Raw genomic sequence first — 113,753 nt, 5'->3', positions numbered from 1 at the left:
CGGGCGGCGTACCGGCGGGGGTCCTCGGCGACCCGGCGATCGGCGTCGAGCGCGTCGAGCAGCGCCAGCCCGGCCCGGGGCCCGCGGGCCATGGCCACCGCGACCGCGTGGTTGAGCCGGACCACCGGGTTGTCGTGCAGGGCCAGCAGCATCTCGTACAGGGCGACGATCTGCGGCCAGTCGGTGGCCGCGACGCTGGGCGCCTCGTCGTGCAGGGCGGCGATCGCCGCCTGGAGTTGGTACGCCCCGACCGCGCCCCGGGGCAGCGCCGCGCCGACCAGGCGGATCCCCTCGGCGATCTGCTCACCGCGCCAGCGGCGCCGATCCTGCTCGGCCATTGGCACCAGCGTGCCGTCCGGTCCGGTGCGCGCCGGGGTACGCGCGTCGGTGAGCAACATCAACGCCAGCAGCCCGGTCGCCTCCGGGTCGTCGGTGAGGCGGTGCAGCAGCCGGGCCAGCCGGATCGCCTCGGCGCGCAGATCGGTGCGGTGCAGCTGCTCGCCGGCGGTGCTCGCGTACCCCTCGTTGAAGATCAGGTAGAGCACGTGCAGCACGGCGTCGAGCCGGGCGGCCCGCTCCTGCCCGGCGGGCAGGGCGAACGGCAGCCCGCTGTCCCGGATGCGCTGCTTGGCCCGGGTGATCCGCCGGGTCATGGTGGCCTCCGGCACCAGGAACGCCCGGGCCACCTCGGCGGTGCTGAGCCCGCCGACCGCCCGCAGGGTGAGTGCGATCTGCCCGGCCGGCGGCAGCGACGGGTGGCAGCACAGGAAGAGCAGGATCAGCGAGTCGTCGGCGTTGTCCGGCGGCCGGTCGGCGGGCGGTGCCAGCCACCGGTCGGCCGGGACCTGGCGGGCGACGCTGTCCTCGCGGCGGCGCCGGGCCTGTTCGGCGCGGAGCAGGTCGGTCAGCCGGCGGGACGCGACCGTGATCAGCCACGCCTTCGGGTCGTCGGGCAGGCCGGAGTCGGGCCAGCGGGTGGCGGCCGCGAGCAGCGCCTCCTGGGTGGCGTCCTCGGCGGTGTCGAAGTGCCCGTACCGGCGTACGAGCGCGCCGAGGACCTGCGGTGCCAGGGCGCGCAGCAGGTCCTCGACGCTGTCGTCGGCCACCGGTCAGCCCTGAAGGTCCTCGAAGCCGTCCACGATCGGGCGTACGTCGACGTACTCGCCCTCGCCGTCGGGGTTGACGAACCGGGCGGCGATCTCGGTGGCCCGGTCGAAGCTGGCGCATTCGACCAGGGTGTAGCCGGCGAGGACCTCCTGCGTCTCGGCGTACGGGCCGTCGGTGACCACGGGCGCACCGCCGCGCAGCCGGACCCGGCGGGCGTGCACCGGGGCGGTCAGCCCCTGCGCGTCGACCAGTTCCCCGGACTCGGCCAGCTCCTTGTGGATGCTCACCATGTGGGCGTGCATCGCCGCGATCTGCTCGGGGCTCATCGGCGGCCGGTCGCCCGGCCGCCCGGCCAGGGTGTCGTAGTCCTGCTGGCTGCCGTAGAGCATGATCAGGTACTTCACGGTATCTCCTCTCGGGAGGCGCCTCGCGGGCGCCGGTCACCCGGGACGTCGGAGCTGGGGCGCCGCCCCGGACACCAGCCTAGGGGCGGGTGAACCCGGCCGGCCGGATCAGCAGAGCCGCCGATTGGTTCGGCCCCGCACGGGGCAGCGTTGACGGGCGCGGCCGTCCTACCGTGGCGGTCATGATGGCGGTGTTGGTGACCCTGGGGGCGGTGGCGGCATTGGTGGCGGCGTTGTTCGCGTACGTCGGCTGGCGGGACCGCCGCCGCCGCAGCGCCGACGACGACCCGGCGGTGGTGCGGGCAGCGCGGGCGGACAGTCATCGGCGGGCGGCCGAGCGGGAGCACGCGCAGAGCGACGCGTGGAACCGGGGCGGCCACGGCTTCACCGGCTGAACGTGGTCCAGTTCGACCCGCAGCAGGCGTTGCTGGTGCACGCCGGGCTGAACGGTCGCCGGCGGGGGCGCGTAGCTCACGGGGTGGGCATCATCGGCGCGCGGTCGGGGTACTGCGCGTCCCGGGACTCAGCTGGGGAGGCGAGGGGTGGGGCAGCAGGCGGCAGGTCGACGTCGGGGACCGCTGGCCGCGCTTCTGGTGGCCGCGGTGCGCTCCGGGACGCTGACCCTGGACGAGGGTGACCTGGACGAGTTCCGGGATGGGCTGCTGGCGGTCGGTGACGATCCGGATCAGCCGTGGTTCGCCGAGGGCTCGCACGGCACCGCCGAGCAGCGCACCGACTCGTTCTTCCGCGGCTACGAGAACTCCCTCGACGCCTGCGGTCTCGGCTGAACGGGTTCGGCGGGGGGTACCCGGACTGTGCCGGGTTTGTCCGGGTCCGACGGGGGGTACCCAGCCGGAATGAGCGCCGTCCCCGTCGCGCACCGCACGGTCGACGTCAACGGCATCCGTACCTTCTACCGGGAAGCCGGGCCGGCGGACGGTCCCGTGGTGCTGCTCCCGCACGGCTACCCGTCGTCGTCCTTCCAGTTCCGCAACCTCATGCCGGCGCTCGGCGACCGGTGGCGTCTGCTCGCCCCCGACCTGCCGGGCTTCGGATACACCCGGGCCGATGCCGACGGCTTCCGTTTCACCTTCGACGCGTACGCCAGCTTCCTGCGCCGCTTCACCGAGGCGCTCGGCCTGCGGCGCTACGCGATCTACCTGCACGATTTCGGCTCACAGTTCGGGCTGCGGCTGGCCATCAGCGCGCCGGAACGGGTGGCCGCGCTGGTGATCCAGAACGGCGACATCTACGAGGACCAGCATGGGCCGAAGTACGCGCCGCTGAAGAAGATGTGGGCCGATCCCAGCCCGTCCGCCCTGGCCGAAGTGGCCGCGCACGTCTCCGAGCAGGGCTTTCGCGACGAGTTCATCGGCGAGGTGCCCGAGGAGATCGCCGAACGGATCAGTCCCGACCTGTGGACGCTGTCCTGGGCTCAGGTGGGCCGGCCGCCCGGGCCGGCGAACCTCGTACGCCTGCTCGCCGACCAGCGCACCACCGTGCAGTGGTTCCCGCGCCAGCAGGCGTATCTGCGGGAGCACCAGCCACCCACCCTCGTCGTCTGGGGGCCGCACGACGGATACATGCCGGCGGGCGCCGCGCGCGCCTACCTGCGGGACCTGCCGGACGCGGAACTGCACCTGCTCGACGGTGGGCACTGGCTGCTGGAGACGCACCTCGCCGAGGTGGTGTCCCTGATGCGTGACTTTCTCGGCCGCGTGCACCCGTAGCCGTTCGCGCTGACCCCGACCGGCCGGTGACTCCGGCGGCGTCATCCGGATCACCCCCGGCCGGCCCGGATCGCTGCTCCGGGCGCCCCGGCTGGCAGGATCGAGGCCAGCCGCCGTCCGACCCGAGGAGGCCCCCGCTGAGCAGCAAGCACCCCGCCGCCGTGCTCTTCGACATGGACGGCACCCTGGTCGACAGCGAGAAGCTGTGGGACGTCGCGTTGCAGGAACTCGCGGCCGTGTACGGGGGGACCCTCTCCGACACCGCCCGCAAGAGCATGGTCGGCACCAGCATGGCCGCGTCGATGCGGATCCTGCACGACGACCTCGGTCAGCCGGAGCGGGACCCGCAGGCCAGCGCCGAGTGGATCAACGCGCGGATCCTGGAGCTGTTCCGCAGCGGGCTGCAGTGGCGCCCGGGTGCGCTGGCGCTGCTGCGCGCGGTCCGCGCGGCGGGGATCCCCACCGCGCTGGTCACCTCCAGCGTCCGGCCGTTGGTCGAGGTGGCCATGGACACCCTCGGCCGGGACAGCTTCGACGCGGTGGTCTGCGGTGACGAGGTGGACTCGGTCAAGCCGCACCCGGAGCCGTACCTGACCGCCGCGCGGCTGCTCGGCGTGCCGATCGCGCGGTGCGTGGCGATCGAGGACTCCGCGACCGGGGTGGCCAGCGCGCTGGCCGCCGGGGCGGCCGTGCTGGCCGTGCCGGCGGAGGTGCCGCTGCCGCAGACCGACGGCGTACACCAGTTGGAGAGCCTGACCGGGGCGGACCTGGAGCTGCTCGCGGCGCTGCTCGGCGAACCGCCGGTCTGATCCGGACCCGGCGGAGGGCCCCCTGCCGGGCAGGGGGCCCTCCGGGGTGGGCTCACTCGTGGGCGATGGCGCCCAGCACGTTGATCCGGGCGGCCCGGATCGCCGGCAGGACCGCGGCGACCACCCCGATGATCGCGGCCAGGCCGAGCATGACCCCGATCTGCCCCCAGGGCAGGATCAGGTCGTTGATCCCCTCGTCCTTCAGCGCCCGGACCACGGCGGCGCCGAGGCCGCTGCCGACGACGACGCCCAGCAGCGCGCCGAACACCGAGATCACCACCGCCTCTACGGTGATCATGCGCATGGTCTGCGCTCGGCGTAGCCCGATCGCCCGCAGCAGCCCCAGCTCCCGGGTGCGTTCCAGCACGGACAGCGCCAGGGTGTTCACGATGCCGAGCACCGCGATCACGATGGCCAGCGCCAGCAGGATCTGGATCATCTGGAGCAGCCCGTCGAGCGAGCCGGTCTGCTGCTTGATGAACGCGTCCCGGTCGGCCACCGACACCTCGGGGGAGTCCGCGAGCAGCCGTTCCACCTGCGGCTGGACGTCGGCCACCCGGGTGCCCGGGGCGAGTTGCAGGTAGCCCTGGATCGGCTGCGGGATGGCGAAGTCGCGGGCCGCCTGCGGCGGCAGCACCACCGGGTTGGTGAACTGTGAGCTCTGGTAGATGCCGCTGACCGTGTAGCTGCGGGCCTCGCCGCGGGACAGCTGCACGTTCACGGTCGAGCCGACCGAGACGCCGCGGGACTTGGCGGTGTCGGAGCTGAACAGCATCTGGTCCGGGCCCAGCCGGCTGATGTCACCGGCGGTGGGCTTCGCCCCGAAGATGCGCTCCAGCGCGGCCACGTTGCTGGACGCGGCCACCCAGGTCCGTTGGCCGTTGACCATGGCCATGTCGCCGTACTCGCCGTCGACCAGCTGCACGCCGGGCAGCGCGGCCGCCTTGTCCAGCACCGCCGGGTCGAAGCTCGGCGGTCGTGGGCCGCTCTGCGATCCGGCGATCACCAGCTCGGCCTTGATGGTGTCCTTCGCCAGGGCGCTGATGCTGCCCTTCGCCGAGTCGAGGATCACCGTGACCCCGGTGACCAGGGCGATGCCGACCATCAGCGCGGCGGCCGTGATCGCCGTACGGCGGGGGTTGCGCCCGGAGTTGAGCCGCCCCAGCTTCCCCGGCACCGACCAGGCGAAGATCGCGCCCAGCAGGGAGACCACCGGGCGGCTGATCAACGGGGTCAGCAGCGCCACGCCGATGAAGGCGAAGAGCACGCCGCCCAGGATGGTGGCCAGGGTGTTGCCGCCGGCGTTGCCGCTGAGCCCGAGGAAGAGCAGCGCGGCGCCGACCGCGGTGACCAGCGCGCCGGCCACCGTGATCCGGGTCAGCGGCCGGTCGGGGGTGGCCACGTCCTGCATCGCCGCGATCGGCGGGATCCGGGACGCGCGCAGCGCCGGCAGCAGCGCCGCCACCACGGTGATCACCAGGCCGACGGCGAACGCGCCGATCACCGCCGCCGCCGGCACGCCGATTCCGGCCAGGGTGAGCCCGCCGGCCAGGTTGCCGAACGCCCACGCCAGCAGCGCGCCGATGCCGATGCCGGCGGCCAGGCCGAACACCGAGGCGATCAGGCCCACCGCGATGGCCTCCAGCACCACCGAGCCGATGATCTGCCGGCGGCTCGCCCCGACGGCCCGCATCAGGGCCAGCTCCCGGGTCCGCTGCGCGACGATGATCGAGAAGGTGTTGAGGATCAGGAACGTGCCGACCAGCAGCGCCACCGCCGCGAAGCCGAGCAGGATCCGGTTGAAGAAGGACAGCGCCTCCTTGAAGCCCTGCGCGGCCTCGGTGGACAGCTGCTCGCCGGTCTTGACCACGTATCCGTCACCCACGGCGGCGGCCACCGCGTCGCGCAGCGACTCGTCGGTGACCCCGCCGGCGGCCTTGACCGTCACGCTGTTGAAGGTGTTCGGCTCGCCCAGCATCAGCCGCTGTGCCGTCGGGGTGGTGAACATGATCTCGTTGCTGCCGCCGATCGAGTCGCGGCCGCCGCTGTAACCGAAGATCCCGACGATGGTGAAGTCCTGCTTCGGCTCGAGGGGGGTGAGCACCCCGACCCGGTCGCCGAGCTTCACCTTGCCCGCGGTCGCCAGGCCCTGGTTGATGACGATCTCGTCGTCGGCGCGCGGCTCGTGCCCCTCGCGCAGTCGCAGCTGCTCGGACTCGCCGGTCCAGTTCTCGCCCAGCTGCGGCGGGCCGAACGAGGCGACCGCCTTGCCGTTGCTGCCGATCAGGCGGGCCCCGTCGGCGGCGACCACGCCGGTGGCCGTGGCCACCCCGGGCACCGCGCGGACCTTGTCCACCGTCGCCGCCGGCACCGGCGCCGCCGTCTGCTCGCCCTCCATCTCCGACACCGCGATCTTCGGCTTGGCGGCGACGTTGACGTCCACCCCCTCGTACGCGTCGGCGAAGATCGCGTCGAAGGTGCGGCCGAGGGTGTCGGTCAGCACGAACGCGCCGGAGACGAACATCACCCCCAGCACGACCGCCAGGCCGGAGAGGAACAGCCGCAGCTTCCGGGCCAGCAGGCTCTTCAGTGTGGCCCGGATCATCAGCCGTTCACCTCGGCCGGGGTGTCGAGCTTCTTCATCGTGTCCAGCACGGTGTCGGCGGTCGGCTCGATCAACTCCGAGACGATCTGCCCGTCGGCGAGGAACACCACCCGGTCGGCGTACGCGGCGGCGGTCGGGTCGTGGGTCACCATCACGATGGTCTGGCCGTGCTCGCGGACCGAGTTGCGCAGGAAGTTCAGCACCTCGGCGCCCGAGCGGGAGTCCAGGTTGCCGGTCGGCTCGTCGGCGAAGATCACCTCGGGGCGGGCGACCAGCGCCCGGGCGCACGCCACCCGCTGCTGCTGGCCGCCGGAAAGCTGCGCCGGCCGGTGCCCGAGCCGGTCCCGCAGGCCGACCGTGTCGATCACCGTCTGGTACCAGGCCGGGTCCGGCTTGCGGCCGGCGATCGACAACGGCAGCAGGATGTTCTCCTGCGCGGTGAGCGTGGGCAGCAGGTTGAACTGCTGGAAGATGAAGCCCACCTTGTCGCGGCGCAGCTTCGTCAGCCCGGCGTCGTTGAGGCCGGTCACCGTCGTGTCGCCGATCGCGACCGTGCCCCTGGTCACCGAGTCCAGGCCGGCCAGGCAGTGCATCAGCGTCGACTTGCCGGAGCCGGACGGGCCCATGATCGCGGTGAACCGGCCCCGCTCGAACTCGGCGCTCACCCCCCGCAGCGCGATGACCTGCGCCTCGCCGCTGCCGTACACCTTCCACACGTCGCTGGCCCGGGCCGCGGCCTGCGCCTGCCGGCCTACCATCGCGGTCACGTCATCTACCTCTTCCGTCTGCCTGCCGATCCGCACCGCCCCCGCTGGTCAGTGCGGCAGTTCCATCCTCGGTGCCGCCGGTGGCGGATCCGTCCGACTCCGGGGGGAGCCGGCGCCGGAAATCTCGCTGAGGGTCGCCCCCGAGACCGGCTCAGGGTCACCCCTGATCCGACGGCGCCGACGATAGGACCTGACGCCACGTCACGCTCAACCCTGCCGGCCGGACGATGGTCACGGTAGGTGACGGTCGCCACCCGGTCGGAACACTCAGCCGCCCGGGCGCACCAGCCCCGTCTCGTACGCCAGCACCACCGCCTGCACCCGGTCCCGCAGCCCCAGTTTGGTCAGCACGTGCCCGACGTGGGTCTTGATGGTGGTTTCGCTGACCGACAAGGCCCGGGCGATCTCCGCGTTGGACAGCCCGCGGGCCATCTGCACCAGCACCTCCCGCTCGCGCTCGGTCAGCGAGTTGAGGGCCTTCGGCGGGGCGGCCGCCGGGTCGGGCAGCGCGTCGGCGAAGCGGTCCAGCAGCCGCCGCAGGATCCGGGGGGCCACCACCGCCTCCCCGGCGGCCACCGTCCGGATCGCGGTGACCAGATCCTCCGCCGGTACGTCCTTGGCCAGGAAGCCGCTCGCCCCGGCCCGCAACGCGCCGACCACGTACTCGTCCAGGTCGAAGGTGGTGAGGATGAGCACGCGCACCGGCAGCCGGGCGTCCACGATCGCCCGGGTCGCCGCCACCCCGTCCATCCGCGGCATCCGGATGTCCATCAGCACCACGTCGGGCAGCAGCCGGCGGGACAGCTCCACCGCCTCCAGCCCGTCGCCGGCCTCGGCCACGATGTCCAGGTCGTCCTCGGTGCCGAGCACCATCCGGAAGCCGGTACGCAGCAGCGGCTGGTCGTCGGCGAGCAGGATCCGCACCGGTCGTGGCTGCGCCGTGCTGTCGGTCATCCGTCATCCCTCGTCGTGCCGGCCGGGCCGGGAACGGTCATGCCGGTACCGCCCCGGCGGACTCGAGCGGGATCCGCGCGTACACCCGGAAGCCGCCGCCCGGTCGCGGACCGGTCCGCAGGATCCCACCGTAGAGGGCGACCCGTTCCCGCATGCCGACCAGCCCGTGCCCGATCCGGTCGGCCGCTGGCGCCGGGCCCCGGCCGGTGTCGGTGACCTCCACCGCCAGGACGCCGTCGGCGACGGTGAGCTGGACCAGCGCGGTGGCCCGGCCGGCATGCTTGAGCGCGTTGGTCAGGGCCTCCTGCACGATCCGGTAGACGGTCAGCGCCACGCCCTCCTCCATCGGCCCCGGCGTGCCGTCGATCCGCAGCGTCACCGGCAGGCCCGCCTCCCGGACCTGCTCGACGAGGGCCTCGATGCCGGTCAGGCCCGGCTGCGGGGTCAGGTCGGCGGTCGGTTCGGCGTCGGTGCGCAGCACGTCCAGCAGCCGGCGCAGCTCGCGCAGGGTGGCCCGCCCGGTCTCCTCGACCGTGGCCATCGCCTCGTCCGCGGCGTCCGGGTCCCGGCGCAGCACCCGGCGCGCTCCGGTGGCCAGCACCCCCATCACGCTGACCTGGTGGGCGACCACGTCGTGCAGCTCCCGGGCGATCCGGCGCCGCTCGTCGGCGACGGCCTGCTCGGCGAGGGACCGCTGGTTCGCCTCGGCGATCCGGGCCCGTTCGCGCAGCATCCGGGTGGACTGCCGGCGCGCCTGCACCGCCCGGCCCACCGCGTACGCCACCGACGCGGTGAGCAGGTTGTTGAGGACCAGGTACGCCGGGCCCATGTCGAGCACGCCCTTCAGCGGCGCGGCGAGGTTGGCCAGCACCACCGGCACCCACAGCAGCAGCGCGGCCAGGGTGGCCGGGCGCGGCCGCTGGTGCGCGGCCATCGTGTAGGTGAGCACGACGAAGGTCAGGCTCTGGGTGGCCGGCGCCTGCCGCAGCAGCACCGGCACGGCCAGGGTGGCCACCGCCGCGGCCACCGCCGGCCATGGCGCGACCCGGCGCAGCGCCACCGGGACCGCACCCACCGCGTTCCAGCCCAGCGCCGTCCACAGCTGCGCGGGCCGCAGCTCGGGCGGCGCCAGCAGCAGCAACACCGTGGAGAGCAGCACCAGGGCGACCGCCGTGCCGGCGTCGACGGCCAGCGGTCGACGGCGGGCCCAGGCCCGCACCCGGTTGGTCATGCCACGACGCTAGCCGCCGCCCGGCGCGCCCCCTCGTCGCCGATGCCGAACCCTGCCTCCTCCGTGAGAAGGAGGGTCACTCGTCCGCTCCGGGGGCGACCGGCCGGGACCGGGCGTCGGTCAGCGGGTCACCCGCGCCGGCGGCCGGGAACGGCGGCGGGGTCCCGCCGAAGCTGGGGCACAGCGCCTGGTGGCTGCACCAGTCGCAGAGCCGACTCGGCCGGGGGCGGAAATCCTGCCGCGCGGTGGCCTGCTCGATCGCCTGCCAGAGCGCCACCACCGTGCGCTCGAACCGGAGCAGCTCCTCCGCGTCCGGGGTGTAGTCGCACACCTCGGCGTCTCTGAGGTAGAGCAGCCGCAGCACGCGCGGCACCACGCCGCGGGTCCGCCACAGCACCAGGGCGTAGAACTTGAGCTGGAACAGCGCCCGCGCCTCGAACGCCTCCCGCGGTGCCCCGCCGGTCTTGTAGTCGACCACCCGCAACGCGCCGTCGGGAGCCACGTCGAGCCGGTCCAGGTAGCCGCGGATCAGCAGCTCATCGTCGACCACCGCGGAGATCAACGCCTCCCGCTCGGCCGGCTCCAGCCGGCGCGGGTCCTCCACCGCGAAGTAGCCCTGCAGCAGCGCCGCGGCCGAACGGAGGAATTCCGCCGCCCCCGCCGTGTCGTCCGCGGCGAACAGCGTCGCCAGCTCCGGCTGCTCGGTGACCAGCCGGTCCCACTGCGGGGCGACCAGGTCACCGGCCGATTGCGGGGTACGCGCCGCCGCCGGCAGGTCGAACAGCCGCTCCAGCACCGCGTGCACCAGCGTGCCCCGGGCCTGCTCGACGGTGGGACGCTCGGGCAGCCGGTCGATGCTGCGGAACCGGTAGAGCAGCGGGCAGGTCTTGAAATCCGCCGCCCGCGACGGCGACAGCGACGCCCGCACCGTGGATGGCGCCCCCGCCGGGGAGTCGTGCGTGTCGATCACCGGTTCCGCCGTCATGCCCGGAAGGTTAGGGCACCGGTGTGACAGGGCCGACGTCGCCGCACCGGGGCATGATCGGCGCCGCGTAGCATCGACCCGGTGGAGCACAGGTCCCGACCACCGCGCCGGCCCGGGCTGACCATCGGTCGGGTGTTCGGGGTGCCGCTGCGCGTGGACGCCTCGATGCTCCTGCTCACCCTGGTCGTCACCGTCCTGTACGCCAGCCTGGCCCGCCGGCAGCTCGAGGTGGGTCACCTCGGCGGCTGGCTGGTCGGCCTGGGCTTCGTGGTCTCCCTGCTCGGTTCGGTGCTGCTGCACGAGCTCGGGCACGCCCTGACCGCCCGCCGGTACGGCATCGGTGTGCGCGGGATCACCCTGGAACTGCTCGGCGGGTACACCGAGATGGACCGGGACGCCCCCAGCCCCCGGGTCGACCTGCTGGTCTCCCTCGCCGGCCCGGCCGTGTCCGCGGTGCTCGGCGCCGCCGCCGTGGCGGCCACCCTCGCGCTGCCCGCCGGCACCATCGCCCACCAGCTCGCCTTCCAGTTGGCGGTCAGCAACGTGATCGTCGCGGTGTTCAACAGCCTGCCCGGGCTGCCGCTGGACGGCGGGCGGGCGCTGCGCGCCGCCGTCTGGGCACTCACCCAGGACCGGCACCGCGGCACCGAGGTGGCCGGCTGGGTCGGCCGGGCCGTGGCCGTCGCCACCCTGGCTGTGGTCGTCCTGCTCACCCTGCGCCGGGCGATCGCGCCGCTGGCCCTGCCGCTGATGCTGCTGGTCGCCGTCACCCTGTGGCGCGGCGCCGGGCAGTCCATCCGGATGGCCCGGATCAGCCGGCGCCTGCCGCTGGTCGACCTGTCCCGGCTGGCCCGCCCGGTGCTGCCCGTGCCCCGCGGCACCCCCCTGGCGGAGGCGCAGCGCCGCCGCGCCGAGGGACCGGTTCCCGACGCGGCACTCACCGTCGTCGACTCCGCCGGCCGGCCGGTCGCCCTGGTCGACCCGGCCCGGGCCGCCGCCGTACCGCCGGAACGGCAGCCCTGGCTGGCGGTGGACGCGGTCTCCCGCGACCTGGACTCCCTGCCCGCCCTGCCGGTGGGCGCGGACGGCGAACGCGTGATGGAGATTGTGCGCACCCACCCGGGCGCACAGTACGTGGTGACGGCAGGCGAAGATGTCGTCGGCGTTCTGCACATCGCGGATCTGGCTCAGCTCCTGGAACCCAAACGGAAGACGAACACGTGACCGCACATTCCTCCGCCGTCCCGGCCGACCCCGCCGCCGCGGCGCTGCCTCCCGTGCACCGGGGGCCGTTCCGGCCCGGTGACCGGGTGCAGCTGACCGACCCGAAGGGCCGGATGCACACCGTGACGCTGGAGCCCGGCAAGGAATTCCACACCCACCGGGGGATCCTCAAGCACGACACGCTGATCGGTCTGCCCGACGGCAGTGTGGTCACCACCGCGGGCGGCGGCACCGCGTTCCTGGCCCTGCGGCCGCTGCTGTCGGACTACGTGCTGTCCATGCCGCGCGGCGCCCAGGTGATCTACCCGAAGGACGCGGCGCAGATCGTCATGATGGGCGACATCTTCCCCGGTGCGAAGGTCCTCGAGGCCGGCGCCGGCTCCGGCGCGCTGTCCTGCTCGCTGCTGCGCGCGGTCGGTACCGAGGGCGAGCTGCACTCGTTCGAGCTGCGGGAGGATTTCGCCAAGATCGCCGAGCGGAACGTCGAGGCGTTCTTCAACGGCCCGCACCCGGCCTGGCGGCTGCACGTCGGCGACGTCGCCGAGTGCCCGGAGACCGGCTTCGACCGGATCATCCTGGACATGCTCACCCCGTGGGAGATGCTCGACATGGTCGAGCGGGCGCTCGTCCCCGGCGGCGTCCTCATCGGGTACGTGGCCACCACCCCGCAGCTGTCCGAGCTGGTCGAGGCGCTGCGCGAGCGTGGCGGCTGGACCGAGCCGCGCGCCTGGGAGTCCCTGGTCCGGGATTGGCACGCCGAAGGGCTGGCCGTGCGTCCCGACCACCGCATGATCGCGCACACCGCGTTCCTGGTCTCCGCGCGCAAGCTCGCCCCCGGGGTCACCGCCCCGCCGCGGCGCCGCAAGCCCAGCAAGGGCACCGAGGCGTACGTCCAGCGCCGGCAGGCCCTGCGCGAGGCGGAGGCGGCCCGGCAGGCGGCGGCCGGGCCGGAGCAGGAGTCGGGCGAGGCGTGACCCCCCGGCGGCACGGACGGGCATGAGCGAGCGGATCATGTGTCCCGGCGGGGACGACACCGAACGGGCGGAGACGGTGGCATGAGCGAGCGAACGGCGTGCGGCGGACGCCGGGCCCGCCTGGGCGGGCGGGACCGGCGGCGGCGCGGCAGCGGGACGAGCGAGCGGATCGTCGGGCTCGGCGCGGCCGACTCTCTCGTCGCCAGCCGGCGGGAGGCGGCGGCATGAGCAGCCCCGGCTACGGCAACGGCGACCTGCCCGCCGTTTTTCCCGACTGGTCGCCCTACGCCGATCTGGAGTCGGCCACGCGGGCGTACCTGCGCGATCCCGACATCGCCCTGGAGGCCCTCGGCGGGGTGCTGCGCGGCGCCTCCGTGCTCGGCTTCACCCTGGAACGCTTCGTCAACGAGGTCAACGGGGTGTGGCAGGAGGTGGTCGTCTGTGACGGCAGCCGCCTGGTCCTCTGGCACGGCGAGGACGTGCCGCCCGGCGAGGGGCCGCCCGGGTCGATGACCTCCTCGCTGCGGGTGGTGCCGGTCTCCACGATCACCGAGGTGGGCTGCCGGCGGCGGCTCACCCGCACCGACAGCGGCGCGATCCGGGTCGACAGCATCGACGTCTACCTGCTGCTCAGCTCCCTGGATGAGGCGCCGCCCGGCGACGAGATCACCGGCGCGCCCCGGCACGACGCGCTACGGTTCGGCAAGACCCTCGACGACGGCGGCGCCGGGCAGATCGCCCGGCTGGAGGAGTTCGCCCGGATGGTCGCCTCGGTGGTCGGCCGCCCCCTGCTGTAGAGACGGCGGCGGGCCGGGGACGTCCCCGGCCCGCACCGCCTCGAACGTCGGGGGTCAGTCCTCGGCGTCCGGCCCGGCCACCTCGACACCGTCGCCGGCGCGCACCACGTGAATGCACTCGCCCGGGCACTCCTTCGCCGAGTCGATCACCTCGAGGCGCAGGTGCTCCGGCACGTCCACCCGGGCCCCCGCGGCCAGCTGTAGCTGGCCGTCGGAGCCCTTGACGTACGCCAGGCCGTCCAGGTCGAACTCGAAGACCTCGGGCGCGTACTGCACGCACAGCCCGTCGCCCGTGCAGAGATCCTGGTCCACCCAGACCTGAAGCTGGTCCGTCGCGACCTCTGCCACCGGTGCACCCCCCATGTTCTCCCGTCCCACGGCCCGACGGTACCCGAACGGCCGTACCCGCCCGGCGACCAGCCCTTGGCGATCAAGCTTCGGTGACGGGCGCGTTGCGGAGGACCGAATCGGGCTCACAGCGGCTAGTGTTAGCTCAGAACGTTCGAGCCCCCCGGGGAGGTGGGACGTGGCACGCAGCGACGACGCGGACTCGCGCGCCGCACGGTGGGAGAAGGAGGCCCACGATCTCTCCACGCAGGTCGCGTTCCTGCAAGAGGAACTCGCCCTGGTGCGGCGCAAGTTGACCGAAAGCCCCCGACACGTCCGGCAGCTCGAGGAGCGGCTGGCGGCCACCCAGGCCCAGTTGGCGCGGCTGACCGAGAACAACGAGCGGCTCGTGAGCACCCTCAAGGAGGCTCGCGCGCAGATCGTGACGCTCAAGGAGGAGATCGACCGCCTCGCACAGCCCCCGAGTGGCTACGGCGTCTTCCTGGCCAAGCACGACGACGGCACGGTGGACGTCTTCACCGGCGGGCGCAAACTTCGGGTTGCCGTCTCGCCCTCGCTGGACGTCGACGAACTGCGTCGCGGCCAGGAGGTCCTGCTCAACGACGCGCTCAACATCGTGGACGCGTTCGGCTACGAGCGGGTCGGCGAGGTGGTGATGCTCAAGGAGGTGCTCGCCGGACCCGATGGCGCTCCCGGTGACCGGGCGCTGGTGGTCTCCCACTCCGACGAGGAGCGGATCGTGCACCTCGCGGAGACCCTGATCGGCACCTCGATAAGGGCCGGCGACTCGCTGATGATCGAGCCCCGCTCGGCGTACGCCTATGAGCGGATCCCGAAGAGCGAGGTCGAGGAGCTCGTCCTGGAGGAGGTGCCCGATGTCGGCTACGAGGACATCGGTGGCCTTCAGGCGCAGATCGAGCAGATCCGCGACGCGGTGGAACTGCCGTTCCTGCACTCCGACCTGTTCCGCGAGCACCAGCTCCGGCCGCCGAAGGGCATCCTGCTCTACGGCCCGCCCGGCTGCGGCAAGACCCTGATCGCCAAGGCGGTGGCCAACTCGCTGGCCAAGAAGATCGCCGAGCGGCGCGGCGAGGAGAAGCACACCAGCTTCTTCCTCAACATCAAGGGTCCCGAACTGCTCAACAAGTACGTCGGCGAGACCGAGCGGCACATCCGGTTGATCTTCCAGCGGGCGCGGGAGAAGGCCGGCGAGGGCACCCCGGTGATCGTGTTCTTCGACGAGATGGACTCCGTGTTCCGCACCCGCGGCTCCGGCGTCTCCTCCGACGTGGAGAACACCATCGTCCCGCAGCTGCTCAGCGAGATCGACGGTGTGGAGGGCCTGGAGAACGTCATCGTCATCGGCGCCTCCAACCGGGAAGACATGATCGACCCGGCGATCCTGCGTCCCGGCCGGCTCGACGTGAAGATCAAGATCGAGCGGCCGGACGCCGAGGCGGCCAAGGACATCTTCTCCAAGTACATCCTGGCGGGTCTGCCGCTGCACGCGGACGACCTGGCCGAGCACGGTGGCGACCCGCAGGCCACCGTCGCCGCGATGATCGACGCGGTGGTGCTGCGGATGTACTCGGAGACCGAGGAGAACCGGTTCCTCGAGGTCACCTACGCCAACGGCGACAAGGAAGTCCTCTACTTCAAGGACTTCAACTCCGGCGCGATGATCCAGAACATCGTCGACCGGGGCAAGAAGATGGCCATCAAGGAGTTCCTCACCTCCGGGCGCAAGGGGCTGCGGCTGCAGCACCTGCTCGACGCCTGCGTCGACGAGTTCCGCGAGAACGAGGACCTGCCCAACACCACCAACCCGGACGACTGGGCGCGCATCTCCGGCAAGAAGGGCGAGCGGATCGTCTACATCCGCACGCTCGTCTCCGGCGGCAAGGGCGCCGAGGCCGGCAGGTCGATAGAGACCGCCAGCAACACCGGCCAGTACCTGTAGTCCGACGCACGACCGGAGGCCCGTGGCGCCCGCGCCGCGGGCCTCCGCGCGTCCGCGTCCGGCCCCGCCGTGAGCGAGCGCAGCGAGCGAACTGCTCAGCGCCGTGATGCCGCACGCGGCGCCGACCGCAGCGAGGCGGTGGCGCGAGCCGCCACACCGTACGCCCCCGGGCCGCCACGCCCCCATCCCGCGTGACGACGACTACGCTCGACGTGACGGGGGGACCGGGACGGCGAGCGGAGCGGGCAGGTCGATGAGCGTAAGACGGATCATGGGCACCGAGGTCGAGTACGGCATCTCCGTGCCCGGCCAGGCCGGGGCCAACCCGATGGTGACCTCCTCGCAGGTGGTCAACGCCTACGGGGCGCGCCCGGAACTCAACCGGGGTGGCCGGGCCCGCTGGGACTACGAGGAGGAGTCGCCGCTGCGCGACGCCCGCGGCTTCACCTACTCCGGCGCCGCGTACGACCCGGCGGAGGCGCTCGCCGACGAGGACCTGGGGCTAGCCAACGTCATACTCACCAACGGGGCCCGGCTGTACGTCGACCACGCCCACCCGGAGTACTCCACCCCCGAGGTGACCAACCCCCTGGACCTGGTCCGCTGGGACAAGGCGGGGGAGCGGGTGATGGCCGAGGCGGCCCGGCGGGCCGCCACCATCCCGGGCACCCACCCGATCCACCTCTACAAGAACAACACCGACAACAAGGGCGCCAGCTACGGCGCCCACGAGAACTACCTGATGCGGCGGCAGACCCCGTTCGCCGACATCGTGGCGTACCTGACGCCGTTCTTCGTCACCCGTCAGGTGGTCTGCGGCGCCGGCCGGGTCGGCATCGGCCAGGACGGCGGCCAGAGCGGCTTCCAGATCTCCCAACGGGCAGACTTCTTCGAGGTCGAGGTGGGGCTGGAGACCACCCTCAAACGGCCGATCATCAACACCCGCGACGAGCCGCACGCGGACGCCGACAAGTACCGCCGGCTCCACGTCATCATCGGCGACGCCAACCTGTCGGAGATCTCCACGTACCTCAAGGTCGGCACCACCGCGCTGATCCTCACCATGATCGAGGAGAAGGCGCTCGGCCCCGACCTCGGCATCGCCGACCCGGTCAGTGAGCTGCGCGCGGTCAGCCACGACCCGTCGCTCAAGCACCTCATGCGGATGCGCGATGGCCGCAGGCTGACCGCGCTGGACGTCCAGTGGGCGTACCTGGAGCGGGTTCGGTCCTTCGTGGACGACCGGTACGGCACCGACGTCGACGAGCAGACGGCGGACGTGCTCGACCGCTGGGAGAGCGTGCTCGACCGGCTCGGCCGCGACGCCTTCCTCTGCGCCGACGAGCTGGACTGGGTGGCCAAGCTGCGGCTGCTGGAGGGCTACCGGGAGCGGGAGAAGCTCGGCTGGGGCGCGCACAAGCTCCAGCTGGTCGACCTCCAGTACTCCGACGTCCGTCCCGAGAAGGGGCTCTACCACCGGCTGGTGACCCGCGGCGCGATGCGGACGCTGCTCAGCGACGAGCAGAGCCGCACCGCGATGACGGAACCGCCGGAGGACACCCGGGCCTACTTCCGCGGCCGCTGCCTGGCCCAGTACGCCTCCGAGGTGGTCGCCGCGAGCTGGGACTCGGTCATCTTCGACGTGGGCCGGGAGTCGCTGGTCCGGGTGCCGATGATGGAACCCGAGCGGGGCACCCGCAAGCACGTCGGGCAGCTGTTCGACCGGTGCGAGAGTGCCAAGGACCTGCTGGAGACGCTGACCGGCGGCTGAGCCGGATGCCGGAAAGCCCGTCCCGCGCTGGAACCCGGCGCGCGACGGGCTTTTCGTCGTCTGCGCGAGGTAAGTTGATCGCAGGGATCGTGGAGGAGGCAACGATGGCGACCCAAGAAGGCGGCCAGACCCAGTCCGGCAAGTCGCACGAGGAGGTCGAGGAGGTCACCGCGCAGGCCAACCCCGAGGTTGCTGAGCGGCACGCCGAGATCACCGAGGACGTCGACGACCTGCTCGACGAGATCGACTCCGTCCTGGAGGAGAACGCAGAAGAGTTCGTGAGGGGATATGTCCAGAAAGGGGGTGAATGAGAAGAGTGTTCGATTTGCCCAGCGAATCGGACAAGAAGTGCCCGCAGTGTGAGCGGCTATTGCCCATCACGGAGTTCCATCGCAACCGGCGGCGGGCGGACGGGCTCGCCTACTACTGCAAGATCTGCGCGGCGGCCCGCTCTGAGGCGAGCCGCCGCAAACGCGGAATCGGGCCGCAGAAGAAGGCCTCGACGCCGGTTCCTGCTGGTTTGAAGTGGTGCCCGGACTGCGATCAGATCAAGCCGCTTGAGGACTTTCCGCGTACCAAGAAGGCCAGCGGACGGCACAGCTACTGCAAGCCCTGCCACAACCGACGGGACAGGGAGACGGCCCAACGGCTGTACGGCGGCACGCGCGAGTACCACCTGCGGCGGCGGTACGGGATTGGGGAGAAGGAGTTTCAGGAGCTCCTGGCCGAGCAGGGTGGAGTCTGCGCGGTCTGCGCCGCACCCGATCCGGAACATGTGGACCACGATCATCGCACCGGGTGGGTGCGCGGGATACTCTGCTTCAACTGTAATGGTGGTCTTGGCCAGTTCCGTGACAGTCCCGTGCGGCTGGCCAGGGCGATCACGTACCTGAGAGGAACCACGTGGCAGCGGGTTTTGATCCATCCGGGCGTCTACCAGATGTGTTCACCAACGCGGGGACGTCCTCCTTCACAGCGTTCCTGAGCAAGGTGGCCCCCGAGATGCTGCCCGGCCGGCGGCCGCTGCCGCCCGGCATGGCCGCCGACATGGCGCCGCACGCGACGACCATCGTGGCCATCTCGGCCGCCGGTGGCGTGGTGATGGCCGGCGACCGGCGCGCCACGATGGGCAACCTGATCGCTCAGCGGGACATCGAGAAGGTGCACCCGGCCGACGCGTACTCGCTGGTCGGCATCGCGGGCACCGCGGGCATCGGCATCGAGCTGATGCGACTGTTCCAGGTGGAACTCGAGCACTACGAGAAGATCGAGGGCGCCATGCTCTCGCTCGACGGCAAGGCCAATCGGCTGGCCGCGATGATCCGGGGCAACCTGGGCGCGGCGATGCAGGGCCTCGCGGTGATCCCGCTGTTCGCCGGGTTCGACCTGGCGGCCAGCGACCCGGCCCGGGCCGGCCGGATCTTCAGTTTCGACGTGACCGGCGGCCCGTACGAGGAGACCGGCTACGACGCGATCGGGTCCGGCTCGCTGTTCGCCAAGTCGGCGTTGAAGAAGCGGTTCCGGGCGGGCCTGTCGATCGACGACGCGGTGCGGCTCGCTGTCGAGGCGCTCTACGACGCGGCCGACGACGACACCGCGACCGGTGGCCCGGATCTGACCCGCCGGATCTACCCGGTGGTGATGACCGCGACGGCGGAGGGCACGCATCGGCTCACCGAGGCCGAGACGGCGGCGATCGCGGAGAGCGTCGTGGCCGGCCGGATGGAGAACCCGGGCGGCTGACCCCGCTCCCACCTCACCCGTCAGCAGTCCGCAGCACAGCGCCCGAAGGAGAACCGCCGCCGTGGCCATGCAGTTCTACGCCTCGCCCGAGCAGATCATGCGCGACCGTTCCGAGTTGGCCCGCAAGGGCATCGCCCGGGGCCGGAGCGCGGTGGTCCTGAGCTACGAGGGCGGGGTCCTCTTCGTCGCGGAGAACCTGTCCAGCACCCTGCACAAGGTCAGCGAGATCTACGACCGGATCGGTTTCGCGGCGGTGGGCCGCTACAACGAGTTCGAGAACCTGCGCCGGGCCGGGGTGCGGATGGCCGATCTAAACGGCCTGAGCTACGACCGGCGGGACGTTACCGGCCTGGCGCTGGCCAACGCGTACGCGCAGACGCTGGGTGCCATCTTCACCGAGCAGTCGAAGCCGTTCGAGGTGGAGGTGTGCGTGGCGGAGGTGGGTGCCACGCCGGACGACGATTCGCTCTACCGGGTGACGTACGACGGTTCGGTCAACGACGAGCCGGGCCGGATGGCGATGGGTGGCCAGGCCGAGGCGATCACCGGGGTGCTGAAGAACGAGCACCGGCCGGAGATGTCGCTGTCCGAGGCGATCCAGGCCGCGGTGAAGGCGCTCGGCAGCGTTGGCGGGGAGGGCGGGGCGGCCCGTACCATCGCCGCGAACCAGATGGAGGTGGCGGTGCTGGACCGCCGCCGGGTGGGGCGGACGTTCCGGCGGGTCACCGGGGCGGCGTTGACCGCGCTGCTGGAGGGGGACGCGAGCGCGGACACCGCGCCGGCGCCGGGGCGGGCGCAGACCCCGACGTCGCCCACGGAGGAGGCGAAGAAGCCGACCACGTCGGCTGGTTCGGCGGACCTGGAGGGCCAGCAGGGCGAGCAGTCGGGGGACTGACGGTCGGGCCCGGCGCGCGCCCGGTGCGGCGCGGCTCGCCTGGGTGACGCCGCCCGTGGCGGGCCGGGCCGGCAGACGTCGCGCGGCGAGGCGGCGGCGGATCCCGGTGGACGTGCCGGACCTGGTCGTCGCTGCCCGGCGGATCAGCGGTGCGGCTTGAGCGGCTGCCACCAGGCGCGGTTGGTCCGGTACCAGCCGACCGTCTCGGCGAGCCCGCCGTCCAGGTCGACGGTGGGCACCCAGCCGAGTTCGCGGCGGGTGATGGTGCAGTCCAGCGAGTAGCGGCGGTCGTGGCCCCGGCGGTCGGCGACCGGCCGGACGCGGTCCCAACCGGCGCCGCAGGCGGCGAGGAGGCGGCCGGTGAGGTCCCGGTTGGTCAGTTCGGTGCCGCTGCCGAGGTGGTAGACGCCGCCGGCCCGGCCGTTGAGCTGGGCCAGCGCGATGCCGTGGCAGTGGTCGTCGACGTGCAGCCAGTCGCGGACGTTGCCGCCGTCGCCGTACAGCGGCACGTCGTGCCCGTCGAGCAGGTTGGTGGCGAACAGCGGCACGATCTTCTCGGGGTACTGGTACGGGCCGTAGGTGTTGGCGCCGCGGGTGATGACGACGTCGAGGCCGTGGGTGCGATGGTAGGCGAGGGCGAGCAGGTCGGCGCCGGCCTTGCTGGCCGAGTAGGGGGAGCTGGGCCGCAGCGGCGTCTGCTCGGTCCACGAGCCGGTGTCGATGGACCCGTACACCTCGTCGGTGGAGACCTGCACGAACCGGCCGACCCCGTGGCGCAGGGCGGCGTCGAGCAGGATCTGGGTGCCGACCACGTTGGTGGTGACGAACGGGGCGGCGTCGGTGATGGAGCGGTCGACGTGGGATTCGGCGGCGAGGTGCACGACGACGTCGTGACCGGGGACGGTGGCGTCGACGAGGGCGGCGTCGCGGATGTCGCCGCGGACGACCCGCAGCCGGGGGTCGGCGCGTACCGGGTCGAGGGCGGCGGCGGTGGCGGCGTAGGTCCAGGCGTCGAGCACGGTGAGGGCGTCCACCGGCAGGTCCGGCTCGGCGCCGGTGAGCAGCCGCCGGACGTACGCCGATCCGATGAAGCCGGCGCCGCCGGTGACGAGGATTCTCACGGCTGGGACCGTACCCGGCGGTGGGATGCGCGGATGCGGGGAATGCCAGGCTCGGTGCGGATGAGACCACTGGGTTGAGCGCTGCCCAATTGGGGCCCCGGGCGGCTAATGTCACATCATGGAGCGGCGAATCTTCGGCCTCGAGACCGAGTACGGCGTCACCTGCACCTATCGCGGGCAGCGCCGGCTGTCCCCCGACGAGGTCGCGCGGTACCTGTTCCGGCGGGTGGTGTCGTGGGGCCGGTCGAGCAACGTGTTTCTGCGCAACGGGGCCCGGCTCTACCTGGACGTGGGCTCGCACCCGGAGTACGCGACGCCGGAATGCGACTCGGTGACCGATCTGGTGGCCCACGACCGGGCGGGGGAGCGGATCCTGGAGGGGCTGCTCGTCGACGCGGAGAAGCGGCTGCACGACGAGGGCATCGCGGGTGAGATCTACCTGTTCAAGAACAACACCGACTCGGCCGGCAACTCGTACGGCTGCCACGAGAACTATCTGGTGTCCCGGCACGGCGAGTTCGGCCGGCTCGCCGACGTGCTGATCCCGTTCCTGGTCACCCGGCAATTGATCTGCGGTGCGGGGAAGGTGCTGCAGACGCCGCGCGGGGCGGTCTACTGCCTGTCGCAGCGGGCCGAGCACATCTGGGAGGGCGTCTCCTCGGCGACCACCCGGAGCCGGCCGATCATCAACACCCGGGACGAGCCGCACGCGGACGCGGAGCGGTACCGGCGCCTGCACGTGATCGTCGGCGACTCGAACATGAACGAGGTGACCACGCTGCTGAAGGTGGGCACCGCGGACATCGTGCTGCGGATGATCGAGGCCGGGGTGGTGATGCGGGATCTGACGTTGGAGAACCCGATCCGGGCGATCCGCGAGGTGTCGCATGACATCACCGGCCGGCGCAAGGTGCGGCTGGCCTCCGGCAAGGAGGTCTCCGCGCTGGAGATCCAGCAGGAATACCTGGCGAAGGCGACGGAGTTCGTGGAGCGCCGGGGCGGGGACCAGACCGCGAAGCGGGTGGTGGATCTCTGGGCGCGGGTGCTGCGGGCGGTGGAGACCGGGGACCTGGACCCGGTGGCCCGGGAGATCGACTGGGTGACGAAGCTGCGCCTGATCGAGCGGTACCAGCGCAAGCACGACCTGCCGCTGTCGCACCCGCGGGTGGCGCAGATGGATCTGGCGTACCACGACCTGCGGCGTGGGCGGGGCCTGTACGGGCTGCTGGAGCGGCGCGGCGAGGTGGACCGGGTGGCCACCGACCCGGAGATCTTCGAGGCGAAGGAGACGCCGCCGCAGACCACCCGGGCGCGGCTGCGGGGTGAGTTCATCCGGCACGCGCAGGAGAAGCGGCGGGACTTCACCGTCGACTGGGTGCACCTGAAGCTGAACGACCAGGCGCAGCGGACGGTGCTGTGCAAGGACCCGTTCCGGGCGTACGACGAGCGGGTGGAGCGGCTGATCGCGAGCATGTGAGGCGGCGGCCGGTGCCGTGGGCACCGGCCGCCCGCTCACGGGTACGCTGGCGTCGCGATGAACACTTCCGAACCCTCCGGCCGCGACCGTGGCACCGAGAAGCTCAACTGGATCGACCGGCGCCGGGAGAAGATCCGCGCTGAGATCGAGCGGAACCGCCGTGGCGAGTACAAGGTGCCGACCTGGGTGCTGGGGGTGGCGCTGGCGCTGATCGTGGTCGGCTGGTTGGCGTTCATCTTCCTCGCCGGCTGAGTCCGGGTCCGGCCGCGCCGGCTGCGGCGGCGGGCGCCGCCCCGAGGCCGGTCAGTTGTACGGCATGCTGGGGAACCAGCCGATGCCGAAGCGGGCGGGCAGTCGCACGTCCCAGTAGACGACGGTGAAGATGCCCAGGGCGACGAGCAGCGCGCCGGTCACCACGGCGGCGCGGCGGGGGTCGGCCATCCAGCGCAGGAAGCGTCCCCGGCTGACCACGACGACGATCGCGAAGATCAGCGTGACGAGCAGGATGTTGCCCAGCGACTGCAGGGTGAAGGCGAGTGCCCCGTAGAGCGGGTTGCCGGTGTCGGCCGCCCAGTGGAACAGCTTGTTGAACATCGGGTAGGGGCGCCCGATGAGGAAGCCGCCGACCAGCGCGCCCATCGTCACCACCCGGCCGACGGGCCGGTGGGCGAAGACGTCGGGGAGCAGGCCGAGCGCGGCGAGCCCGAGGTAGGTCAGCGCCAGGCCGATCACGCCGAACACGACAGACGACTGGATGAGGCGGACCGGGACCCCGCCGACCACGTCGGTGGAGAGTTGGGGGAGCCGGTCGCCGAGCAGGACGCCGATGGCGCCGTAGCCGGCCGAGACCGTGATCATGCCGAGGGCCAGCCAGCCGACGGGACGGAGCAGGGACCGCAGCGGCGCGGCGCTGGCGTGGCGGCCGGACGCCCGGCTCATCGGGCCGACCGAGGCGGCCATGGCGATGTTGCAGGCGGTGAAGGTGCCGGCGAAGCCGGAGACGAACGCGAAGAGCAGCCCGGCGGCGGTGCCGGTGATCGCGGTGGCCTTGGCGTCGTGGCCGAGCACGGTGTTCGCGACGTTGTCGCCGATGACCTTGTCGACCAGCTCGAACGACCACAGGACGGCGAGCAGGACGCCGGCTGCCGCGCTGAGCAGGGCGACCCGGAGGCGGCGCCCGGGGCCGGGTGCCGGGGTGAGGAGTTGGCGTTCGGGGAGCTGTCGCAGGGACATGGCGCCTCGCATTCCGCTACGGGGCCGCGCCGTCCCGCGGCGGGCCCCTGCGGTGACGGGCGGGGAGGCCGGGGTCGATGCGGCCGGGGTCGGATACCTGGACAGGATGGGGGCGGCCGGGCCGGCGGGGCGTCTTCGGCCGTGCGGTCTTCGCGGCTGGTCGGCGAGTGGGCGGTCCGCGGCGGACCGGCCGGCGCCGGGGACAGCGCACGGGGGAAGTTGCCGCCCCGCCCGGGGGCCTGGCAGGTTGCCGGATGGACCGGGTTCGCAGTCGGCCACGGCTGGCTCGGGTGGGAGGCGACGTCATGGCACATATCGATCTTGACTTGGACGAGAAGGCCCACCCGGGCATCAACGGGCCGATGCGGTTCCGTCCCGAGACCGCGAAGCCGCTGAACGCGCTCGCCGAGCAGTTGCTGCGCGCCCCACACCCCACGCTGACCGCAGGCGAACGGGAGCTCATCGCCGCCTACGTGTCCGGCCTGAACGAGTGCACGTTCTGCTGCTCGTCGCACTCGGCGTTCGCGGCCGCCCAGCTGCCGTCCGGGATGCCGCTGGTGGAGCAGGTGCGCCGGGACGTGACCACCGCGCCGGTCAGCGAAAAGCTGCGGGCGCTGCTGCGGATAGCCGGCGCGGTGCAGCGCAGCGGCCGGGAGGTCACCCCCGAGCTGGTCGACGCGGCCCGCGCGGCGGGCGCCACCGACCTGGAGATCCACGACGCGGTGCTGATCGCCGCGGCGTTCTGCATGTACAACCGGTACGTCGACGGCCTGGGCACCTGGGCGCCGCAGGACCCGGCGGCGTACGAGCGGTCCGCCGCGCACATCGTCGCGCACGGCTACGGCGCGAGCTGAGCGTCGGTCCGCCGCCGGCCGGACGGCTCAGCCGAGCAGGCGGGCCGCGTGCCGGCCGGCGGCGGCCGCGGCCAGGAAGTAGGCGTGGTCGGCGTCCAGGCCGCGGCCCATGGTCGACAGGCCGACCGGGCTGGCCCGCAGCGCCGCGTCGAGCCCGTCCGTGGCCACGGTGACGATCCGGTGCCGGTCGGCGAGCGGGGCGAGGGCCTGGTCCACCTCGGCGGCCAGGGCCGGGTCGAGGCGGTCCGGCACGACCAGCTCCGCGGCGGCGAGGGCCACCCGGCCGTACGCGGTGAGGCTGTGGTGGGAGACGCCGCGGTGCCGAGAGCGCGGATCGGCGTCGGAGATGCGCAACGAGCCGACCGCCCGGCCGCCGAGGGTGGCGACCGCGTTGACCGCCTCGCCGACGGCCACCCCGGAGAAGCCCCAGCGGGTGCCGGTGCCCAGGTTGCCCGGCCCCTGGGCGACGATCGCGAGGTCGGCGTGCAGCACGTGCCGGGCGGCGAGCAGCCCGCTGTGCAGGGTGCTGGCCTCCAGGTCGCCGCCGAACGCCTGGCCGACGCTGACCGTGCCGGCGAGGTGGTCGGCGAGCCCGGCGAGGGTGCGGGAGAACCAGGCCGGCAGCGCCCCGCCGTCGGTGAGCAGGTAGGCCACCCGGGCGTGCGGGGCGTCGGCGTGGACGCCGGCGAGGATCGCCGGCAGGGCCGAGTGCAGGTCGGCGGTGACCACCGGCATCCCGTGCAGGCTGTCCGCGGCGGCCAGCACCGCGTGGTGCGGGGAGGCCTCCTCGTCGACGCCGAGCAGGATCGGTTGCAGCGGGGTGTAGCGGGCCTTGACCAGGTGGCCGGCGCCGCGGCTGTCGGCGGCCTGCGGCGGGTCGGCGGGGAGCCGGTCGGGCAGGGCCACGACCAGGGCGTATCCGCCGGTGCCGAGGCCCATCAGCAGGGCGCCGGCGTTGAGCAGCACCCGGTCGCCGGGTTCCGGGTCGCCGACCAGCGCCGGGTAGGCCAGGGCACGCATCCGGCCGCCGTCGGGCAGGTCGACGTCGAGTTCCGTCGCGCCGGCCCACCGCCGCCGTACCGCCGTGACCGTGCCGGACCGCCATCGCACCATGCCCAGGAAACTATCGGCCGTCGGCGGGCCGGGGCGCGTCCGGGTGGCCCGGCGCGCGTCAGAAGGTGTCGGTCTGCTGGTCCACGGGCCGGTCGCCCTCGTTCTGGGTACGCCGGGCCCGGCCGCGGTCGGTGCCGGGCATGGACCGGGTGGGGTCGAGGAAGACGTACCCGATCTCGGGGTAATGCTCGGTGAGCCGCCGCTCGGCCTCGTCGGCGGCGGCCTCGATGTCGGCGCCGGTGGCGTCGTTGTGGAAGTCGACCTTGGCGGCGACCAGGATGTCGTCCGGGCCGAGCACCATGGTCATCAGCGTGTGGACCCGGTCCACGGTGGGCAGCGAGGCCAGCTCGTGCTCGATCTTCCGGTGCACGCGCTCGGAGACGGCCCGGCCCACCAGCAGCGAGATGTTGCTCCGGGCCAGGATGGCGGCGACCACCAGCAGCAGCACGCCGATCAGGATCGAGGCGATCCCGTCGTAGAGTTCCTCGCCGGTGAGTTCGGACAGCCCGAGGCCGACGCCGGCGATGAGCAGGCCGATGAGGGCGGCGGTGTCCTCCAGGAAGACGGCCTTGACGGTGGTGTCGGCGGTCAGGCGCAGGTAGCGGCGGGGGGTGGCCCGCCAGCGGCGGGACTCGCGACGGATCTGCCGGACCGCCCGGGTCAGGGACACCGACTCCACCACGAAGGAGACCACCAGCACGACGTACGACGCCAGGTAGTTGCCGCTGTGCTGGTGCACGAGGATGGTGGTGACGCCGTGGGTGATGGCGAAGCCGGCGCCCACCACGAAGGTGAACAACGCGGCGAGGAACGCCCAGACGTAGCTCTCCTTGCCGTACCCGAACGGATGCCGGGTGTCGGCGGGCCGAGCCCCGCGGCGCAGCGCCAGGTAGAGCAGCACCTCGGTGGTGGTGTCGGCGACCGAGTGGGCGGCCTCGGAGAGCATCGCCGCCGACCCGGAGAGCAGGCCGGCGATGGCCTTGGCGACCGCGATGGCGAGGTTCGCCGAGCCGGCCAGGATGACCGTGCCGACGCTCTCGCGCTTGACTTCCGCTTCCGCCATGCGCTCACCATATGGCCGGTGTCGGCGCTGCGCCGGTCGAGCGGGACGGCCCGCGTCGGGCGGGGCCCGGCCGCCTCGGGTGCGGCGTTCCGCGCGGCGCGCCCGCGTGGGTGCACGCCCAGGACGCGCGGGCTGCTAGCGTTCACACGTGTCCCGGACCCGTACCGAACGCCTGGTCAACCTGGTGATCTGCCTGTTGTCGACGCGACGGTTCCTCACCGCCGCCCAGATCGCCGCGACCGTGCCCGGCTACGAGCACGACCCGGACGACGCCAAGGACCACGAGGCGTTCCAGCGCAAGTTCGAACGGGACAAGGCTGAGCTGCGCGAGCTGGGGGTGCCGCTGGAGACGGGCACGGCCAGCGTCTTCGACGCCGAGCCCGGCTACCGGATCGCCCCCCGCGAGTACGCCCTGCCCGACATTCCACTCGAACCGGACGAGGCCGCCGCCGTCGGCATCGCCGCGCGGCTGTGGCAGCACGCCGGCCTGGCCGCCGCCGCCTCGTCGGGGCTGGCGAAGCTGCGCGCCGCCGGCATCGACGTGGACCCGCAGGCCACCCTGGGCCTGGAGCCGATGGTCACGGTCGACCCGGCGTTCGCCCCGCTGACCGCCGCCGCCCGGGACCGGCGGGAGGTCAACTTCGACTACCGGGTGCCGGACCGGGACGCCCCGACCCGCCGCCGGCTGCAGCCGTGGGGCGTGGTCTGCTGGCGCGGCCGGTGGTATGTGGTCGGCCACGACCTGGACCGCGAGGCGGCCCGCTGCTTCCGGCTGTCCCGGGTGGTGGGCACGGTCCGGGTGACCGGCCAGCCCGGGGCGTACGAGCCGCCCGCCGGGGTGGACCTGATCAGCCACGTGGCCCGCTGGTCCGGGCCGGTGGAGCGGACCGGCCGGGCCACCGTGCTGGTCGCCCCCGGCCGGGCGGCCGGGCTGCGCCGCTGGGCGGTGGAGATCAGCTGCGGGCCGGACGGCGACCGCCTGGTCCTGCCGTACGCCGACGCGGACTACCTGGCCGGCCAGGTGGTCGGCTACGGCCCGGACGCCCGGGTGCTGGAGCCGCCGGAGGTCCGCGAGGCGGTCATCCAGCGGTTGAAGGAGATCGCCGCCCGGCACGACGAGCTGGCGGTGGCTGGGGGTGCCCGGTGACCCGCCCGGCGGCCCGCGGTGGCCGCGCCTCGGCGGACCGGCTCGCCCGGCTGCTCAACCTGGTGCCCTACCTGCTCGCCCGCCCCGGCATCGAGATCGCCGAGGCGGCCGGCGATCTGGGGGTGACCGAGCGGCAGCTCCGCGAGGACCTGGAGCTGCTCTGGGTGTGCGGGCTGCCCGGTTACGGCCCGGGCGACCTGATCGACATGGCGTTCGACGGCGACCGGGTGACCATCACCTACGACGCCGGCATCGACCGGCCGCTGCGGCTCACCCCGGACGAGGCGCTCGCCCTGGTGGTGGCGCTGCGGATGCTGGCCGAGACACCCGGGGTGGCCAACCGGGAGGCGGTGGAGCGGGCCCTCGCCAAGATCGAGAGCGCGGCCGGAGACCTCGCCGGCGCCCCGGTGGAGGTGCGGCTGCCCGGCGACACCGCCCGGGTGCGTGAGCTGCGGGCGGCCGTGGAGCGGGGCCGGGCGCTGCGGATCACCTACTACACCGCGGCCCGGGACGAGACCACCGAGCGCACCATCGACCCGCTGCGGATGCTGATGGTCGGCGGCCGGGCGTACGTGGAGGCGTGGTGCCGCCGCGCCGAGGCGGTCCGGCTGTTCCGGGCCGACCGGATCGACGCGGTCACCGAGCTGGACGAGGCGGCCGTGGTGCCGCCGCAGGCCCGCCCGCACGACCTCAGCGACGGGGTGTTCCGGCCCTCGGCCGACCTGCCGCTGATCACCCTGCGGGTCGGCCGGGGCGAGCGGTGGATCACCGAGTACTACCCGTGCGAGCGGGTGGAGGCCGACGGTGAGCAGTGGCTGGTGTCGCTGCGGGTCACCGACCTGGGCTGGGCGCGGCGGTTCGTGCTCGGGCTCGGCCCGGACGTCACCGTGGTCGCCCCGGCCGAGCTGGCCGAGCAGGTCCGCGCCCAGGCGGCCGCCGCGCTCGACGCGTACGCGACGCCGGTGGATCGCGCCAACCCGGCGGTGGCCGGCCGCACCCAGTAGGCTGACCGCCGTGGTGACGTGGATCGTGCTCGGGGTCGTGCTGTTCCCGCTCCTCGTGCTGGCCCTGGCGGTCCGGCCGGTGCTGGCGCGGCTGCCCCGACTGCGCCGGGCGGCGGTGGCCCTGCAGCGCCGCCAGGCCGAGGCGGAGGCGATGCGGTCGGTCGCCGAGGAACTCCAGAGCCGCGCCGAGGGCCTCCAGGAGCGGCTGACCGTCACCCAGGAACGGCTGGCGTTGATCAAGGCCAGGCGCGGAAAGTGATCGACGGCGGTCGGTTTGGCGGGCGCTAGCTGCGCGGTCCCGGGCGGTTCCGCGCACGATCGCGCCGCCGCAGGTGGTTGACGGGACACTTCGGGTTGGTCGAGACTTCACCGACCGGGCCCGCACCGGCAGGCCCGTCAGGGTGGCAAGGCCCTTCGACCCACGTACGATGGGCTGCGACCACCCCTGACCGACATTTGAACGACTGGAGCTTCCCATGGGTGCCCTCAAGCCGTGGCACATCGCCGTACTCGTGGTCGTGCTGATCCTGCTGTTCGGCGCGAAGCGGCTCCCCGACGCGGCCCGTTCGCTGGGCCGCTCGCTGCGGATCATCAAGGCGGAGACCAAGAGCCTGCACGACGATGACCGCGACCTGGCGGAGAAGGCCGACGCGCAGGCCGGCTACCAGCCGCTCCCGCCGAACCCGGCCCAGCAGCAGCAGTACGCGCCGCAGCAGCCCCCGCAGCAGCAGTACGCGCCGCAGCCGCAGCAGCCGGTCGACCCGGTGCAGCGCGTCCGCGAGAACTGATCCGGAGGGCCCACCACCGTGGCCTTCGCGTTGAAGAAGCGCGGCCCGAGCAACTTCGAGCGGGCCTCCGACGGCTCGATGACGCTCATGGAGCACATCCGTGAGCTGCGGAACCGGCTGTTCCGGGCGTCGTTGGCGATCGTCGCCGGCCTGGCCGCCGGCTTCTGGCTCGCCGACCCGGTGTTTCTGGTGCTCAAGCGGCCGTACTGCCGGCTGCCCGGCACAACGGACGCGCTGGGGCACTGCCAGGACCTGCTGGCGCTGGCGCCGACGACCGGTTTCCTCCTGAAGCTGAAGCTGGCGCTCTGGCTCGGCCTGATCATCGGCGGGCCGGTCTGGCTCTATCAGCTCTGGGCCTTCATCGCCCCGGGTCTACACCGTCACGAACGCAAGTGGGCGTACGTCTTCGTGGCGATCGCCGCGCCGCTGTTCGCCGCCGGCGCCGTGCTGGCCTACTTCGTGGTCGACAAGGGCCTCGGGTTCCTGATGGAGTCCGGGGTGGGCGGGCTGTCCAACCAGTTCGAGGTCAGCGCGTACATTTCGTTCGTCACGAACATGATCCTGCTGTTCGGGGTGGCGTTCGAGTTCCCGCTGATCCTGCTCATGCTCAACTTCACCGGGGTGGCCAGCGCCCGGCGGCTGCTGAGCTGGTGGCGCGTGGTGATCTTCGTGTCGTTCGCGTTCGCGGCGATCGCCACCCCGGACCCGGGTCCGTTCGGCATGACGCTGCTGGCGGCCGCGCTCTCCCTGCTCTACTTCGTCGCGGTCGGCGTGGCCTTCCTCAACGACAAGCGGCGTGGCCGGGGCCGGGAGATGTACGCGGGCGTCGCCGACGACGAGGTGTCGCCGCTGGACCTGTCCACCGAACCGATCGAGGCCGGAACGCGCGTCGACGCCTCCGCCCCGATCGGAACGCCCGAACCGATCGACGCGCCGGCGCCGATCGAGCGCCGCTACGACGACATGACCTGACCTGACCGGATCGCTTGCCGCAGGTACACCGGAACGCCGTCCCTGGCCGGGGACGGCGTTCCGCGTATCGGGGCTGTGTCGCAGGTCCACCCTGCCCGCCCGCGCCGACGACGGCAACCGGGTATCCGGGGCGGCCCGGGTGGGCGGATACTGGCCGCCGTGATCGACGACCGCCCGCCGCGCCGCCCCGACCTCGCCTCGGCGCTGCGTTTCCTCATCGAACTGGTCGCCTGGGTCGCCACGCCGTGGGCGCTCGCCCCACACTCGGTGGCACTGGCGGTCGCCTCGGTGCTGGTACTGATCGGCCTGCCCACTGTCCTGGCCACCCCGGGGGACAAGAAGCATGCGATCGTGCCGGTGCCCGGGGTGGTCACCGTCGCGCTGGTGGTTTTGCAACTGGTCGCCGCCGCGGTCTCGGCGTGGTTCGCCTGGCCGCGGCCGGTCGCCGTGGCGGTGGCCGCGCTGGCTCTTGCGACCGTGGTCACCGAACTGCCCCGCTGGCGCCGGCTTGCCCCGCTCGGCCGCGACGGCCGCCCGTCGGGCCGATCCGCGTAGCGGGCGGCATCAGGCCACCCGCCGGACGGCTCCTTCCGGTGGCGGCGGCACGGCGTCCGGGTGCAGGATCGCGGCGATCGCCTCGGCGCCGTCGACCAGGCGCGGGCCGGCCCGCACGATCAGCCCGTCCGCGTCGAGCGCCCAGACCTCCGCGCCGGGAAAGTGCGGAACCACCGTCGCGGCCTGCGCGACCGCCCCGTCCAGGTGGTATCCGCACGGCGCGACCAGCACCACCTCCGGGCGGGCCGCCTGGAGCGCCGGCCAGGTGGTCGGCGTCGACCGGGTGCCCGGGTGGGCGGCCACCGGTTCCCCGCCGGCCACCCGGACCAGGTCCGGGATCCAGTGCCCGGCGCCGAACGGCGGATCCACCCACTCCACCACCGTCACCCGCCGCCGGGGCCGGCCGGCCACCGCCGCGCCGACCGCCGCGAGCCGCGTGCGCAGGCCGTCCACCAGCGCCTCCGCCCGGTCGGGCACCCGGGCCGCCGCGCCGACGGCCCGGATCGTGCCGAGCACGTCCGGCAGCGTGTACGGGTCGAGCGACAGCACCTCCGCCCGGCAGCCCAGGTGGGCCACGGCGTCCGCCACCCGCCCGGAGGGCAGCGCGCAGACCCGGCACAGGTCCTGGGTGAGGATCAGGTCGGGGTCCAGCCCGGCCAGGGCGCCCGCGTGCAGGGTGTAGAGGTCCGCGCCGGCGGCGAGCTGCGCCCGCACGTACGTGTCGATCTCGCCGGGGCTCATGCCGCGGGTGTCCCGGCCGCCCACCACCACCGTCGTGCCGGCCCGGTACGCGGCCGGCACCGCGCACTCGAAGGTGACCCCGACCAGTTCGTCCCCGAGGCCGAGCGCGTAGCCGATCTCGGTGGCGGAAGGTAGCAGGGACACGATGCGCATCCCGCCATCCTGCCCGCCCGCACCACGCCGGCGGCACCGCCCCGCAGTTCCGACGATCCGGGCGTCCGGCCCGGACCTCGGCGATAGTCTGAGGCGGCGCCGGAGCAGGATCCGGTCGCGTCCGTCGTCGCCGCCGCTGGGCCGCACCACCCGCCGGGCCGCCCGGTGCGACGGCCCTCTCCTGGGAGGCGTGCGGTGTCCGATCCGATCGAGGCGTACTTCGCGCAGCTCGCCCGTCGGCCTCCGGAACGGCTGCACCGCCGCACCGCCGGCACGGTCCGGTTCGAGCTGGACGGGCCCGACGGCGTCGACGTCTGGCATCTGACCATCGCCGACGGCCGGGTCACGGTGTGCCGCGAGCGGCGCGACGCCGACACGGTCTTCCGCACCGACCGGGACTTCTTCGCCCGGATGGCCCGCGGCGAGGCGAAGCCCCTCCCGGCATGGCTGCGCAACGACATCACCGCCGAGGGGCGGTTCCGTTTCGTGATCCTGCTGGAGCGCCTCTTCCCCGCGCCGGCCGGGGGACGCCACCCGCGGGCCGTGGCGGGCGGACGTGGGGAGCGCGGATGACGTCGAACCTGGTCCGCGTGATGGACGGCAACATCTTCGTGCTCAGCGAGGACAACGGCGACATCGAGGCGACGCCCAGCAACCCCAGCGGCTTCTTCGACTTCGACACCCGGTTCCTGTCGCTGTGGCGACTCACCCTGGACGGCGACCGCCTGCACCCGCTGTCCCTCGCCGAACGGGACCATGTCACGCTGCGCTTCTTCCTCGTGCCGGGCGCCCCGACCCACTACGTGGACGCCAAGTCCTCGGTGATCCGGGAACGCTCCATCACCGGTGGCGTGTTCGAGGAGCGGCTGACCGTGCTCAACCACGACCGGGTGCCGGTGGACTTCACCGTACGGCTGGACGTGGCGAACGACTTCGCGCCGATTCGCGCCATCGATCAGGAGCGCATTCCGCCGGGGCGGTTCTACCAACGGATCGAGGAACGCCGCCTGCGCCTCGGCTACCGGCGGGAACGGTTTCAACGCGAGACGGTGGTCTCGAGCAGCGAGCCGGCGCGGATCGATGAGCGCGGGCTGACGTACGCGGTGCGGGTGGCTCCCAAGCAGGGCTGGACGACCACGCTGCGGGTGCGGTCGCTGGTGCCACGCCCCGACGGCCGGGACGTCCGGGAGGTGTTCGAGGGGCGACCCCGGCGCAGCGCCGCCGAGCGGCACCAGGACCTGACGGCGTGGGTGGACCGGGCGCCCCAGCTCTGCTGCGACTGGGACGCGCTGACCGACGCCTATCGGCGCAGCCTGGTGGACCTGGCGTCGCTGCGGTATTCGCCGCTGACCCTGCCGGACGAGGCGATGCCCGCCGCCGGCCTACCGTGGGTCGCCACTATCACCGGGCGGGATGCCATCCTGACCAGCTTCGAGGCCCTGCCGGTGGCTCCGGAACTGGCCACCGCGACGCTGCGGATGCTCGGCATCGACCAGGGCTCGGTGCTGGACGACTTCCGCGACGAGGAGCCGGGCAAGATCCTGCGCGAGTTCCGCTACAGCGAGCTGGCGGCCTTCGAGGAGCGGCCGGACTCCCCGTACTTCGGCAGCGCCGATACCACGCCGCTCTATGTGATCCTGCTCGACGAGTGCGAGAAGTGGACCGGCGACGCGGACCTGGTGCGGGAGTACGAGCACGAGGCCCGCGCGGCGCTGCACTGGATCGACGAGTACGGCGACCTCCTCGGCGACGGCTACATCCGGTACCTGCGGCGCAACGAGCAGGCCGGGCTGGAGAACCAGGGCTGGAAGGACTCCCCGGAGGCGATCTGCCACGCCGACGGGCGGCTGGCCGCGCCGCCCGTGGCCCTCTGTGAGCTGCAGGGGTACGCGTACGACGCGAAGCTGCGCGGGGCCCGGATGGCCCGGGAGTTCTGGGGCGACCCGGTGTACGCCGAGCAGTTGGAGCGGGAGGCGGCCGCCCTGCGGGAGCGCTTCGACCGGGACTTCTGGATCGCCGACCGGGGTTACTACGCGCTCGCCCTAGACGGCGACGGCCGGCAGGTCGACGCGCTGGCGTCCAACATGGGCCACCTGCTGTGGAGCGGGATCGTGCCGCCGGAGCGGGCCGGGCAGGTCGCCGAGCACCTGCTCGGCCCGCGGCTCTTCTCCGGCTGGGGCGTGCGGACCCTCGCCGAGGGGCAGGCGCGGTACAACCCGCTCGGCTACCACGTCGGCGCCGTGTGGCCGTTCGACAACGCGCTGATCGCCTGGGGGCTGCGCCGGTACGGGCTTGTCGCGGAGGCCGGCCGGATCGCCGAGGCCATGATCGACGCGTCCCGGTACTTCCAGGGCCGGTTGCCGGAGGCGTTCGCCGGTTATCGCCGCGAGCTGACCCGCTACCCGGTGCGCTACCCGACGGCGAACAGTCCGCAGGCGATGGCGACCGGTACCGTCTTCCTGCTGTTGCGCGCCCTGCTCGGGCTGGAGCCGTCCGGGGAACACCTGCTGATGTCGCCGTCGGTGCCACCCCGGTTCGGCCGGGTGGAACTGCTCGACGTGCCCGGACGGTGGGGCCGGATCGATGTGATCGGCATCGGGTTGGCCCGCCCTCGGCCCTGACCGCCCCGCCGCCCCAGGGTCCGCCGACCCCCGCTTAGCCTCACCTGGCTGCGCCGTGGTTCCCCGGGCGGCGTGGCCGGGCGGTGAGCACGGGTTTCTCCCCTGGTGAGCGGGGTGGGTCGTGCCGTACGGTGCTCGCCGTGACCGCGCACGATCTTGTTCCCCTCGGCCCCGTCGCCGTGCTGGCCAATCCGACCGCCGGCCGTGGGCGGCACCGTGGCCTGCTGCCCGGGCTGGTGGATCGGCTGGCGGGCGCCGGCCGGCCGGTCCGGCTGCTGGAGGCGGCCACCCCGGACGAGGCCGAGGCGGCCTGCCGCGCCGCGGTCGCCGACGGCGCCGCCGCGCTGGTGGCGGTCGGCGGGGACGGCACGGTGCACCGGGCGTTGCAGGCCGTCGCCGGTACGGCGGTGCCGTTCGGCCCGGTCCCCGCCGGCACGGGCAACGACTTCGCCGCCGACACCGGCTTCCCCGCCGACCCGGTCGCGGCCGTCGAGGTGATCGTCGACGCGTTGCGGGGCGGCCGGACCCACCCCGTCGACCTGGCCCGGCTGACCAGCGCCGACGGTGGCGTCCGCTGGTACGGGGCGGTGCTGGCGGCTGGCTTCGACGCCATCGTCAACGAGCGGGCCAACCGGATGCGCTGGCCCCGCGGGCCCCGCCGCTACGACCTGGCGATCCTGGTCGAGCTGGCCCGGCTGCGGCCGCGCCGCTACCGGCTGCGCCTCGACGGCGTGGAGCACGAGCTGGACGGGGTGCTCGTCGCGGTCGGCAACTGCGCCAGCTACGGCGGCGGCATGCGGATCTGCCCGGATGCCGATCCGACCGACGGGCTGCTGGACGTGGTGGTGGGCGGACGGTTCGACCGGCGCACCCTGATCCGGGTCAAGCCCCGCATCTACCAGGGCACGCACGTCGCGCACCCACTCGTGCGCAGCTACCGGGCCCGTACGGTGGAGCTGGACGCGGCCGGCATCACCACCTACGCGGACGGGGAGCGGGCGTTCGACCTGCCGGTGCGGATCAGCGCGGTGCCGGGGGCGGTGCGGCTGCTTCGCTGACCGGGCCGCCGGGGGTGACCTCGGCGGCCGCTGCCCAGCGGGTCGCCGAGCCGGCGTTGCCCGGGCATCGCCGACCTTCCCGTGTCCCCGAGCTGGGGCGGATCATGCGTCGGGACGCAGGGCCAGGTCGAGTACCGCGCCGAGCCCGTTGGGACTGCCGGCGTCGGCGCAGGGCAGCACCAGCACGGCGCAGCCGGCCTGCACGGCCCCCGCGTCGGCGGGGGTGTCGCCCACCATCAGCGCCCGCTCGGGATCGACGCCGAGCATCCCGCACGCCCGCCAGAAGATCCCCGGGTCCGGCTTGCAACGTCCCACCTCGTACGACAGGGCGTACGCGTCGATCAGGCCGTCGAGCTTCCAGGCGGCGAAGAGCGGCCGGAGGTCGAAACCGATGTTGCTGACCACCGCCACCTTCACCCCGGCGGCCCGCAGCGTGGTCAGCACCGCCTCGGTGTCCGGGTACGGCACCCAGCCGTCCGGGATCAGCACCCGCTCGTAGAGCGCGTCGGCGAACCCCTCGATGCCGACGTCGACCGTCTCCGCGAGCCCGGTGTACGCGCCGCGGTGGGCGTGCGGGTATAGGTCACGGTCGGCCCACAGCTCGGCGAGCCGGGGCGGTACCCGGGCCGGCAGCGGGCCGCCGGCCCGGCCGGCGGTCAGCAGCCGGTCGGCCAGCGCGGTGGCCCGGACCCGGTCCAGCTCCACCCCGCACGCCGCCGCGGCGGCCTGCACCCACTCGCGCGGCTCCTCCACCTGCGCGAGCGTGCCGTGGAAGTCGAAGAGCACCGCCTCCACGGGCCGGCGGGACGTGCTCGGGCGGACGGCGTCGTCGGCGCCGCTCGAGGCTTGGGGGGATTCGGCATGGTCCGGCACGTCGTGCACCCTACCGACCCGCACCGACCGCCCTGCCGGACGGCCTTGGCCGGTGGTCGTCGGCCGTACCGATTAATCTTGAAGGCATGTCGAGCCCCGCCGAGCGGTACGCCGCGGCGCGCCGCCGGGCCGCGCAGGCCTCCGCCTTCCCGGCCCTGCACGAATTCGCCCAAGAGCTGGGGTTCGGCCTCGACGACTTCCAGCGCGAGGCGTGCGAGGCGCTGGAGCGGGGCAGCGGGGTGCTGGTCTGCGCGCCGACCGGCGCCGGCAAGACGGTGGTCGGCGAGTTCGCCGTACACCTGGCGCTGCGGGGCGGCCCGACGGCGGCCGACGGCGGCGGGCCGCCCATGCGGCGCAAGTGCTTCTACACCACCCCGATCAAGGCGCTGTCCAACCAGAAGTACCACGACCTGGTGGACCGCTACGGCGCCGAGCAGGTCGGCCTGCTCACCGGCGACAACGCGATCAACGGCGACGCCCCTGTGGTGGTGATGACCACCGAGGTGCTGCGCAACATGCTCTACGCCGGCTCGGCCACGCTGGAGGGCCTGGCCTACGTGGTGATGGACGAGGTGCACTATCTCGCCGACCGGTTCCGCGGCGGGGTGTGGGAAGAGGTGATCATCCACCTGCCCGCCTCGGTCACTCTGGTCTCCCTGTCGGCGACCGTCTCCAACGCCGAGGAGTTCGCCGACTGGCTGGTCACCGTGCGGGGCGAGACCGCGGTGGTGGTCAGCGAGCACCGGCCGGTGCCGCTCTGGCAGCACATGTTGGTCGGCAAGCGGATGTTCGACCTGTTCCACGACGCCGACGCCGCCCGCAAGCACGACGTGCACCCCGAGCTGCTGCGCTACACCCGGGACACGATGCGCCGCCTCGAGCTGGGGGAGGGGCGCAGCGCCGGCCCCGGCGCCGGCCGGCGCGGCCCCCGCTGGCGCGGCCCGATGCGTCCCGACATCGTCGACCGGCTCGACCGGGAGGGGCTGCTCCCAGCGATCCTGTTCATCTTCAGCCGGGCCGGCTGCGACGCCGCCGTGCAGCAGTGCCTCGCGGCCGGGCTACGGCTCACCACCCCCGAGGAGCGGGCGGAGATCCGCCGGGTGGTCGAGTCCCGGGTCACCGCCATTCCCGGCGAGGACCTCTCCGTCCTCGGCTACTGGGAGTGGCTCGACGGGCTGGAGCGCGGGCTCGCCGCCCACCACGCCGGCATGCTGCCCGCGTTCAAGGAGGTCGTCGAGGAGCTGTTCGTCCGCGGCCTGGTCAAGGCGGTCTTCGCCACCGAGACCCTGGCGCTGGGCATCAACATGCCGGCCCGGTGCGTGGTGCTGGAACGCCTGGTGAAGTTCAACGGCGAGGCGCACGTCGACCTCACCCCGGGGGAATACACGCAGCTCACCGGGCGGGCCGGCCGGCGGGGCATCGACGTCGAGGGGCACGCGGTGGTGGTCTGGTCGCCGGAGACCGACCCCCGGCACGTCGCCGGCCTCGCCTCCACCCGCACCTACCCGCTGCGGTCCAGCTTCCGGCCGTCGTACAACATGGCGGTCAACCTGGTCGGCAGCGTCGGCGCGGAGCCGGCCCGGGCGCTGCTGGAGTCCTCGTTCGCGCAGTTCCAGGCGGACCGGTCGGTGGTCGGCCTGGCGCGGCAGGTGCAGCGCAACACGGAGATGATCGAGGCGTACGGCGCGGAGGCGGCCTGCCACCACGGCGACTTCGACGAGTACTTCGCCCTGCGGGTGGCCATCGCCGACCGCGAGCGGGCGCTGGCCCGGCAGGGGCAGACCCAGCGCAAGGCGGCCGCGATCGCCTCGCTGGAGCGGCTGCGGGTGGGTGATGTGATCCGGGTGCCGTCCGGGCGGCGGGCCGGCCTGGCGGTGGTGCTCGACCCGGCCACCGGCGGCTTCGGCGAGCCGCGCCCGCTGGTGCTCACCCAGGACCGCTGGGCCGGGCGGGTCACCCCCGGCGACTTCACCACCCCGGCCGAGGTGCTCGCCCGGATCCGGGTGCCCAAGCACTTCAACCACCGGTCCCCGGCGGCGCGGCGGGATCTCGCCGCGGCGGTCAGCGGCACCGGGCTGGACCGGCACGGCGGCCGGCGGGGCGGGCGCTCCAAGCAGGCGGTCGGCGAGGACCACCGGCTCAGCCAGCTCCGCGCCGAGCTGCGCCGGCACCCCTGCCACGCCTGCCCGGACCGGGAGGAGCACGCCCGCTGGGCGGAGCGGAGCCGCCGCCTGGAGCGCGACACCGAGGAGCTCCGCCAGCGGGTCGCCGGCCGGACCGGGTCGCTGGCCCGTACCTTCGACCGGATCGTGGCGCTGCTGACCGCGCGGGGCTACCTTTCCGCCGACGGCGAGGTCACCGACGCCGGCCGGATGCTCGGCCGGATCTGGACCGAGGCCGATCTGCTGGTCGCCGAGTGCCTGCGCCGGAAGGTGTGGGACGGCCTGTCCCCGGCCGAGCTGGCCGCCGCCGTGTCGGTGGTGGTATTCGAGGCCCGCCGGGACGTGGACGAGCGGGTCTCGCTGCCGCGTGGGCCGGTCGCCGACGCGGTCGACGAGACGCTGAAGCTGTGGAGCGACATCGAGGCGGACGAGGCCGCCCGTGGCCTCGCCGTCACCCGGGAGCCGGATCTCGGCTTCGCCTGGCCGATCTACCGGTGGGCGCGCGGCGAGGCCCTCGCCAAGGTCCTCGCCAGCGGGCACCAGATCGACGGTGAGATGCCCGCCGGCGACTTCGTCCGCTGGGCCCGGCAGGTGGTCGACCTGCTGGGTCAGCTCGCCGACTCCGGCGGCGCCTCCACCGAGCTGCGGGCCACCGCCCGGCAGGCGATCGCCGCCGTCAAGCGGGGGGTGCTGGCCTACCACGGCGCCGCCTGATCAGGCGTGGCCGCTGCCGTCCCGGCGGCTCCGGCGGCGGGCGGGAGCGACGCCGCCGGTCAGGACCCGGTGGCGACGGCGTCCACCAGGCGGCGGCACGAGCCGGCGAGGTTCCACCGCTGCGCCAGCTCCAGCAGCCGGTCCGGGTCCGCGGGCGCGGTCGGCAGCGCGGTGGCCAGCTGCGGCAGCGGTACGTCCGTGGCGACCCGCACCACCTTCGGCGCGACGGCCAGGTAGTCCCGGGCCGCCTCCAGCTTGGTCCGCAGCCCGGGGGCGAAGCCGGCGCCCCGGTCGTCCAGGGCGGCGAGGATGCCGTCCAGCCCGTCGTACCGCTCGATCAGCCGGGCGGCCGTCTTCTCGCCCACCCCGGGCACCCCGGGCAGCCCGTCGCTCGGGTCACCGCGCAGGGCGGCGAAGTCGGCGTACCGGTCGGCGGGGACGCCGTAGCGGGCCCGGACGGCCGCGTCGTCGCAGTCCTCCAGCTTGGAAACGCCCCGCCCGATGTAGAGCAGCCGCACCTGGCGGGCGTCGTCGACGAGCTGGAACAGGTCCCGGTCGCCGGAGACCACCTCCGCCGGGCCGGGCTGGGTCACCGACAGGGTGCCGAGCACGTCGTCGGCCTCGTAGCCGGTGGCACCGACGGCGGTGATGCCGAACGCGTCGAGCACCTCCAGGATCATCGGCACCTGCGGGGAGAGGGTGTCCGGGACCACCTCGCCGCCCTCCGGCGCGACCCGGTGCGCCTTGTACGACGGCAGCAGCTCCACCCGCCACGCCGGACGCCAGTCGTGGTCGAGTGCGCAGACCATCCGGTCGGGCCGGCGGGTGCGGATCAGCTGGGCCAGCATGTCGAGGAAGCCGCGGACGGCGTTGACCGGCTGGCCGTCGTCGGTCTTCGCGGCGGACTCGGGGATGCCGAAGTAGGCGCGGAAGTAGAGGCTGGGGGAGTCGATCAGCAGGATCGGGGGTCGGTGTGCCACGGCACCAGCCTGGCACAGCGGTGTGACGAGGTGGGGGACGGCGATCGGTGCCGCCCGGCCGTCAGCCGCCGTCGCGGCGGTACAGCGTCTCCCGGCGGGCCACCCGCTGCAGCGCGTAGCTCGCGACCAGCAGGACGACCGCCAGCACCACCTCGACCCAGGCCAGGGTCCCGCTGGCGACGATCAGGCCGACCAGGAGCAGCGCCAGCCCGACCACGGCGAGGACGCCGGCCCACAACAGCCGGCGACGCCGTACGGCCCCCCGACCGGTCTCCGACACCGCCCCGCCTCCCTGGACTCTTTCCCCCAGGTTATCCACGTCGACCGGCCGGTGGACCGATAACCGGTGGGTGGCCCGGTGCGCGCCCGGCAGACTGACGGCATGGCGTTCGTACCCGGCCTGACGCTCTGCCGGCGCTTCCACGACGAGGTGCTCGCCCCGCTGCTGGCCCGCCGCCTGCCCGCCGTCCGGTACGCCGCCGGGCTGCTCGACGGCGGCTCGGAGCTGCTCGGGCTGGACACCCCGCGCTCCACCGACCACGACTGGGGGCCGCGTACGCAGCTCTTCGTCGCCGATCCCGCCGACGTCGCGCCGGTGCGTGCGCTCCTGGACGCGGAGTTGCCGGCGGAGTTCCTCGGCTGGCCGACCCGGTTCGCCGGCGGCCCGGACGTCCGGCTGGGCGTGGTGCGGGCCGACGGCGACCGGCACGGGGTGAGCGTCGACGAGCTGGGCGGGTGGCTGCGCGGGCGGCTCGGCTGCGATCCGCGCGCCGGGCTGGGGGTGGCGGACTGGCTGGCCGTGCCCACGCAGCGGCTGGCCGAGCTGACCGGTGGGGCGGTCTTCCACGACGGGCTCGACGGGGCGCTGACCGCTGCTCGCGCCCGGCTGGCCTGGTATCCGGACGACGTGTGGCGGTACGTGCTGGCAGCCGGCTGGCACCGGATCGGCCAGGCCGAGCATCTGGTCGGCCGGTGTGCCGAGGTCGGCGACGAGCTGGGCAGTCGGGTGGTGACCGGCGGGCTGGCCCGGGACCTGATGCGCCTCGGCTTGCTGCTGCACCGCCGCTGGCCCCCGTACGCGAAGTGGCTGGGCACCGTCTTTGCCGCGCTGCCGCCGGCGGCCCCCGTGCTGGACGCGCTGGCCGCCGCCCTCGGCACGGGCGGCTGGCCGGAGCGGCAGGCCGGGCTGGTCCGGGCGCTGGAGACCGTCGCGGCCTGGACCAACGACACCGGGCTGGCCGCCCCGGTCGACCCGAGCGTCCGGCAGTTCCACCACCGGCCGTTCCTGGTCCTGGACGCGGACCGGTTCGTCGCCGCGCTGCACGCCGCCGTCACCGACCCGGACCTGCGGGCCCGCCCGCCGGTCGGCGCTGTCGACCAGTACCTCGACAACGTCGCCGTGCTCACCCACCCGGAGCGGGTCCGCCGGATCGCCGCGGCCGTCCTGCCGGACTGACCGCCACGCCACGCGGGCGGGACCGGCCGGCCCGGGCGGTCGGTCAGCGCGTGGAGTTCGTCCGCCACAGCGCCGTGGCGAGCCAGAGCAGCCCGACGCCGACCAGCGCGCCGTGCCCGATCCGGATGGCCGCCGGGGCGAAGAACTGTGGCAGGAAGAGCAGGAATCCGAGGGCGAACGGCACCCCGCTGAGTTTGGACATCCGGCCGCTGCGCCAGACCGCTGCCGCGGCGAGGGCGGCGCTGACACCGAGCGCCACCAGGCCCGCCAGGAAGCTGGTGCCCGCCACCGGGTCGAACCGTACCTGGTCGGCCATGGCGAGGATGTCGATCTGCGGGTTGGCGGCGGCCTGGGTCGCGATCGTGTGCAGGCCGAACGCCTCGGCGCCGTAGTAGGGCAGCACCAGGCCGGCGCCGACCGCACCGGTGACGAAGGCGGTGACGGCGGTGCGGCCGGCCCGGGTGCCGGCGACGGCCTGGGCGAGGGCCAGCAGGCCGAGCGGCACCAGGATGAAACCGATCATGGCGAAGGTGTGCGCGGGCACCCAGGTGCCGGCGGACATCGCGGCGAGGGCGCCGGCTGCGGTGGACTCGTCGTGCCAGGGGCGGAGGGCGGGATAGAGGACGAACATGACGGCTGCGGCGGCGAAGGCGGCGGCGCCGACTCGGATCCGGCTGATCGGGGGCTCCTTGACTCGTTGAGGGGAGGTGTGGGCAGCGATGGCGAGGAACGCCACGGGGTCCCCGCGGAGCCAGCTATTCGCTGTAGCCAAAAAGCTAATGCCATTAGCTTTCGGTGTCAAGGGAGCACCCCGGTCCTGGCCGCCGCACGGCAGTGACGTGGAAGCAGCGCCCACGGCGACGCTGCCCCGGGTCAGCCGACCGCCGCGACGGTCCGCTCTGCCGGGTCGTCGACCCGCAGGTCGGTGAGGTCGCGCAGCTTGCGGACGGGGGAGAGGAGCAGGGCCAGCGGGGCCAGCGCCGTGGCCGCGGCGAACACGAGCAGCGTGGCGCGCGCCCCGGCGAGGCCGGCCAGCGCGCCGGCGGCCAGCCCGCCGACGGGGATCGCGCCCCAGGAGACGAAGCGGACCGTGGCCATCACCCGGGAGAGCAGGTCCGGCGGGCTGGCGGTCTGTCGGTAGGTGCGGGTGGTCACGCTGAGCACCACCACGCCGCCGGCGAAGACCACGTTGCCGGCGGCGAACGCCAGGTATGCCGGCCAGCCGGCGCCGACCGGCACCAGGAACGCGCCCCCGACCGCGAGCAGGCAGGCGACCACCAGGGACCGGGCGGTGCCCCACCGTCTCGTGATCCATGGGGTCAGCGTCGCGCCGACCAGCGATCCGACCCCCTCGACCGCGAGCAGCACGCCGACCAGGGCGGCCGGGGCGTGCAGCTCCCGGACCAGGTAGAGCGGGTAGACCGCCAGCTGGGCCCCGCACACGAAGTTCACCGCGGTGGCCGTCCACATGGTCGGCCCCATGACCGGGTGGCGGGTGACGTACCGCCAGCCCTCGCCGATCATGGCGCGCACCGGCGGCCGGCGGTCCGGGGCGTCGCCGCGGCGGGCGGGCAGGGACCACAGCAGCGCGGCGGACACGAGGTAGCTGGCGGCGTCGACCAGCACGGCCGGCACCGCGCCGAGCGCCTGCACCGCCAGGCCGCCGAGGGACGGCCCGCTGAGCTGGGTGCTGGCGTGGGTGGCCGAGGTGAGGCTGTTGCGGGCGTGCAACTGCTCCCGGGAGACGATGGCCGGCAGGAACGTGGCGTTGGCGACGTCGAAGAGTACGTTGGCGAAGCTGACCACCAGGGCCACGACGACCAGCTGGGCGATGGTCAGCAGGTCCCACCACCAGGCGAGCGGGATGGAGGCGACCGCGAGCGCCCGGGCCAGATCGGCGCCGACCTGCGCACCGCGCAGCGGCAGCCGTTGCACGATCACGCCGGCGGGCAGCCCGATCACCAGCCAGGCGACGTAGTTCGCGGCGGCGATCAACCCCATCTCGAACGCGGACGCGTCCAGCACGGTGAGCGCGGTCAGCGGCAGCGCGACCGCGCCGACCGCCGACCCCACCGAGCTGGACGTGCCGGCCGCCCACCAGCGCCAGAACACCCCGGCCCCCTGCCCGACGGACATGCCGCCAACCCCCGATCCGAGCCATTGAGTTCCAATCTGGAACGGACTATAGTCGAGGCGGCCGGCCGAGCGGGAGGTGGAGTGTGAGGCGCGCGGATCTCGGCGACGCCGACTGCGGCATCGCGCAGGCGCTCGGCGTGCTCGGCGACTGGTGGACCTTCCTGATCGTCCGCGAGATCGCCGGCGGCACCACGCGGTTCGACGCGCTGCAGCGGGAACTGGGGGTCAGCCGGCGGGCGCTCACCGAACGGCTCGGCGGCCTGGTCGAGCAGGGGGTGCTGCGCCGCCGGCCGTACTCGGCCCACCCGCCGCGCCACGACTACCTGCTGACCGGCAAGGGCGAGGCGCTGCTGCCCGTGCTGGTCGCTCTGCAGGACTGGGGGACCCGGCACGTGATGGGTGACGGTGAGCTCACCGCCACGGCGGACGCCGACTCCGCCGAGGCGCGCCGGGTGCACCGTCTGGTGGGTCGCTGCATACCGGACATGACGTTGCGCCGGCACGACGGTGGGGCGGAACCACCCGCCGTGCCCGCTCGGTGGACCGTGCTCTACCTGTTCCCGGGTGCGTTCGCGCCGGGGACCCAGGGCCCTCCGCCGGCCTGGGGGGAGATCCCCGGCGCCGTCGGATGCACTCTCGAGTCCCGTACCTACGCCGACCGGCACGAGCTCTTCCGGGCCGCCGGCGCCGAGGTACGCGGGGCGAGCACCCAGCGGCCGGACCAGCTGCGGGCCTTCGCCGAGCACGCCCGCCTGCCGTACCCGCTGCTGTCCGACGAGGACGGTCGGCTCGGCGCCGGCCTGCTGCTGCCCACGTTCCGGGCGGGTGGGGTGCCACGGTTCAAGCGGCTGACGCTGCTGATCGACCCGGAGTCGGTGGTGCGGGCGGTGCAGTTCCCGGTGACCGACCCGGCCGGCTCGGTCGACGAGATGCTCGACGAGGTCCGCCGACGGGCCGTCGGCCAGGCATGGCACCGACCACAGCGGTAACACCGGGAAGCCCGGCTCCTTCACCCTCGACGGCATCCCCTGCACGATCGCCTGACAGCGGGACGGCCGCCGGGTGGCCACCCGGCGGCCGGCGGCCGTCTCCCGACCACCCCTGCCCGCATGGCCACGCCGACGTCGGGTACGCGATCAGGACGGCCGAGAATCCAGCAGGAACGGGGTGAACCGGAATGAAGGTCCGTAGCTCTCTCCGTGGGCTGAAGCGGAAGGTCAACTCGATCGTGGTGCGCCGGCGCGGCAAGGTCTTCGTGCTCAACAAGGCGGACCCACGGCAGAAGGCCCGCCAGGGCTGACCGAACTGACCCGGGTGAATTCTCGTCGACGGCGGGTTTGGTGGCGCGCGCCACCCCCGCCGTGCGGCGAGTTGGCACCGGATTGCCAGTTTATGGGCGCTATATCCATCGTCCGTTCGGTTGATTGGATGACGACCGTTGGTCTAGGGTGACTGACACGACCGGTGCTGGGAGCCCCGTCTCCCCAGGACAGGAAGGGCAGTATGACTACGACGACCATCGCGCCGACGACGACCACGGACGTGCACCGCACGGCGACCAGCGGCGAGGAGACCCGGGCCAGCGAGCTGATTGCCGCCCTTGCCGCGCTGCCCGCGGAGCATCCGGACCGGCCGGCCCTGCGCAACCAGGTTGTCGAGGCGTGGCTGCCGCTGGCCAACCACCTCGCCGCTCGCTACAGCGGCCGGGGTGAGCCCACCGGCGATCTGGCCCAGACGGCGGCCCTCGGCCTCATCAAGGCGGTGGACCGGTTCGACGCCTCCCGCGGCGTCGACTTCGCCGGGTTCGCCATCCCGACCATCCTCGGCGAGATCAAGCGGCACTTCCGCGACCGCACCTGGAACATCCGCGTGCCGCGTCGCCTCCAGGAGCTGCGGCTGCGCATCTCCGAGGCGAACAGCACGTTGACCCATACCCTCAACCGGGCCCCCACGGTGGCTGACATCGCCGCCCATCTCGACCTCACCGAGGAAGAGGTCCTCGAGGGCCTGGAAGGGGCCCGCGCCTACAACGCCGTCTCGCTGTCGACCCCGATCGGCGACGGCGACAGCGCCACCGAGTTGGGCGACACCCTCGGCACCGAGGACGGCGAGTACGAGCTGGCCGAGCTGCGTGCCTCGCTCGGGCCGGCGCTGGCCACGCTGGACGAGCGGGAGCAGCGGATCCTCACCCTCCGCTTCTACGGCAACCTGACCCAGAGCGAGATTGCCGCCCGCGTCGGGGTGTCCCAGATGCACGTGTCCCGGCTGCTCGCCCGCGCGTTGGCCAAGCTGCGCGGCCAGCTCGCCGAGGCCTGATCCGCCGGGGCGGACTCCGCGCCGCCCCGTGGTTGCACGAGCGTGCCGCGTTCCCTGCCCCGTCACCGGTTCCCCGGTGGCGGGGCGCTTCAGTTCACCCTTTGTCCGTCGTCGTCGGTCGCCGTTCCCGAGCCGGGGCATCGGCTGAACGGCGAGGTGAGTGAACCGGGTGGCACTTGATTTCTGTGAAGTAACGTGGTATTATGTCCGCTTCTGACTGGTAGCGTGGCGGCTCCCTGGGGGGTGTGTCCCGTCGCGCCGCCCGGGGTTCCACCGACGGCCCGCCATCCCGGCGCGGTCGCCCTCCGGGAAGGACCAGTCACGTTGCCCGACGCTTCCACCGTCCCGCTCGACAGCCGCGTCCGTAGCTTCCTCGCCGCGCTCGGGCCGGCCGCCGGCCCCGCGGACAGCCCCGCTGTCGACGACTGCTTCGCCGACCCGTTCCTCCTGGCCGACGACACCGGCGCCCGGCCCGTCCCCCGGGCCGCGTTCCTCGCCGCGCTGCCCCGTCGGGCGCAACTCTTCGCCGACCTCGGGCTCGGCCCCGCGGCGCTGACCGGCGTCACCTGTCAGCGCCTCGACGACCGCTACGTCCTCGCCCGTACCGACTGGGAGGCATCCCGGGTGGACGGCGGCCGACCGGTGCCGCTCGCCTCCTCGTTCCTGCTGCACGACGACGGTGAGCAGTTCCGCGTCGTGCTCTACCTCAACCACCAGGGCCTGCCGCAGGCCTGACCCACCCGGCCGACCGGGGACTGACATCGCCCCGGCGCGGAGTGGGCGGTTGCCCGCCGGCCGGCAGCCCCGGGTCGGGCAGGCCCTACAGGCCGGCGCACGCCGCGCCGTCGATGGTGCAGCCGGCGGGCGCCGTGGCCGACGCGTCCGGGTCTCGGACGTCGAACCGGAACGTCCGCGAACCCCCGGCCGGCACGGCCGGTCCGGTGAAGGTGACGACCTGCCCTTTCTGCTTGCCGTCGGCCCCATTGACGTTGCCGATCTCGGCTCGCGCCCCGAGCGTCACGAGTACCGTCCAGCCATCCTTCGCCGCGCTGCCGGGATTGGTGATCGTCACCGCGCCCCGGTAGCCGAACAGCCGGTCGGAGACGGTCTCGTAGCTGGCGGTCAGGGCGGGGGCGGCCGGCGTCGTCGCGCTGGGGGTGCGGCTGGGCGTGGCCGTCGGGGTCGGGGTTGGAGTCGGGGTAGGGCTGTGCCGGCTCGCGGCGGCCGCCGTGCGGGTCGGGGTGGGCTGGGGAGCGCGGCTGGTGGCGCTGGGCAGGACCAGCGGCGCGGACTGCGGTGTGGTGTCCGGTAGCTGAGCGGCCGGCCGCCGGGTCGCCCACACCCCCGTCCCGACCAGCAGCGCGAGGCAGGCCAGCGCGCCGATGACCACCGCCCACAGGCGCCTGGTCCGGGCCCGGCCGTCCCCGAGCAACCGGACCACCGGCAGTTCGGCGGTCAGTCCGCCCTCGGCGCGGCGCAGGTCGACCTGCTGAAACGCCAGCCAGTCGAGGATTGCCGGCAGCCGTACGGCCAGCGCCTGCTCGTGTTGCTCCGCTCGGCGGTCGCCCTGTGCGTCGTTCCACTCGCCCTGCTCCAGCATCTCGTACAGGGACAGCCGGCAGCCGTGGCTGGTGGGGGCGATCGTGCAGGTCAGCACGGTCTGCCGGTCGCCCTCCTGGCAATGCAGCACCAGCCGCTCCGGCGCCTGCCGCTCGACCACGGTCGCCTCGACGTCGGCGTCGAAGCCGGGCAGCCCCGCCGTCCGCAGCAGCAGCCGGTCCGGGGCGTCCGCCGCCGGCGCGGTCTCGACGAACCACTTGGTGAGGTACGCCGTGTCGGTCAACGCTCGCCAGACCCGGGCAGGCGGGTGGAACAGTTCGACCTCGGTGCCGATCTCGATCACGCGCAGATGCTACGGCCCGGGCTGTCCCACCATTCCGGACGGTCGGCCCTTCTGCGTGCGTCACTGCGCCGGCTGCTCCGGGCCCTCGTCGTGCCAGCGGGCCCGCCAGGCGGCCTCACTTCGAAGAAGACCTCGAACTTGTCCACCCGCGCGGCCGGGGCGATCGGGACAGCAGGCCCCAGCCGTCCCCGCCACCCCTTCCCGCCCACTCGACGAGTCTGTCAGCGCCGCCCCGGCGCGCGCGGCCGAATCCGCCGGCATGGGCCGGGCCGTCGGTCGTCCCGCTGGTCGCCCGGTGCGCGACCGGCCCGGCCCCACGTCGCCGAGCTGATCGACGGGCTGTGACGGCCGGGCTCAGTCGCCCAGCCGCTGCTTGGCGAGGAACTTCGGCACCACCATCCGCCACGACTCGGTGACCAGCTCGGTCATCTGGTCGTGGTCGAGCCGCTCGAGGTGGCAGCACACCCAGTTGAACCGCAGGTCGGACGGGCGGGGGAGGAAGAACAGGTCCGGCTCGGCGGCGATGAGGCCGTCCCGCTGCTCCTTCGGGTAGCCGAAGCCCATCGTCCGTTCGTCGCGGGAGAACGCGACGTAGACGATGGCGCCGACACGGAACTTGATCCGGTCGCGGATCAGGTGCTCGCTGGTGCGGGGCAACGTCCGGGCCAGCGCCCGGACGTCATCGACGGTGACCACGGGACGGACGGTAACTCCGCCGTACGACATCGTCCGCGTCCGGCGTCAGCGGTGCGCGCTGGTGCGGCCCTCGGTCGCGGCGGCGGGGGCGGCCAGGGCGAGCGTGGCCCGGAGCGTGTCGACCAGCGGGCCGTCCGGCTGTTCGAACCAGTACTGGACGGCGACCCGCAGGGTGGCCAGGAAGGCGGCGGCCAGGATCCGGGAGCGCAAGGCGGGGTCGGGACCGGTGAGCCGGTGGGCCAGCTCACCCGCCAGTTCCCGCTCGATCGCCCCGTACGCGGCGACCTGGTGCGCGAGGAGGCCGGGGTGTCCGTGCAGTTGGCGGCGTCGGGTGAGCCAGGACACGGTGGGGTCCTCGAACATCTCGCCGGCCTGGTGCAGGGCGGCCCGGCTCAGCGCGGTCCACGGCGGCTCGTCGGTGGGCCGCTCGCGCAGCAGTTCCAGCATCCGGCGTAGCCGCACGGTGTCGCCGTGGAAGAGCGCCTCCTCCTTGCTGGAGAAGTAGTTGGAGAAGGTCCGCCGGGAGACGTTGGCGGCGTCCGCGATCGCCTCGACGGTGACCCGCTCCGGTCCCTGCTCCACCGCGAGGCGCAGCGCCGCCTCGTGCAGGGCGAGCCGGGTCGCCGCCTTCTTCCGTTCCCGCAGCCCGGTGCCCTCCGACATGCGCACCAGCCTACGTGATCCATTTCTCAACGAGCAAACTTGCCTACTGCGCAAGATTCGCCAATTATTGCTTGAGGCAACCAACTCCGTCTGGAGGACAACCGTGGACCCCGCCACCCGCGAACTCGGCACGCGCCTGCAGGAGCTGCTGACCGGCGTGCGGCTGCTCAAGCAACAGCGCGCCGACGACCGGCCGGTCGTGCCGCCCGGCCTGGTGGGCCTCCTCATGCACATCGACCGCTGCGCCACCGGGTGCCACGCCCGGGAACTGGCCGAGCGGACCCGGCTCGACCCGTCGACCGTCAGCCGGGCGGTCGCCGCCCTGGTCGCGCACGGCCTGGTCGACCGGCGTGCCGACCCCAGCGACCGGCGGGCCAGCCACCTGACCGTCACCGCGGCCGGCCGGGCGGCCCTGGCCGACACCTACGACTGGTACGGCGGGGTGCTCGCCCGAGCGCTCGCCGACTGGACCCCCGGCGAGGTGGCGGCGCTGTCCGCCGCGCTCGGCCGGTTCACCCGCGACATCGAGGTCGCCCTCGCACACCACGACAACCTGGAGGACGCGCAATGAGCGAGCGCAGCGAGCGAATCATCAGACGCAGTGCGGCGGAGCCTCGTGCGGCCGCCGAGCGCAGCGAGGTGGCCGCATGAGCGCACCCACCGCAGCCGAGCCCATGGGCAAGCGACAGACGCTGGAAGCACTCAGCGGTCTGCTGCTGGTGCTCTTCGTCGCCATGCTCAGCGGCACGGTCGTCTCGACCGCCCTACCGAAGATCATCGGAGCGCTCAACGGCTCGCAGACCCAGTACACCTGGGTGGTCACCGCCACCCTGCTCACCGCGACGGCGACCACCCCCATCTGGGGCAAGCTGGCCGACCTGTTCAACAAGAAGATCCTCATCCAGGCCGCCATCGTGGTCTTCCTGGCCGGCTCGGTGGCCGCCGGCTTCGCGCAGAACGCCGGCCAGCTCATCGGCGCCCGCGCGTTCCAGGGCATCGGCGTCGGCGGCCTGCAGGCCCTCGTCCAGGTCGCCATCGCGGCGATGATCCCGCCGCGCGAGCGCGGCCGGTACAACGGCTACCTCGGTGGCGTGATGGCCCTCGCGACCGTCGGTGGCCCGCTGCTCGGCGGTCTCATCGTGGACACCTCCTGGCTCGGCTGGCGCTGGTGCTTCTTCGTCGGCGTCCCCGTCGCGGTCGTCGCGCTGGTCCTGCTCCAGGCCACGCTGCGCCTGCCCACCGTGCGCCGGGACAACGTCAAGATCGACTACCTCGGCGCGTCGCTCATCGCCGCCGGGGTCAGCCTGCTGCTGATCTGGATCTCGTTCGTCGACAGCTCGTTCGCCTGGATCTCCTGGCAGAGCGGCACCATGGTCGGCGGCTCGCTGCTCCTGCTCGCCCTGGCCGCCTGGGTCGAGTCGCGGGCCGCCGAGCCGGTCGTCCCGCTCGACATTGTCCGGGAGCGCACCACCGCCCTGGCCATCCTCGGCAGCCTCGCGGTCGGCATGGCCATGTTCGGCGGCGCCGTCTTCCTCGGCCAGTACTTCCAGATCGGCCGCGGCTACAGCCCGACCGAGGCCGGCCTGCTCACCATCCCGATGATGGCCGGCGTCCTGCTCTCGTCGATCGTCGTCGGCCGGCTCATCACCCAGACCGGCCGGATCAAGCCGTACATCGTCGCCGGGTCGATCATCCTGGTCGCCGGCTTCGCCCTGCTCGGCACCATCGACCACGAGACCTCGCTCGTGCTGCTCGGCGTGGCCATGTTCGTCGTCGGCACCGGCGTCGGCATGACCATGCAGAACCTGGTGCTCGCCGTGCAGAACACGGTGGCGCTCAAGGACATCGGCGCGGCCAGCTCCAGCGTGGCGTTCTTCCGCTCCCTCGGCGGCACCATCGGCGTCTCCGTGCTCGGCGCCGTCCTGGCCCGCCGGGTCACCGACCGGATCACCCACGACCTGGCCGCCGCGGGCATCCCGACCAACGGCGGTGGGGGAAGCAGCAGCCTGAACCTCAGCGCCCTGCCCGCGCCGGTGGAGCACATCGTCCGCGCCGCCTACGGCGACGCCACCGGGCACATCTTCCTCATCTCGGCCGCGATCGCCGTCGTCGGCATCCTCGCCGCGCTGCTGCTCAAGCCGGTCACCCTGCGGTCCAGCCTCGACCTGCCCGACACCGCACGGTCGGCCGCCGTCGCGGCCGACGCGGTCGACGGCGCACCCGCCTTCGACCAGGTGCCCGTCGACGCCGGGACGAACCGCGATCCGTCCCGCCGCTGACCTGACCCCAGGGTTCAGGGCCGTCGCCGTCCCCGGCGGCGGCCCTGAACCGTCCCAGGCCGGCATCCGCCGGTCGTGACCGAATCGAGAACGTGTGGACACCACGAAGGCGGCCCCGACGGCGGGACCCGACGGGCGGCGCAACGGCGCCCTGCGCCGCGCGGCACGCGAACTGGCGCTCGTCGCCGCGCTGTTCCTCGCGTACAAGATCGGTCGGGTCGCCGCCGCGGGCCGGGCGCCGACCGCGGTGCTCAACGGGGAACGCGTCTGGCGGTGGGAACGGCTGCTCCACCTGCCCGGCGAGACCACCCTCCAGCAGCCGCTGCTCGCCCACGAACTGCTGGTGCGACTGGCCAACGAGTACTACGCCTACGTGCACTTCCCGGCCACAATCCTCTGCCTGGTGTGGTTGTACGTGCGCCACCCCGCGCACTACCGGTGGGCCCGTCGGCTGCTCGCCACGCTCACCGCGGCCGCGCTGGTGCTGCACTTCCTCTTCCCGCTCGCTCCGCCGCGGCTGACCGGCGGGACCGGCATGGTCGACACCGCGAGCCGGTTCGGGCCCACGGTCTACGGCGCACCCGAGGCCGACACGGTGAGCAACCAGTACGCCGCCATGCCGTCCCTACACGTCGGCTGGGCGCTGGTCGTCGCCCTCGTGCTGGTCAGGGCCACGGCCAGCCGGCTGCGCTGGCTCTGGCTGGCGCACCCACTCGCCACGCTGCTGGTGGTCGTCGCCACCGGCAACCACTACTGGCTTGACTGCCTGGTCGCCGCGGCACTGCTCGGCGTCCTCCTGGCGGTGCTGCCCAGACCGGGCAGCGGCCGCCGACCGGTCGCCGCGGCGGTGCCGGACGGCATGACGCGGACCGGCCGCCACGTGCCGCCGCTGCGGGGGCGCCGCGGCCGTCCCGGCGCGTCCCTCCCGGACCGGACCCGGCCCGCCGGCCGGTGGCAGCGCGCGGCCCGCAGATAGCCACCGCCCGCCCGGGGTTCCCCCGGCCTCGGCGTCGCGGTGCGAGGTCGATCTGCTCGCCCGCGTCCGGTGGCCGCGGCCCGGGCCGGTCGGTTAGGGCTTCAGGATGACCTTGACGCAGTCCTCCTGCTTGTTCTTGAAGATGTCGTAGCCCTGGGGCGTGTCCTGGAGCCGCAGGGTGTGGGTGATGATGAAGCTGGGGTCGATCTCGCCCCGGCGGATCCGCTCCAGCAGCGGCCGCATGTAGCGCTGCACGTGGGCCTGACCGGAGCGCATGGTCAGCGAGCGGTTCATGAACGAGCCCATCGGAAACTTGTCGATGAACCCGCCGTACGCGCCGATGGCCATGATCGTGCCGCCGTTGCGGCAGCTCAGGATCGCCTCGCGCAGCGCGTGCGGCCGGTCCGTCTCCACCTTGGCCGCCTGCTTCGCCCGGTCGTACGCGTGCAGCGCCGCCGACGCGTGGTGCCCCTCCATCCCGACCGCGTCGATGCACGCGTCCGGGCCCCGGCCGGCGGTCATCTCCCGCAGCGTGTCCAGGACGTCGGTCTCCTCGTAGTTGATCGTCTCCGCGCCGGCCTTGTCCCGAGCCATCCGCAGCCGGTACGGGTACCGGTCGATGACGATCACGCGGCCGGCGCCCAGCAGGTAGGCGCTGACGGTGGCCAACTGGCCGACCGGACCGGCACCCCAGATGGCGACGGTGTCGCCGGGCTTGATGTCGCACTGCTCGGCGGCCATGTAACCAGTGGGCAGCACGTCGGACAAAAACAGCAGCTTCTCGTCCGGCAGGTCGTCCTCGATCTTGAGGGCGCCGACGTCGGCGTAGGGCACCCGCACGTACTGCGCCTGGCCGCCCGCGTACCCGCCCATCAGGTGGGAGTAGCCGAAGATGCCGGCGGGGGAGTGGCCCATCGCCAGCTCCGCGATCGCGGCGTTCGGGTTGGAGTTCTCGCAGACCGAGTAGAGCCCGTTCTGGCAGGAGATGCAGTCACCGCAGGCGATGGGGAAGCCGACGACCACCCGGTCGCCGACGCGCAGCCCGTCCCGCGCGCTCTGGCCGAGTTCCACGATCTCGCCCATGAACTCGTGCCCGAGGATGTCACCGCGCTTCATCGCGGGGATGAACCCGTCGAGCAGGTGCAGGTCGGAGCCGCAGATGGCGGACGAGGTCACCCGGACCACGGCGTCGCGGGGGTTGAGGATCTGCGGGTCCGGTACGTCTTCGACCGCCACCCGGTTCGGAGCGATCCAGCAGTTGGCTTTCATCTTGTCCCCCTCACGCGATCCGGGCCAGCGGTCGGGCCGGGCGCTGCCGGGCCTGCGCCTTGACGCTCGTCCCGTCCGGCATGCCGTCGGATCGGGCGATCTCACCGGTCTCGATGACCTGCTTGAACCGCCGTAGGTCGTCGCAGATCTGTTGTTGCGGGTTCTCGCCGAACGCGCGTGCCGCCAGCCGGCCCATGGCGCGGCCGGGCACTGAGTACTCCAGCTCGACCCGCACCTCCGTGCCCCGGTTGCCGGCGGCCGGCATGAACCGCACGCTGCCGCCGTTCGGCACCCGCGCGCCGTCGAGGGAACGCCACCGGATCAGCTGGTTGGGCCGGTCCTCGATGATCTCGGCCTCCCACTGCACGCTCCGGCCGGCGGGGGCCTTCGCGGTCCACCGGGACCGGCGTGGGTCCGTCCGGCGTACCGACTCGAGGTGGTACATGAAGCGGGGCAGGTTCTCGAAGTCGTGCCAGAAGTTGTAGGTCTCCTCGGGGGTGCGGTTGACCGTCACCGAGCCGTAGGCCCGGCCGCCGTCGTAGACCCGGCGGCGCTGGGTCGCACGGATCGAGGCGTACAGGTCGACCGCGGTGATCCCGGCGAGGGCGGCCATGGTGTACGTCAGCCGGCGCCGCCGCTCGCCGCGGCGGTTACGCATCGCCTGGCCGGTCGCGGCCAGGTCCAGCACGTCACCGGCGACCCGGGTCCACCCGGCCAGGCCGGCCCGGCGCGGAATCAGCAGCGCGGCGGCGTGGCCCAGCTCCCGGGCGCCGGCGGCACGCAGGACCATCCGGGCGGTGCGTGAATCGTCGACGCCGCATGCCTGGGCGACCCTGGACCCGCCGGCGAGGGCGGTCACGCCGAGACCGAGGCTGACCCAGCCGAGCAGACGCGCCAGCCCTTCCGATCCGCGGTCCTGCGCCGCTCGCTCGATCCCGAGGGTGTCCGTCACCGAGCGGACCCCCATGGTCGTCTTTCCTGTCATGCCTGCTCACCCGTCTTCGAGTAGTTGGTGCCGGCGAACGGCGTGGCGTCCGGTACTGGCCGGCGTGCCTTACCCGCAAAATCCGGCCCCACACCCGTGACTCGGGTCGAATCCACCGGCCGGCCAGGCCGTGGGGACCGCCGCTCGCCACGACGCACGACCGGCAGTCGCGGCGCCGGATTGTCCCGCGGGCCGTGCCGCTGCGGGTCCGTTTGTCCAGGCCGGCCTCGGGAACGCGGCTGGGACGAGCGCGCCGCCGCAGGGGCGGCGCCGCGAAGGGAGGCTGCATCATGGCCAACGCCCAGCAGCCGCTGCGCGGTAAGCGAGTCGCCTTTCTCGCCGCCGACGGGGTGGAGGAGATCGAGTACACGCAGTCCCGGGCCGCCGCGGAGCAGGCGGGTGCCGAGGCACAGCTCATTTCCATCAAGTCCGGCGAGATCCAGTCCATGAACCGGGACATCAACCCGGCCAACCGCTACCGGGTGGACCGTACGGTGGACCAGGCGGATCCCGCCGACTACGACGCCCTGGTGCTGCCCGGCGGGGCGGTCAACCCGGACCGGCTCCGGATGAACCAGGCGGCGATGAACTTCGTCAAGGCGTTCTTCCAGCAGAACAAGCCGGTGGCGGCGATCTGCCACGGCCCGTGGTCGCTGGTCGAGACCGGGATGGTCAAGGGGCGGACGGTCACCTCGTTCCCCAGTCTGCACACCGACATCGTCAACGCGGGCGGGAACTGGGTCGACCAGCAGGTCCAGGTGGACAATGGCCTGGTCACCAGCCGCGCCCCGGGTGACCTGCCGGCGTTCTGCGACAAGATGGTCGAGGAGTTCGCCGAGGGTACGCACCGCCAGGCGGCAGCGGCCTGACGCGTGCCGCGCGCTGGTCCGGGATCCGCGCCCGGTCCAGCGCCCGCCTCTGCGCCCGCCGCGGGGTGTGGAACCGGCCCGAGCGGGAAGGCACTCCGGGTCACCCACCGCGTACCGCTCGCGCGTCGCGACGGACTGGAGAGGCATGGGCGCCAGAACCTTCATCGTGGCCGGAGGGACCAGTGGACTCGGTCTGGCCGTCGCCCGCCTGCTCGTCGAGGAGCATCAGGTGATCGTTCTGGGTGACGTGCCCGACGAGGTCGCGGCGGTGGCCGACGACCTGAAATGCGCCGGAATCGTCTGCGACATCTCCTCCTACGAGCAGGTCCGGGACGCGTTCGCCGCTGCGGTCGACCGGTACGAGGTGATCGACGGCGTCGCCGCGTGCGCGTCGGTGTGGGCGGGCGGTGACCTGGAGGAACTGTCCCCGCAGCGGATCCGCCGCGCGGTCGAGGTCAACGTGCTCGGCACCACGTTCCTGTGCCGGGAGGCCCTGCACCACCTGCACCGGCAGGACTTCGGAAACCTGGTGTACGTCGGCGCGATGGCGGTGACCCGGGCCCGTCCCGGCATTCCCGTCTATCGGGCGACCAAGAGTTACGGCACCAGCCTGATCGAGTCGCTGGCCGAGGCGCAGCACAGCAACCGGATCAAGGTCATGCAGTTGCACCCGGGGCCGATGCCCACCCGGCTGCAGGAGCGGGTCGGCGACGAGTTCCTCGACCAGATCTACGCCATGCCCGAGCAGGTCGCGCCCGAAGTGGTCCGGCTGCTCCAGTTCACCCCCGACGACCTGTACGTCTCCGGGGAGCGGGTACTCCGGGCGGACGGCCGGTGGTAGCCGCCAACGACGCCACCGCGGCCGAGCCACAGATCTCGGCGTGGGCGCCGTTGCGGACGGCGGTCTACCGCAGCCTGTGGCTGGCCCTGCTCGCGGCGAACATCGGCACCTGGATGCAGACGGTCGGCGCCCAGTGGCTGCTGGTCCACACGTCCGACGCCTCCACCCTGGTGGCCCTGGTGCAGACCGCCAGCCTGCTGCCGATGCTGCTGCTGGCGCTGCCCGCGGGCGCCCTCGCGGACACCTTCGACCGGCGGCACCTGCTGATCGCCGTGCAACTCTTCATGGTCGCGGTGGCGCTGGGGTTGACGCTGCTCACGGCGGCCGGGCGGATGCCGCCGGCGCTGCTGCTCACGCTCACGTTCGCCTTCGGCGTGGGGCAGGCGCTGACCCTGCCGGCCTGGGCGGCGGTGATCCCGGAGCTGGTGTCCCGCGAGCAGTTGCGCTCGGCTTCCGCGCTCGGCTCGATCAGCGTCAACGTGGCCCGGGCGGTGGGGCCGGCCGTGGCCGGTGTGCTGATCTCCCGGGCGGGCGTGGCCCCGGTCTTCGGCTTCAACGCCGTGGCGTTCCTGGTGTTCGCGCTGGCGCTGGCCCGGTGGCGGCCCGGCGACGCCCGCGCCGTCGAGGTGCCCGAGCGGTTCACCGCCGCGCTTCGGGCCGGCGGCCGGTACGTGCGCCACTCGCCGACCGTGCGCCGGCTGCTGCGCCGCGCGCTGGTGTTCGTGATCCCGGCGAGCGCGCTGTGGGCGTTGCTGCCGCTGGTGGCCAGCCGGCGGCTCGGCCTGGGCTCCAGCGGATACGGCCTGTTGCTGGCCGCGCTCGGCGTGGGCGCCATCGTGGGCGCCCTGCTGCTGCCGTGGATCCGCACCCGGATGACCGCCAATCAGTTCCTGCTGGTCGCCGGGGTCCTGTACGGGGCGACGCTGGCCGTGGTGGCGTCGGTGCGGATCATCCCGGTGGTGCTGGTCGCGCTGCTGCCCGCCGGGGTGGCCTGGGTGGCCGTCCTGGCCAACGTCAACGCCGAGATCCAGCTGTTCCTGCCGGCCTGGGTACGCGCCCGCGGCCTGGCCGTCTACCAGGTGGTCCAGGGCGGCGGGCAGGCGGTCGGCGCGTTCGTGTGGGGCGTGGTGGCCGACTTCGGTGGGCTGGTCACCGCGTTCTACGTCGCCGCCGTGCTGATGCTGATCGGCGCGTTGACCTCCCAGATCTGGCCGCTGCCGGACCTGCGCGGGGTGATCAAGGATCCGGCCGTCTACCGGCCGCCGCTGTCGCTGGTGCTCGAACCGGACCCCCGGATCGGTCCGGTGCTGGTGCTGGTCACGTACACCGTCCGGCCGGAGCGGGAGGCCGAGTTCCTGGCGGCGATGGACCACATCCGCGGCTTCCGGCAGCGCACCGGGGCGATGCGATGGGGCCTGTTTCGCGCCGGGGAGACCCCGGACCAGCTCACCGAGGTCTATCTGGTGCCGTCCTGGGACGAGCACCTGCGCCAGCACGGTGGCCGGTTGACGGAGGCCGACCAGCAGGCCGAGGACCGGGCCCGGGAACTCGCCGAGGGCGCGCCGGAGGTGCGCCACCTGCTGCCGGCCGCGGCCGACCTGGCGATGACCGACCATCAGGCGGCGGCGTGACCGGCGCCGCCGGCAGCGCAAGCGGCGTGTGCCGCGTCGGGCGCTGGCCGTTCGTCAGCCCTGGGCCGTGGTTCCGGAATGCCCCCCGTTCCGGATGCTAGTGCGGTGTCCACTAACGTTCACCGGGTTTCCGGTGCACTGTTGTGGATCCTCGCCGTTATGGCGAGCGACTCCCCACCTGGTGGTGGGGCGGGCCTCCGCGGGCCAACTGATCCTCTCGCCGCTTGTGGTGGGCGGCGGGGGTCACGCCGGGACTGGCCGGCACCGGGTAGGTGTCGGCCGGCTCGACGGTGCGTGACCACCTTCGGCAGCACAACGGCTGCTGTGGGGGTGGTGGGTCCGCCGCCCGGGGTGCGGGTGGCGATGATGGCAGCCGCGATCAGATCGCGGTGCCCGGAGAACTGGCAGTGCGGGCAGGAGAGGGTCCGGCCGCGGGGTTTCGGTACCCGCCGCAGACAGGCGGGGCAGGTGGAGGACGTGCCGCGTTCGTTAACGGGGTCGACGGTGATACCGGCCTGGACAGCTTTGTCGGTGAGGACCTGCATCAGCCGGCCGATCTGCCATTGCCGCAGCCGCAGGTTGTGCCGCCGCCCCGCGTCGATGTCGAGGATCCCGCGTGGGTTACCTACCCTGAGCACACCGACCCGCTGCTCCACCGCCCACGACACCACGGTGCGGGCGGCTTCGTGTTGGGCCTGCCGGACCCGGCGCTTGTGCCGGCCCTCCACCAGCCGGGCCCGGCGGCGGTATTTCCGCCACCGCCGTGACCCTTCTGGCCCGGCTTCGGCGCCCGGTAGGCCACGGCGCGGCGGCGGGTTTTGGTGTCGGCGAGATGCATACGGTGCTCGGCGCGGATCGCCCGCCCCGACACCAACAGGCCCTCACCGTCGCGGCTGGCGACCGCATACGGGTGGATGATGCCCAGGTCGACTCCGGCAACCCTGGCCGGGTCCGGCCCCTCACCGGGTGGATACACCGCCACGGGGACCTCGGCGGTGATGTCGAGGAACAGCCGGCCGCCCTCGCACAGCAGGGTGACCGAGCGGACCTGCTCGACCGGATACGGCACCTCCCGCGCCAACCGGATCCACAACGGCGACGCGCCTTGCGCGGTCGGGACACGCACCCGCCGCCCGTCCAGGGTGAACGTGCCGTGATACCAACGCACCGGCATCAACGCCCGCCGACGCCGCGGAAACCGCGCCGACAGGTCACCGTCCTGGCGGGCTTTCGCCGCCGCGAACCACGCATCGGAGAACCGCCGCAACACCGACCGGGCACCCGCGCTGTCCAACTCCCCGAACGTGCCCGGCCCCGACCCCGACAGCTCCCGGCACAACGCCTGATAACCAACCAGCGGCGCGTCGTGGCGGCGGCGCCGCCACCCGTTGATCTCCAGGACACACGCCCACACGTCACCGGCCGAGCGCAGCAGGCCGAAGCACCGCCGCCGCTGCCCCGACGTCACCCGCACCGCCACACGCGCAGTCCGGTACACCACCCTGGGCGCGGCGGGGCCCCGACGACGAGGCACGAGCCACACCCAACCCGACGGGTACGACAATTTCCGGCCGGCCAACCCGGCGAACGTAAGTGGACACCGCACTAGCCGGACACGCTGGGCCGGCCGAACAGTGTGGCGTAACCGGACGGCAGCTGGGTCAACACGTCGTTGAGCTCCCCGCCGGACACCGCGTCGGCGATGGTCGTCAGGACCGCGCTGGCGTCCCACTCGGCGGTTCGCTCGGTCGCGCCGGTCCCGTCGCTGATTCGCTGGAGGAATTCGGCCACTCCGACGCGTTGGCCGCCGCCGGTCGTGGTCTCCAGGAAGTCGCCCAGCTGTTCCGGCAGTTGCGAGCCAAGCTGTCGTGCCTCGTCCGCGGTCAGCCGTTCCGCGAGGGCGGTCACCACCACGCTGATCACCTGCTGCGTCTCCGCGGCGTCGTCGTACTCGCCCCGTTCCCGCACCCGCGCCACGAATTCCTGATATTTCATTCCGCCCTCACCACAGCCGCAGCTCATCGAGGCCCCGGCGCCGGATGGGCCGCGACCGCGTGCCGGCAGACGGCGGCCTCAGACAAATGCCGCCCGCGAGGATGATCCTGGCATGTGTCGTCGGCCGGTGCGCCTGCTTCGGCGGCATCCGGTGCGCCCAGAGGCCCGGCATGGCGGCGCGGAAGCCTCCGGGTGCTCCCGTAGCCAGGTGCGTAGCCGGTCGAGGGGACCGTCGGCGGGTGCTGGCGGCAGGGCGCGGAGCAGCTCCGCGTCGGTGGCCAGACGGGCGGCCAGCGCGACCTGGCGCAGCAGCGCGCGGTCCACGGAGACGCCGCCGGTGACCCGGACGTTGACCTCCCCGCGCCGCAGTACGTAGCCCTGCGTCGCGTCACCCCGGACGTAGGTCAGTCCGTCGCCTTCCGGTTGGCAAATGACCTGGAAGCAGATTTCGTCACTGGCCGCCCGGACGGCGTGGAGCGAGATGAGCACGCTCTGCGGCCCGCTGGAATGGTCGGCCGGCTCATAGCTCATGCCGGGCGGAATGCCCATGGGCTGCCCGCGATAGCCCGGTACGTCCGCCACGAATATCCTCTCGGGCGCCGCTGCCGTCGCTCGCTCGGCTGCCGAAGCGGGACGGACCGTCAGGGCGGCCTGGCGCAGGAGTTGCCGGTCGACGGCCAGCGACCCGGCCACCACGACGCTCGCCGCACCGCGACGGACCCGGTATCCGTGCTCCACCACCCCGTGGACGTAGGCCAGGCCGCCGGACTCCAGAGTGCAGTCGGCGGTGGACAGGTGCGAGTCCACGGGGATCTGGCACTTGCCGTCGCGCCACGCCGACGGTCCATAGGCGACGATGGTGACGTATCGCGGCGGCGGGACGGCGTTCGGGTCGGCGGGCAGGAAGTCCCCGGTGCCGAGCCGACCGCCGTAGGCGTCGTCGACCGGGCGGTAGCCGGGGATCTCCACCGCGTAGGCGGTGCTGCGGTCGAGGCCGGCGGATTGCAGGCGCATCGGCAGCTCGTCCGGGCCGAGATGTTTCAACGCGAGCAGTCCGAGCGCGGCGACCCCGACGAGCGCCGCCGCTGCGCCGAGCCGGAGCGGCCGTGGGCGCAGGAGCATCCCTGCCATCAGGACGAACGGCACACCTCCGAGGACGATGGTCAGGACCTGATGGTTGCTGACCCCAAGTTGCGCCTCGTCGGTCACGGCCCAGCCCAACCGCCACAGTGCGGCACCGCCCCCGAAGACCAGTAGCGCCCAGCCGGCCCGGCGCGGCGCGGTCCCGCCGAGGACCGATACCGAGCCGGTGGGGGTGATGACCAGCCATAGACACGTGACGACGGCGGCGACGCCGCCCAGCGCGCCGGCCAGCACCGCGCCCCAACCGATGAAGAGCAGCGGTGCCAACCCCTGCACCACAGCCGGCAGCAGCAGGCCGCCCAGCGCCCACACCGCCCCGAGCTGCAGCGCGACGAGTCCTCGGGCGCCGTCGGCATTTGTCATGTCCGTGATCGTGGTACGCCGCTGGCCCGGGCACCTGAGCCCGCGTACTCACGGGCGGCCGATCTGCGGCTGGGAAATATATAGACAGCAGTCTTTACTGTTAACAAGGTTTAACTTATGTTCATCCCATCTCCCACGTGTCCCCCCGGAAGGAGAAGCCGTCATGCGTCGAAGAATCAGCCTCCCGCTCCTCACGACGGGCGTCGTCGCGTCCACCCTGGCCGTCGCCGCGCCCGCCCAGGCCCACGGGTACGTCTCCTCGCCCCCCAGCCGCCAGGCGCTGTGCGCCCAGAACCGCGTCCCGGACTGCGGTCAGATCAAGTACGAGCCGCAGAGCGTCGAAGGCCCGAAGGGGCTGCGGAGCTGCCACGCCGGGATCGCCCAGTTCGCCGTGCTGAACGACGACAGCCGCAACTGGCCGGCCACCTCGGTCGGCAGCACGGTCACGTTCACCTGGGTCAACACCGCCCGCCACGCCACCAGCAACTGGGAGTACTGGATCGGCAACACCCGGGTCGGCGTCTTCGACGGCGGCGGCCGCCAGCCCGACGCCACCGTGTCGCACACCGTCAACCTCGGCGGGTTCTCCGGCCGCCAGAAGCTCCTCGCGATCTGGAACATCGCCGACACCGCCAACGCCTTCTACTCCTGCGTCGACCTGCAGATCGGCGGCGGTGGTGGGCCGACGCCCAGCCCGACCCCGACCACGCCGTCGCCCACGCCCAGCCCGACGGTGAGCCCGACCAACTCGCCCGCCCCGGGCGGCACGTGGACCGCCGGCCGGGCCTACCAGGTCGGTGACCAGGTGACCTACAACGGCCTGACGTACCGCTGCCGTCAGGCGCACACCGCGCTCCCGGGATGGGAGCCGCCGAACACCCCGGCGCTGTGGCTCCAGATCTGACCGCCCGGGTGCGGCCACGCCGGGCGTGTGCCGCACCCGGCCCCCGGCCCCCGGCCGACGGAACGGAGGAACGGCATGCGTCGTCTGCTGCCCGCCGCCCTGCTGATGATCCTGCTGTCCGCCGGGTGCGCACCAGATCCGCCGCGACCCGCCCCCGCGCCGAGCGCGGCCGCCGACACCCCGACCAGCGGCATCGACGTGCTGTTCCTGACCATGATGGTGGCGCACACCGAGCAGACCCTGGAGATCGTCCGGCTCGGGCTCGACCGCGCGGCGGACACCCGGATCCGTACGCTCATCGCCGCCATCGACGTCACCGAGACCGACGAACTGGCCAGCATGCGCGGCTGGTTGCGCGACGCCGGCCCTTCGGCGATGGCCGTCGCCGCCCGGCACGATCACTCCGGACACAGCGACGCCGTCGCCGGCCTCGCCCGGCTGCGCGCCGCCGCGCCCGGCGACGTGGACCGGGTGCTCCTGGACGTGCTCAGCGCGCACCAGCGCACGGCGGCCGGCCTGGCCCGGGCGCAGGTGCGTGCCGGCAGCAGCGAGCGGGTCCGGGAGCTGGCCCGGCGCATCGAACGGTCGCGCACCGCCGAGGTTGAGCTGATGGCGAAGCTCCCGGCCGCGCCGCCCGGGCGATGACGGTACGGACGGGCGGACCGACCCTCCGGAAGAGCTGGCGGCTGGCCGCCCCTGCTCGCCTCCACGCGTTCCCGCCGCTGTTCCGCGCCGGCGTCTGCCGGTGGCGGGGTGATGCCTTGGCGCGACTCCGCCAGTGACAGCTATTTATTCGGCCGCGACGCCGAGGGTAGAACGTTTCGCATGTCATCACCATTACCGCCCTCTATGCCTGGCCGGGTCCGGCGGCTGATCGCCGCCGTGACGGCAGCCGGCCTGATCACTGGCGGAATCGCCGGGGTCCAGGCGCCGGCGACCGCGGCGAACCCGGTCACCGCCCTCAAGGCCCCGATCAAGTCGACGCACACCGTTACCCTGATCACCGGCGATGTGGTCACGGTGACCACCTCCGTCGGCGGCGCGGAGACGGTCGATGTCGACCGGCCCGACAACGCCACCGGCGGCGTCCACCTGCAGGAGAGCGGCGAAGACCTGTTCGTCCTGCCCGACGAGGTACTGCCCCTGCTGGCCGCCGACAAGCTGGACCGGCGGCTGTTCAACGTCACCGATCTCATCGAGATGGGCTACGACGACGCGACGACCGCGAGCGTGCCCCTGATCAGCACGTACGCGCCGGCCAGGGCGCGTACCGCCAAGCCGGTCCCGCCCCAGGGCGCGAAGCTGGTCCGCGACCTGCGGCGGGTCGGTGCCGCCGCGCTGGCGGTGGACAAGCGGCACACCCGCTCCTTCTGGACCACCCTTGCCCCGGCCGCCCCCGGGTCCAGCCGGGCGCTCGCCAACGGCGTTGAGAAGCTCTGGCTGGACGGCCGGGTCACCGCCAGCCTCAAGGAGAGCGTGCCGCAGATCGGCGCGCCGCAGGCGTGGGCTGCCGGGTACGACGGCCGCGGGGTGAAGGTCGCCGTACTGGACACCGGGGTGGACGCCAGCCATCCCGACCTCGTCAACCAGATCGACGACAAGGTCAGCTTCGTACCGGACGAGGACACAGCGGACGTCAACGGTCACGGCACCCACGTCGCCTCGACGATCGTGGGCACCGGTGCGGCGTCCGGCGGCACGTACAAGGGTGTCGCGCCCGGCGCGGACCTCATCGTGGGCAAGGTGCTCAACAACGCCGGTTCCGGCCTGGACTCCTGGGTGCTCGCCGGCATGCAGTGGGCGGCCGAATCCGGGGCGGACGTGGTCAGCATGAGCCTGAGCGACCCGACGCTCTCCGACGGGACCGACCCGATGGCGGTGGCGGTCGACACGCTGTCCGCGCAGTACGGCACGCTGTTCGTCATCGCTTCCGGCAACGCCGGGCCGCAGAGCATCGGCACGCCCAGCTCGGCCGCCAGCGCCCTGACGGTCGGTGCCGTCGACAAGCAGGACCGGTTGGCGTACTTCTCCAGCACCGGTCCGCTGGTGCGCAGCGGTGCCCTCAAGCCGGACATCACCGCCCCCGGCGTCGACATCACCGCCGCCCGCTCGCAGCAGATGACCACGGGCTCCGGCCTGTACCGGAGCATCAGCGGCACGTCGATGGCCACCCCGCACGTCTCGGGCGCCGCGGCGATCCTGGCCCAGCGTCACCCCGACTGGTCCGGCGCGCAGCTCAAGGACGCGCTGATGAGCAGCGCGAAGGGGCTGGCCGCCGGGTACTCGGCGTACGAGGTGGGCACCGGCCGGCTTGACGTCGCCGCCGCCGTGCGGGCGACTGTCCGGGCCAGCGGCTCGGTCTTCTTCGGCAACTTCGACTGGCCGCACGAGTCCACCGACGCCCCGGTGACCAAGCAGGTGACGTTCACCAACTCGGGCAGCAGCGCCGTGACGCTGAACCTGGCGATCGCCGGTTCGGGCCCGTTCGCACTGGGCGCCTCCTCGGTGACGGTGCCCGCGGGTGGGAGCGTGAGCGTACCGGTCACCGGTGACCCGACCAAGCCCGGCACCGGCCAGTTCACCGGCTACCTCGTCGGCACCGACGCCGCCACGGGCACCGCGGTCACCCGTACCTCGCTCGGTCTGCTCAAGGAGGACGAGCGCTACGACCTGAAGGTCAAGCTGATCGGCCGGGACGGCAAGCCCGCCGCCTCGAACGTCGTGATCAAGAAGGCCGGCGAGTTCTACCCGTGGGTGCTCACTGTCGACGGTGAGATGACGCTGCGGATGCCGCCGGGCACCTACACGGTCGAGTCGACGCTGGACGTTCCGGGTGAGCGGGCCGACTCGCTCGGGCTCGCCCTGCTGGTGGACCCGGAGACCGCGCTCGACGGCTCCGGAGCCGAGGTGGTGCTGGACGCGAGCAAGGCGCGCCTGCTGGACACCGTCGCGCCGCAGCGGAGCCAGGACCGGCAGCGCAAGCTCGACTACACCGTCACGTACGCCAACGGCGACAGCTTCCGGGACGGGTTCGTGGTGCCGATCAAGTACGACGATCTCTACGTCACGCCGACCGACAAGGTCAGCCAGGGGTCGTTCACGATGGCCACCCGGTGGCGCAAGGGCGAGCCGCAGCTCAGCGTGGATGTCCCCGGCCTGCCGGCCGTGGACGTGACGGTCCAGCCGGGCAGCACCCTCACCGCCGGCCGGGGCACGCTGCCCGCGGTCTACGCGGGCACCGGTGCGGCCGCCGACTACGCCCGGCTCGACGTGAAGGGCAAGGCTGTAGTGGTGACCCGCAGCGACGCGGTCAGCGCCAGGGACCGTACCGCCGCCGCCGTGGCCGCCGGGGCGAAGCTGCTGCTGGTCGTCAACGACGGCGTCGGCGTGCTCAACGAGTCGGTCGGCACGTCGCCGATCCCGGTCGCCACCGTGCACCGCGACGCCGGGGCGCAACTGATCAGTCTGGCCAAGGCCGGCACGTTGCCGCTGATCACCAACCAGGTGCCGTACGCGAGCTACGTCTACGACCTCACCCGCAACTACTCCGGGCAGGTGCCGGACCGGGCGCTCACCTACCACCCGAACAGGAATGACCTGGCCCGGATCGACGCGCGCTACTACAGCGTCACCGGGGGAATGGACGGCGGCGGCTACCGGTACGACATGACCTTCAAACCGTCCCTCGGCTTCCAGGAGCGGGAGTGGCACCCCGCCACCCGCACCGAGTGGGTCACCCCGGAGCAGGCCTGGCACGAGTCGCACGTGCAGGGCAGCTGGACGGACACGGCCAACCGCAACACGTACGCCAAGGGCAGCACCACCCGCCACGACTGGTTCGCCCCGGCCATCCGGCCGGCGTTCAACCGGGCGTTCGCGGTCCAGAACAGCCGCTACCGCGACTACATGACCATCAACGTCCAGGCCTGGAGCCCGTCCGGGGAGGGGCTGGAGCACGGCGGCAACCTGGAGTGGGGCTCGGTGCCGACCAACCTGAAGCTCTACCAGGGCGACCGGATGCTGTACGAGAACAAGTTCTCGTCGAGCATGCAGTGGCAGTCGGTGCCGGCCGGCACGCTGCCGTACCGCCTCGTGCTGAACGCATCCCGCCCGGCCGAGCAGTGGCGGCTGTCGACCCGCACGCACACCGAGTGGGACTTCGTCTCCAGCTCCAACGAGGCGGACAACTTCGAACCGTTCGCGTTGCTGCAGATGGAGTACCGCCTCGACACCGACCTGCACGGCGACGTGAAGGCGGGCACCACCGAGGGGATCCGCCTCAAGCCGATCCCGCAGGCGGGCGGCGGGCCCAGCACCGGCAACGTCACGTCGGTGACCCTGGAGGTGTCGTACGACGACGGCGCCAATTGGCAGCAGGTGACCCTGAGCAAGGACACCGGCGACTGGTGGAACGGCGCGCTCAAGCTGGCGAATCAGCCGGGCGGCTTCCTGTCGGTGCGAGCCACCGCGACCACCGACGCCGGCTTCGGCATCAAGCAGGAGATCATTCGGGCGTACGGCCTCCGGTGAGACCGTTCGAGGGGCCCTGGGGCGGCGACGTCCCGGGGCCCGTCCCGTCTTTCCCATCCCCGCCTGGGTCTGGGCAAGATCCAACACTGTGGCGCATACTCTCCCCGCAGCGACAGGTGCAGGGGAGGCGGCCGCCGATGCTGGGCGCGTTGGGTCTGAGCCCCGAACACGAAGCGGTGTACGGCGTGCTCGCCGGCCGTGCCCAGGCCAACTCGGCGGAGCTGAGCGAAGCCCTGCACCTGCCCGCGTCCGCGGTCGAGGCGGCGCTGGCGCAGCTGGCGGCGTGCGGTCTGGTGAAGTCCACGCCCGACGGCGAGTACGCCGCGGCACCGCCCGCGCTCGCGCTCGGTGCGATGATCAGCGAACGACGGGCAGCCCTGCGCATCGCCGAACTGGCGCTGGTCAACCTCGCCGAGGAGCACCGCAAGGCGATGGCGGGCCGCACCATCAGCGAGTTGATCGAGGTGGTCACGGGCGTCGAGGCGGTCCGACATCGGTTCGCGCAGGTGCAGCACGCCGCCCGTACCCAGGTTCGCAGCTTCGTCACCACACCGTTCGTCGCTGTACCGCCGGGTGAGAATTCGGCCGAGTCGCAGCTGGTGGCTCAGGGTGTGCGTTACCGGGTCGTGGTTGACCGGGCGGTGCTCGCCGAGCCGGGCGTCGTCGCCGAGACCATCGACTCGCTGCGCAGGGGCGTCGAGGTGCGGGTGGCCGAGTCGTTACCGATCAAGCTCATGCTGGCCGACGCCGAACTGGGCCTGGTGCCCTTGACCATCACGCCGGGCGACGAGCCCGGGGCGGTGGTGCTGCACCGTGCCGGCCTGCTCACGGCGATGGATGCGCTGTTCGAGATCGTGTGGCGCGGCGCCCATCCGCTCGACGTTTCCGCATTCGGCGAGCTCACCACCGAGGACGCCCAGGGCGCGGACTCAGCGGCGCCAACCGGGTTGGACCGCAGGATCCTGGCTCTGCTGCTGGCCGGACTCACGGATCAGGCGGTCGCCAGCCAGCTCGACCTGTCCCTGCGAACCCTGCAACGCCGCCTCCGTTACCTGATGGATCTCGCCGGCGTTCAGAGCCGGATGCAACTCGGCTGGTACGCCGCCCGCCACAACTGGGCGTGACCGGTCCGAGCGTCCGGTCGGCATCCACTGCGGAGCTCTCCCACGTAGGCCTCGTTTCGGCAACGGATCCCACAGTCTCCGCCGCATGTGGACCTCCACTTTGGTGTCACCGGCTGAACCGCGACAGGCGTAGGAGGTAGTGGCCGAATGTTTCGCCACTCGTCGGATGATCGGCTGGTAAAGGGCACCGTAGCGTCGATGCAATTCACCTCGCACGGGTCTGGTTACTGAACGTGAAGGCCGGGCGAGCGCCGCGGATGGGCGTGGCGGGCCGCCCGGTGGCGGTGGTGGATCGGCGCTCCGTGCTGTCTTTTCCAACCCCCGAAAGGAGCAGCGGTGCCTCTGCATTGGCGTCCGTCCCGTGGTCGTCGCAACGCCGCGTTGTTGCTGTCCACGACCCTGGTCGCGGCTACGACGTCGTTGACCGCGGGACCGGCTTGGGCTGAGCCTGATGGGCCTGGTCCGAAGAATCCGATTTTCCTGACCGGCCCGAACGAAGGCGCGGCGAAGGACATCGCCATGTCCTATCTGCGGGCTCATCCCGACGACTTCAAGGTCGCCGCCGGTGACCTGTCCGACCTCGTGGTGGCGTCGAGCTCCACCAGCCGCCACAACGGGGTCACCCACGTCAACCTGGCTCAGCGGTACAAGGACCTCGACGTGTTCGGGGCCGTGACGACGGTGAGCATCGCCCGGGACGGCAGTGTCATCTTCGTCGGTGGCGCTGGCACTCTGGTGTCCGGCCTGTCGGAAAAGGCCTCCGGCGCCGTCTCCCTGGACGCGGTCGAGGCCGTGCAGGCCGCGGCCGACGGCCTCGATCTCGCGGATCCGGCCAACCCGAAGGTGATGAGCAGCAGCGGCGGCGCGGCGCAGCGGACGGTGGTGTCCGGCAGCGGCATCTCCGACCAGCCGATCCCGGCCAAGCTCGGTTGGCAGCCGACCGACGAGGGGTTGCGCCTGGCCTGGCAGCTGGTCATCGACGACTCCTCCGACACCCACCTGTGGAACGCCAGCGTCGACGCGCACACCGGCGAGCTGCTCAACGCCGACGACTGGACCGACCACGACAGCCCGAAGGACCTGGCCGCGACGCTGGGTCGTCGCGAGGCCCCCGCCACGACGGTCGCCAATACCAGCACCCCCGCCGCCAAGATCCGCCCCCCGAGCCCGGTCGATGACGGGTCCAGCTACCGCGTCTTCGAGTTCCCGAAGGGTGACCCGAACGACGGCCCGCAGACCGTGGTGACCAACCCGGCTGACGGGGACGCCTCGCCGTACGGCTGGCACGACACCAACGGCGCCCCGGGCGCCGAGTACACCATCACCCGGGGCAACAACGCGCACGCCTACACCGACCGGGACGCCAACAACCAGATCGACCCCGGTAGCTCCGCCGAGGGCGGCGCCGGCCTCACCTTCAACTTCCCGGCCGACCTGAACGAGCACCCGCAGACCTACACCCAGGCCGCCGTGGTGAACCAGTTCTACTGGTGCAACATGGTCCACGACCTGACCTACCGGTACGGCTTCGACGAGGCGTCCGGCAACTTCCAGGTCAACAACTACGGCCGGGGCGGCACCGGCGGCGACGACGTGCAGTGCGAGGCGCACGACGGGTCCGGCCAGAACAACGCCAACTTCTCCACGCCGGCGCTGGACGGCGGTCGCCCCCGGATGCAGATGTTCCTCTGGCCGGGCAACCAGTTCGGCCTGCCCAACGCCGTGACGATCGACGCGGGGTCCGGCGCCGGTACCTACGAGGCGGAGTACGCGCGGTTCACGCCCGCGCCCACCAGCGCCGGCTTCGCCGGCGAGGTGGTGCTGGTCAACGACGGTGTCGGGGCGACCGGCGACGGCTGCAGCGCCTACACGCTGCCCCAGGGTGCGATCGCCGTGGTCGACCGGACCAGCGGCTGCAACTTCTACACCCAGGTGGCCAACGCCGAGAAGGCCGGTGCCGCCGCCGTGGTGGTGGTCAACAACGTGGCGGGCGCCCCGGCGGCGATGAGCGGATCCATGAGCCCGGCGGTCGGCATTCCCGCGGTCATGGTGAGCCAGGCCGACGGAAACCGCATCAAGGGCGGCCTGCCGGCCGCGGGTCGGGTGCACCGCAACCTGGACCGGCCGGCGATGCGGGACGCCTCGTTCCGCTCGGAGACGATCTTCCACGAGTACGGCCACGGCGTTTCCAACCGGCTGACCGGTGGCCCGACCGTCAACTGCCTCACCGGCGACGAGCAGATGGGCGAGGGCTGGAGCGACTTCCTCGCGATCACCGCGCTGCTCAACCCCGCGATCGACGACCCGGAGAACGCCCGCGGCTACGGGCAGTACGCGCTGTTCCAAGACAGCCGGGTGGGTGGCGGCATCCGCCCGCGGCCGTACTCGCGGAACATGGAGATCCAGCCGTTCACCTACGACAGCATCAAGACCGGTGGCTGGCTGGACGGCACCTCGCTGGCGGCTCCGCACGGCATCGGCCACGGCTGGGCTTCGATCCTGTGGGACATGACCTGGAATCTGGTCGACCGGCACGGGTTCAACCCGAACGCCTACGAGGCGTGGAACACCGGCGGTAACAACCTCGCGCTGCAGCTGGTCATCGACGGGCTGAAGCTCCAGGGTTGCGGCCCGGGCTTCGTGACCGGCCGCAACGCGATCATCGCCGCCGACGCCGCCCTCACCGGCGGGGAGAACGCCTGCATCCTCTGGGGCTCCTTCGCCCGCCGTGGCCTGGGCTACAGCGCGGTGCAGGGCACCACCGGTCGCAACGACAACAGCGAGGCGTTCGACACCCACCCGTCCTGCCGGGGCGACTTCGTCGGCCGCTCGGCGCAGCCGGCGCTGAACACCGTCGTCGCCGGCGACGCCGTACCGATGAAGTTCAAGCTCGCCGCCGACCGGGGCCTGAACATCCTCGCCAGCGGCTCGCCGTACTCGCGGCTGGTCGACTGCGACACCCTCAAGACCGTCGGCCCCGACGGCGCCACCACCCCGCGGCCGACCCCGGTCGCGGCCCGCAACCCCGGCGGATCGAGCATGTCGGTCAACGCCAACGGCCAGTACAACTACCCGTGGAAGACCGACCCGTCCTGGGTCGGCACCTGCCGCGAGTTCGTCCTGACCCTCGACAACGGATTCCAGCACCGCGCCTACTTCAAGTTCACCAGCTGAGCCCTCGCCGCTGGTGGGAGCGCCCCAACGAGGAACGCTCCCACCGACGGCGTGGCAAGCGATGAGGGCCAGCTCCATGCGGAGCTGGCCCTCATCGTCGCCGGGTCCAGCCCGGGTTGTCCGGACGGTCAGCCGACCGACTTGTTGTAGCTGTCGATGGCGCCCTGCACGCTGGCGGCGGCGTCCTTCATGGCCTGCTGCGCCGGCTTGCTACCGACGATCGCCGCCTCCAGGCCGTCCTCGGACGCCTTGCGCGCCTGCGGCATCACACCGAGCAGGCATCCGGCCGACGCGACCGACGGGGGCAGCGCGTGCAGTTGGTCGACGGCGGTGCGGAACTGGGGGAATTTCGCCATCCAGTCCTTGTCGATCTGCTCCTCCAAGGCCTTGGCGTTGATCGGCACGTAGCCGGTGCCGGTGTGCCACTTGGCCTGCGCGGCCGGGCTGGATGCGAACTTCACGAACTCCCAGGCGGCCCGCTTCTCCTGCGCACTGTGGCCGACACCGCCGATCCACAGCGAGGCCCCGCCGATGATCGGGCCACCCGCCGACGAGCTGTCCACCTTCGGGTACGGGGCGGTGAGCACGGTGAACTTGCCCTTCGCCGCGTCGACGTAACCGCGCAGCACGCTGGTCGACTCCAGATGCATGGCGACCGTACCCGCCTTGAACGCGGCCTGCGCGTCGTCGGTCTTGCGTCCGGTGTTGGTCGCGTAGCCGCCCTTCACCAGGTCCGTCCACCACTGCGCGACGCCTACCCCGGTCTCCTGGTCGAACTGGACCTTCGAGGCCAGGCCCGTACGCCCGTTGCCGTGGTCGCAGTACTCCTTGCCGTCGGTGGCGAGCAACTGCTCCAGCAGCCAGCCGTAGATCGCGGCGCCGAAGCCGTACTGGACGGTCTTGCCGCTGGCGTCCTTGACGGTCAGCTTTTTCGCCAGTTCCCCGATCTCGGTGAGGTTGCGCGGCGGCTTCGTCGGGTCGAGGCGGGCCCGCTCGAACGCCTCCTTGTTCAGGTACAGCAGTGGCGTGGAGGAGTTGAACGGCATCGACCACAGCTTGCCGTCGATGGAGTAGTAGCTGGCGATGTTCGGCTCGATGTCGGCGGCGTTGAACGCGTCCTTCTCGACGAACTTGTGGACCGGCACGACCTGCTTCGAGTCGACCATGAAGCGGGTGCCGATGTCGTAGATCTGCACCAGCGCCGGGGTGCTCTTCTGCTGGACCGACGCCTTGTACTTGGCGATCGTCTCGTCGTAGCTGCCCTGGAAGACCGCCTTGACCTCGACCTTGCCCCCGCTCTGGGCGTTGAAGTCGGCGACCAGTTGGTCGACCGCCTGGGCGTTCGGTCCCTTCATCGAGTGCCAGAACTCGATGGTGGTCTTGCCCGTGGCCTTCTCGAGCACCTCCGCGCCAGGTGCGTCGAGCGCGTCGCCGCCGGCATCGGATCCCGAGCCGCCGCACCCGCCCATTGCCGCGACGGCCACCAGGGCGACGAGTGCCGTCATGGTTCGGCGGAGCCGAAGTCTTGTCATGCGTTCTCCTTCTGTCGGTTCAACGCAGGGCGCCGGCGGTGAGCCCGCGGACGATGTAGCGCTGACCCAGGATCACGACGGCCAGCGTGGGCAGCAGCGAGAGCGCCACGCCGGCGAGGACCAGACCCGGTTGGGCGGCCTCCGCGTCGTTGAGCTGCGAGATGCCGATCTGGAGCGTCTGGAACTCGGTGTCCCGGATCAGGATCAGCGGCCAGAAGTACTGGTTCCAGGCCGAGAGGAAGACGTACACGCCGACCGCCGCGATGGACGGCTTGGACAGCGGCACGAGGACCCGCCACAACAGCCGCCAGTGGCCGCAGCCGTCGATCACCGCGGCGTCCCGCAACTCGGACGGGAACTGCAGGAAGGCCTGGCGCAGCAGGAAGGTGCCGAACGCCGAGGCGAGGAAGGGCAGCACCAGGCCGAGGTAGGTCAGGCTGCCGCGGGCCAGCCCCCAACCGGACACGGTCAGGTAGTTGGGGATGATGATCGACTCCCACGGCACCATCAGGGTGGCGAGGAACAGACCGAAGGTGGCGGCCCTGGCCGGCAGGCGGAGGAACGCGAACGCGTACGCGGCGACGATACTGGTGACGACCTGGGCCAGGGTGATGGCCCCGGCCTGGATCGCGGAGTTCAGATAGAACCGACCCAGCGGCACCGACCGGAACACGTCGGTGACGTTCTGCCAGTGCAGTTCGGTCGGCACCAGCGCGGGCGGGTAGGTCGCCAGGTCGCCCGGGCCCATCACGGCGCCGACGAAGCCGTAGTAGACGGGGAACAGGACCGGGATCGCCGCCACGCCGAGCACGACATAGACGGCGACCTGGCTGAGGGAGGGTTTCCTCATCGGTAGTGGACCCGCCGTTCGAGGATGCCGAACTGCACGGCCGTGCAGGCGAGCATGATGACCAGGAGTACGACGGCCTGCGCGCTGGCCGCGCCGAAGTCCGCCGAGCCGAAGGCGAACGCCTTCTCGTAGATCGAGTAGACCAGCGTGGTGGTGGCCTGGTCAGGTCCGCCCTTGGTCAGGATGTGGATCTGCCCGAAGCTCTGCAGGGCGTGGATCGTGGAGACCACGACGAGGAAGAACAGTTGCGGGGAGAGCAGCGGCACGGTGATCCGCGACGCCAGCCGCCAGCCGGTCGCGCCGTCCAGCCGGGCGGCCTCGACGACCTCGGGCGGGATGGCCGCCACACCAGCGGAGAGAACGAGGATGTTGTAGCCGAAGTTCATCCACACCGTCGCCGCGCAGACGGCGGGCAGCGCGATCGAGGGATCGGTCAGCCAGTTGACCCGGTCGATCCCGAACGCGCCGAGCAGGCCGTTGGCCACCCCGATGGCCGGGTTGTAGATGACCGCGAAGACAACCGAGGCGGTCGCCACCGAGAACGCGAACGGCAACGCGAACGCGGTGCGCAGCACCCGTACGCCCCGGATGCGTGCCTCCAGCAGCAGCACCACGGCCAGCGCGCCGGCCACGGCCGGCAGCACCGAGAAGAGCGTGAACAACGCGGTCGTGGCCAGAACCCGACCGAACTCCGCGGACAGCATCTCCCGGTAGTGGTCCGCCCCGACGTACGCCGACGGGGCGCCGAAGATGTCATTGCCGTGTACCGACAGGTACAGGGTTCGCCCGAGCGGCCAGAACACGAACAGGGCGAAGACCACCACCGACGGCAGCAGCAGCAACCACCCGAGACCGGCTTCGCGGAGGCGAAGGCGTTGTGCCCGCGGGCCGCCGGAGCGAGCGGTCTCCCCGGTCGGGGCACGGTCGGCAGGTGGTGCGTTGACGGTGCGAGGGGGAGACACGGCAGCACAGTATCAACGACATCGATAAGAAGAAATCCTTACACCCCGGATTCGGGCCCGGAAATTATCTCCAGCGCCGGGCGCCCGACCGCCCGAAATGACGATGGCGGGCACGGTCAGCCACCCACCGGCCGGCCTGGCCAGGCCGGCCGGTGGTGCCGAGACTCGTGCTATCGACTGTGGCCACCAGGGCGGCGGAGTCCTACGGCTTGCGAGCGACTCCCGCCCAGTAGTAGGCGGCGTGCGGATCGCTCGGCGCGCCGTTGTCGGGCTGCCAGGCCATCACCGGTGCGATTCCCGGTTCGATCAGTTCCCACCCGTCGAAGAAGCGCGCGACCTCGTCCCGGCTCCGGGGCACCAGAGTCATCCCGCCGTGATTGGCGGAGGCGACGGCGGTCGCCATCGCTTCCGGGTCGAAGTCCCCGGTGGGGTGGGTGATGGCCACATAACTGCCCGACGGCAGGGCGTCCATCAGCACCCGGACCTTGCCCCACGGGTCGTCGGCGTCCTTGAGCAGCATCAGGATCGCGATCAAGGTCAGGGCGACCGGCTGGTCCAGGTCGAGCGTGCCGGTCAGCGCCGGGTCCTGCAGGATCTTCTCCGGCTCCCGCAGGTCGGCATGGATGTATTCACTATGCCCCTCTTCGGTGCTGACCATCAGGGCACGCGCGTGCACCAGCACGATCGGATCGTTGTCGACGTAGACCACCCGGGTCTCCGGGGCGATCTGCTGGGCGACCTCGTGCAGGTTCGGCCGGGTCGGGATGCCGGTGCCGATGTCGAGGAACTGCCGTACCCCCGCCTGCCCGACGAGGTAGCGCGCCACCCGGTGCACGAAGCTCCGGTTCTCGGCGGCCATCGCCCGGATCGTGGGGATCGCGGCGACCAGGGCCTCCGCCACCGCCCGGTCAGCGGCGAAGTTGTCCTTGCCGCCGAGCCAGTAGTCGTAGATCCTCGCCGAGTGCGGCACCGTGGCGTCGATGCCGGCGGACGCCGGCTGCTGCTGGTCCGTCACTGCCTCGTCACCCTGCCGCACGAGCAACCTCCCACTGAGGACGATTCGCGAATCCGGCACAGCCTAGCGCGGCACCGCCCCGGCGGCGTGCTCCAGCAGCGCCCTACTCGTACGGCTCCGCCGGTGGCGTGATCTGCTGCCAGACGTCCAGTTGGAAGTACGGGATGTCGGAGTCGTTGACCGGGTCCTTGGCGGTGTGGGGGATCCACCGGCCAGTGGCCCGCACCCAGGTGTCGGCCGGCAGGTGGGGCACGTCGCCGCGCAGCCCGATCTTGATAGGGATGCCGTCGGCGGCGCAGCAGGACAGCACGATGCGGGCGAGCATGGGTTGGCCGTCGGGGCCGGGGGCCAGGAAACCGGTGAGCTGGATCTGCCGGTCGCGCAGCGTCCGGCCCTGGTCGTAGACCGCCCGGTAGCCGTAGTCGAGGAGGCTGAGCCGGGCCGGGTCACCGGGCGGCAGGGGCGGGTAGGCGACGTCCTGGTTGTCGGTGAGGGCGGAGCCGGCGCGGGCGGCGGTGTCGGCGCCGAGGGCGGGTGGCACGACGAACAGCAGCGCGAGCGCCGGCAGCAGCAGCAACCAGCCGACCGCCGGCCCAGAGTGCCCATGCCCGTCATCGTCCGTTCCGGCGGGCCGGTACATGTCGCGGATCTCGTGCACCAGCGCCATCACGGCGGCGACGACCAGCAGCACGCCGGCGGCGATGAGGAAGGGCCGCAGGCCCTGCTTGACGTAGCGGAGATACAGGTCCGTGAGGCTGGCGCGCAGGATCGCGCCACCGAGGAACACCATCACCACGGCCTGAGCGCCCCGGTTCACCAGATCACCATCCCGACTGTGGCCGCGACGAGCACGGCGAGGGCGAAGGTGGCCGGGGCGAACCGGGCGGCGAACCGTCGCCCGAACATTCCGGCCTGCATGGACACGAGTTTCAGGTCGACCATCGGACCGACCACGAGGAACGCCAGCCGGGCGGTCAGGGAGAACTGCGACAGCGACGCGGCGACGAACGCGTCCGCCTCGGAGCAGATCGACAGCAGCACGGCCAGGGCCGCCAGCGCCAGCACCGACAGCACCGGCCGGGCGGCCAGGTCGTGCAGGAACTGTTGGGGCACCGCCACGTTGATGGTGGCCGCGGCCATCGCGCCGACGACGAGGAACCCGCCGGCATGGATGATGTCGTGTCGGCAGGCCGCCCAGAACGCTGCCATCCGCGGCAGGCCGTCGAGGTGCGCCCGGTGCGGCAGGCGGATCCACTCCGTGCGGCCCAGCCGCAGCCACAGCCAACCCATCAGCAGCGCCACGACCAGACTCGCCCCGCCACGGGCGGCGACCATCTCCGGGTTACGCGGAAACGCCACGGCGGTCGCGGTCAGCACGATCGGGTTGATCGCTGGCGCGGCCAGCAGGAACGCCAACGCCGCAGCCGGGGTGACCCCGCGGCGGATCAACGATCCCGCGATCGGCACCGAGCCGCACTCACAGCCGGGCAGCACCACCCCGGCCATCCCGGCGACCGGCACCGCCAGTGCCGGATGCCGGGGCAGGGCCCGGGCCCAGAACGAGCGCGGCACGAACACCGCGATCACGGCCGACAGCACCACCCCGAACACGAGGAACGGCACCGCCTGCACCAGCACCGACACGAACACCGTCAACCAGGTCTGCAACCGCGGATCGGCGAACAACCCGCCGACCTGCCGGTGCAGCACGCCGACGAGGATGAGGAGCACGCACAGCACCTCGACCGAACCGATCGTCCGGTCTCGCCGGGGTGGAACGGGTGTGGCGGCTGGCGCCGGCGACAGTGGCGCGGGCGATGCGGACGGCGGCGCGACGAGGTCGGCGGGGTCGATTGCGCTCAGTGCGGCCACCTTCTTCGTGTGGACGGCAGAAGCGTAGAGTCCCCACAGTGTGACGCAGCGTCCGGGGCGGCGGAGACCGATCCCGCCATGATGCCCTTTCGACGACGACGCGCGGGCGAACGGTCACCGGGCGGCCCGGCCCGTGGTCAGGGTCGCTGGTCGAGGTGCCAACACATGCGCAACGCATAATGGATCCGGCGGTAGCTCGGCCGGCGCGCAACAAGAGCCCGGCGGGTTGCGCGGCCGACGAGGACGAGCGGAGACGGCGGTACGGTGACTCAGGCGATCCCGAACGTGACCCGGAACACGCGCCAGCGCGCCGAGGTGCTGCAGTTGCTGCGTGAGGTCGAGGGCTTCCACACCGCGCAGCAGCTGCACCAGATGCTCGTCGCCCGCAAGGCCCGGGTGGGACTGACCACGGTCTACCGGACGCTGCAGCTGCTGGTCGACGCCGGTGAGATCGACTCGACCCGGCTGCCGGGCGGGGAGCAGCTGTTCCGCCGGTGCAGCCAGAGCCGGCACCATCATCACCTGGTCTGCCGGGAGTGCGGCCGCACGGTCGAGGTGGCCGGTCCGGCGGTGGAGCGCTGGGCCGACCAGGTCGCGAGCCAGCACGGCTTCACCGATGTCGGCCACACGCTGGAGATCTTCGGCGCCTGCGCGCAGTGCGCCAAGTGAGCACAGGGACCAGCCGGTTCAGGTGGTCGCCGAAGCCGGCACGCTGACGGCCTGCGGGCCCATCCGGAAATCCGGATCGATCTGGGCGGTGAGGTCCGCCCCGGTCCGGTCGTTGGCCCAGGCCTCGGCGTTGCGTCGATGGTCGGGTGCCCACCGGGTGAAGGACATCCCGTCAAGGTCGGAACGAGATCAGGTCATCGGTGCCGACGGTGTGGCCCGCTGGACCACCAGCAGTGACAGACCGCCGGACCCGCCGCTGTGGTGGGAACTGCGGTGTACCAACGCGGCAGGCCACCGCGCCGCGTGCTGACCGCACGCAGCGCGAGGCGCTGCCCGGCGGCGGGCGGCGCGTCGTGATCAGCGTCGCCGGCCGGGTCGACGTGACGGGCCGGCGCCCGGCGACCGGCGTTGCCCGAGGCTGCCACCAGCGCTGGCTGCGCGGTAGGTCGCCGGCCGCCGGGCGAACGACCGACTGCCCGGCCGGCCGTGAGCACCGGTTGAACCCGCTCGACCGGGTCGCCTGCCGACGAAGCTGATCCACGTCGCTGCCGCAGGCGGAGGAACGCCGCAGCCGCGACAAGGACGGGCACCGTTCCTGCCAGCGCGCCGACGAGCGCGGGCAGGCCGGGTTGGACACCGCCAGGCAGGACCAGCAGGACGAGGGCGATCGAACCGGCCGTGACCACCCGACGGATCGCGGTGCCGCCCGCGGCGGCCGCGAGTGGCACGATCGCCCAGAGCAGGTACCACGGATGCACCACCGGGCCAGCAATGACGACCACCGCGAGCGACAGGCCGAGGGCGGTGACCGGTCCGATCCGCGCGCTGCGCCGCCACAGGGCCATGCACAACCCCGCGGCAACGACGAGACCCACCAGCCAGACAGCGTGCCTCGTCTGCTCCACCCCGACGCCGATCAGGTGGTGCAGCACCGTGCCCACCGCCCAGCCCAGGTCGGTGGTGATCGACATCCAGGTACGCGCGTGGGTGGGCGTACCCAGGGCCTGCACCCAGCCGAAGCTCATCCCGGCCAGCGCCGTGACCAACACCGCGGTTCCGCCGGCGACCGCGCCGACCCACAGCGCGACCCGCAGTCGTGGCCAGCGGCCACACAGCTGCCGCGCCCAGATGGGCACCACGAAGGCGATCGCCAGCGCCGCGGGCGCCTTGACGAGCGTGGCAAGCGTGAGCAGCACGACCCCGACCACCGGTCGCCGCCGTAGTGCCATGACCAGGCCGACGCACATCAGGCCCAGCATCACCGCCTCGTTGTGGGCATCGCCGATCAGATGAAGCAGCACGAGCGGGTTGAGCACGCCCAGCCACATCGCCGCCGCCGGGCGCACCCCGCAGAAGCGGGCCAGTCGGGGCACCGACCACACCATCAGGCCCACCCCCAACAGGGCCAGCAGACGCATCCCGAGGATGCCCGCCCAGACGCCACCCCCGGTCACCTCGGTCACCCCGCCGGCGAGGTTGAGGAAGATCGGACCGTACGGCGCCGGCGTGTGCTGCCAGATGTCGGGCACGTTCACCGTGAGGGGACCACCCAGGGCGGCTGGTCCGACCTGATACGCGTCCAACCCGGCCCTGGTCATCGCACCCTGGGCGAGATAGCTGTGGACGTCGCCGCTGAAGATCGGGATGGTGAGGGCGAAGGGCGCTCCCCACCACGCCGCGGTCGTCGCCAGGCTGCGGCAGGAGGTGTCGCCGGAACGAACCTGCCGGCCCACCCGCCACCACGCGAGCAACAGCATCGTGAGGCCGACGTAGACCACGGCGACCGACAGCGCCGTCGACGCGCGTACCTGATGGACGATCGGCAGGTCGATCGCCACCTCGCCGACGGGCCGTACGCCCGCCAGCAACCCGCCCACCACGGTCACCAGCGAACCCGCCGTCCCGAGCAAGCGGTGCGCGGCCAGGCGGTACCTCGGGGGCCGTGCGGACACCTGGTCATCGCACTCTGTCGTGGCGCTAAGCAACATCATCAGCAATCAGCAACCATTCGCCCGGGCAGTGATCGCCGTCGAAGGCGATCCGCGACTGCCGTCCGCCGCACCTGGCAGCCCTCGCCGCGGTCACTCGCCGCCGAGCGGAAATGGCTGCACCTCCGACTGAATCTAGCGTTTCCCGCCGCCTTGCCGTCCGGATAACGAAGGGTGTGGCTGCTGATGAGGAAGTAGGCGGCGATGACTGACGGGCGAGGCGGGCGGGACACGCGGCAATGGCGAAGCTGACGTGCGGCTTCGTCCTGTTCCGGCACGCCAGGCCGGGACTGACCGGAAGATCAGCCTGTGCCGTTCCGTGGGCGGGATGATGACCGTCCCGGGCGGATTGGGGGCAAGTAACCCGGCAGTTTCAAGTCATCCGCAATTTCGCGACGTCCATGTTTTCCGCGACGCGAAGTCTGTTCTTTGCGGCCGTCAGTCGACATTCTTTGCGAATTTCCGTTGATCCGGTGATAGGGCCTCCGACGCGCAACGCCACTCTGTCCACTGCGAGTGTTGCCGACGTCCGCGGCTGGAGTTGCGGGCCGGACAGGGGCCCTCGGGCGTCCCGCAAAGAAATGATCTGCTGTTCGAACTGGTGAAAGCATTTGGTGTGGCCCGGATCGGTGCGGGACCGATGGGCTGACGAGAGGGCGACCCGGTGATGGGCCGATGAGCTTGCCGGCAGGAGCGAATCAACGAGCAGGACGCCGGGGTACGCGCGGACTGCGCGTACCCCCGACGTGCTCTCAGAGCGGACGGACCGCGACCACGGTGTACGGCGTGGTGGGGGTCGGCGGCGTGGTGAAGCGCGCGTTGGGCAGGTAGAGGCGGCCGAGGGCGCTTGCCACCGTCGTGGGGACGTCGAAGTTCGGGTCGGTGATGGTCCCGGTCACCGTGCCGGCGGTCCCGGAGGGGTTCAGCTCGACCGCGGCGATCTGGTTGAGCCGGTTCTGGACGACGTAGAGCGTGCGACCGACGAGCAGCAGCCCGTCGCCGTTGGCGAAGGTGTGGCCGGGCACGTCGACCGTGGTGGTGACGCCGGTCGCCGGGTCGACGCGGAAGAGGATGCCGGTGTTGGACTGGACGACGATCAGTGCCTTCCCGTCGGGCGTCCGCGCGATGCCGTTGAGGTTGATCCCGGTGCCGACCTGCTGGTAGGCGCCGGTGAGAGGGATCGCCGTGAAACCGTCGGTCGGCGGCAGTGCGCCGTCGCGGCCGAGTGGCAGGCGGTAGAGGACCGGCTTGTTGGAGTCGGTGAAGTAGGCCGCATCCCTGGTGAGGACGACGTCGTTGACGAACGTCGGGGCGGCGGCGAACTGGTAACGCGCCAGGGCGGCCCCGGTGCGGGTGTCGATCACCCGGGCGTCGCCGGCCGTGCCGCCGGAGACGAAGAGCCGGCCGCGCCGGTCGACCTTGAGCCCGACTGAGGGGGTGCCGGTGGCGGGGCTGATCTGCTCGCCTTCGCCGGCGATCAGGTCGGCGCGGTAGATGGCACCGGTGGCGCGGGATCCGAAGTAGGCGTACGTGCCGGCCGTGGCGATGCCTTCGGGCTGGAATCCGTCCGGCAACGAGATGACGTCGGGTTTGGCCTGCCTGTCGTGCGCCTGTGACGGAGCCTGCGGAGTGGTGGCGAGGAGGGTGGCGGCCAAGGCGACACCGAGGGCGCTCCTGATACGTCTGTGCACTGTGCTCCTTCCGGCTGGCAGGCCCTTTGCCGGTGGGCGAAAGTCGCCGGAACCGTGTGCCTGCCAAGATCAGTGGGGCCAGGACTTCCCCCACTGTACTTTCCGCACCGCACGTTTCTAGGGCTGGCGACGGGCGAAGAGGAGGGCCCCGGGCACGCTCTGGTCCGGATCGATCAGCAGCTGGGCCTCGACCGTGAATCCCGCGTCGCGCAGCCAGGCGGCCACCTGATCGGGCTGGCGGCGGTGAACGTGGACGTTCATCGGGTGGCCACCGTAGCCCTGCGTCTTCAGCCGCGAGCCGTCGCCGACGTGGAAGCCGAGCAGCAGTGGTCCGCCGGGACGCAACGCCCGCCGGAAGTGGCCGAGGGCCACGGGGACCGCGTCGTCGGGAACGTGGATCAGCGACCAGCAGGCGAGCAGACCGGCGACGGAGGTGTCGGCGAGGCGTAGGTCCGTCATCGAGCCGACCTCGAACCGCAGGCCGGGGTGGTCACGCCGAGCCACGTCGACCATTCCGGGTGAGAGGTCGATGCCGAAGGCGTCGATGCCCAACGTGTGCAGGTGGGCGGTGATGTGTCCGGGTCCGCAGCCCACGTCAACGACCGGTCCGCCACCGGCGGTGTGGATCAGGTCGGCGAACACGGCCAAGCTCCCGCGTAGGTGGGGCGAGCGGGCGAAAGCGTCGCGTACGTGGTCGGCATAGCTGACCGCGACGGTGTCGTAGGAGGTCCGGGTGTCCGCCAACCAACCTTGATCGTTCATCCCGGACAGGGTAATGGCCCGGAACGTCACTTAGTGGTTGACCTAAGTGAGGGCCGCCGCCATACTTAGGTTCATGCCTAAGCATGGGGGTGGCGCGGCCGTGGCGCCGCTGGACGAGGTCTTTCACGCCTTGTCGGACCCCACCCGCCGCCGGGTCATCGAGCGGCTCGGCCAGGGGCCCGCGACAACCAGCGACCTGGCTCGGCCGTTCGACATGGCGCTGCCGTCGTTCACTCAGCACCTCAGCGTTCTCGAACGCTCCGGCCTGGTGCGGTCGGAGAAGAAGGGGCGGGTGCGGACCTACTGGCTCGCTCCCCAGCCGCTCGACCGGGTCGACGCCTGGCTCGCCGCGCAGCGCGCGCTGTGGAGCCGACGTCTCGATCAACTTGATTCGCTTCTCTACGACCTGAAGGAGCAGCAGTCATGACCGCTCACCTCACCAACCCGGAGCTCGACCTCGTGCTGGAGCGCACCGTCGACGTCGCGCCCCAGCTGGTCTGGAAAGCCTGGACGACCCCCGAACTGATCGTGCGGTGGTTCGCCCCGAGGCCCTGGACGACAACGTCCTGCGAGCTCGACCTGCGCCCCGGAGGCAGGTTCAACACCGTCATGCGCTCGCCGGAGGGCGACGAGTATCCGAACACCGGCTGCGTCCTGGTGGTCGAGGAGGGGTCGAGGCTGATCTTCACCTCCGGTCTCGGCCCCGGGTTCCGCCCACAGCTCGTCGACGGCTTCGCGTTCACCGCCGTGATCAGCATCGAGCCCGACGGTGACGGCACGAAGTACACGGCCACCGCGATGCACGCCGACGCCTCGTCGAGGAAGTCGCACGCGGACATGGGCTTCCACGAGGGCTGGGGCGCCGCCCTGGACCAGCTGGTCGAGGTCGCGAAGTCGCGTTGAGACCCGACGCGGCGGTGACTGGGCCGCGCCGGCACGACATGGCACCGGTACGCAGGGCGGCGGCCCGGCGCGGGACCTTCCGCGCCGGGCCGCGCTCTGTCATGCAGCGGTGCAGGTGGCGGTGCCGGAGGGTCCGGTGCCGACACCCTGGAAGCCGAACTCGGTGCTGGCTCCGGCACCGAGCTGGCCGTTGTAGCTGAGGTTGCGGAAGGTCACGGCACCGGATGTGCCGCTGGGCTGGGCGTTCCAGGTGTTGGTGATCGTCGCGCCGCCCGGCAGGGTCAGCCCGACGGTCCACCCGTTGAGCGGGGTCGCACCGGCCGTGACGCGGACGTAGGTGACGAAGCCGCCCTGCCACTGGCTGAGGGTCAGGGTCGCGGTGCAGCCGCTGCCCGAGGGCGGCGGGCTGGTCGGCGGGGTCGTGGTCGGGGGAGTCGTGGTCGGTGGCGGGGTGGAACCGCCGTTCAGGGCGTTGAGGACCGCGGTGTACGCGGGCTTCTTGTTGCCGCTGCCGTCGAAGAGCAGCGGGGTGCCGCTGGCCCGCCACGAGTCGGTGTCCCGGATGCCCCAGACGGTGATGCCGGTGCAGCGGGACACGGCCAGGCAGGCCCGGACGACCCGGCCGTAGTTGTCGGCCTGGATGGTGCCGGAGCCCTCGATGTCCAGTTCGGTGATCTGCACGTCGACGCCGAGGTTGGCGAACCGCTGCAGGTTGGCCTGGTAGTCACCGGGCACCGGGGAGGCGCTGTTGAAATGGGACTGGAAGCCGACGCAGTCGATCGGCACGCCGCGGGCCTTGAAGTCCTGCACCATCGCGTAGACGGCGTTGGACTTCGCGTTCTGCCCGTCCGTGTTGTAGTCGTTGTAGCAGAGCTTGGCGCCGGGGTCGGCGGCTCGGGCGGTGCGGAAGGCGACCTCGATCCAGTCGTTGCCCGTGCGCTGCAGGTTCGAGTCCCGGCGGCCGCCGCTGCCGCCGTCAGCGAAGGCCTCGTTGACCACGTCCCAGGCGTAGATCTTGCCACGGTAGTGGGTGGCGACCTGGGTGATGTGGTTGACCATCGCCTGGCGCAGTGCGCTGCCGCTCATGTTCTGCGCCCAGCCGGGCTGCTGCGAGTGCCACGCCAGGGCGTGGCCGCGTACCCGCATGCCGTTGGTCTGGGCGTGGCTGACGATGCGGTCGGCGTTGGGGTAGGTGAACTGGCCCTGGGACGGTTCGGTGGCGTCCCACTTCATCTCGTTCTCGGGGGTGACCATGTTGAACTCGCGGTTCAGGATGCCGACGTACGTGGCGTCCGACAGCTTGTTCGCCGCCACCGCGGCGCCGAAGTAGCGGCCCTGCTCGGCCGCCGAGGTCCCCAGGGTCGTGCCGGCGCTGGCCGTGGAGGTCACCGCCACCGTGGCGGCAAACACCGCGACACCAGCCGCCGCCAACGCCAGGGCGGTATGCGGGCGTGACCGGGCCGTCGAGCTCCCGCTGCCGCGGGCGAGCACCTTGTCCATCAGAAAGCCTTTCCAAAGCCGTGCGGATGAGGAGGACTCTTCGACCACTGCCCGCCACGGTGGTCGGCTCGCTGCGCGGTCGCCCGGAGGCCGCGCCGGGATCGTCTCCCGCCCCACCATGAGTTGATCGAAGGAAATCTATCGAAAAAGTACCGGAACCTTTGCTCGCCCACAACGTGTCATGGCATGCCGACCGATGCCTGGAGGCTGGCGTACGGCGGGGTGACTGGGCCGTCCCCGAGCGAAAAATTGTCCGGACCGAACAGGCCCGTCCCGGTACGCTCCGGCCGTGTTCACCCTGATCCGCACCCGCCGGCTCACCCTTCGGCCGGTCACCCCGGACGACCTTGACGACGTGTACGCGTACCAGCGCCGGCCCGACGTGTGCCGCTGGCTGCTCGGCGGCGAGCCGCGTACCCGCGAGCAGTCGCGGGAGTCGGTGGCGGCGATGGCCCGCGAGGACGGGCTGCGTGTCGAGGGCGACGTCCTGACCCTGGCCGCCGCGGCGGACGGGCGGGTGACTGGCACCGTCGAGCTGGTCTGGCGGAGCCAGGCCGACCGGACCGCCGAGATCGGGTACGTCTTCAACCCGGAGTTCTCCGGCCGGGGGCTGGCCACCGAGGCCGCGGCGGCGCTGCTGGGCTGGGGCTTCGAGGAGTTCGGTCTGCATCGCGTCTACGGCCGGTGCCACGCCGGCAACGAGGCGTCGGCCCGGCTGATGACCCGGCTGGGCATGCGGTGCGAGGCGCGGCATGTCGAGAGCTACCTGCTCCGCGGCGAGTGGGCCGACCAGCTCGTGTTCGCGATGTTGGCCCGGGAATGGCGGTCGCGGTCGGCGGCGCTCCCTGGCTGACGCGGGCCGATAGGGTTGCCTCGTGCCCGTCCACGAATTCGCCTACCTGACCACCGTCGGCCGGCGCAGCGGTCGCCCCCACACGATTGAGATCTGGTACGCGGAGCACCAGGGCGTTCGGTATGTGCTGTCCGGCGACGGTGACGGCGCCGACTGGGTACGCAACCTCCGCCGGGAGCCGAGCGCCCGGTTGCGCCTCGGTGGTCCCCGCGAACTGCACGCAGATCTGCCCGGGACGGCCGCCGTGACGGCCCGGTTCGTGGCCGCCCCGGGCGAGGAGGCGCTGGCCCGGCGCCTGTTGGCCGCGAAGTATCAGGGCTGGCGGGAGGGCGAGCCGCTCTCTGACTGGGCCGCGACGTCGCTGTTCGTGGCGTTCGAGCCGCCCGGCTGAGGCGACCCGCCCCCCGGCGGTCCTGTCACGGCGGCTTCGGGCGTTCGATGCGGGTGGGATTGCCGCGAACGAGTTCGTCGTGGATGCGCCATCGGCCGGTGGTGAGGGCGCGGCGTGCCTCCTCGTCGCCGTGCTCGATGCGTTGCCGCAGCAGTTGCATGGCGATGCGGCGGTTGAGGACGAACTGGCGCTCGGTGTCGACCACGACGACGACGCCCGAGGGACGGTGCGTCGCCCGTACGGCCGTGCTGGCCTTGTTCCGGTGCTGGCCACCCGGGCCGCCGGTGCGGCAGGCGACGATGTCGACGTCCGCTTCGGTGAACGTCGTGGTCGGGGTGTCGACCTGGCATGGTCGGGCGATGACGTACCAGTTCTTCCGGCCGGTGCTCGTCCGGTAGGGGCTGGGTGCCTGCCAGCACAGGGTTCCGGTCCACGAGGCGGCGAACGCCTCGGCGCGGGCGCCGCAGATGCGCACCAGGACGGACCGGTAGGTGTCGGGCCGGTCACCGGGCACGGTCTGGACCCGGCGGGTGGTCAGCGCGTGCCGGGTGGCGTCGGCCTCCAGACGGGACAGCAGCCGGGCCAGCGCCCAGGCGCACTCCTGCGGGCCGCGCCCGGCGGAGATGAGCAGGTGGACATTCATGGCCGGCCGCGCCTGCGGCGGTTGTCCCGGCGGTCCGGTCGCGGCGTGGCCCCGACGTCGGGCGTCTTGTAGGTGACCAGGGGGATCGTGGTCGCCACCGGTGTGGCCAGGCGGTGGTCGACGAGATCGTTGATCACCTGCTCGATGCGTTTGTAGGCGTTGGGCGCCTCCTCGAACAGCAGTTGGCGGTCGCCGCACACCACCAGCGACCCCACCGGCGTGCGGCGCAGTTCCTCCACGGTGTTCTTGGCGCGGCCCCGGCGCAGAGCGTCGGCGCGGGACATCTTGCGGCCCGCGCCGTGGGCCACGGAGTGGTTGGCGTCCGGGCCGGCGTGGGCGGCCACGAGGTAGGACGGGGTGCCGCGGGTGCCGGCGATGAGCACGTCGCGGCCGTCGCCCGGTGCCGCGCCCTTGCGGTGCAGGTAGACCCCGTCGCGGATTTCGACCAGGTTGTGGCACTGGTCGAGGATCGCTTCGCTGGGCTCGGCCCCCAGCGCGTGCGCGACCCGGGCCGCCAACAGCCGTCGGTTCAGCGAACCCCAGCGTACGGCCTGGTCGTGCATGGCCAGGTAGGCGGCGGGGTCAGGGGCGGGGCCCGCGCCGTGAACCTCGGTGTGCGCCCGCAGGATCCGTTCGCCGAGACCCCGGGAGCCGCTGTGGACGACGAGTATGAGGTCGCCGGCGTCGAGCCCGAGACGGTTCGCGTGACCCGGGTCGAAGACGGTGCCGATGCGCGCCAGCTCGACGAAGTGGTTACCCCGGCCGACCGTGCCGAGTCCCTCGAGGTGGCCGGCGGGAACCTCGCCGTCCACGACGGCCCAGGCGGGGTCGTCGGCGCCCCGTTGAGGGTCCAGGGTGCGGTCGAGATCGGGGAACCGGGCGGCGAGCTTCTCGGGTACGGGGCGCTTGATCTTGATCGGGAACACGGCGATTCCGCACCCGATGTCGGAGCCCACCAGGAACGGGTACAGCACGGTTGACGCCATCGCGGCGCCGATGGGGGCACCCTTGCCGGGGTGCAGGTCCGGCATGGCGGCGACGTGGATCATGCCGTCGAGGGCGGCCACCTGATGGCACTGTGCGACGGCGTCGGACTCGATCCAGCTGGTCGGAGAGGCGAACACGGTGACGGTGGCCGAAATGGACGGCGGCACGGACTCCCGCCGCGAGGGGTGCTGAGACAAAGACGCTCGCTTCTTACGGAAAGGTATGGGCGGACGGCCAGGACGGCACTGGTCGGCGCCGTGGAACCTGGGATCAGCGGGTGCGGTCCGTCAGAACGTCATGGCGCCCACCCTCCCGGAACCCGCCGGGGCGCGGCAAGCGACTTTCGGCCGTGCGCCCCGTCCAGGCCCGCTGCTTGTCGGTGGGCTTCATTAATCTGCGCCCGTGACCGATACCGATCTCGCGGCTTCGCCGCGGCTGCCGACGGCAGAGGAAGAGTCCCGCTTCTGGGCGCTCGTGGAGGAGGCGTGGGCCCGACTCGGCCCGGAGCCGGCGGTGCTGCGCCGCGCCCTGCTCGACCGGGATCCGGCGGACGACGAGGAGGGTGGGGACGGGCTGTACGCGATCGACAAGTGGCTCGACCGGTTCCTGGGCGAGCTGCGTGAGTTGTGCGCCGGGCTCTCGGGTCCGGAGTTGGTCGACCTCGACCGGGTCGTCGAGCGGAAGCTGTACGACATCGACCGCGCCGACATCCACGAGGTGACGGACGGCTCCGACGACGGTTTCCTGTACGCCCGCGGGTTCATTGTGGCGATGGGCCGCCAGTTCTACGAGGCGGTCCAGGCGAATCCGGCGATGGCTGTGCTCGACGCCGACTGCGAGGGACTCTGTTACCTCTTCGCCCACCTGTACGAGGAGTGCTTCGGCGTGTGGCCCGAGACCGGCTCGGGTATCTCACGGGAGTCCGTCTGCAACCCGGCTGGGTGGCCCGAGGACTGATCACCGCGGATGATCTGACGCCCGGCCAGTGTGCTCGTTTCCTCGGGTGCCCTCAGTGGCGACCATGGGAGTTGGCGTCCACCAGGGAGTAGCCGACGCCGCGTGCGGATTCCACCGCGACGGTGGCGTTCGCGTCGCGGAGCTTGGCCCGCAAGCGTTTGACGGTGGACCGGACGGCTGCCGCGTCCTCCAGGTAGTCCGCACCCCAGACCCGCTCGTACAACTGCTGATAGGTCCAGACGCGCAGGGGCGGGCTGGCCAGTGCGGCGAGCACGTCCCGTTCCAGGCGGGTCAGGGGGAGGGCCTGGCCGGCCCAGCTGACCTGTTGCCGCTGCTGATCGACCACTAGGCGACCCAGCGCCACTGCGCCGGTCGCGGGGGCGGCGGAGGCGGCCGTGTCGTCGAACAGCACGGCGCGGACCGTCTGGAGGTCAGGAAACATTAGTACGACACCGTGGCCGCTCATGAGCCGAGCGACTTGCGCTCGCTTGCTGCGGCTGGCAGTCACGCAGAGTATGACCGGCTGCTCGTCGAAATCTCCCGCAGGAGTGCTCATGGGTGTAGGAAAGCAACTTGCAGAACGCAGGTCAATATCAAAACTTTTGTTGTTGAAACCTAAAGCTCGATATTGAACCGATTTTGCCCCATTACTGCCCGCCATTTGCGCTTGAGAGAAGATCGAAGTACATCGACGATGATCGCGGGATGCCGCCTACCTGCGGTTTCCAGCCCTGCACCCTCGGTGGTCAACCACCCTTGGCTGCCGTCAGCTAGGAGGTCATCATCTGATGCGCAAATCGCGAAGAGGGCTGCTGAGAGCGGGCCCGGTCGCCGTCGTGGCCGTCGCCGCTCTGCTCCTCGGTGCACTACCCGCGGCCGCCCGACCCGTCGACCCGGAACCCGCCGCGCCCGCAGCCGCAGCGACAAAGGCCGAAGTGCGCCAAGCCGCCAAACACGACGTTTCCCGGAAACTGCGCGACATCGCTCCGAAAACCAAAAGCGGACAAGGCTCGAAAATTGCGGTCCAGCCGGCTCAGTCGCTGAACCGGCAGGCGGCGGACGCGTCCGCCAAGGCCGGAAGCGACGCCGTGCAGCGCGGCTTCACCGCCAGCCAGGTGCCTGAGTTCACCGCGAACTTCGAGGGCGTCGGCAACATCGACGGGGTGCTGCCGCCGGACACCAACGGCGATGTGGGGCCCAACCACTACGTGCAGATGGTGAACCTGCACTACGCCGTCTACAACAAGACCGGCAACCTGCTGCTCGGCCCGCTGCCGGCCAACGCGATCTGGTCCGGCTTCGGCGGGCCGTGCGAGACCCGCAACGACGGCGACCCGATCGTCCTCTACGACGAGACCGCCGACCGGTGGATGGTCACCCAGTTCGCCCTGCCCGGCGGGACGGCCGGCAATCACCAGTGCATGGCGATCTCCCAGACCCCGGACCCGACCGGCGCCTACTTCCGGTACGACTTCCTCTACCACCAGACCCGGATGAACGACTACCCGAAGTACGGGATCTGGCCGGACGCCTACTACATGACGACCAACGAGTTCGCGCCGTCCTTCGTCGGCGCGGGCGCCGTGGCGTTCGAGCGGGAGAAGATGCTCACCGGCCAGCCGGCCCGGATGGTCTACTTCCACCTCGGACCGGACTTCGGTGGCCTGCTGCCCGCCGACGCCGAAGGCCTCGCCCCGCCCGCCGGGGCACCGAACCCGTTCGTCATGTTCGACGACGACGCCTGGGGCGTCTCGCCGACCGACCGGCTGCTGATGTGGGACTTCAAGGTCGACTGGGCCAATCCCGCGAACTCCACGTTCGGCAACAACCTCGCGCCGAGCCGCTTCATGGAGACCGCACCGTTCGACTCGAACATGTGCAACTACGCCCGCACCTGCGTACCCCAGCAGGGCACCTCGGCGCGGTTGGACGCCATCGCCGACCGGTTGATGTACCGGGCCGCGTACCGCAACTTCGGCGACCACGCCTCGATCGTGCTGAACCACACGGTCGACGCTGACGGCACCGACCACGCCGGCGTGCGCTGGTACGAGCTGCAGAGCACCTCGCCCACCAACTGGCGGATCAACCAGCAGGGCACCTACGCCCCCGACGCCGAGCACCGCTGGATGGCCAGCGGCGCGATCGACGTCTCCGGCAACATCGCGTTCGGCTACTCGGCGTCGAGCAGCAACTCCTTCCCGTCGATCCGGATGGCCGGCCGGCTCTCCGGCGACCCGCTGGGCCAGCTCGGGCAGAGCGAGCGCACGCTGATCGCCGGCACCGGAGCGCAGACCCACTCGGCGGCCCGCTGGGGTGACTACAGCTCGATGTCGGTGGACCCGACCGACGGCTGCACCTTCTGGTTCACCTCCGAGTACCTGACCACGACCAGCTCCGCCACGTGGCAGACCCGGGTCGGCGCGATGAAGTTCCCGAACTGCGTCGCCGGGCCGCGTGGCGAGGTCAACGGCAAGGTCACCAAGTCCGGTGGCGCGCCGATCGCCGGTGCCTCGGTGCGCGTCGGCGGCGGCGGCACCGTCACGGACGACCAGGGCAGCTACAAGCTGACCCTGCCGGCCGGGCAGCACGAGGTGACCGCGTCGGCGTTCGGCTATGCGCCGAAGACCCAGACGGTCACGGTTACCGACGGCGGCACGGTCACGGTCAACTTCACCCTCGACGCCGTGCCGGCGCGCAAGATCTCCGGTGTGGTGAAGGACGGGTCCGGGCACGGCTGGCCGTTGTACGCGCGGATCGACGTGGCCGGCAAGCCGGGCGGACCGGTGTTCACCAACCCCGTCACCGGCGCGTACTCGGTCGACCTGCCCGCCGGCGAATACGGGCTGACCGTCAAGGCGATGTACCCGGCGTATCAGCAGGGCACCGCGCAGCTCACCGTCGGTGACGGCGACCAGGTGAAGAACTTCGACCTGGCCGTCGAGAACAGCTGCACCGCCGCCGGCTACAAGTTCAACTACAGCACCCCGCTGTTCACCGAGTCGTTCGAGTCCGGGACGACACCGCAGGGTTGGAACGTGGTGAACCACACCACCAGCGGCGGCTGGGTGTTCAACGACCCGAAGAACCGGGGCAACCTCACCGGCGGCACCGGCAAGTACGCGATCGCGGACAGCGACGCGGCCGGTTCCGGCACCACCATCAACACCGAGCTGATCACCCCGTCGCTGGACCTGACCGCCGTGCCGTCGCCGGTGCTGCGGTTCAACAGCGACTACCGGGCGCTCAACGGGTTCGCCAACGTGGAGTTCAGCGTCGACGGCGGCACGACCTGGGCGACCGCGGCGAACTGGACCACCACCAGCCGGCGCGGCCCGGTGCTCGAGGAGGTTGCGATTCCGCAGGCCGGTGGCAAGGCCGGCGTGCTGGTCCGGTTCCACTACCAGGGCAGCTGGGCCTGGTGGTGGGAGGTCGACAACGTCTCCGTCGTGAACCGGGGCTGCGACCCGATCCCCGGCGGACTCGTGCTCGGCCAGGTCCTCGACACCAACATCTCGGAGGGTCTGAACGGCGCCACGGTGACCAGCGTCGACAAGCCGGCCGAGAAGGCCACCACCGCGGCGACGCCGGACGACGGCAACCTCGGCGACGGCTTCTACTGGATGTTCTCCACGCTGACCGGGGCGCACCCGTTCACGGCGGCGAAGAGCAACTACGGGTCGGTCACCTCCACCGTGAACGTCGCGGCCGACCAGAGCACCCGAGCCGACTTCTCGCTCAAGGCCGGCCGGTTGACCATCACCCCGCCGTCGCTGACCGGCACCCAGACGCTCGGTCAGAAGACGACGGTGACCACGAAGATCACCAACACCGGCGACGCGCCGGCCAGCGTGGACCTGTCCGAGCGGCGTGGCGGCTTCGAGATCCTCGGACCGCGCGGCGCGCCCCTGCAGAACAACCTGGTCAAGGGCAGCGGCACATCCATCGGCTGGCTGGGCGACAACAAGGCCGGTGAGCCGGTCGCGCCGTCCCCCTACGCGCCACCGTGGGTCGACACGGCCAAGTACCCGATCGCGATCATGGACAACGCCGTGGCCGCGTTCGACGGCAAGGTGTACTCGGTCGGCGGCACGGACGGCCTCAACAACCTCGCCAACAGCTACGTCTACGACCCGGCCACGAACGTGTGGACCCGGATCGCGGACCTGCCCGCGGCGCTGGAGAAGCCGTCGGCGGCGTTCGCCGACGGCAAGCTGTACGTGTTCGGCGGCTGGGACACGGCCGGTAACACGTCCAGCAAGGTGTACGCCTACGACCCCGCCACCAACGCCTGGCAGACCCGGGCTTCGGTCAACCCGGCGCCGCGGGCAGCCCCCGGCATCGCGGTTTCCGACGGCCAGATCTACCTGGTCGGCGGGTGCACGGACGGCAACTGCACCAAGTCCAACGCGGTCGTCCGGTACAACCCGGGAGCCGACTCGTTCACCACCGTCGCGCCGTACCCGGTCGCCGTCGCCTGGCAGGGCTGCGGCGGGATCAACGGCACGGTCTACTGCGCCGGCGGTAACGGGCCGACGACCCTGAAGAGCACCTACGGCTACAACCCGGGCAACGACACCTGGACCCAGTTGGCCGACCTGCCGGTCGACTTCTGGGGCGTGGCCGCGGACACCGCCAACGGCCTGCTGCTGTTGTCCACCGGTGTCATCAACAACTCCACCGTCGTCACCAACCAGGGCTGGGCGTACGACCCGGCGGCCAACTCCTGGTCGGCGCTGCCCAACGCCAACTACGCCCGCTACCGGGCCGGGGCGGCGTGCGGGTTCGTGAAGGTCGGTGGCTCGACCGGTGGGTTCACCCCGACGCCGGAAAGCGAGATGCTGCCCGGCTTCGACCAGTGCGCCACCGTCACCGACGTGCCGTGGCTGTCCGCGTCCCCCACCACGGCGACGCTGCAGCCCGGACAGAGCGTCACGGTGACTGCCACGCTCGACGCCACTTCGGCGGCGGGTGTGGGTCAGCCCGGCACCTACACCGCGCAGCTCGGGGTCAAGTCCGACACCCCGTACGCGGTGGCGCCGATCGACGTGACGATGGTGGTCCAGCCGCCCAAGGACTGGGGCAAGGTGGCCGGCACCGTCACCGGCGTCGACTGCCAGGGCAAGAGCACCGCCCTGCGCGGGACCACCGTCCAGATCAACGGCAAGGGTGGCTGGACGTTCACCTTGGAGGCCGACGCCAACGGCAAGTACGCCATCTGGGCGCCGTCGGGTGCCAACCCGATCGAGGTGATCGCTGCCCGGGACGGGTGGATCCCGCAGACCCAGAAGACGAACATCAAGGCAGGCAAGACGGTGACCGTCGACTTCACCCTGCGACCCATCAAGTGCTGACCGACAACTGAGATCACCCGGGCCCGCGCCGATCACTCGGCGCGGGCCCGGCCCGTCGGCAGGGCGCTCGATCGACCGCGTCGCTTCCGGTGGATCACCAAGGCCCCTATGATCTGCGCGAGATCACGGGGGAAGGAACGGGACATGTGGCCATTCCGGCGCAGGGCGACGCAGACTGCTACCGCCGCCACGCTGTCGATCGACCCGGCCATGGGCGATCCGACCGCCGCTGCGCTCCGCGCCGCGTTGCGGCAGCGGGACTGGCCCACCGCCCGGGATCTGCTCACCCCGATCACGGACCCGGACGACCACGCGTACTACCTGGGCGTCGCGGGGAACGTGTCCGGCGTGCAGGACTGGATCGGCGAGTGGATCGACGCCGAGCCGCGTTCGACCCTTCCGCTGCTGGTGCGTGGCGTGCACGCGGTCTACTGGGCGTGGGAGGCGCGGGGCGGCGCCCGGGCGTCGCAGACCCGGCAGGAGCAGTTCCGGGAGTTCCGGAAGCGACTCACGCTCGCCGAGAACTGCCTCGACGAGGTGGCCGACCGGGACCGGGACGACACTACGGCCCGCACCTTCCTCGTCACGTCGGCGCGTGGCCGGTAGGTCGACCGGGACGAGGCGCAACGACGCTTTGACGCGGTGACCGATCGGCATCCGTGGCACCGGATCGCCCACGAGCACATGCTGCAGTACCGGTGCCGGAAGTGGTTCGGCAGCCACGAGGAGATGTTCGAGTTCGCCCGGAGTGCGGCGGTGAAGGCCCCCGCGGGGTCCACGCTGGGACAGCTCGTCCCGATCGCGCACCTGGAGATGTGGCTCGATCTTCCGGTCGGGGAGGACGCCGAGTACATCGGTGCGGCGGCGGTGGTGGCTGAGCTCAACGCCGCAGCCGACCAGTCGGTACGGCATCCCGACTACCAGCGTCGGCCGGGCTGGCCGGTCGTGCACAACCTGTTCGCGATGGGCTTCGCCATGGCCGGCGACTTTCCCTCGGCGGTGGAGCAGTTCGAGGTGATCGGCGACCTCGTGACGGAGTGGCCGTGGCAGTACCACTCGAGCGATCCGGTCGGCGCGTTCCTCGCCGCTCGGCAGCGGGTGCGCGGCGAGCAGGACTGAGCAGGCAGGCGACCGCACCGGCTGAGACACCGAACGCTCCTCGCACATCTTGGTGTTCCATGACTAATTCCGCGGAGAGTGGGAACTCCGTCGCATGGCTAAGCCGGGTGCCCCCGGCCGGCGTCCCAGCCGTCCGGCGGGGCACCCCGGCCGCGTATGGCCGCTGCCGGCCGTACGGCAATTTTTCGCTACCCGGCAGCTGGCGCCCATTGCGTTGATCTCCGTGCAGGCTGGGCTCGCCACGGCGGGGGCCTGGATCATCGCCACCGACTTCCTCGGCCGCAACGCGCCGGTCTTCGCGCCCGCGGCCGCTCTCGCCACCATCGCCTCGGCCACGGGACAACGCACCAGACAGACGGTGGAACTCCTCATCGGGGTCGGTCTGGGCATCACGGTGGCCGACGCCCTGCTGTATCTCGTCGGCAGCGGCGCGTGGCAGATTGCGGTAGTTGTCTCCGGTTCCGTCGCGCTCGCCCTGTTGGTCGCCGGCCGCAGTGGGGCCCTGGTCAGTCAGGCCGGTGCCACTGCGACACTGTTCGCCACCCTGTCCGGCAACCAACGCAGCCTCGAGTTGCCCCGCATCCTCGATGCCGCCGTGGGTGCGTCGATGGGTTTCCTCGCCGTGGCGCTGCTCCTGCCCTTCGACCCGTTGCGGGGCGTCCGCCGCGCCGCCAAGCCGTTCTTCACCGATCTCGCCGCGGCCATCCACACCACCGCCCGGGCGCTGGCGGCCGGCGACCGGGACCTGGCCGTGCGAGCGTTGGACAGCTTCAACGGCGTTGCCGCCGACGCCAAGCACTTCGACGAAGCCCTGCGGGCGGCCGAGGAAATGGTGAGCATCGCGCCGTGGTGGCGCCACCGGCGTAGCCGCTACCAGCAGTACCGGGCCGCCGCCGACCAACTCCGTGCTTTCACCACCAACGTCCGGGTGATGGCCCGCCGCGTCGTTACGCTGCTCGAATATCACGAACCGGTCCCGGCGTCCTTGCATCAGGCCGTCACGGCCGTGGGTGACGCGCTCACCCACCTGCACAGCGACTGCACCACCGGCCGAGCGTCCGGACAGACCCGGCAGTCCGTGCTCGAAGCCGCACGGCTGGCCGGACAAGCGGACCGTGCCCAGGCGGGGGAGTTCGGCGAGAACGTTGTCGTGCAGATTCGCAGCGCCGCCAGCGACCTGCTGCGCGCCACCGGCGTCAGCCCACAGGACGCCAACCGCCTGGTCCGCGAAACAGCCACCGGCGACGAGAACGGCCGGTAGCGCCGCCGCCCGGCCTCGCCGCCCTCGCGGATCACCCGACCTTCGTGCCGGCGTGGCCTGGACGGTGTTCGCCACCGCGCGGAACGGCCGTGGGGCGGGATCCCGACGGCCCCGGTCAGGGATCGCGGCGGCTGGGCGCGATCGGCGGGGCGCTGCTGACCGGCAGGAACAGCTCCAGCAGGTTCGGATACGCCGCCCCGAGGGCCACGGCCACGAGCGCGGCGGCGACGCTGGCCAGCAGGATGCCGTTGCGGACGACATGGCGACGGCCGAGCGGCCGCTCGGTTGCCCCGAAGCAGGCACAGCGCGGGACGTGGCGGCGCTTCACCAGGCCCCCGGTATCCGGGTGCCGTACGGGCGTGTGGTGGTGCTGGGCGACAACCCCAGGCGTTCGCTCGACTCCCACCAGTCCGGGTATGTCACCACCGACCGTCTGCTGGGCGTGGTGCTGCGCCGCCTGCGCTAGTGCGGTCAAGATCTGAGGCATGGAGTTCTTCTGCTATCACCGTGACCGGCCCGGCTCCGCGGTTCTGCGCCGCGAGCTGCTGCAGGAGCACTGGTCCTACATGGACCGGTACGCGGCGGAGATGATCGCCCGTGGCCCGACCTTCGCCGACGACGGTGCCACGCCGACCGGCAGCGTGCACATCGTCGACCTGCCGGACTCCGCCGCCGCCCGGGCGTTCGCCTTCGACGAGCCCAACTATCAGGCCGGTGCGTACCGGGACGTGCTGCTGCGCCGGTGGCGCAACATGCTGGGGCGCACCATGTGGGACTTCCCCGGAGGCCGGACCGGGGGCAACCGGCATCTGGTGCTCGGCCTCGGTGCCGGGCAGGCCGCCGACGTCGCCGTGCCGCCCGACCGGGACGAACTGATCGCGTACGGGCCGTTGCTGTCCGACGACGGCGGCACCTGGCTGGGTATCGCGGTGCTGCTGCGGGCGTCGGATCCGGACGCGGCGCGTGCGGTCCTGACCCCGGACCGGTACGCCGACATCGAGGTGCACGGCTGGGCGTTTGGCGGGCGGCCGGCATGAGCCGATGATGGCGGCTCGATGGCGATCCGTGATTGAGATCGCACTCACGGTGATGTTGGCCGGATATTCTTGACTCATTCCAGAAAACGGACCAGACTGCGTGGCGTGGTCACCAGCCTGGACATCCAGCAGATGCTGCGCGAGGCCGCGTTGCGCGTGACCCGTCCTCGGGTGGCGGTGCTGAACGCGGTGCACACGCACCCGCACGCCGACACGGATTCGATCATCGGTGCCGTACGCCGGGATCTCCCCGGGGTGTCCCGCCAGGCCGTGTACGACGTCCTGCACGCGCTGACGGCCGCGGGCCTGGTGCGGCGCATCGAACCATCCGGCTCCGTGGCTCGCTACGAGTCGCGGGTCGGGGACAACCACCACCACGTCGTGTGCCGGTCATGCGGTGTCATCGCCGACGTCGACTGCGCCGTCGGTGCGGCACCCTGCCTGACCGCGTCCGACGACAACGGCTTCTCGATCGACGAGGCCGAAGTCGTCTACTGGGGCCTGTGCCCCGACTGTTCCACCGCCGGCAATTCCTGATTCCCTCTGATCCGCCACGTCACGGAAGGAACCTGATGTCCGAGAACCACGACGCCGTCGTCCACGACGCGGAAGCGGGCAGCGAGTCTCGCTGCCCCGTCGCCCATGGACGCGCCCCGCACCCGACCCAGGGCGGCGGCAACCGCGGTTGGTGGCCGAACCGGCTCAACCTGAAGATCCTCGCCAAGAACCCCGCCGTGGCCAACCCGCTTGGTGAGCAGTTCAACTACGCCGAGGCGTTCCAGGCTCTCGACCTCGCCGCCGTGAAGCGGGACATCGCGGAGGTCCTGACGACCTCGCAGGACTGGTGGCCGGCCGACTTCGGCCACTACGGCCCGTTCATGATCCGGATGGCGTGGCACAGCGCGGGCACCTACCGCATCAGCGACGGCCGCGGTGGCGCCGGTGCCGGGCAGCAGCGCTTCGCGCCGCTCAACAGCTGGCCGGACAACGGGAACCTCGACAAGGCTCGCCGCCTGCTGTGGCCGGTGAAGAAGAAGTACGGCCAGAGCCTGTCCTGGGCCGACCTCATGATCCTCGCCGGCAACGTGGCCCTGGAGTCGATGGGCTTCAAGACCTTCGGCTTCGCCGGTGGCCGCGAGGACGTCTGGGAGCCCGACGAGGACGTCTACTGGGGTCCGGAGACCACCTGGCTCGGTGACCAGCGCTACACCGGCGACCGGGACCTCGAGAACCCGCTCGCCGCGGTCCAGATGGGCCTCATCTACGTCAACCCGGAGGGCCCGAACGGCAACCCGGACCCGATCGCCTCGGCCCGCGACATCCGCGAGACGTTCCGCCGGATGGCGATGAACGACGAGGAGACGGTCGCGCTGATCGCCGGCGGTCACACCTTCGGCAAGACCCACGGTGCGGGCCCCGCCGACCACGTCGGCCCCGAGCCCGAGGGCGCCCCGCTCGAGGAGCAGGGCCTGGGCTGGAAGAACAGCTTCGGCACCGGCACGGGCGCCGACACCATCACCAGCGGGATCGAGGTCACCTGGACCTACCACCCGACCCGGTGGGACAACGAGTTCTTCCACATCCTGTTCGCCTACGAGTGGGAGCTGATGCAGTCGCCGGCCGGCGCGCACCAGTGGCGGCCAAAGAACGGCGCGGGCGCCGACATGGTGCCCGAGGCGCACGATCCGTCGAAGCGCCGCGAACCGCGGATGCTCACGAGCGACCTCGCGCTCCGGTTCGACCCGATCTACGAGCAGATCTCGCGGCGCTTCCTGGCGAACCCGGCCGAGTTCGCGGACGCGTTCGCCCGGGCCTGGTTCAAGCTGACCCACCGCGACATGGGTCCGGTCGCCCGTTACCTCGGCCCGGAGGTCCCGACCGAGACCCTGCTGTGGCAGGACCCGTTGCCGCCGGTGACGCACGAGCTCGTCGACGCGGAGGACGTCGCCACCCTCAAGGGCCAGATCGTCGCCTCGGGCCTGACGGTCGCCCAGCTGGTCTCCACCGCGTGGGCGTCGGCGTCGACGTTCCGCGGCAGCGACAAGCGCGGCGGCGCCAACGGGGCGCGTATCCGCCTCGAGCCGCAGATCGGCTGGGAGGTCAACAACCCCGACGAACTGGCGCCGGTGCTGCACACCCTGGAGAAGATCCAGGAGGCGTTCAACGCCGCCCAGACCGGCGGCAAGAGGGTCTCCCTGGCCGACCTGATCGTGCTGGCCGGTGGGGTCGGCGTCGAGCAGGCCGCCCGGAACGCCGGCTACGCCGTCGAGGTCCCCTTCACGCCGGGGCGTACCGACGCGTCGCAGGAGCAGACCGACGTGGAGTCCTTCGCCGCGCTCGAGCCGACGGTGGACGGGTTCCGCAACTACATCGGCAAGGGTAACCACCTGCCGGCGGAGTTCCTGCTGATCGACAAGGCGAACCTGCTGACCCTGAGCGCGCCCGAGATGACGGTCCTCGTCGGCGGTCTGCGCGTCCTGGGTGCCAACTACCAGCAGTCGCCGCTGGGCGTCTTCACCGCGACGCCCGGGTCGCTGACCAACGACTTCTTCGTCAACCTGCTCGACCTAGGCACGGCGTGGCAGCCGACGTCCGAGGACGCGAACACCTTCGAGGGCCGCGACCTCGGCACCGGCGAGGTCAAGTGGACCGGCAGCCGGGTCGACCTCGTCTTCGGCTCGAACTCCGAGCTGCGCGCGCTCGCCGAGGTCTACGCAGGTGACGACGCGCGGGAGAAGTTCGTGCACGACTTCGTCGCCGCGTGGGCCAAGGTGATGGACCTCGACCGGTTCGACCTCGCCTGATCCGCACGTCCAGGCCGGCCCTCGTTGGGGCCGGCCTGGACGGCCAGGACAGGCTGTTCGGGTCAACCGGGGGAGTGAGCCGCGGTGCCTCCGGCGAACTTGCGGTGCTCGCTGGGGCTCACCCCGTGGGCGCGTTTGAATGCCGCGCTGAAGCCGAACGCGTCCGCGTAGCCGACCTGGCGCGCCACGGCGGCGACCGTGGCGGTGGATTCGGCCAGCAGGTCGGCAGCGAGCGTCATCCGCCAGTCGGTCAGGTAGGTCAGGGGCGGCTCACCCACCAGTTCGGTGAAGCGTTTGGCCAGCGTCGTACGGGACACTCTGACCAGAGCTGCCAGCGAGGACAGCGTCCACGGCTTGCCCGGCGCGTCGTGCATGGCGCGCAGCACCGGTCCCACCGTGTCGTCGCTCAGCGCGCTGTACCACCGGGGCGCCTCGGCGCCGGGCTGATCGAACCAGTCCCGGATCGTGCACACCAGCAGCCAGTCCAACAGCCGATCCAGCACGATCTGCCGACCCGGGCGGCACCCGCCGAGCTGGTGGTCCAGGTAGTCGCGCAGCGACGAACAGTCGTGGTCGTCGGGTACGACCAGGATCGGCGGCAGGACCCCGAGTAGCCGCTGCGGCGCCTGACCCTGGACGTGGTACGCCCCGGCGAGCAGCACCATGTGCTCGGCCGGGTCCGCGTCCGGCGGCTCGGTCACCCGCGATTCGCCGCAGCGGACGTCCCGAAGCTCCCCGGGCCGGAAGCTCGACCGCGGCTCGGTGGAGAACACGAACGGCTCCGGCCCTCGCACCACGACGGCCTCGCCGACCCGCACCAGCCGCGGTTTGTCGCACTTCGGATGCAGGATCCAACCCTCGCCCCGCAGGGGAATGCAGAGCGTCACCGGCGCGCCGTCGGTGAACCGCAACGCCCACGTCGGCGGCAGCACCGACCGGCCGAAGGCCGCGCCCTCCGCGCGTACGCCCCGCAGCAGACTGTCGAACGGGTCCATCGCTTCACCATAGGTCGCGGACGATCGCACATGCCCCGCGTACGGCCAGGCATGTGCCGACGGCGGTCGGGTCGGTTGACTCGTGGTCATGACGACAGCAACGGATGAGATCCTCGTCCTTGGCGGAACCGGGAAGACCGGACGCCGCCTGGTACGCACGCTGCGGGCGGCGGGCAGGCGGGTACGGGCGGCGTCCCGCTCGGGAGAGGTGCGATTCGACTGGGCGCAGCCGACCACCTGGCAGCCGGCCGTGGCGGAAGCTTCCGCGGTCTACCTCTTGGCGCCGGAAGACCCGGCCCTGGCCGACGACTTCGTGTCGCGGGCGGTGAAGGCGGGGGTGGGCCGGTTCGTCGCGCTCTCCGGACGCGGAATCGACCGGATCGACGAGGATTTCGCGCCGGGCATGCTCGCCGCCGAACAGGCGGTGCGGGACTCCGGCGCGGAGTGGACGATCATCCGCCCGAACAACTTCAACCAGAACTTCGATGAGGACCTGTGGCGCCAGCCGCTGGTGGCGGGCCGGCTGGCCCTGCCGATGGGCGCCACGCCGGAGCCGTTCATCGACGCCCAGGACATCGCCGACGTCGCCGCGGCACTGCTGACCTCCGACGGCCACCACGGGCAGGTGTACGAGCTGTCCGGCCCCCGTGCGCTCACCTTCGGCTCGGCGGTGGCGATGATCGCGGAGGCGGCGGGCCGATCCATCCGCTACCTGGAGCTGACGCCCGAGGAGTACCGGGCCGAACTGCTGGCCCAGGGACATTCGGAGGCTACCGCAACGGCGCTCAACGCGATGTTCGCGGGCATGCGCGCCGGATACCTCGCCGAGCCCACCGACACGGTCCGGCGGATCCTGGGACGCGACCCGATCGACTTCGGCACCTACGCCGCTGAGGCCGCCGCAAGGGGCATGTGGTCGTAACCGGTGGACGCCTTCGCCGGCCCGCGGGTGTCGCGGGCCGGCGACGTCCGTCAGTAGCGCAGGGCGCGGAGGTTGGCGTAGCTGTCGCAGGCGGACGAGACGCCGTCCGGGCGCGGGCTGTCGTTCTCGGTGAAGTAGTAGTCGGTGCCGGCCATCTCGCTGTAGGCGAAGATGCGGGCGAAGTCGATGGTGCCCTCGCCCACGTCGGCGAACGACCCGTCGGCGGCCATGTCCTTGACGTGGAACAGCGAGAACCGGCCCGGGTATTGCGTGATCAGGTCCACCGGGTCGGCGCCGACGCTGACCGCCCAGTACAGATCCAGCTCCATCGCCACCAGGTTCGGGTCGGTCTCGCGCACCAGCACGTCGTAGCCGCGCGTGCCGTCCTGTGCGGTGAACTCGAACCCGTGGTTGTGGTAGGCGACCGTGATGCCTTCCTGCTTGAGTCTCGCGCCGACGGCGTTGAGGGTTGCCGCGACCTGGGCGTAGTCGTTGAGCTTCCAGGAGGCCGAACCTGAGATCCGCACGTACTTGGCGCCGAACGCCTTGGCGTTGGCGATGACGCCGTCGATGTTGTTCCTGAGGTCGCCGAGGCCGATCCCGATCGACGGCGCCGACAGACCCGCGTCGGCGACCAGGGGTGCCAGCGCCGTGGCCGTCTTGCCGTAGAAGTTGTTCACCGCGCCGGAGGGTTCCGCGTTGCGGTAGCCGCAGGCGGCGAGCGCGGCCAGGGTGGCGTCGGGCGCGGTCGGCATGGTGGCCCGCACCGTGTAGAGGACGAGGCCGATTCGCTCGTCGGGTACCGCGCGGGTTCCGGAGGCGGGCTGCGGCTTGCCGATCTCGGAGCCGGCCGCCGCCCGTACGATGCTGCTGCTCTCCTCGGGGGTGAGGATCGCGGCCTGCCTGAGCTCGTTGGCGAGCCGGCTGACCAGGCTCACGAAGCTGCCGTGGTTGGCGAACGGCGCCTCGGCCCAGACGGCGTCCATGATCGTGCACCCGTCGCCGAGGTCGCGGTTCGGTACGCCCGAGTCGGCCCCCCGGCCGAAGAAGACCGTGGCTGAGGTGGTGTAACCCCAGGGGCAGCGGTCCGCGGTCACCTGTTCGGTTACCTGGGCGCTGGTGGCGTCGGTCGCTGTTTCGGCGGCCGACGCCGGAGTCGGTGTGAACGGCAGGAGGGCCGCGGCGAGCGATGCGGCAAGCAGGTGACGTGCTCGTCTCGATCGGGTGTGGGGCGGGCGGGCGGAGTTGGCATGCATGTCGTCTCCCAGATAGTTGAGGAGTTCAGACTGGTCAAGTGGTGGGCCGACAGGCCCTCGCGACAGGGACGGCGGCGGTGCCGGGCCGGTGGTGGCGGGGTGCCGTCCCACCCCGCCACCCGCTCCGGACGCTCAGCGCACCGTCACGACCACGATCGAGGACATGGTCGCCCCGAGGCTGTCGGTGACGGTCAGCCGAGCGGTGTAGGTGCCCTTGCGGGCGTACGTGTGACTGGCGGACGCGCCGTGCACGGTCGCGGCGTTGTCGCCGAAGTCCCATGCGTAATCCGTGATGGTGCGCCCGGCCGCCGGTGCGGCGGTGCCGGTGAAGGCCACCTGCAGCGGCCCGGTACCCGTGGTGGGTGTGGCCGAGGCCGACACCGTGGCGTCGGTCTGTTCGCGCACCCCGGCGCCGTTGAAGCGCAGCCAGTCCAGCGCCATCAGGTCGGGGGTGCCGCCCGTCTGGTTCGGGTTGACGAAGACCAGATAGAGCGTGCACGTCCGGCCCGGATCGGTGAGCTCGACGGTGGGTGAGACGAGGTTGTCCCAGCCGCCGGTGCCGCCGACGGTGGCCCGGCCCAGGAGTTCGCCGGTGGGGGAGTCGGCCCTGACTTCAACGTCGCCGCCGCTGCTGCCCGAGGCGACGCCGAAGGTGACCGAGTCGATGCCGCGCAGGTTGACCGGGCCGAAGTTGATCCAGTCGCCGTTGTCGATGTCACCGATGCGCTTGCCGGCGCTCGCGGTGGCCCGGTCGATCACCTGGACGCCGCTCTGGCCGTCGAAGTGCTCGGCCTCCTTGCGCTTGGTCTGCAGCTCCGCCCGGGTCGAGCCGACCAGCGCCGGTGCTCCGGCCGCCCCGCCGTCGGTGTACTGCGCGGTGAGCACGGTGTACAGGTTCTGTCCCGGGCCGTGCCCGTCACCGCCGTTGCTCTCGGTGACCGCGACCCCGGTGCACCCGATGTAGTTGTCCAGCGGGTGGGTGTGCGAGTCGTGGCCGAGCTGGGTCTGCACGACCACCTTCGAACAGTCGATGCTGTTCTCCTCCGGGTCGGTGACCGTCACCGTGTAGGGAATGCGGTCACCGAAGTCGAAGAAGGCCCCGTTGGGGACGCTGAGGGTCACCGTCGGCCGAGTGTTGCCGACCGTGATCTCCTGTACGGCGACGGCGGTCTGCCCGTTGGTGGCGGTGACCGTGAGCCGGGCGGTGAACCGCCCCGGTGTGCTGTAGGTGTGGCTGGGGTTGGCGGCGGTGGAGTCGACGGTGCCGTTGCCGTCGAAGTCCCAGGCGTACTGGACCGCGGTGCCGTCCGGCCCGCTGGTGCCGGCGCTGGAGAAGGCGACGGTCAGCGGCGCGGGTCCGCTGTCCTTGTCGGCGGTCAGCTTGGCCACCGGCGGTCGGCTGTTGGCGACGTAGTCGATGCGGTAGATGCCCGCGCCGTCGTTGCTGCCGCCCCGGCCGCTCCCGCTGCCTGCGCCGAAGTCGATGACGTAGAGCGAGCCGTCCGGCCCGAACTCCGCCTCGAACGGCTGGATCCACGACATGTTGCCGAAGATGCCGTTGATGGACTGCAGGTCACCGACGTTGGTGGGGTTGAAGCGGGGATCGTTGAAGGTCTGGGCGGTGGAGTGGATCGACAACGTCTTGAACCACTTGCGGGTCAGCTCGTAGACGATCCACTTGCCGTCGAAGTACTGGGGGAACTTGGTCAGCCGCTTGTTGGACGGGTCGTAGTCGTAGACGGGCCCACCCATCGGGCCGCCGCCGCCCGTGCCGAGCTCAGGGAACTCCGGGGAGGCCGAGTAGGCGTACCAGACCAGCGCCGGCTTGGCCGCGGGGAGGCTGGTCAGGCCGGTGTTGTTGGGGGAGTCGTTGACCGGTGCGGCGCAGTCGAACTTCGGCCCGGGGGTGGAGGTGGCGAAGTCGTAGTCGTTGAACGGGGTGTTGTTGCCGATGCAGTAGGGCCAGCCGTAGTTTCCGGCGCTGGTGATCCGGTTGAACTCGACGGTCCCTTCCGGCCCGCGGTTCGGGTTGGCGGACCGGGCGTCGGGGCCGTAGTCGGCCACGAGCAGCGCGTTCGTCGTGGAGTCGACGGTGATCCGGAACGGGTTCCGCATGCCCATCGCGTAGATCTCGGGCTTGGTCTTGGCCGTGCCCGGGGCGAACAGGTTGCCCTCCGGAATGGCGTACCTGCCGTTGGGCAGGGGCTTGATCCGCAGGATCTTGCCCCGCAGGTCGTTGGTGTTGCCGGCCGTGCCCTGCGCGTCGTACGCGCGGCGGCCGGCCCGCTCGTCGACGGGGGTGAAGCCGCTGGACTCGAACGGGTCGGTGTTGTCGCCGATGGCGGCGTACAGGTTGCCCTGCTTGTCCATGGTCAGCGAGCCGCCCATGTGCGAGTTGGCGCGCGCCTCACCGCGCCAGGTGGGGATCGTGAGCAGCCGCTTCTCCGAGTCGAGGCGGACGCTGTCGCCGTCGACGGTGAACCGGGACAGGTTCAGCTGCTTCTCCACCCGGTCGGACCAGAGCAGGTAGATCCAGCTGTTGTTCGTGCCGAAGTGCCGGTCCAGGGTCATGCCGAGCAGGCCGTCGGACTGGCTGGTCTGCTCCGGGGTGTAGGCGAAGTCCAGGAGGGTGGTGACGGCGAGGGTGTCCTGGTTGATGACCTTCAGTGCGCCGGTGCGCTCGATGTAGAAGACCCGCCGGTCGGGCGCGACCGCCAGCTCGAACGGGTCGGAGAGGTCCTGGTTGACCAGGGGGATGCGCTCGAAGTTGTCGGTCCTGGTGGCGCCGCAGTCACCGGGGGCGGTGCCCGCCGCCCACCTGATGCCGCCGAGGAGGTGTTGCAGGAAGGCCGGCTCCTGGAACGAGGAGGAGCTGTGCCCGCCGGCGGTGAACCAGGACCGGCCGCCGTCGTAGTTCTGGCACCACGAGTACGGGTGGTCGACGCCCTCGTTCAGTCCGGATATGCCGTCGCGCACCTTGATCTGGGCGAGCGTGTGGACCTTGCCGGTGGGGTTGGTCCGCCAGTTGTACCACTCCTCGCTGCGCTCCCAGAGCTCCGGCAGGTTTTTCGTGGAGGGGTGGGCGTGGTCGAGGACCTTGATCCGGCCCGGGAAGGTGCCCCCGGTGCGGGAGAAGTCCGGGTGGGTGTCGAAGATGGCCCCCACCAGTCCCTCGTACCACGTCCAGTCCCGCTCGCTCGCCGAGGCGGCGTGCAGGCCGACCCAGCCGCCGCCGCCGCGGACGAACTTCTGCAGCGCGGCCCGTTGGTCGGCGTCGAGCAGGTCGCCGGAGGCGGGGGTGGAGTTGGTGTTGTTGAACACGAGGGCGTCGAAGCGGGCGAGGTTGGCGTCGGTGAACGCGGCCGCGTCGGTGGTCGCCTCGACGGCGAAGCCGTGCTGGTCGCCGAGTTGCCGGATGGCGGCGACCCCGGCCGGGATGGAGTCGTGATAGAAGTTCGTGACCTTGGAGAAGACCAGTACCCGGAAATTGGCGGCGGTGGTGGACTCGGCGGCGGTCGCCGGCGTGCTCGACAACACGAGGGTGACAGCCGTGAGTAGGGCGAAAAGTAGCGTGCGGTGGCGTCTCATACACGCGCTCCTGAATGGGGGACGGAGTAGGAAAGCGCTTTCCACGTTCCTTGTACCCTACGAGATCCATTTCGCCGGGTCAATATTTGGACGACTCCATATTTCTGCGACGTCGTCTCGATGGCGATGAGGCTCGCCAGAAAGCCCGTCCGCTACGGCACCATCCGCGGTTGCTCACCCGGCATACGGCCGGTCGGTGCGCCGACCAGCACCGCCACCGCTGGCCGGCGGGCGCGGCCAGCGGTGGCGCGCAGGGCGGCGATTCCCAGGGACGGTGGTCTGCCGATAGTGCCACGACAGTTTCGACCCGCGGCATGACGGCGTAAAAGAAATACGCGACAGGCCCTGTCGCCCTGCCATTTCCACAGTGAATTGCTCCCTCTGTCGAGGGAGTTGGCCGCGCCGCATATGTGGCCTTAAAAGGTCAACCCGTTGCCCACCACATGGTGGGCGTGAACACCAGGGCCGGCAGTTCCGGCCCATTGGGAGAATGCCTGGTCCGCCTGCCGGCCCTGGTGTCCGTCAACGCTCCTCTCCGGGGTTCCTCAGAACCGCACGTTGCGCAGGTAGCGGTAGCCGATCTCGGCCGTCCGCTGCGGCGTCACGTCGGGGGTGTCGTTCTCGACGATGTACTCCTGCACCGAGTGCCCCCGGAAGATCCGGGCAAAGTCGATCATGCCGGTGCCCAGGTCGGCCATGTCGCCGTCGGACGCGTGCCGGTCCTTGACGTGGTATTGCAGGACACGCTGCGGCGCGGAGCGGATGACGTCCAGGGTGAAGCCCTCGGGGTCGGCCACGCCGTCGCCGGAGTTGATGCCGCCGGTGACGGCCCAGTAGATGTCGACCTCCAGGTGCACGAGCTTGGGATCGAGCTCCGCGGTCAGCACGTCCCAGGGGCGCTTGCCGCCGCCGAGGTCGATCGTGAACTCGTGGGCGTGGTTGTGGTAGCCGTAGCGCAGGCCGGCCCTGGCCGCCGCCGCGGCCTCGACGTTCATCTGCTCCGCCCAGCGCTTCCATTCGTCCGCGCGCTCGGAGTACAGGTACGGCACCACCATGTACGACTGGCCGAGGGTGACCGCGTTCTGGATCTTCTGCTCCAGCTCGGCGGCGTTACCGCTGATCCCGTCGTGGCTGGAACTGGCCCGGATGCCGATGCCGTCCAGGAACTGACGCAGCTGGGCGGCGGTGCGCCCGAAGTAGCCGAGCGCCAGCTCCACCTTCGGGTAGCCGATCTTGGCGAGGTGGGTCAGGGTCGCGTCGTACCCCGGTGCACCCCACAACGCGTCGCGCATCGTCCACAGTTGAATGCTGATGAGGCCCGGCGGAACGTGCTGCCTCCCGGTGGTGCGGGTGGTCGCCGTCGCAGCCGTCGCGCCGATCCCCGCCGACGCGAGCCCGACACCGGCCAGCGCCGCCAGTGAACCACGCAGCAGGCTTCGCCGGTCCATGACGGACCGCCGCAGCGCGGCCTCCCCGTCGTATCCGTAACACATGGTGACTCCTTCTGGGTGGCTACTTCGTGGGAACCAGGACGACCTCGTCCGACCCGGTCAGGGCGGGCAGCCCGTTGCCGCCGGGATCGGTGTAGGACGCCACGAACACGGCGGTCAGGTTGTCCTTCTCCGGGTCGTGGCCGGACGGCACGGTCGTCTGGATCGAGCCGGTGCAGCCGTTGGCGGTGGTCTGCGGGTGGCCGTGCGAGTCGTGGCCGAGGACGTACGTGACGCTGACCCGGGCGCAGTCCACCGGCTGGTCGTCGGTCACCCGTACCTCGAACTGCACGGTGTCGCCGAACTTGAACGGCTGGCCCGCGACCGGCTTGACCAACTCCACTACGGGCTCGGCGTTGCCGACCACGACCCGGACCGACGCGGCGGCCGACAGCCCTCCGGGGTCGCTCACCTTGACGGTGGCGTTGTAGAGACCGTTCTTCTGGTAGGTGAACGTCGGGTTCGCCGTGCGCGAGTCGACCTTGCCGTCGTTGTCGAAGTCCCACGCGTACGACAGCCGGTCGCCGTCGTAGTCGGTCGTGCCCTCGCTGGAGAACGTGACGGTCAGCGGTGCGAGCCCGTTGGTGGGCGTGGCCGAGACCTGGGGCACCGGAGTGTGGTTGCCCTTCCAGCCGGTGTAGTCGATCCGGGCGAGCTGCGCGTCCGGGTTCTCGCTGAAGAAACCGTCGCCGTACTCGAGCACGTAGAGCGCGCCGTCCGGGCCGAACTCCAGGTCCATCGGGTTGTCGAAGACGAACGACGGGAGCACCCGCTCGATACCGCTCAGGCCGCCGCCGGAGTTCAGCCGGAAGCCCTGCACGTAGTCCCGGGTCCACTCGTAGAACAGCGGGATGCCGTCGTAGTACGCCGGCCAGGCCACCGGGGCGCGTCCCCGCGTGGTCGGGAAGGAGAAGTGGTACGCCGGCCCGGCCATCGGCCCGATGCCGCCCGTGCCCAGCTCCGGGAACTGCGCGGAGGCGCCGTAGCCGTACCAGACGTCCGGCTGCTGGACCGGCGGCAGCTCGCGCAGGCCGGTGTTGTGCGGGGACTCGTTGATCGGCGCGGAGCAGTTGAACGGCTGCCCGGGCCGGCCGGTGGCGAAGTCATAGTCCACGTACGGCAGCTGTGCGGTGGCGCAGTAGGGCCAGCCGTAGTTCGCCGCCTTGCGGACGACCGCCCACTTGCCCTGCCCGGCCGGCCCGCGCTGCGGATCGGCCTCGCCCGCGTCCGGCGAGTAGTCGGCGACGTACAGTTCGTCGGCCTGTCGGTTGAACTCGATCCGGAACGGGTTGCGCAGGCCCATCAGGTAGATCTCGGGCCGGGTCTTGGGCGTGCCCGCCGGGAAGAGGTTCCCGTCCGGGATGGTGTAACCCCCGCCGTCGCGTACCTTGATGCGCAGGATCTTGCCGCGCAGGTCGTTGGTGTTGGCCGAGCTGCGCTGCGCGTCGTACGCCGGGTTGCGGCCGGCACGCTCGTCGATGGGGGTGTAGCCGCCCGACTCGAATGGGTTGGTGTCGTCACCGGTGGACAGGTACAGGTTGCCCTTGGCGTCGAAGACGATGTCCCCGCCGACGTGGCAGCAGATGCCCCGGTCGACCGGTACGTCGAGGATCTGCTGCTCGGTGGACAGGTCCAGCTTGTCCTTGACCAACCGGAACCGGGAGAGCCGGATCGCTCCCTTGAACGGCTCGAAGTCGGCGGGGGTGCCCCAGGCCGGCGCGTCGCCCTCGTTGACGTTCGGGGTCGACGGGTCGTCGACCGGGGTGTTCATCGGCGGGGAGTAGTACAGGTAGACCCAGTTGTTTCCGGCCTTGCCGAAGTTGGGATCGATCGCGACGTTCTGCAGGCCCTCTTCGTCGTGCCGGTAGACGTCCAGCGTCGCGGCCAGGGTGTTGCGGCCCGTGGCGGGGTCGTGCAGCCAGACCTCCCCCGGGCGGGTCACGTGCAGCACCCGGCTGTCGGGCAGCACGGCGAGGTCCATCGGCTCGCCCGGGTGGTCGTTGAGGGTCACCTTCTGGAAGCTCGACTCGGGGGGCGCGTCTGCCGTGGCCGGCTGGGCCATCGCGACGGTTGGTGTGGCGACGAGGGTGATGGTCGCCAGGCCCGCTACGGCGAGCGAGAGTCGTCTCTTCATCTGCCTCTCCTTTGCTGGGGACGGGTCGGGGCAGGTCGGGGACGTACTTTTTGTTCCTTTGTGAGTGGGCGATCCGGGTGGTGGGGGCCGCTGAGCGGCGCGTGGGACGTCGACCGCGGCGCCGATCAGCGCTGTCCGCGGTGCGGCATGCGGTCAGTCACGCACAGGTCGCCGATGGCGGTTCACCTCGACGAACCACGTGGTCACGCGGCCGACGGTACAAAACTAATGTCTATATGTCCATAGCTTTCACCGCAGCGGCACCGACTTTCGTCGCGTTCGGACGAAAGTTGGTATGGCCGCTGAAATTGGCCGCAGACCGACCTCTTCGGCTCCCCGCCAGTCGGTGCCGAGTGGCCAGCGGCGAGGTGGGGCCGGAGCCTGATCAGCGGCGTCGCCAGTGGATCGGTAGGCGCTTCACACCGCGCTGGAAGTTCGAGCGCAGGTACGCCGGTGGACCCGCGTACGTGATGCTGGTTGTGTTCGCAAGCAGGGCCTCGAACAGGGCGCGGAGCTGGCACCGGGCCAGGTGCGCGCCCAGGCAGAAGTGCGGTCCGTGGCCGAAGACCAGGTGCGGGTTCGGGTGGCGGGCGAGGTCGAGCCCGTCGGGCTCGGCGAAGACGCGTTCGTCCCGGTTGGCCGACGCGAACGAGACCACCACCTTGTCCCCGGCCTGAACTGGTACGCCGGCGACAGCGGTGTCCGTCGTGGCGGTGCGCCGGAACACCATCACCGGCGTCCACCAGCGCAACAGTTCGTCGACGGCGGTATCGAAGAGGGCCGGGTCCCGGCGTAGCCGCGCCATCTCGGCCGGATGCTCCAGCAGGGCGATCATCGCGCCGGGCAGGCCGTTGCGGATCGTCTCGTTGCCCGCCACGGCGAACAGCCAGAACATGTTCTCGAACTCGTCCACCGAGAGCCGGTCTTCCCCCTGCTGGGCCAGCAGGATGGACATGACGTCCGGTCCCGGGCTGCGGCGCTTCGACTCGGCCAGCAGGTGGGCGTACGCGTAGAGGTCGGCCATGCCGGCCCGGGTACGCGGATCCGGCATCCGGCCGTCGGCGTCCGGGGCCGGCCGGTGGCGCAGGGCCTCGCGGGCCGCGGCGGTGCCGGCCCGCGGATCGAACGCGGCTGACCCGGCATGGTCCGGATCCTGGAAGCCGATCACTCGGTTCGACCAGTCGTACAGCAGCCAGCGGTCGGGCTCCGGCATCCCGAGCACGTCCGCGAGCGTGAGCAGCGGCAGGTCGGCCGCGAGATCACGGGCGAAGTCGCAGGTCCCCTCGTCGGCGTCGCCCAACGTACGCTCGACGAGCGCCGCCGCGGTCGCACGGATCGACGCCTCCAGCGCGGCGACCGCGCGCGGAGTGAACGAGCGGGCGACGGGCCGGCGCAGCCGGCCGTGCTCCGGCGGGTCCATGTTCAGCATCATCCGCCGCACGTAACCGAGATCCTCCGGGGTGGCCGGGTCGCGGATCTGGGTGGCGCCGAGCCAGGAGGAGAAGAGCCGTGGCTGCTTGAGCACGTCTGTCACCTCGGCGTGCCGGAGCACCAGCCAGAAGCCCGGGCCGCCGGGTAGCCCGAGCAGCGGCGGCTCCTCGACCCACGCCACCGGGCCGGCCGCGCGCAGCGTGGCGAGCAGGTCGTACGGGACGCCGTCGACATAGGTGCGGGGGTCGACCAGGGGCGTCGGATCGACGGTCACTGCCCGAGAAAGTCCTCGAGCACCGTGGTCAACCGGACCGGCGTCTCGTACATCGCGTAGTGCCCCGCGTTGGCCAGCACCTCGAGCCGGGCGTTGGGATAGTGGCGCATCCAGGTCTCGCGCATTGTGTCGGCGCCCAGCGCCGGGTCGTGCTCGCCGACGACGGCGAGCGCCGGTACCGGATTGCCCTTCACCTCGTCGGTGAAGTCGGTCCGCGCCCAGGCGGTGAGGTAGGCGCCGAACGCCGCCGGCGTGCAGTGATCGAGGGAGAACCGGACCATCTCGTCCAGCCAGCGGCCGGACAGCCGGTTGCCGGTGGTGAGGTCG

At 71.9% G+C, this 113,753-nt stretch carries 106 protein-coding genes and 1 pseudogene (2 of these 107 running past the window's edge); 58 read left to right on the top strand and 49 right to left on the bottom strand.

All coding sequences use genetic code 11. The annotated features are described in order from the left end of the window. Positions 1–1,106, bottom strand: the 5' portion of a protein-coding gene (locus ACGF4F_RS13805) for an RNA polymerase sigma factor (protein ID WP_393077490.1). 127 nt of this gene lie to the left of the window's left edge; the window shows 1,106 of its 1,233 coding nt (coding positions 1–1,106); its start codon is at positions 1,104–1,106; the stop codon falls past the left edge of the window. Positions 1,107–1,109: 3 nt separating this feature from the next. After that, positions 1,110–1,511, bottom strand: a complete 402-nt coding sequence (locus ACGF4F_RS13800) for a YciI family protein (protein ID WP_357442446.1) — start codon at positions 1,509–1,511, stop codon at positions 1,110–1,112. Between the two features lie 182 nt (positions 1,512–1,693). On the opposite strand from ACGF4F_RS13800, the gene ACGF4F_RS13795 reads away from it, so the two are divergent. The 4 genes and pseudogenes from ACGF4F_RS13795 (at position 1,694) to ACGF4F_RS13780 (ending at position 4,050) form a co-directional block, all read left to right on the top strand. After that, positions 1,694–1,906, top strand: a complete 213-nt coding sequence (locus ACGF4F_RS13795; protein WP_393077487.1) for a hypothetical protein — start codon at positions 1,694–1,696, stop codon at positions 1,904–1,906. 189 nt (positions 1,907–2,095) lie between these two features. After that, positions 2,096–2,299: pseudogene (locus ACGF4F_RS13790) on the top strand (hypothetical protein); the annotation flags it as partial. 69 nt (positions 2,300–2,368) lie between these two features. Continuing rightward, positions 2,369–3,241, top strand: coding sequence for an alpha/beta fold hydrolase (locus ACGF4F_RS13785; protein WP_393077484.1), 873 nt, complete (start codon positions 2,369–2,371; stop codon positions 3,239–3,241). Between the two features lie 161 nt (positions 3,242–3,402). Beyond that, entirely contained in the window at positions 3,403–4,050 is a 648-nt protein-coding gene (locus ACGF4F_RS13780; RefSeq protein WP_357442561.1) for an HAD family phosphatase, read from the top strand. Between the two features lie 52 nt (positions 4,051–4,102). Here ACGF4F_RS13780 and ACGF4F_RS13775 read toward each other — a convergent pair whose 3' ends face one another. From ACGF4F_RS13775 to ACGF4F_RS13755, 5 genes are all read right to left on the bottom strand, one after another. Continuing rightward, the gene (locus ACGF4F_RS13775; RefSeq protein WP_357442454.1) at positions 4,103–6,655 is read right to left on the bottom strand and encodes an FtsX-like permease family protein; all 2,553 of its coding nucleotides are present in this window, start codon (positions 6,653–6,655) and stop codon (positions 4,103–4,105) included. Next, a complete protein-coding gene (locus ACGF4F_RS13770; RefSeq protein ID WP_357442457.1) occupies positions 6,655–7,422 on the bottom strand; it encodes an ABC transporter ATP-binding protein in 768 nt (255 codons plus the stop codon). Before ACGF4F_RS13770 ends, ACGF4F_RS13775 begins: the two co-directional genes overlap by 1 nt. Positions 7,423–7,689: 267 nt before the next feature. Continuing rightward, on the bottom strand, positions 7,690–8,376 hold the full coding sequence (locus tag ACGF4F_RS13765; protein ID WP_357442459.1) for a response regulator transcription factor: 687 nt from the start codon (positions 8,374–8,376) through the stop codon (positions 7,690–7,692). A 37-nt stretch (positions 8,377–8,413) separates the two neighbouring features. Next, positions 8,414–9,607 (bottom strand): sensor histidine kinase, encoded by a 1,194-nt coding sequence (locus ACGF4F_RS13760; RefSeq protein ID WP_357442460.1) that lies wholly within the window; start codon positions 9,605–9,607, stop codon positions 8,414–8,416. 76 nt (positions 9,608–9,683) lie between these two features. Then, positions 9,684–10,592, bottom strand: a complete 909-nt coding sequence (locus ACGF4F_RS13755) for a PD-(D/E)XK nuclease family protein (protein WP_357442462.1) — start codon at positions 10,590–10,592, stop codon at positions 9,684–9,686. A gap of 72 nt (positions 10,593–10,664) precedes the next feature. Between ACGF4F_RS13755 and ACGF4F_RS13750 the strand changes: the two genes are divergently transcribed. The 4 genes from ACGF4F_RS13750 (at position 10,665) to ACGF4F_RS13735 (ending at position 13,587) form a co-directional block, all read left to right on the top strand. Continuing rightward, positions 10,665–11,816 carry a M50 family metallopeptidase gene (locus ACGF4F_RS13750; RefSeq protein WP_393077669.1) on the top strand — a complete coding sequence of 384 codons (1,152 nt, stop codon included), beginning with the start codon at positions 10,665–10,667 and terminating at the stop codon, positions 11,814–11,816. Beyond that, the gene (locus ACGF4F_RS13745) at positions 11,813–12,790 is read left to right on the top strand and encodes a tRNA (adenine-N1)-methyltransferase (protein ID WP_393077478.1); all 978 of its coding nucleotides are present in this window, start codon (positions 11,813–11,815) and stop codon (positions 12,788–12,790) included. Before ACGF4F_RS13750 ends, ACGF4F_RS13745 begins: the two co-directional genes overlap by 4 nt. An 81-nt stretch (positions 12,791–12,871) precedes the next feature. Then, a complete protein-coding gene (locus ACGF4F_RS13740; RefSeq protein ID WP_393077475.1) occupies positions 12,872–13,018 on the top strand; it encodes a hypothetical protein in 147 nt (48 codons plus the stop codon). Next, positions 13,015–13,587 carry a hypothetical protein gene (locus ACGF4F_RS13735; protein WP_357442466.1) on the top strand — a complete coding sequence of 191 codons (573 nt, stop codon included), beginning with the start codon at positions 13,015–13,017 and terminating at the stop codon, positions 13,585–13,587. The genes ACGF4F_RS13740 and ACGF4F_RS13735 overlap by 4 nt, the downstream gene beginning before the upstream one ends. A gap of 54 nt (positions 13,588–13,641) precedes the next feature. On the opposite strand, the gene ACGF4F_RS13730 is transcribed toward ACGF4F_RS13735, so the two are convergent. Next, positions 13,642–13,935 carry a ferredoxin gene (locus ACGF4F_RS13730; protein WP_357442468.1) on the bottom strand — a complete coding sequence of 98 codons (294 nt, stop codon included), beginning with the start codon at positions 13,933–13,935 and terminating at the stop codon, positions 13,642–13,644. Between the two features lie 178 nt (positions 13,936–14,113). On the opposite strand from ACGF4F_RS13730, the gene arc reads away from it, so the two are divergent. The 6 genes from arc to prcA all read left to right on the top strand — a co-directional run bounded on the left by arc (position 14,114) and on the right by prcA (position 20,304). Then, positions 14,114–15,895 (top strand): proteasome ATPase, encoded by a 1,782-nt coding sequence (gene arc / locus ACGF4F_RS13725; protein ID WP_073836755.1) that lies wholly within the window; start codon positions 14,114–14,116, stop codon positions 15,893–15,895. A 253-nt stretch (positions 15,896–16,148) separates the two neighbouring features. Next, positions 16,149–17,666 (top strand): depupylase/deamidase Dop, encoded by a 1,518-nt coding sequence (dop, locus tag ACGF4F_RS13720; protein WP_073836756.1) that lies wholly within the window; start codon positions 16,149–16,151, stop codon positions 17,664–17,666. 104 nt (positions 17,667–17,770) lie between these two features. Continuing rightward, positions 17,771–17,977 carry a ubiquitin-like protein Pup gene (locus ACGF4F_RS13715; RefSeq protein ID WP_046562769.1) on the top strand — a complete coding sequence of 69 codons (207 nt, stop codon included), beginning with the start codon at positions 17,771–17,773 and terminating at the stop codon, positions 17,975–17,977. Beyond that, positions 17,974–18,651: an endonuclease VII domain-containing protein gene (locus ACGF4F_RS13710; protein ID WP_393077469.1), complete on the top strand. Its 678-nt coding sequence runs from the start codon at positions 17,974–17,976 to the stop codon at positions 18,649–18,651. The genes ACGF4F_RS13715 and ACGF4F_RS13710 overlap by 4 nt, the downstream gene beginning before the upstream one ends. Next, complete coding sequence (gene prcB / locus ACGF4F_RS13705) at positions 18,570–19,409, top strand: proteasome subunit beta (RefSeq protein WP_357442473.1); 840 nt, start codon at positions 18,570–18,572, stop codon at positions 19,407–19,409. Before ACGF4F_RS13710 ends, prcB begins: the two co-directional genes overlap by 82 nt. Before the next feature lie 61 nt (positions 19,410–19,470). After that, positions 19,471–20,304, top strand: a complete 834-nt coding sequence (prcA, locus tag ACGF4F_RS13700; protein WP_393077466.1) for a proteasome subunit alpha — start codon at positions 19,471–19,473, stop codon at positions 20,302–20,304. 143 nt (positions 20,305–20,447) lie between these two features. Here the strand turns inward: prcA and rfbB are convergent, their stop codons facing one another. Further along, positions 20,448–21,425: a dTDP-glucose 4,6-dehydratase gene (gene rfbB, locus ACGF4F_RS13695; protein ID WP_393077463.1), complete on the bottom strand. Its 978-nt coding sequence runs from the start codon at positions 21,423–21,425 to the stop codon at positions 20,448–20,450. A gap of 118 nt (positions 21,426–21,543) precedes the next feature. Between rfbB and pafA the strand changes: the two genes are divergently transcribed. Continuing rightward, positions 21,544–22,902, top strand: a complete 1,359-nt coding sequence (pafA, locus tag ACGF4F_RS13690) for a Pup--protein ligase (protein WP_073836760.1) — start codon at positions 21,544–21,546, stop codon at positions 22,900–22,902. Between the two features lie 57 nt (positions 22,903–22,959). Then, on the top strand, positions 22,960–23,154 hold the full coding sequence (locus ACGF4F_RS13685; protein WP_073836761.1) for a hypothetical protein: 195 nt from the start codon (positions 22,960–22,962) through the stop codon (positions 23,152–23,154). Between the two features lie 51 nt (positions 23,155–23,205). Here the strand turns inward: ACGF4F_RS13685 and ACGF4F_RS13680 are convergent, their stop codons facing one another. Continuing rightward, complete coding sequence (locus ACGF4F_RS13680) at positions 23,206–24,135, bottom strand: hypothetical protein (RefSeq protein WP_393077459.1); 930 nt, start codon at positions 24,133–24,135, stop codon at positions 23,206–23,208. A gap of 305 nt (positions 24,136–24,440) precedes the next feature. Here ACGF4F_RS13680 and ACGF4F_RS13675 point away from each other — a divergent pair, with 305 nt between their 5' ends. After that, the gene (locus tag ACGF4F_RS13675) at positions 24,441–24,989 is read left to right on the top strand and encodes a carboxymuconolactone decarboxylase family protein (RefSeq protein ID WP_357442481.1); all 549 of its coding nucleotides are present in this window, start codon (positions 24,441–24,443) and stop codon (positions 24,987–24,989) included. Positions 24,990–25,016: 27 nt separating this feature from the next. Here the strand turns inward: ACGF4F_RS13675 and ACGF4F_RS13670 are convergent, their stop codons facing one another. After that, on the bottom strand, positions 25,017–26,102 hold the full coding sequence (locus tag ACGF4F_RS13670) for a DUF3866 family protein (protein ID WP_393077456.1): 1,086 nt from the start codon (positions 26,100–26,102) through the stop codon (positions 25,017–25,019). Between the two features lie 58 nt (positions 26,103–26,160). Then, positions 26,161–27,165, bottom strand: a complete 1,005-nt coding sequence (locus tag ACGF4F_RS13665) for a cation diffusion facilitator family transporter (protein ID WP_357442485.1) — start codon at positions 27,163–27,165, stop codon at positions 26,161–26,163. Between the two features lie 148 nt (positions 27,166–27,313). Here ACGF4F_RS13665 and ACGF4F_RS13660 point away from each other — a divergent pair, with 148 nt between their 5' ends. The 6 genes from ACGF4F_RS13660 to ACGF4F_RS13635 all read left to right on the top strand — a co-directional run bounded on the left by ACGF4F_RS13660 (position 27,314) and on the right by ACGF4F_RS13635 (position 31,631). Further along, positions 27,314–28,312, top strand: a complete 999-nt coding sequence (locus ACGF4F_RS13660; RefSeq protein WP_357442487.1) for a WYL domain-containing protein — start codon at positions 27,314–27,316, stop codon at positions 28,310–28,312. Then, positions 28,309–29,316 (top strand): YafY family protein, encoded by a 1,008-nt coding sequence (locus tag ACGF4F_RS13655; RefSeq protein ID WP_357442489.1) that lies wholly within the window; start codon positions 28,309–28,311, stop codon positions 29,314–29,316. Before ACGF4F_RS13660 ends, ACGF4F_RS13655 begins: the two co-directional genes overlap by 4 nt. 10 nt (positions 29,317–29,326) lie before the next feature. After that, positions 29,327–29,575, top strand: a complete 249-nt coding sequence (locus ACGF4F_RS13650; protein ID WP_073836767.1) for a hypothetical protein — start codon at positions 29,327–29,329, stop codon at positions 29,573–29,575. Between the two features lie 217 nt (positions 29,576–29,792). Further along, entirely contained in the window at positions 29,793–30,104 is a 312-nt protein-coding gene (tatA, locus tag ACGF4F_RS13645; protein WP_357442491.1) for a Sec-independent protein translocase subunit TatA, read from the top strand. Positions 30,105–30,122: 18 nt separating this feature from the next. Beyond that, positions 30,123–31,076 carry a twin-arginine translocase subunit TatC gene (gene tatC / locus ACGF4F_RS13640; protein ID WP_357442493.1) on the top strand — a complete coding sequence of 318 codons (954 nt, stop codon included), beginning with the start codon at positions 30,123–30,125 and terminating at the stop codon, positions 31,074–31,076. Between the two features lie 159 nt (positions 31,077–31,235). After that, a complete protein-coding gene (locus ACGF4F_RS13635; protein WP_357442495.1) occupies positions 31,236–31,631 on the top strand; it encodes a hypothetical protein in 396 nt (131 codons plus the stop codon). A gap of 9 nt (positions 31,632–31,640) precedes the next feature. On the opposite strand, the gene ACGF4F_RS13630 is transcribed toward ACGF4F_RS13635, so the two are convergent. Next, the gene (locus ACGF4F_RS13630; protein ID WP_357442497.1) at positions 31,641–32,525 is read right to left on the bottom strand and encodes an ABC transporter substrate-binding protein; all 885 of its coding nucleotides are present in this window, start codon (positions 32,523–32,525) and stop codon (positions 31,641–31,643) included. A 195-nt stretch (positions 32,526–32,720) separates the two neighbouring features. On the opposite strand from ACGF4F_RS13630, the gene ACGF4F_RS13625 reads away from it, so the two are divergent. The 3 genes from ACGF4F_RS13625 (at position 32,721) to ACGF4F_RS13615 (ending at position 36,204) form a co-directional block, all read left to right on the top strand. Continuing rightward, positions 32,721–33,098, top strand: a complete 378-nt coding sequence (locus ACGF4F_RS13625) for an SCP2 sterol-binding domain-containing protein (protein WP_393077449.1) — start codon at positions 32,721–32,723, stop codon at positions 33,096–33,098. Then, on the top strand, positions 33,095–35,146 hold the full coding sequence (locus ACGF4F_RS13620; protein WP_357442501.1) for a glycogen debranching N-terminal domain-containing protein: 2,052 nt from the start codon (positions 33,095–33,097) through the stop codon (positions 35,144–35,146). The genes ACGF4F_RS13625 and ACGF4F_RS13620 overlap by 4 nt, the downstream gene beginning before the upstream one ends. A gap of 131 nt (positions 35,147–35,277) precedes the next feature. Then, a complete protein-coding gene (locus ACGF4F_RS13615; RefSeq protein ID WP_357442503.1) occupies positions 35,278–36,204 on the top strand; it encodes a diacylglycerol kinase in 927 nt (308 codons plus the stop codon). Between the two features lie 102 nt (positions 36,205–36,306). Here ACGF4F_RS13615 and ACGF4F_RS13610 read toward each other — a convergent pair whose 3' ends face one another. Then, on the bottom strand, positions 36,307–37,077 hold the full coding sequence (locus tag ACGF4F_RS13610; RefSeq protein ID WP_357442505.1) for an HAD-IA family hydrolase: 771 nt from the start codon (positions 37,075–37,077) through the stop codon (positions 36,307–36,309). Positions 37,078–37,163: 86 nt separating this feature from the next. Between ACGF4F_RS13610 and ACGF4F_RS13605 the strand changes: the two genes are divergently transcribed. Continuing rightward, a complete protein-coding gene (locus ACGF4F_RS13605; protein WP_357442507.1) occupies positions 37,164–39,953 on the top strand; it encodes a DEAD/DEAH box helicase in 2,790 nt (929 codons plus the stop codon). A gap of 59 nt (positions 39,954–40,012) precedes the next feature. Here ACGF4F_RS13605 and ACGF4F_RS13600 read toward each other — a convergent pair whose 3' ends face one another. After that, complete coding sequence (locus ACGF4F_RS13600) at positions 40,013–40,933, bottom strand: 5'-3' exonuclease (protein WP_357442509.1); 921 nt, start codon at positions 40,931–40,933, stop codon at positions 40,013–40,015. A 61-nt stretch (positions 40,934–40,994) separates the two neighbouring features. Next, positions 40,995–41,213, bottom strand: coding sequence for a hypothetical protein (locus ACGF4F_RS13595; protein WP_357442511.1), 219 nt, complete (start codon positions 41,211–41,213; stop codon positions 40,995–40,997). Between the two features lie 102 nt (positions 41,214–41,315). Between ACGF4F_RS13595 and ACGF4F_RS13590 the strand changes: the two genes are divergently transcribed. Then, entirely contained in the window at positions 41,316–42,389 is a 1,074-nt protein-coding gene (locus ACGF4F_RS13590) for a DUF4037 domain-containing protein (protein ID WP_357442513.1), read from the top strand. 43 nt (positions 42,390–42,432) lie between these two features. Here the strand turns inward: ACGF4F_RS13590 and ACGF4F_RS13585 are convergent, their stop codons facing one another. Together ACGF4F_RS13585 and ACGF4F_RS13580 are read right to left on the bottom strand one after the other, a co-directional pair. After that, complete coding sequence (locus ACGF4F_RS13585; RefSeq protein ID WP_393077444.1) at positions 42,433–43,125, bottom strand: hypothetical protein; 693 nt, start codon at positions 43,123–43,125, stop codon at positions 42,433–42,435. A 137-nt stretch (positions 43,126–43,262) separates the two neighbouring features. Continuing rightward, a complete protein-coding gene (locus ACGF4F_RS13580; RefSeq protein WP_393077441.1) occupies positions 43,263–44,525 on the bottom strand; it encodes an MFS transporter in 1,263 nt (420 codons plus the stop codon). Positions 44,526–44,608: 83 nt separating this feature from the next. Here ACGF4F_RS13580 and ACGF4F_RS13575 point away from each other — a divergent pair, with 83 nt between their 5' ends. From ACGF4F_RS13575 to ACGF4F_RS13560, 4 genes are all read left to right on the top strand, one after another. Beyond that, positions 44,609–45,514 carry a winged helix-turn-helix transcriptional regulator gene (locus ACGF4F_RS13575; protein WP_357442519.1) on the top strand — a complete coding sequence of 302 codons (906 nt, stop codon included), beginning with the start codon at positions 44,609–44,611 and terminating at the stop codon, positions 45,512–45,514. Positions 45,515–45,702: 188 nt separating this feature from the next. Further along, positions 45,703–45,825, top strand: coding sequence for a 50S ribosomal protein L36 (locus ACGF4F_RS13570; RefSeq protein ID WP_073836781.1), 123 nt, complete (start codon positions 45,703–45,705; stop codon positions 45,823–45,825). A 203-nt stretch (positions 45,826–46,028) separates the two neighbouring features. Then, the gene (locus tag ACGF4F_RS13565) at positions 46,029–46,841 is read left to right on the top strand and encodes a SigB/SigF/SigG family RNA polymerase sigma factor (RefSeq protein ID WP_073836783.1); all 813 of its coding nucleotides are present in this window, start codon (positions 46,029–46,031) and stop codon (positions 46,839–46,841) included. A 324-nt stretch (positions 46,842–47,165) separates the two neighbouring features. Further along, positions 47,166–47,576, top strand: a complete 411-nt coding sequence (locus ACGF4F_RS13560; RefSeq protein ID WP_393077437.1) for a hypothetical protein — start codon at positions 47,166–47,168, stop codon at positions 47,574–47,576. A gap of 85 nt (positions 47,577–47,661) precedes the next feature. On the opposite strand, the gene ACGF4F_RS13555 is transcribed toward ACGF4F_RS13560, so the two are convergent. The 3 genes from ACGF4F_RS13555 to ACGF4F_RS13545 all read right to left on the bottom strand — a co-directional run bounded on the left by ACGF4F_RS13555 (position 47,662) and on the right by ACGF4F_RS13545 (position 50,103). After that, entirely contained in the window at positions 47,662–48,744 is a 1,083-nt protein-coding gene (locus ACGF4F_RS13555; protein WP_393077434.1) for an SRPBCC domain-containing protein, read from the bottom strand. 354 nt (positions 48,745–49,098) lie between these two features. Then, positions 49,099–49,440, bottom strand: coding sequence for an MmcQ/YjbR family DNA-binding protein (locus tag ACGF4F_RS13550; protein ID WP_357442526.1), 342 nt, complete (start codon positions 49,438–49,440; stop codon positions 49,099–49,101). A gap of 45 nt (positions 49,441–49,485) precedes the next feature. Beyond that, a complete protein-coding gene (locus tag ACGF4F_RS13545; RefSeq protein WP_393077431.1) occupies positions 49,486–50,103 on the bottom strand; it encodes a TetR/AcrR family transcriptional regulator in 618 nt (205 codons plus the stop codon). A 103-nt stretch (positions 50,104–50,206) separates the two neighbouring features. Between ACGF4F_RS13545 and ACGF4F_RS13540 the strand changes: the two genes are divergently transcribed. From ACGF4F_RS13540 to ACGF4F_RS13530, 3 genes are all read left to right on the top strand, one after another. Next, positions 50,207–50,674: a MarR family winged helix-turn-helix transcriptional regulator gene (locus ACGF4F_RS13540; RefSeq protein ID WP_387423870.1), complete on the top strand. Its 468-nt coding sequence runs from the start codon at positions 50,207–50,209 to the stop codon at positions 50,672–50,674. Positions 50,675–50,750: 76 nt separating this feature from the next. Beyond that, on the top strand, positions 50,751–52,382 hold the full coding sequence (locus ACGF4F_RS13535; RefSeq protein ID WP_393077428.1) for an MDR family MFS transporter: 1,632 nt from the start codon (positions 50,751–50,753) through the stop codon (positions 52,380–52,382). A gap of 94 nt (positions 52,383–52,476) precedes the next feature. Next, positions 52,477–53,358 carry a phosphatase PAP2 family protein gene (locus ACGF4F_RS13530; RefSeq protein ID WP_393077425.1) on the top strand — a complete coding sequence of 294 codons (882 nt, stop codon included), beginning with the start codon at positions 52,477–52,479 and terminating at the stop codon, positions 53,356–53,358. 93 nt (positions 53,359–53,451) lie between these two features. Here the strand turns inward: ACGF4F_RS13530 and ACGF4F_RS13525 are convergent, their stop codons facing one another. Both ACGF4F_RS13525 and ACGF4F_RS13520 read right to left on the bottom strand, forming a co-directional pair. Then, a complete protein-coding gene (locus ACGF4F_RS13525) occupies positions 53,452–54,627 on the bottom strand; it encodes a zinc-dependent alcohol dehydrogenase (protein ID WP_357442536.1) in 1,176 nt (391 codons plus the stop codon). A 10-nt stretch (positions 54,628–54,637) separates the two neighbouring features. Next, positions 54,638–55,612, bottom strand: a complete 975-nt coding sequence (locus ACGF4F_RS13520) for an SRPBCC family protein (RefSeq protein ID WP_393077422.1) — start codon at positions 55,610–55,612, stop codon at positions 54,638–54,640. A gap of 290 nt (positions 55,613–55,902) precedes the next feature. Here ACGF4F_RS13520 and ACGF4F_RS13515 point away from each other — a divergent pair, with 290 nt between their 5' ends. From ACGF4F_RS13515 to ACGF4F_RS13505, 3 genes are all read left to right on the top strand, one after another. Then, positions 55,903–56,481 carry a type 1 glutamine amidotransferase domain-containing protein gene (locus ACGF4F_RS13515; protein WP_393077419.1) on the top strand — a complete coding sequence of 193 codons (579 nt, stop codon included), beginning with the start codon at positions 55,903–55,905 and terminating at the stop codon, positions 56,479–56,481. Between the two features lie 145 nt (positions 56,482–56,626). Continuing rightward, on the top strand, positions 56,627–57,322 hold the full coding sequence (locus ACGF4F_RS13510; protein ID WP_357442542.1) for an SDR family oxidoreductase: 696 nt from the start codon (positions 56,627–56,629) through the stop codon (positions 57,320–57,322). Continuing rightward, positions 57,316–58,953 carry an MFS transporter gene (locus ACGF4F_RS13505; protein ID WP_393077416.1) on the top strand — a complete coding sequence of 546 codons (1,638 nt, stop codon included), beginning with the start codon at positions 57,316–57,318 and terminating at the stop codon, positions 58,951–58,953. Before ACGF4F_RS13510 ends, ACGF4F_RS13505 begins: the two co-directional genes overlap by 7 nt. 119 nt (positions 58,954–59,072) lie before the next feature. Here ACGF4F_RS13505 and ACGF4F_RS13500 read toward each other — a convergent pair whose 3' ends face one another. The 4 genes from ACGF4F_RS13500 to ACGF4F_RS13485 form a co-directional block, all read right to left on the bottom strand. Continuing rightward, positions 59,073–59,498: a zinc ribbon domain-containing protein gene (locus ACGF4F_RS13500; protein WP_393077666.1), complete on the bottom strand. Its 426-nt coding sequence runs from the start codon at positions 59,496–59,498 to the stop codon at positions 59,073–59,075. Positions 59,499–59,578: 80 nt separating this feature from the next. After that, a complete protein-coding gene (locus ACGF4F_RS13495) occupies positions 59,579–60,421 on the bottom strand; it encodes a hypothetical protein (RefSeq protein WP_393077413.1) in 843 nt (280 codons plus the stop codon). A gap of 137 nt (positions 60,422–60,558) precedes the next feature. After that, on the bottom strand, positions 60,559–60,948 hold the full coding sequence (locus ACGF4F_RS13490; RefSeq protein WP_357442548.1) for a DUF2267 domain-containing protein: 390 nt from the start codon (positions 60,946–60,948) through the stop codon (positions 60,559–60,561). Positions 60,949–61,026: 78 nt separating this feature from the next. After that, positions 61,027–62,454, bottom strand: coding sequence for a hypothetical protein (locus ACGF4F_RS13485; RefSeq protein ID WP_357442550.1), 1,428 nt, complete (start codon positions 62,452–62,454; stop codon positions 61,027–61,029). 163 nt (positions 62,455–62,617) lie between these two features. On the opposite strand from ACGF4F_RS13485, the gene ACGF4F_RS13480 reads away from it, so the two are divergent. The 5 genes from ACGF4F_RS13480 to ACGF4F_RS13460 all read left to right on the top strand — a co-directional run bounded on the left by ACGF4F_RS13480 (position 62,618) and on the right by ACGF4F_RS13460 (position 72,186). Next, the gene (locus ACGF4F_RS13480) at positions 62,618–63,358 is read left to right on the top strand and encodes a lytic polysaccharide monooxygenase (RefSeq protein ID WP_357442552.1); all 741 of its coding nucleotides are present in this window, start codon (positions 62,618–62,620) and stop codon (positions 63,356–63,358) included. A gap of 75 nt (positions 63,359–63,433) precedes the next feature. After that, a complete protein-coding gene (locus ACGF4F_RS13475; protein WP_357442555.1) occupies positions 63,434–64,003 on the top strand; it encodes a DUF305 domain-containing protein in 570 nt (189 codons plus the stop codon). A 180-nt stretch (positions 64,004–64,183) separates the two neighbouring features. Next, positions 64,184–67,888 (top strand): S8 family serine peptidase, encoded by a 3,705-nt coding sequence (locus ACGF4F_RS13470; protein ID WP_393077409.1) that lies wholly within the window; start codon positions 64,184–64,186, stop codon positions 67,886–67,888. A 137-nt stretch (positions 67,889–68,025) separates the two neighbouring features. Then, positions 68,026–69,012, top strand: coding sequence for a TrmB family transcriptional regulator (locus ACGF4F_RS13465; protein WP_393077406.1), 987 nt, complete (start codon positions 68,026–68,028; stop codon positions 69,010–69,012). A gap of 519 nt (positions 69,013–69,531) precedes the next feature. Then, positions 69,532–72,186, top strand: a complete 2,655-nt coding sequence (locus tag ACGF4F_RS13460) for a M36 family metallopeptidase (RefSeq protein WP_393077403.1) — start codon at positions 69,532–69,534, stop codon at positions 72,184–72,186. 128 nt (positions 72,187–72,314) lie between these two features. On the opposite strand, the gene ACGF4F_RS13455 is transcribed toward ACGF4F_RS13460, so the two are convergent. From ACGF4F_RS13455 to ACGF4F_RS13430, 6 genes are all read right to left on the bottom strand, one after another. Further along, the gene (locus ACGF4F_RS13455; RefSeq protein WP_393077400.1) at positions 72,315–73,718 is read right to left on the bottom strand and encodes an ABC transporter substrate-binding protein; all 1,404 of its coding nucleotides are present in this window, start codon (positions 73,716–73,718) and stop codon (positions 72,315–72,317) included. 19 nt (positions 73,719–73,737) lie between these two features. Then, complete coding sequence (locus tag ACGF4F_RS13450) at positions 73,738–74,568, bottom strand: carbohydrate ABC transporter permease (RefSeq protein ID WP_393077397.1); 831 nt, start codon at positions 74,566–74,568, stop codon at positions 73,738–73,740. Next, positions 74,565–75,530, bottom strand: a complete 966-nt coding sequence (locus ACGF4F_RS13445; protein ID WP_393077394.1) for a carbohydrate ABC transporter permease — start codon at positions 75,528–75,530, stop codon at positions 74,565–74,567. The genes ACGF4F_RS13450 and ACGF4F_RS13445 overlap by 4 nt, the downstream gene beginning before the upstream one ends. A 202-nt stretch (positions 75,531–75,732) precedes the next feature. Then, positions 75,733–76,545 carry an SAM-dependent methyltransferase gene (locus ACGF4F_RS13440; RefSeq protein ID WP_357447893.1) on the bottom strand — a complete coding sequence of 271 codons (813 nt, stop codon included), beginning with the start codon at positions 76,543–76,545 and terminating at the stop codon, positions 75,733–75,735. 103 nt (positions 76,546–76,648) lie between these two features. Continuing rightward, positions 76,649–77,362 (bottom strand): TIGR03943 family putative permease subunit, encoded by a 714-nt coding sequence (locus tag ACGF4F_RS13435; RefSeq protein ID WP_393077391.1) that lies wholly within the window; start codon positions 77,360–77,362, stop codon positions 76,649–76,651. Further along, positions 77,359–78,351 carry a permease gene (locus ACGF4F_RS13430; RefSeq protein WP_393077664.1) on the bottom strand — a complete coding sequence of 331 codons (993 nt, stop codon included), beginning with the start codon at positions 78,349–78,351 and terminating at the stop codon, positions 77,359–77,361. The genes ACGF4F_RS13435 and ACGF4F_RS13430 overlap by 4 nt, the downstream gene beginning before the upstream one ends. 330 nt (positions 78,352–78,681) lie before the next feature. Here ACGF4F_RS13430 and ACGF4F_RS13425 point away from each other — a divergent pair, with 330 nt between their 5' ends. Then, complete coding sequence (locus tag ACGF4F_RS13425; protein WP_357443684.1) at positions 78,682–79,086, top strand: transcriptional repressor; 405 nt, start codon at positions 78,682–78,684, stop codon at positions 79,084–79,086. An 18-nt stretch (positions 79,087–79,104) separates the two neighbouring features. Here the strand turns inward: ACGF4F_RS13425 and ACGF4F_RS13420 are convergent, their stop codons facing one another. The 4 genes from ACGF4F_RS13420 to ACGF4F_RS13405 all read right to left on the bottom strand — a co-directional run bounded on the left by ACGF4F_RS13420 (position 79,105) and on the right by ACGF4F_RS13405 (position 83,527). Further along, positions 79,105–79,254: a hypothetical protein gene (locus tag ACGF4F_RS13420; RefSeq protein ID WP_357443682.1), complete on the bottom strand. Its 150-nt coding sequence runs from the start codon at positions 79,252–79,254 to the stop codon at positions 79,105–79,107. Positions 79,255–79,280: 26 nt separating this feature from the next. Then, positions 79,281–81,038 (bottom strand): polyprenol phosphomannose-dependent alpha 1,6 mannosyltransferase MptB, encoded by a 1,758-nt coding sequence (gene mptB / locus ACGF4F_RS13415; protein ID WP_357443680.1) that lies wholly within the window; start codon positions 81,036–81,038, stop codon positions 79,281–79,283. Between the two features lie 788 nt (positions 81,039–81,826). After that, entirely contained in the window at positions 81,827–82,765 is a 939-nt protein-coding gene (locus ACGF4F_RS13410; protein WP_393077386.1) for an SMP-30/gluconolactonase/LRE family protein, read from the bottom strand. A gap of 117 nt (positions 82,766–82,882) precedes the next feature. Beyond that, entirely contained in the window at positions 82,883–83,527 is a 645-nt protein-coding gene (locus ACGF4F_RS13405; protein WP_357443676.1) for a class I SAM-dependent methyltransferase, read from the bottom strand. 100 nt (positions 83,528–83,627) lie between these two features. Between ACGF4F_RS13405 and ACGF4F_RS13400 the strand changes: the two genes are divergently transcribed. Then, positions 83,628–83,954 carry an ArsR/SmtB family transcription factor gene (locus tag ACGF4F_RS13400; protein ID WP_393077382.1) on the top strand — a complete coding sequence of 109 codons (327 nt, stop codon included), beginning with the start codon at positions 83,628–83,630 and terminating at the stop codon, positions 83,952–83,954. After that, positions 83,951–84,430, top strand: coding sequence for an SRPBCC family protein (locus tag ACGF4F_RS13395; RefSeq protein ID WP_357443672.1), 480 nt, complete (start codon positions 83,951–83,953; stop codon positions 84,428–84,430). Before ACGF4F_RS13400 ends, ACGF4F_RS13395 begins: the two co-directional genes overlap by 4 nt. A 99-nt stretch (positions 84,431–84,529) precedes the next feature. On the opposite strand, the gene ACGF4F_RS13390 is transcribed toward ACGF4F_RS13395, so the two are convergent. Next, positions 84,530–85,930 carry an endo-1,4-beta-xylanase gene (locus tag ACGF4F_RS13390; protein ID WP_357443670.1) on the bottom strand — a complete coding sequence of 467 codons (1,401 nt, stop codon included), beginning with the start codon at positions 85,928–85,930 and terminating at the stop codon, positions 84,530–84,532. A gap of 289 nt (positions 85,931–86,219) precedes the next feature. On the opposite strand from ACGF4F_RS13390, the gene ACGF4F_RS13385 reads away from it, so the two are divergent. Next, a complete protein-coding gene (locus ACGF4F_RS13385; RefSeq protein ID WP_393077378.1) occupies positions 86,220–86,783 on the top strand; it encodes a GNAT family N-acetyltransferase in 564 nt (187 codons plus the stop codon). Between the two features lie 22 nt (positions 86,784–86,805). Continuing rightward, the gene (locus tag ACGF4F_RS13380; RefSeq protein ID WP_393077375.1) at positions 86,806–87,174 is read left to right on the top strand and encodes a nitroreductase/quinone reductase family protein; all 369 of its coding nucleotides are present in this window, start codon (positions 86,806–86,808) and stop codon (positions 87,172–87,174) included. Positions 87,175–87,199: 25 nt separating this feature from the next. Here ACGF4F_RS13380 and prfH read toward each other — a convergent pair whose 3' ends face one another. Both prfH and ACGF4F_RS13370 read right to left on the bottom strand, forming a co-directional pair. After that, positions 87,200–87,817, bottom strand: coding sequence for a peptide chain release factor H (gene prfH / locus ACGF4F_RS13375; protein WP_393077372.1), 618 nt, complete (start codon positions 87,815–87,817; stop codon positions 87,200–87,202). Further along, the gene (locus ACGF4F_RS13370) at positions 87,814–89,001 is read right to left on the bottom strand and encodes an RNA ligase RtcB family protein (protein ID WP_393077369.1); all 1,188 of its coding nucleotides are present in this window, start codon (positions 88,999–89,001) and stop codon (positions 87,814–87,816) included. The genes prfH and ACGF4F_RS13370 overlap by 4 nt, the downstream gene beginning before the upstream one ends. A 205-nt stretch (positions 89,002–89,206) precedes the next feature. Here ACGF4F_RS13370 and ACGF4F_RS13365 point away from each other — a divergent pair, with 205 nt between their 5' ends. Further along, complete coding sequence (locus tag ACGF4F_RS13365; protein WP_393077366.1) at positions 89,207–89,761, top strand: DUF4240 domain-containing protein; 555 nt, start codon at positions 89,207–89,209, stop codon at positions 89,759–89,761. Positions 89,762–89,813: 52 nt separating this feature from the next. Here ACGF4F_RS13365 and ACGF4F_RS13360 read toward each other — a convergent pair whose 3' ends face one another. Next, positions 89,814–90,203, bottom strand: a complete 390-nt coding sequence (locus tag ACGF4F_RS13360) for a winged helix-turn-helix domain-containing protein (RefSeq protein WP_393077363.1) — start codon at positions 90,201–90,203, stop codon at positions 89,814–89,816. A gap of 673 nt (positions 90,204–90,876) precedes the next feature. On the opposite strand from ACGF4F_RS13360, the gene ACGF4F_RS13355 reads away from it, so the two are divergent. The 4 genes from ACGF4F_RS13355 to ACGF4F_RS13340 all read left to right on the top strand — a co-directional run bounded on the left by ACGF4F_RS13355 (position 90,877) and on the right by ACGF4F_RS13340 (position 97,495). Continuing rightward, positions 90,877–95,115 (top strand): carboxypeptidase regulatory-like domain-containing protein, encoded by a 4,239-nt coding sequence (locus ACGF4F_RS13355; RefSeq protein ID WP_393077360.1) that lies wholly within the window; start codon positions 90,877–90,879, stop codon positions 95,113–95,115. 144 nt (positions 95,116–95,259) lie between these two features. Next, positions 95,260–95,721, top strand: coding sequence for a hypothetical protein (locus ACGF4F_RS13350; RefSeq protein WP_393077357.1), 462 nt, complete (start codon positions 95,260–95,262; stop codon positions 95,719–95,721). Between the two features lie 36 nt (positions 95,722–95,757). Further along, positions 95,758–96,234, top strand: coding sequence for a hypothetical protein (locus ACGF4F_RS13345; RefSeq protein ID WP_393077354.1), 477 nt, complete (start codon positions 95,758–95,760; stop codon positions 96,232–96,234). 94 nt (positions 96,235–96,328) lie between these two features. Continuing rightward, positions 96,329–97,495, top strand: a complete 1,167-nt coding sequence (locus ACGF4F_RS13340) for an aromatic acid exporter family protein (protein ID WP_393077351.1) — start codon at positions 96,329–96,331, stop codon at positions 97,493–97,495. A gap of 115 nt (positions 97,496–97,610) precedes the next feature. Here ACGF4F_RS13340 and ACGF4F_RS13335 read toward each other — a convergent pair whose 3' ends face one another. Continuing rightward, the gene (locus ACGF4F_RS13335; protein ID WP_393077348.1) at positions 97,611–97,823 is read right to left on the bottom strand and encodes a hypothetical protein; all 213 of its coding nucleotides are present in this window, start codon (positions 97,821–97,823) and stop codon (positions 97,611–97,613) included. A gap of 18 nt (positions 97,824–97,841) precedes the next feature. On the opposite strand from ACGF4F_RS13335, the gene ACGF4F_RS13330 reads away from it, so the two are divergent. The 4 genes from ACGF4F_RS13330 to katG all read left to right on the top strand — a co-directional run bounded on the left by ACGF4F_RS13330 (position 97,842) and on the right by katG (position 101,336). Continuing rightward, positions 97,842–97,961, top strand: coding sequence for a S26 family signal peptidase (locus ACGF4F_RS13330; protein WP_393077346.1), 120 nt, complete (start codon positions 97,842–97,844; stop codon positions 97,959–97,961). A gap of 19 nt (positions 97,962–97,980) precedes the next feature. After that, complete coding sequence (locus ACGF4F_RS13325) at positions 97,981–98,532, top strand: YciI family protein (RefSeq protein ID WP_393077343.1); 552 nt, start codon at positions 97,981–97,983, stop codon at positions 98,530–98,532. A 132-nt stretch (positions 98,533–98,664) separates the two neighbouring features. After that, positions 98,665–99,069, top strand: a complete 405-nt coding sequence (locus ACGF4F_RS13320; protein ID WP_357443689.1) for a Fur family transcriptional regulator — start codon at positions 98,665–98,667, stop codon at positions 99,067–99,069. A gap of 35 nt (positions 99,070–99,104) precedes the next feature. Then, positions 99,105–101,336, top strand: a complete 2,232-nt coding sequence (katG, locus tag ACGF4F_RS13315; protein ID WP_393077340.1) for a catalase/peroxidase HPI — start codon at positions 99,105–99,107, stop codon at positions 101,334–101,336. A 62-nt stretch (positions 101,337–101,398) separates the two neighbouring features. Here katG and ACGF4F_RS13310 read toward each other — a convergent pair whose 3' ends face one another. Further along, entirely contained in the window at positions 101,399–102,331 is a 933-nt protein-coding gene (locus tag ACGF4F_RS13310) for an AraC family transcriptional regulator (RefSeq protein WP_393077337.1), read from the bottom strand. An 88-nt stretch (positions 102,332–102,419) separates the two neighbouring features. Here ACGF4F_RS13310 and ACGF4F_RS13305 point away from each other — a divergent pair, with 88 nt between their 5' ends. Further along, positions 102,420–103,253: an NAD(P)H-binding protein gene (locus tag ACGF4F_RS13305; RefSeq protein WP_393077334.1), complete on the top strand. Its 834-nt coding sequence runs from the start codon at positions 102,420–102,422 to the stop codon at positions 103,251–103,253. Between the two features lie 50 nt (positions 103,254–103,303). Here ACGF4F_RS13305 and ACGF4F_RS13300 read toward each other — a convergent pair whose 3' ends face one another. The 6 genes from ACGF4F_RS13300 to ACGF4F_RS13275 all read right to left on the bottom strand — a co-directional run. After that, positions 103,304–104,509 (bottom strand): sugar phosphate isomerase/epimerase, encoded by a 1,206-nt coding sequence (locus ACGF4F_RS13300; RefSeq protein ID WP_357443640.1) that lies wholly within the window; start codon positions 104,507–104,509, stop codon positions 103,304–103,306. Positions 104,510–104,641: 132 nt separating this feature from the next. Further along, complete coding sequence (locus ACGF4F_RS13295) at positions 104,642–108,097, bottom strand: ThuA domain-containing protein (RefSeq protein WP_357443638.1); 3,456 nt, start codon at positions 108,095–108,097, stop codon at positions 104,642–104,644. A gap of 545 nt (positions 108,098–108,642) precedes the next feature. Next, positions 108,643–109,590 (bottom strand): sugar phosphate isomerase/epimerase, encoded by a 948-nt coding sequence (locus ACGF4F_RS13290; RefSeq protein ID WP_357443636.1) that lies wholly within the window; start codon positions 109,588–109,590, stop codon positions 108,643–108,645. A gap of 19 nt (positions 109,591–109,609) precedes the next feature. Further along, a complete protein-coding gene (locus ACGF4F_RS13285; RefSeq protein ID WP_393077330.1) occupies positions 109,610–111,721 on the bottom strand; it encodes a PQQ-dependent sugar dehydrogenase in 2,112 nt (703 codons plus the stop codon). A gap of 385 nt (positions 111,722–112,106) precedes the next feature. Beyond that, a complete protein-coding gene (locus ACGF4F_RS13280; protein WP_393077327.1) occupies positions 112,107–113,426 on the bottom strand; it encodes a cytochrome P450 in 1,320 nt (439 codons plus the stop codon). Continuing rightward, positions 113,423–113,753, bottom strand: partial view of an alpha/beta fold hydrolase gene (locus ACGF4F_RS13275; protein ID WP_393077324.1) — the final stretch only. The gene runs 449 nt beyond the window's last position; only the last 331 of its 780 coding nucleotides appear in the window; its start codon lies off the right edge, out of view; its stop codon occupies positions 113,423–113,425. Before ACGF4F_RS13275 ends, ACGF4F_RS13280 begins: the two co-directional genes overlap by 4 nt.

This window comes from Micromonospora sp. NPDC047740, assembly GCF_043204735.1.
Taxonomy (GTDB): domain Bacteria; phylum Actinomycetota; class Actinomycetes; order Mycobacteriales; family Micromonosporaceae; genus Micromonospora.
This window is presented reverse-complemented; position numbering and strand designations above follow the sequence as displayed.

Bases quoted from the DNA above. Each gene is read 5' to 3' on its own strand.
- ACGF4F_RS13795 (WP_393077487.1), top strand. From the start codon at position 1,694: ATGATGGCGGTGTTGGTGACCCTGGGGGCGGTGGCGGCATTGGTGGCG.
- ACGF4F_RS13785 (WP_393077484.1), top strand. From the start codon at position 2,369: ATGAGCGCCGTCCCCGTCGCGCACCGCACGGTCGACGTCAACGGCATC.
- ACGF4F_RS13775 (WP_357442454.1), bottom strand. From the start codon at position 6,655: ATGATCCGGGCCACACTGAAGAGCCTGCTGGCCCGGAAGCTGCGGCTG.
- ACGF4F_RS13765 (WP_357442459.1), bottom strand. From the start codon at position 8,376: ATGACCGACAGCACGGCGCAGCCACGACCGGTGCGGATCCTGCTCGCC.
- ACGF4F_RS13760 (WP_357442460.1), bottom strand. From the start codon at position 9,607: ATGACCAACCGGGTGCGGGCCTGGGCCCGCCGTCGACCGCTGGCCGTC.
- ACGF4F_RS13755 (WP_357442462.1), bottom strand. From the start codon at position 10,592: ATGACGGCGGAACCGGTGATCGACACGCACGACTCCCCGGCGGGGGCG.
- ACGF4F_RS13740 (WP_393077475.1), top strand. From the start codon at position 12,872: ATGAGCGAGCGAACGGCGTGCGGCGGACGCCGGGCCCGCCTGGGCGGG.
- ACGF4F_RS13735 (WP_357442466.1), top strand. From the start codon at position 13,015: ATGAGCAGCCCCGGCTACGGCAACGGCGACCTGCCCGCCGTTTTTCCC.
- dop (WP_073836756.1), top strand. From the start codon at position 16,149: ATGAGCGTAAGACGGATCATGGGCACCGAGGTCGAGTACGGCATCTCC.
- ACGF4F_RS13715 (WP_046562769.1), top strand. From the start codon at position 17,771: ATGGCGACCCAAGAAGGCGGCCAGACCCAGTCCGGCAAGTCGCACGAG.
- ACGF4F_RS13710 (WP_393077469.1), top strand. From the start codon at position 17,974: ATGAGAAGAGTGTTCGATTTGCCCAGCGAATCGGACAAGAAGTGCCCG.
- pafA (WP_073836760.1), top strand. From the start codon at position 21,544: ATGGAGCGGCGAATCTTCGGCCTCGAGACCGAGTACGGCGTCACCTGC.
- ACGF4F_RS13685 (WP_073836761.1), top strand. From the start codon at position 22,960: ATGAACACTTCCGAACCCTCCGGCCGCGACCGTGGCACCGAGAAGCTC.
- ACGF4F_RS13680 (WP_393077459.1), bottom strand. From the start codon at position 24,135: ATGTCCCTGCGACAGCTCCCCGAACGCCAACTCCTCACCCCGGCACCC.
- ACGF4F_RS13675 (WP_357442481.1), top strand. From the start codon at position 24,441: ATGGCACATATCGATCTTGACTTGGACGAGAAGGCCCACCCGGGCATC.
- ACGF4F_RS13670 (WP_393077456.1), bottom strand. From the start codon at position 26,102: ATGGTGCGATGGCGGTCCGGCACGGTCACGGCGGTACGGCGGCGGTGG.
- ACGF4F_RS13665 (WP_357442485.1), bottom strand. From the start codon at position 27,165: ATGGCGGAAGCGGAAGTCAAGCGCGAGAGCGTCGGCACGGTCATCCTG.
- tatA (WP_357442491.1), top strand. From the start codon at position 29,793: ATGGGTGCCCTCAAGCCGTGGCACATCGCCGTACTCGTGGTCGTGCTG.
- ACGF4F_RS13630 (WP_357442497.1), bottom strand. From the start codon at position 32,525: ATGCGCATCGTGTCCCTGCTACCTTCCGCCACCGAGATCGGCTACGCG.
- ACGF4F_RS13620 (WP_357442501.1), top strand. From the start codon at position 33,095: ATGACGTCGAACCTGGTCCGCGTGATGGACGGCAACATCTTCGTGCTC.
- ACGF4F_RS13605 (WP_357442507.1), top strand. From the start codon at position 37,164: ATGTCGAGCCCCGCCGAGCGGTACGCCGCGGCGCGCCGCCGGGCCGCG.
- ACGF4F_RS13590 (WP_357442513.1), top strand. From the start codon at position 41,316: ATGGCGTTCGTACCCGGCCTGACGCTCTGCCGGCGCTTCCACGACGAG.
- ACGF4F_RS13580 (WP_393077441.1), bottom strand. From the start codon at position 44,525: ATGTCCGTCGGGCAGGGGGCCGGGGTGTTCTGGCGCTGGTGGGCGGCC.
- ACGF4F_RS13570 (WP_073836781.1), top strand. From the start codon at position 45,703: ATGAAGGTCCGTAGCTCTCTCCGTGGGCTGAAGCGGAAGGTCAACTCG.
- ACGF4F_RS13565 (WP_073836783.1), top strand. From the start codon at position 46,029: ATGACTACGACGACCATCGCGCCGACGACGACCACGGACGTGCACCGC.
- ACGF4F_RS13545 (WP_393077431.1), bottom strand. From the start codon at position 50,103: ATGTCGGAGGGCACCGGGCTGCGGGAACGGAAGAAGGCGGCGACCCGG.
- ACGF4F_RS13535 (WP_393077428.1), top strand. From the start codon at position 50,751: ATGAGCGCACCCACCGCAGCCGAGCCCATGGGCAAGCGACAGACGCTG.
- ACGF4F_RS13525 (WP_357442536.1), bottom strand. From the start codon at position 54,627: ATGAAAGCCAACTGCTGGATCGCTCCGAACCGGGTGGCGGTCGAAGAC.
- ACGF4F_RS13520 (WP_393077422.1), bottom strand. From the start codon at position 55,612: ATGACAGGAAAGACGACCATGGGGGTCCGCTCGGTGACGGACACCCTC.
- ACGF4F_RS13515 (WP_393077419.1), top strand. From the start codon at position 55,903: ATGGCCAACGCCCAGCAGCCGCTGCGCGGTAAGCGAGTCGCCTTTCTC.
- ACGF4F_RS13510 (WP_357442542.1), top strand. From the start codon at position 56,627: ATGGGCGCCAGAACCTTCATCGTGGCCGGAGGGACCAGTGGACTCGGT.
- ACGF4F_RS13500 (WP_393077666.1), bottom strand. From the start codon at position 59,498: ATGCAGGTCCTCACCGACAAAGCTGTCCAGGCCGGTATCACCGTCGAC.
- ACGF4F_RS13490 (WP_357442548.1), bottom strand. From the start codon at position 60,948: ATGAAATATCAGGAATTCGTGGCGCGGGTGCGGGAACGGGGCGAGTAC.
- ACGF4F_RS13485 (WP_357442550.1), bottom strand. From the start codon at position 62,454: ATGACAAATGCCGACGGCGCCCGAGGACTCGTCGCGCTGCAGCTCGGG.
- ACGF4F_RS13480 (WP_357442552.1), top strand. From the start codon at position 62,618: ATGCGTCGAAGAATCAGCCTCCCGCTCCTCACGACGGGCGTCGTCGCG.
- ACGF4F_RS13475 (WP_357442555.1), top strand. From the start codon at position 63,434: ATGCGTCGTCTGCTGCCCGCCGCCCTGCTGATGATCCTGCTGTCCGCC.
- ACGF4F_RS13470 (WP_393077409.1), top strand. From the start codon at position 64,184: ATGTCATCACCATTACCGCCCTCTATGCCTGGCCGGGTCCGGCGGCTG.
- ACGF4F_RS13465 (WP_393077406.1), top strand. From the start codon at position 68,026: ATGCTGGGCGCGTTGGGTCTGAGCCCCGAACACGAAGCGGTGTACGGC.
- ACGF4F_RS13460 (WP_393077403.1), top strand. From the start codon at position 69,532: ATGTCCTATCTGCGGGCTCATCCCGACGACTTCAAGGTCGCCGCCGGT.
- ACGF4F_RS13455 (WP_393077400.1), bottom strand. From the start codon at position 73,718: ATGACAAGACTTCGGCTCCGCCGAACCATGACGGCACTCGTCGCCCTG.
- ACGF4F_RS13450 (WP_393077397.1), bottom strand. From the start codon at position 74,568: ATGAGGAAACCCTCCCTCAGCCAGGTCGCCGTCTATGTCGTGCTCGGC.
- ACGF4F_RS13420 (WP_357443682.1), bottom strand. From the start codon at position 79,254: ATGTCCTTCACCCGGTGGGCACCCGACCATCGACGCAACGCCGAGGCC.
- ACGF4F_RS13405 (WP_357443676.1), bottom strand. From the start codon at position 83,527: ATGAACGATCAAGGTTGGTTGGCGGACACCCGGACCTCCTACGACACC.
- ACGF4F_RS13395 (WP_357443672.1), top strand. From the start codon at position 83,951: ATGACCGCTCACCTCACCAACCCGGAGCTCGACCTCGTGCTGGAGCGC.
- ACGF4F_RS13390 (WP_357443670.1), bottom strand. From the start codon at position 85,930: ATGGACAAGGTGCTCGCCCGCGGCAGCGGGAGCTCGACGGCCCGGTCA.
- prfH (WP_393077372.1), bottom strand. From the start codon at position 87,817: ATGAATGTCCACCTGCTCATCTCCGCCGGGCGCGGCCCGCAGGAGTGC.
- ACGF4F_RS13360 (WP_393077363.1), bottom strand. From the start codon at position 90,203: ATGTTTCCTGACCTCCAGACGGTCCGCGCCGTGCTGTTCGACGACACG.
- ACGF4F_RS13350 (WP_393077357.1), top strand. From the start codon at position 95,260: ATGTGGCCATTCCGGCGCAGGGCGACGCAGACTGCTACCGCCGCCACG.
- ACGF4F_RS13340 (WP_393077351.1), top strand. From the start codon at position 96,329: ATGGCTAAGCCGGGTGCCCCCGGCCGGCGTCCCAGCCGTCCGGCGGGG.
- ACGF4F_RS13325 (WP_393077343.1), top strand. From the start codon at position 97,981: ATGGAGTTCTTCTGCTATCACCGTGACCGGCCCGGCTCCGCGGTTCTG.
- ACGF4F_RS13320 (WP_357443689.1), top strand. From the start codon at position 98,665: ATGCTGCGCGAGGCCGCGTTGCGCGTGACCCGTCCTCGGGTGGCGGTG.
- katG (WP_393077340.1), top strand. From the start codon at position 99,105: ATGTCCGAGAACCACGACGCCGTCGTCCACGACGCGGAAGCGGGCAGC.
- ACGF4F_RS13310 (WP_393077337.1), bottom strand. From the start codon at position 102,331: ATGGACCCGTTCGACAGTCTGCTGCGGGGCGTACGCGCGGAGGGCGCG.
- ACGF4F_RS13305 (WP_393077334.1), top strand. From the start codon at position 102,420: ATGACGACAGCAACGGATGAGATCCTCGTCCTTGGCGGAACCGGGAAG.
- ACGF4F_RS13300 (WP_357443640.1), bottom strand. From the start codon at position 104,509: ATGCATGCCAACTCCGCCCGCCCGCCCCACACCCGATCGAGACGAGCA.
- ACGF4F_RS13295 (WP_357443638.1), bottom strand. From the start codon at position 108,097: ATGAGACGCCACCGCACGCTACTTTTCGCCCTACTCACGGCTGTCACC.
- ACGF4F_RS13290 (WP_357443636.1), bottom strand. From the start codon at position 109,590: ATGTGTTACGGATACGACGGGGAGGCCGCGCTGCGGCGGTCCGTCATG.
- ACGF4F_RS13285 (WP_393077330.1), bottom strand. From the start codon at position 111,721: ATGAAGAGACGACTCTCGCTCGCCGTAGCGGGCCTGGCGACCATCACC.